The sequence below is a fragment of the Paenibacillus sp. p3-SID867 genome (assembly GCF_025142895.1).
Classification (GTDB): Bacteria; Bacillota; Bacilli; order Paenibacillales; family Paenibacillaceae; genus Paenibacillus_AQ.
In genome coordinates, this window is the sequence record NZ_JAMBDM010000002.1 from 115,344 (window position 1) to 230,686 (window position 115,343).

Consider the following 115,343-nt stretch of genomic DNA (forward strand, 5'->3'; position numbering starts at 1 on the left):
CGGCGTTGCTCAGGCGATTCGGAAATATGTATTCCAAATGTGAGGGAGTAGAAATAGATGACCGTTCAATCGAAAGAGATAAACTTAGATCAACTGGGCGGAACGATATACCCAAAGACAACCAATGGCGAGCAGTTGAGATGGCATTCTCCGCTTGAAGCGCCCTTTCACATCGCGGGCTTCCCTTGGCTTGCGCAGGATGGGATATACAGACGCCTGCCCTTGGCTTCAGGGGCTGTCTTGCCGCCTGCGGTTGATACGCTTGCTTATTGTACGGCAGGTGGGCAAATTCGCTTTCGCACCAATTCTTCAAGGCTGGTCATAAGGGTGCGTCTTGCAGGACCGGCCAATATGTATCATATGCCGCCTACAGGGCAGTGCGGGGTTGACTGCTATCTTGGAGAGCCGGGAGAGCAGAGCTTTATCACCACGGCTAGATTCAAACCAACGGAAAGTGAATATGAATCCCAGCTTTATCAGTGGGATACGAAAAAAGATGTAGCCGTCACCTTAAACTTGCCGCTCTACCAAGGGGTAGAAGAGGTATGGATCGGTGTAGATCAGGATGCTGTCATAAGCGATGCACCTGCCTATGCAAGCAGTAAACCCGTCATTATATATGGAACTTCGATTACGCAAGGGGGATGCGCCTCCCGGCCGGGTATGGCTTATTCTAATATTCTCAGCCGTATGATTCCGGTGGAGTTCGTAAATCTAGGCTTCTCCGGGAATGGAAAGGGCGAGCCGGAGCTCGCGCAGATCATGTCGGAAATCGATGATCCGGCTCTATTTATCCTTGATTATGAAGGGAATACGGGCGAGGCCGGAAACATCGCACGAACGCTGCCTGCCTTCATCCAGATTTTGAGAGAGCGACATCCCGAAGTTCCTATACTAGTAGTCTCCAGGATTAGCACTGCCGAAGACCAGTTCTATATAGAGAGGAGGGAGCTTAATGATCGCCGCAGGCTGATCCAAATTGAGAATGTGGAACAGAGGCGGACAGTAGGAGACCGTAATATCCATTTCGTTGATGGTTTGAAGCTGCTGGGCGATGATTTTGTCAATGATTGCACGGTTGATGGAACACATCCAACAGACCTCGGATTTTTGCGCATGGCACAGTCGCTTGCACCTATCATTAGGCCATTGCTGCGACTGCGATGAACAAGATAGATGTTATGAACAGCCTTCAGACTGCATTTTTTGGTTAGGGGCTGTTTGTCTATCAGTCAGACACCTGTATTACCATTTAAGCCGAAAAAGGAGAGGATTTTGATTGAAGTCCCAAAGAAGAAGTCTGCCTTTTATTGTGATGGCTTGTTTCATTGCGGGGGTTGTTAGTCTTTGTTACGGCATTAATGTATTCGCGTCTTCAGATAAAGAAGAAGTTGTTTCTCAAAAAGAGAGGGCTAAGTACTCAGGAGCTTCACTGTTCAAAGGTCACATGCATTCCCATACATCTCTCAGTGACGGGATATTGTTGCCCAATGATGCTTACGATTTTGTGAAAGCTAATACAGACTTTGATTTTTTTGCAGTGACTGAACACGACGTGACTTATGACATCAGTACGGGCAGTGATTTTATTACGAATGTTCAAGACGCTTATTCAAAAGAATACAAGCTGCTGCATGAGCAATCCGATGCTCACAATCGTGATAACGAATTTATTACGCTGCCTGGTACGGAGGTGACCTGGTATGATGAATCGGGTCATATCAACCTATTTAATGCCCCATGGTTTGCAAGAACACATGGAGTAGGCGCGGATGGCACTTGGGGCTGGAGCGACATCAAATATGATTTGCCAACCTTTTACGCAAGACTTGCCCAAGATCCTCATGCGATTGCTCAGTTTAATCATCCACGCTTGTCAGGTAATTGGAGTTTCAATGAATTTAAACATTATAACCGAGACGTTGACAGAAACCTTAATATGATCGAATACAAATCCTCCAATGATTTTGCAGTCTATACCAAGGCATTAGATCAAGGCTGGCATGTTTCTCCTGTGTTTGGCGGAGACGAGCACAAAGGAAATTGGGGAATGGTTCAGCCCCATGTGACCGGTATGTGGGGAGATAACCTTACTAGAGAAGGTCTTTACGAGGCGATGCGAAACCACCGCACCTATGTATCATTTGATCGTAACTTAGAAATGGCGGTTTCCGCAAAAGGTCAGATGATGGGGGCGATCCTTCCGGCCAAAACAAAAGAAATTGAACTTAAAGTACGGATAAATGATCCTGATGCCAACGATGATTTGGTTAAAGTCGTTGTTTACAAAAACAGCGGCGAAATTCTCAAGGAGTATCGCAATATTTCCAGTAATAAATTTGAAAAGGAAGTAACCTTAGCAACTAAAGATGGTGATTATTTCATCGTTAGAGCTTTTCAGGCAGACGGTGAAGAAGCTATAAGCGCTCCAATTTGGATTGGTGATGAAACGAGGGGCACGGTGCACGCGCCTGAAATTACGGTACATGGGCAATATCCGGACACCATTAAGCTTGGAGATCAAATAGAAGTGCTGAGCGCTTCGGCGACGGATCATCGCGGTCAATCTTTATCGGTGGAAGCCATCGTTTTAAATGATAAAGGAGAAGTAGCCGCTCTAAATCAGCATTTCAAGGTCGATATGTATGGAGACTATTTCATTAAGTATGTAGCGACCGACGCTCAAGGAAATACGCGTGTTGAACTTATTCGATTGCTTGTTGATCAACAAAAGCTGGACGCTGATAACATTTTAAATGAATTCCAACCCATGGTTAATGTAGGTGCAAGCGAACGTGAAGTAGGAGTAAATCTAGTAACGGATAAGGCGTTAGAAACGTCGTATGTTCAGTATAAACCGGAGTCAGTGGCAACATGGGACGATGCTGAAGTGGTACAAGCGGAAGTCTCTTATTTTCAAGCCGCCTATGGTGATACGTATGACAAGAGTAACTATCGCGTGCTTGCAGCTCATGAAGCGAATATAACAGATCTCGACTTAGGGACTAAGTATGACTATCGGTATGGAATGTCACCGACTGGACCTTGGAGCGGCAGCTATAGCTTTAAGACCGCGCCAGCTTCAGAGGAAGCCGTTATGTATGTGATGGGGGATCTTGGAGTTCCTGATCGAAATCCGGAAAGCTTCCAGCTCTTTAACAATATGCTGGACGTTCTGCGGGAGAAAAATTCAAACGGACAGACGGTGATCCAAGTCGGGGACTTGGTCGAGAACGGCGGCAATATGTATGCTTGGGATGATGTGTTTAAGAACATTTACAACAACGATATGGGACTAGTTTCTGCTCACATTGTCGGGGACCGTGAACGTGCGACGGAACGGAAGCTCGTGCCGTTCTCCGGTTTTTTCAACCTGCCGAAGAACGGTGAAGGCAGTTACCAGGAAACGAATTATTCGTTTGATTATGGCGATATGCACGTTGCTGTTCTGAATTCAGTGCTGGATTTCGACAAGCAGCTGTCATGGCTGGAAAAAGATTTGCGGGCAACCGACAAGAAGTGGAAAATCGTTATGGGGCATTATCCTTATTATGGCGGTCAATCCGGCGATGAGACCGGTATGGACATGATGAGAGTGAAATTGTCTCAAGCATTTGAACGCCTTGGCGTTAGCTTGTATATTGGCGGTCATGATCATGTGTATAAACGGACAACCATACGAGACGGTGTAAAAGATATATCGGAAGAAGCGATGAATTTAGGAACAACGTTTGTGACCGTTGGTTCATCAGGTCCAACATTCTATGATAACAAATCATTTGACTGGGATCATATCGTTTTTGATGAGAATAAGCAGACCGGTGTTATTTTAGAATCGAACGATCAATCTCTCACGTTGAAAGCCTACAACAGCGACGGTGTTGAAATTGATTCATTTACGATTAAACAACCTGCAAATTATATGAACTTAACAAGCGCGATTATAGAAAATAACGTCTTGAAGGGCGTTGGGGTCCTGAATTACCCGAGCTTACCTGAACGTGTCACCGTGATCGGGGAAAAGCGTGATCATACAGGTGAACAGCTGTTGGAAACGGTTATTCAAGAAGCAACGCTGGAACATCTCGGACGAGAACAAATCATCTTATTTGACAACCCTCTTGCATTTGGTGATGAACATACCATCGTCGTAAGAGTGGTTAATAATCCAATCGATCAAGAGCCGTTAACGGACCCGTTCATAGCGAAAGAAGGAATGCTGGGCGATGGTTCGGAAGGCAACCCCTATCAAATCAAAAGTGCCAGTGGGCTTTATAAAATGCATGAGTTCCCGGACAAACACTTTATTTTAGATCGGGACATTGATGGGAATGGCGTGTTTTTTGAAGCCATTGGCGCGAATGGCACTCCATTTACGGGTACGTTTGATGGGCAAGGGCATACGATTACAGACGTTATGATCTCCTCAGGCGGCGCAGGCCTCTTTGCCATTAATGAAGGGACGATTCGAAATGTAGGAATCATCCATGCAGACATTGATGTTCGTCGGAGCAATGTTGGAATCCTGGTCGATCAGAATGATGGAATCGTGGAATATGCCTACAGTACCGGATCTATTCGAGGCAATTCTACAGTTGGCGGTCTTGTGGGCTACTCGAACGGTATCGTTAGTAACAGTTATTCAACAGCTCGAGTTAATGCACGAGGCAAGCAAGCCGGCGGCCTGATCGGGATTACGAATCGGGGGAGTATAACCGAACAGGTCTATGCCATGGGAGCCGTCATAGCAGAAGAATCCAATGCTGGCGGCATCAGCGGATACGGTTATAACAATACGGTTATTCAAAATAGTATGGCATTAAATCCATCGATTGTTACAGGTACGGCATCGAATCGAATTGTCGGCAGAGTGTTAGCTGGGGAGAAGGCAACTCTAGTCAACAATTACGCCGATGAAAATATGTTTGTTAGCAGTGAGAACGTTACGGTTCCTGATCCAAACAATGAAAAAGGACAGGGGGTCGGTGCAGAAGCATTCACGAAGCCAGCTTTTTTCATGGAGACCCTCCATTGGGATTTTGATTCGGTCTGGATCTGGAATGAAGATGCCAAGCGTCCTTTACTGCAAAGTAATTTGGAGGTAATTAACGAAGACCATATTCCAAAGCCGAAGCTGGATCGGAATGAAGATGGGTACTACATCATTCGTTCGATTCAAGAATTAGAGACGATATCCGAATTCCCAAATGAAAATTATAAACTAGAGAATGATCTTGATTTTGAAGGAAAGCTGTTTGAGCCCTTATTCAAGGGCACGCCTTTCCTTGGCACGTTTGATGGGAACAATAAATCCTTAACCAATTTCAAATCAGAAAATGGCGGCTTATTTCATCTCAATGGCGGAGTGATTAAAAATATAGCTATGATCGATGCCAGCGTCACTGGCGGGAGCCGAATAGGCATACTCGTCAATACGAACAATGGCGAGGTAGAGAATAGTCTCTCAACAGGCTCCATTACAGGCTCCAGCACAGTGGGGGGGCTAGTAGGCTATTCTAATGGTATCGTAAGAAACAGCTATTCAACCGCCGATGTGACCGCTCAGGTAAGTCAGGCCGGCGGCCTAATCGGAATTACGAACTCAGGCAGCCTAACAGAAGACGTGTATGCGTCTGGAACCATTCGAGCGATGACGAGCAATGCGGGCGGAGTGACTGGATACGGATACAATGATACGGTCATCAGAAATGTCATTGCCTTGAGCCCTTCGGTTACGGCGCCAACGATGGCCAACCGGGTGATGGGACGAGTTCTTGCGGGGCACACCGCTACGCTCGAAAATAATTATGCATTTGACGGCATGATAGTGAATAAAGAAGGTGTCGCTGAAGGAGCATTAACAACCCTTAAAGGATTAGGCCTAACTGAAACTGAAATAAAGACTCCATCCACCTATACCGACAGGCTAGGGTGGGACTTTAACGCGATTTGGAGATGGGACGGTATGGCTAAGCGACCTGTTTTACAATCGGTATCAGAAGGTAACGAAGAAGAGCCGGTTAGCCTGATTGAGCTTGAGCTCGAGGGAATGTCTGCACTGGTCGTTGGCGAGAGTGATCATACGGTGACTACCGCAGTATATAGCGATGGAAGCCGTGAAAAGGTAGGGACAAACGTCATCTATACAAGCAGTGATCCAACTATAGCGGAGATCAGCGCTAGCGGTGTAGTAACGGCGATTTCGGAAGGAACCGTACTCATCACGGCAGAGTATGATGGCTTGACTTCATCCTATGAGCTAACCTTGACTCAGAAGCAAATCGATATGGAGGGGGTCAACCAAGGCATGGATGCGGAAGTCACGCTTCCGTTCACATCTTCGACCTTTGTCGGAACGGGGGAGCGGTGGATCGCGAACCAGATGCCGCACCCTCCTGGACCGCCTGAAGTGGCGGTCATTTCAGGCGGTAGCGAGCTTCTCGTATCCGTGTCGAAGCCTTTAATGAAATAGAGGCTGCTTCACCTGTGAAGTGGCCTTAAATGGCCAGATATCATATGTATTGGGCAGTTTCATGAAATGAGTCCGGTAATTATACCGGGCTCATTTCGATTTATGTCTGCAAGTGTTTATATTGGTGGGTACAGCGTCCTTAGGAGGGATCAGGTCAGTCGTTTACTTTGATACAGGAAGGTTCCGGGCCTCAATCCTTCGATAACGTGCAGCCCCAATTAGCATTGGAATGGAGATCAGAAGACTGATTACAACCGGAACAATGGAACCTTCAAGTCCAAAATCGCCCCCTGTGAGAAGTGCGGCACCGTTCACCTCTACAGTAAATAGACCGGGAGCTGAGTGTCCGGAAACAGGAATGCCTAGCACTCCTTCAATGGCATTCCATGCAAAATGCAGCCCCATGGCAAACCATAAGTTCCGCCGCCACAGGAAGGCCGCTCCGAGCAGAACACCTGCTTCCAGGGCTATGGCGAACGCGCTCCATAATGTTGCCCCTGGATTTCCAAGATGGGCAACTCCAAAGAATAGTGAGGTCACAGCAAGTGCGAGCAGTTTCCCTCCCAATTTATCAATGGCTTGAAACATAAGTCCACGAAAGATAAGTTCCTCGATAATGGCTGCTCCTATAGCTGCTCCAATGGAGGATATGAGAACAGAACCCGCATTCGCAGAACTTGCCCACTGAAAGGAGTACCCTCCCAGAGCCATAATAATAAAGACGGACCCTGCGATAAAGATTGTCCCGGTAAGTACGCCAAGGACAGCTTCAATCCCTGCGCGTTGCCTAGCTATCTCTGGAGTGGAACGCCGGGCTAGGTATGTCAGCGTGAGCTTATAAACCATGATGGCCAGCAACCCCATCACTAGTGTAAGGACAAGGGAAATCATCCCATCCCCTCGCTCAGTCAGCTGTCGGAACAACGTATCGATAAGAACAATACCGATAGCTCCCACAAGCATCCAGACGATTGGAAAACGCCAAAATGAACTCCAAGCACTTAACTTCCTGCCATTCTGCAGCAGCTCTTTATTTTTAGACATTTTTTTCTTCATGTCTTTCATCGCCTCCTCTGTTGTTAGATGCTATGAGTATAGGCTGAAAAAGTCATAAAGAGACAGTGCGCTTTTGTCATAATTTATTCTATGGCTATATTCATAAAAAGCCGGCAACCCTAATAGGTTACCAGCTTCTTGGGGATCGGCTTTTTAATGATCCATAAATCCCGAATCTCGGGCTTTACGGGTGGCCTCCCGCCTTCCTTTCACATTCAGCTTCGAATAAATCGTGGAGATATAATTTTTGACCGTCCCTTCACTAAGATACAGCGCCTCGGCAATGTCTTGATTACGCAGGCCAGTAGCCAGCTTATGCAGCACTTCGACTTCACGGGCAGTGAGCCCAAATTCATTATTTTTCGCAGGGGTGGTATTGTTCATGTTCTTGATCATTTTACTCGCCATTTCCTGCGAAATTAATGTCCCTCCCGCATGGACCACCCGTATGCCTGCAGCCAGGTCTCTGGGATGAATGGCTTTGAGTAGATATCCTTCTGCTCCATAGCTTAAAGCCGCTAACACATGTTCTACTTCCTTATGGGAGGTCAGCATGATGATTTTGGTTGCAGGTATCCGCTCTTTAATCAGGGCCGTTGCAGCGACGCCGTCCATGACAGGCATGTTGACATCCATCAACACAATATCCGGCATAAACTGATCGCAGCCCTTTATGGCTTCTTCGCCATCCTTGGCTAAACCGACAATTTCCAAATCCGGTTCCATGGATAACACGATATGTAAGCTCTCGAGAATTAACTCTTGATCATCAGCCAGCAGCACTTTAATCTTCACCATACGGCATCACTCCTTTCAGCGGAATCTCGCATCGGACTTCGGTTATCACTGGAGTTCCCTCCACAGATGATAGGTGTAGGCTGCCTCCCAACCGCTCAACCCGATGTTTCATCGTGGTCAAGCCGAAACCATAATTTAGCTTGTCGATCGGTTTGCCGTTATTTCGAATGGACAATTGCAGATGGCTCTCAGAAAATCTAAGCTCCAGATGCAGTTGAGACGCCTTTCCATGTTTTAGTGCATTTGTAAAGGACTCCTGGATAACCCGAAGGATCGCTTGCCGTACCTCAAAACGTATGGAGCACTCTGTCTCCGGCAGACTCCATGTCAGGGCCGTACCCGTGTGCTCCCGGAAACGGACCACTAGGGATTCAACCTGTCGGATCAGACTGGATTCCTCTTCTTCCCCCATCTCGTGTACGATGTTCCTCATTTCGTCCAGATTTTTCTCTGCCAATGTTCTTAAGCGAATTAACCGATCTTTGGCTTCGGCAGGCTTGCTATCCATAAGGGCAATAGAAGCATCGAGGCTCAGAATGAGTGAGATAAAGGAATGCCCCAGTGTATCATGAAGCTCCTTGGACATGCGGTTGCGCTCTTCAAGCAAAGTCATTTTCTCGATCTCGGCCGAGTAGTGAGTTAACAGTTTATTTTGATGCTCCACTTCGGCTGCCAGTTTATTCTTCTGATCATACGCATTGGCTACGAAGCTTGCCCACATACCAATGAAGCAGAACAGCAGATTGTCTGTTCCGATACTTAGGGTTTGCTCCCAAGATAATCTTAGGAAAGACTGAAAGGAAAAGGGAATGAGAACAAGTAAGGGAATGATCCAAAGGGTTTGCTTAGTCAATAAGTACCCCATTGTAAGACTCGGCAGCAAATAGTCCGCTTTTGAAGTCAGATCCGGATGAATGACAGAATTCACATAATAAGAACCGCCAAGCAATAGCTCCAGTATGCAAAACCAGACCTTGTTCATCCGGCGCCCAGGAAACCAGAACAGCAAAGGGACGACAAGAGCTATGCTCAGCCAGATCACGTTTAATAATGTTCGGTTCGAAAACTCACTTACTGCCAGAACCCGGGACAACAGCAAAATATAATGGTATAAACGAAGAGCGAATATACCCCAATCCATGAAAGATAATATTCTTTTCATAACATCATCATACAGGAAATCTAAAAAACTTGGGTGAAGATTAAAAAGAAGGTTGCATCGATTCATATCGAAGGAAGACGAAAGAAGGTCGACATTTACGTGGAGGCTTTTTTTAAGGCTTCTTTTGATCCAGTTTAGGAGGCACCGTTTAGGTGGCCATTATTTTCGCCGATTGCTCCGTTAAGGTGAACCGTGTCATAAGTAATGGCAAGTTTTTTTGTGGCTATCCTTGCGGGGCATGGATTTGGAGAACCGCCCCATAAATACGTTTATGATCTAGCGCTGAGTGTAAGCCGATCCAAATTTTGAATGCGTGGTAACATGAACAATCCTCTCTCATCGTATTTTCCCGACCTTTGTTGATATCTATGACAAAAAAGTATCCCAACATTATAATTGTTATATATATATCCTATAGCGGTACTGACCGGGAGGACGGCATGCAATTTCAACCAATCTATGATAATGGGAAATTACTTCTACCGAAGATCGAATTAAATATGACATCGAACCAATCGATCGGCATTATAACGGACTTGAAGCGAAAGCAGCTTTTAATGAATCAATTGACGCATCATTCCCAATATTATTTGTTTCGAGCTGGGCAAAACGAGTATGTTCGTTTAACGGTGGAAGAGCTGATCGTTTTTCTAATCCGTGTAACGGAGAGGAATGACCGTGTCGCTCTGTTAATGAATTATTTTGCTTTAAAAGAAGAGCGGAAGGTAAGGATCAGGGATCTAAGCTCATCGAAAAGGATATATGTGACATTGCTGCGTGTCTTTTTTGCGCATCAGCCTACGATTGTATTGGAGGAACCTTACTTTTACTTGGAAGAAGAAGACCGTCGTCATTTTAAACGAATTTTGGATGACCTTTCGAAAGAGAAGCAGATTTTAATTTTAACCTCGAATTTAGAGGATGCCCTTATTTCCTGTGATGCCATTTATCGATTGAACGAGCTCGGTTTTCATCCATTGGATATTCGGGACTCGGAAGATAATAATCAGGAAGCGGAACAAGATCGGGGCAATATCACCTTGCAGAAGATTTATACGAAAAAAAATGACAAGGTGATTTTATTTGATCCTCCTGAAGTCGATTACATAGAAAGTATGGATGGTTCAATCCTTGTGCATGTAGGTGGAGAAAATTATGTCTGTGCTTTGACGCTAACCGAGCTCGAGCAGAGGTTGTTAAATTTCGGTTTTTTTAGGTGTCATCGATCCTACATCGTTAATCTGCAAAAAGTAAGAGAGATTATTACATGGACGAAGAATAGCTACAGCTTGCGCTTAAATACGGGTCAAGATGCCGTGGTCCCGTTATCTCGTTCAAAATTGCAAGATTTAAAAGCGCTTCTCAACATTTAATTTCCGGGGAAATTGTCGACCATTCAAGCATTAAGCGGTACAATTCAGGCGATAACAGCTACATTTCGGCGGATTTTGATGGCTGGAGATATGCAATCCCTATATACTTAAGCGAACAACTTAAGGATGTGGTGTTAATGGCTGTTATCCAGGTCGAACATATTCGAAAAAGATTTGGAAATAAGGATGCGTTAGCAGACGTGTCCTTTTCCATTCCGAAAGGTGAAATTTTTGGTTTCCTAGGTCCGAGTGGTTCAGGAAAAACGACATTAATAAAGATTTTAACGGCGCAATTAAATCCGACAAGCGGACAGGCAAGCGTATTTAACGAGCCGGCGGAGAGGATGCAGCGGTCTGCCCAGAAGATGCGCTTTGGCATTTTGACGGATAACAGCGGATTATATGAAAGATTATCGATTGAGGAAAATTTGGAGCTGTATCGCCAATTGTATGATCTTCCCAGATCTTCAATCGATAAGGTGCTGCAGTTTGTGAACTTAAACGGAGAGCGCAAAAAGAAAGTCAATCTCTTATCGAAAGGGATGCGTCAGCGTGTCATATTGGCATGCGCGGTCATCCATGAGCCAGAATTATTATTTTTGGATGAACCTACTTCGGCTTTGGACCCAGTAAACTCAACACATATTCATAAAGGCTTGCGCTACTTAAATGAGAAAGGGACAACGATCTTCTTAACTACGCATGATATGGTCGAGGCAGAATTGCTATGTAATCGAGTAGCGATTTTGTATCGGGGACAAATTCAAACCATCGGCTCACCCAAGGAACTTAAAAAACAGCATCGAGAAAACGTAGTTTGTGTTGAGTTAATCAATGGGCATGCCTACGAGCTCCCGATTAATGATGGAACGGCTGATCAAGTAGCCGATTGGATGAAACAAGGGTTCATTGATCGATTGGAAACGAAAGAGCCAAGCCTGGGTGATATCTTCATTAAAATGACAGGAAGTGAGTTACTATGAGTATCTCATTGAAACGTGCGCGAGCGATATTTGTGAAGGATTATAAAGAGTTTTCACGAAATTATGCCGTCTCCCTTTTGTTGATTTTTCCAATTATTATGGCATTGGGTCTTCGAGGTGCCCCCTCGGATTTGACGACTGCAACTTTCGGTTTAATTCTAAATACTTCGTTTGTAATGCTGCCGAGTTTTGCACAAGCTTGCTTGATTGCGGAAGAAAAGGAGCGTAACACTTTACGATCATTAATGATGACTCCGGCCACGACTGTGGATGTTTTAATCGGTAAAAGTAGTTTAGTCTTTGTCATGTCTGTTGTTATTTTGGCCATTGCTACGTATCTATTTGGCTATGAGCCAGTTAGTATATGGGCGTTTGTGGCAGCAATCCTTCTTTCAATTATTCTATACACAGCGGCCGGGACGATTTCTGGTTTATTCTCCAAGACGGTGCTTGAAGCATCTTTCTCTATAATCCCTGTGCTAATCGTATTTACTGCGGTACCATATGGGGGAATGTTACTAATGGATGATTTTCCGATTTTCAAAGCGCTGGAGTTTACACCCAGCATTCAACTTTTGCATTTGCTAGGTATACGCAATACACATTTTACAACGGGAGACTTATTAAAGCCCCTCCTCATTATTTTGGCATGGACGGTTGTATTTACGATTGCATCAGTTGTTTTGTACCAACGACGTTTAAAGGATGAGTAGGAAACCTGGGAGGGATCAAATTCCGATGAATCTAGCCGCCAAGTTGATGCAAAAATTCAAAGATCGCGTTACCCAGAATAAGCTGAAAGTCTATCGGGACCAAGCGGAGCTCATCAGGAAACGGAGTTTGGAAGCTTGGGACGATGGGCAGCTTCAAGCCGAATCCCTCCGGCTGCAAAAAGAAGCAAAATCAGGGACGCCTTTGGACGAGCTGCTTGTTGATGCCTATGTGCTAGTCTGCGAGGCAGCGAAGAGAACGCTCAGATTACAGCCTTACGCTGTCCAGATCATGGCTGCCATCGCTCTGCACGAGGGATTTTTGATCGAGCAGCATACCGGCGAAGGAAAAACGCTTTCTGCTGTTATGCCAGCTTATCTAAATGCGCTAACAGGCGAAGGCGTTCATGTGCTGACTTTTAACGATTATTTGGCACATCGAGATGCGGAGTGGATGGGCCCGATCTATCGTTTCCTCGGGTTAATGGTAAAATCGGTTCAAGCGGGCATGAGCCTGTCCGAGAAACGAGAAGCGTACGCCGCGGATATAACCTATGTGACGGCCAAAGAGGCGGGATTCGATTATTTGCGGGACACGATCGCCCTAGACGAAGCCGATACCGTGCACCGTCCTTTCCACTACGTCATCGTCGACGAAGCAGATTCGCTGCTTCTCGACGAAGCGCGGGTGCCGCTGGTCATCGCCGGTGAGCCGGGATCTTCCGGCAGCGATGGCATTCGTTTCGCAGAAGTGGCTAGGCAGCTTGAGCAAGATGAGCATTACGATTTCGACGAGTTCAAGCGGAATGTTTATTTAAATGAAGCGGGCTCTGCGAAAGTGGAATCGCTGCTGGAATGCGGCAATTTGTACGAAAGCCATAATAGCCATTTGTTATCGTCGTTGAATTGCGCGTTGCATGCGGAGTCGTTATTGAAAAAAGATGTCGATTACATCGTCCGGGACGGTAAAATCGAGCTGATTGACGAATATACCGGCCGCGTGGCGGAGAACAGACATTTGCCGGATGGGCTTCAAGCGGCTCTTGCGGCCAAAGAAGGGTTGCAGTCCTTAGCCGGCGGGAAAATTCTCGGTACGATCACCCTTCAACACTTCCTTAGCCTATATCCGAAGATTAGCGGAATGACGGCTACCGCGCACGTTTCCGCAATGGAATTCGAAAATATTTATGCACTGCAAGTCGTGCAAATTCCGCCGAACCGGACAAACATACGTATCGACCATCCGCACCGGATTTATACCCATAAAGAAGCCAAACTTAAGGCGCTTGTACAAGAAATTTCGACCGTCCATAGGGCGGGACGTCCGATTCTCATTGGTACGTCAAGCGTTGGGGAGTCTGACATGCTGGCAGAGGCGCTAGCGGCTGCCGGCGTACCTTGCCAAGTTCTGAATGCGAAGAACGACGCAAGAGAAGCAGAGATCATCGCCAAAGCGGGTGAAATCGGTGCTGTGACGGTGTCTACGAATATGGCGGGACGCGGCGTCGATATCCAGCTCGGCGGAGGTAACCTCACGCAGGCAGAAGTTGTCGCCAAGCTGGGCGGGTTATACGTGATTGGTACGCATATGCACGAAAGCTTGCGGATCGACAACCAACTGCGCGGTCGTTCTGGCCGCCAAGGCGACCCAGGGGCTTCCATATTTTTTGTGAGCTTGGAGGACGATTTGATCCTTCAGTTTGGTATCGATAAAGCGATTCCGCCCATCTATCGTGATCTTAGGCAGGACGAAGCACTCGGAGAGTCGGTGCTCTACAGCAAAATTACGCATATTCAGCGCGTTATGATGGGCCAGAACTTCCATATCCGCCAGGAACTGAACGGTTATTCGGATATGGTGGAGGAACAGCGACGTATTCTATACGCGGAACGGCTCGAAATTTTGAAAGGCGAGACGCCGATGAGCCCTTCGGAGCAGCGGGTACGGCTTTATTATATCGACAAGTTCTGGGCTGAGCATCTAGAATATGTTTCATACATTCGCGAAAGCATCCATTTGACGAAACTTGCTAACCGCAATCCGATCGACGAATTTCATACGCAAATCATCCAGGCCTTCGAGCATATTCCGGCTAAAATAAATAGAGCTTCGGCAAATATGCTCGTAAAGCTCGGAGGATCGAACGATCCGGCGAAGTGGGAAGAGTTCGGGCTGAAGAGCCCTACTTCCACATGGACTTATATAATTAACGATCAATACATGGAGTACTTGCAGAATCCTGGTTCATGGAACCCAGGGACGATCATCGCTTATTGGATTCGCAAGATGTTGAGGCCGGTATTCGGGTGGTCAGAATTTTGATCGGGAACCGTACTCTAAGTAACGGCATGTTCCAGAGCCTGGGGGTTAACGTGATGTATACGGTCGACGACCTGAAGAAGCGGGCGGTTGGCTTCAAGCTTTCCGAAGGGATGGAGGTACCCAAGGAGTTGGAGGAGAAGTTTAAGTTTGTCAGGCAGAAGTCCAAACTGGCCGGAACCTACCCGGGGCACGTTTTTCGTCATTAAGGAGAATATTTTATATAACGCTTTATGCTTTCCAGTTGGCGAAGTAAAGCAACCAATCAAAGAAAACACGCCGATTCGGCGTGTTTTTGGCTTATTTACAGAAGTGCTTCCATTCATAAACTTGCTTCTTTGCCGAATGGTTGTCGAGAATTTGTATAGGTAGCTCTAGTAAAATGAAGAGTGCGCTGTAGAGAATTGGCGTAATATGTAATTTTTCATTAATTAATGGCGAAAAATGTCGGAGGAAAGGAGAAAAGATACTAAGCCTGATCAATACCCTACACTCCAACGGCAACTTACTCGTTCTTGTGGAATTCTGCAAGACTTTATGATGTGCAGGCCGCTGGGATCAAGCAATGAAATATATCTATTCGCTTGAGCGTTATATCGGGTGGATGATCTGGATGTCGCCATAAATTTAGGGAGTGGAGGAGAATTTTGCATTGAGACGACAACGTAGTGTAGGAAAATCTGTAATGGCTTTCTGCCTAGCTGTTCTGCTGGCGTTGCAGACGGTGATGTTCTCTGCTGCTGCATATGCGGAGAGCGTGCTGAGCGATTCCGGGGCGGTAACCGTCAGCGAGGTTGGCTCGCCGGACGCGACCGAACCGTCGGTAACCGAAGCGGTATATGGGGCCCCGGATATCACGCCGTTAGCGGTGGGGCCAACGGATAAGACGAGTTTATTTATGGGTAAAAATGACCCTTTTCCGCTGACGGTTTCCCAAGGGACTCCTTCGAGTGAGATAAAGTCTACTACAGCCCCTGGCTACGACCCGAACGTTGACAAGATCAACGGCAGGCAGACTTTTACAATCACGTCGGGAACTTTACGTGTGCCGATGCGGAGCGATAGTGAAACGGATGAAAAGAATCCGGACACTTACATCCAGAAGGGCGACTTCATTGAGTTAAAGCAAGCGGATTATTTTAAGGGCGTAACCTTGACGAACGCCACAAAAGTTCTGGACGTCACCCTGTTCGGGCAAAACTACAAGCTGGGCACCGCTTATTTCACCGAGACCAGCATTAAGGTCGTTTTTGACGGCGATGACAGCTTATTCCTCCAGGGGACGAACGTAAACTTCCGCTTTGACACAACCGCAAACGCCGATGTGGCGGGAATGGACTACGGCACGACCAAGCCCCTCGCCTTATTCGGGAGCGGCTACATGCTGGAAAACCCGGAAGTTACAGCAAAGTATAGCATCAGCTTACGCTCCAACAGTAACACGGACAGCTTTGTGAGCTATACGCAGCAGCGAGGCAGGGTTGAGATATCCAGCACCGATTTTCAAGCCGGCAAAGTTAAATGGCAAGCGATCGTCACCGCGACTGACATGGACGACGTGAACATCAAGCTGCCGCTGGACGGAACGATATTTTCCAATGATTTGACTAATGTAGGCAATTATGTGACAGGTTCTTTCGAGGTAAAGGATGCCGCCAACAATGTCGTGGCAGGAGCAGCGCCGAACTATAATGGGAGCGAGCTGACTTACACCTTCCCTGACAATATCGGCGATACGGCAATCATCAACTTCGAAACCTGGATTCCTAAGGAAAAATATTATAAACAATATCGGTATAATGATAGTAGCTGGGACTTCAGCTCAACACAACAAGTAAGCAATGGTGCGACAACTGGTACGGCAACAAGCGCAGTAAAATTGCTGAAAGCGGACAATACGGAGCTGGCAACAAGTAATCTGTGGACTGTTGCGCTCAAGCCCGTCTGGTTTCAGAAGGACGGCGTGCAGAACTACAAGGATAACACCATCACATGGACCATTACGGTTAACCATAATGGCAAATACAACAGGAAGCCTCTGCAAGACTTGGCAATAACGGATATCATCCCTCCCGGGCTCTCCTTCAAGTCGGCAACGTTTCAGAAGTCTGAAGCAAATGTATGGTCGGATATCAATACGATTACGACAAAGCCCGCAGACGATGTCTATTCCTTCGGACAAGTGGAAGGCCCGGTGAGGCTGGTCATTGTCACCGACATTACCGGCACTCAAACTAGCTTTACTAACAAGGCTACCGCCAAGTGGAATCTGGATCAGATAGACGGGAACGGGCAAAACAACGATATCGGGGTAACAGACCAGGCAACAGTCAACAAAGCGACCAATAGCCTGAGCAAGACGGCCAACGGCGGTGATTTGACATCAGGTACTTTAGGATGGAAGGTGACCGTTAAGCCGCTGGACGCGATGCCGGACGGGAACATTTATGACCTGCTCGTGTACGGAGATGGAAGCGAAATAGACTGGAATAACGTTCAGGTCAGCCCGCCCATCGATTCGGCACTCTTGACGGCAATACGAACCAAAAATACGGCAAATCCAAGATACTGGCAGCGGTATAAGCCAGGTTCCTTTAGCTCTGCCGATGGGTTAACCGAAAAAGTCTACACCATTACCCAAAATGGCAAGGTCGTCGCCGAGATCCTGGCCGTCACCGGCCTTACAACCGGAGAGAAGGTACATACGTATACCTTTAATACTTACTTGACGAACTGGAAGCATTTTGCACACAATTTCGGGACTAATTTTTACAATCAGGTATCTCTGTTCGACGGTGGAACTTATGTAATGGGCGCAGGTTCGAACAATAACGCCTTCAACAGCGGCATGCTGACCAAGGGCATGCTCTTTGCGTCAAAACCGGTGAACCCGGCAACCGGTGTGGAAGATAATGTTGCGCCAAATCAGGTCAACAGTTTTATCTACTCCGGAAATGAGAAGGACTATTGGACAAGAGCGGCCTATGACCGGTCGAGCAACACGGTAACCTTCCGTCTGTCGGTCAATGCCAATGGAATCAAAACCGAGGAAATGGCCAAGCATGGCGGCACGCATGTCGCACAAAATATTCAGGTGGTCGACATCCTCCCCGAGGGCTGGGAGTTTAAGCCATATTCCGAGGGGAAAGCATTTGAGATTTATCAAGGGGCAAGAGCCGATTATGGGTTAAGGGTCGACGCTACTGCTGGTGTACCTATTGCCGCTCCCGAAAATCTGGTAAGCTTTTCTGCCGCAGGCAACGCGGGGACGTTTAGCTTTACGAAGTTGGACCAGCCCTACGTGATTTTGGTGAAGGCGGGGCCAACGGCTGCAACCCTCAAGCAATATGCCGATGCCGGCCAGACAGAACAGACGGTATATAACAAGGCAGAGCTGCGCATCAAATGGGGAGACGAGAATACGGTAGTCGACGTCGAGCGGGATAACAAGACGCCCATTCAGCGTAAAGTCATCGTTCCTCCGTCAAAGTCCATAAACAAAACAGTGAAAAAAGCAGCGCCTGGCGTGCTGGAGTGGACCGTGGAATATGCCCCGCCATTTACCGTGAAGGATACCGCCTACTTGCAGGATACCTTAGGCAAGGGACTTAAACTGCGCAATGATGAATTTGACCGACTCTCGCTCCGGGCTCCCGATATGGCGGTCTATCCTGCCAAGCTAACGGCTAGCGGAGCTTTGGCCCAGGACGGCGAGGCTCTTGATCTGTACGCTCCGGACAGCGAGGTCAAGGTGGCGGCAAACAAGGAGACAGACGGGACAACGACTCTGACCTTCAAGATGGCGAACCCGAACAAGCTGTATCTGTTCGTCTACCAGACTGAAATCGACGGCACTGTACTCGGTGTCGGCGACAAGGCGGGCAACAATGTGCAGATGATGGGCGACGATGCCGCAAAGGATGTCAGCAGCCATGCGGAATACACGGTAGAAAGTGCAGACATTAGTGGCGGTGCCGGATGGCAGCCTATTCTGAAGCTGAAAAAGGTCGATCCGGACGGCAAGCCGCTGCAGGGCGTAGAGTTTACGCTGTATAACAAGGACGGTACGGTAGCTCTTGACAAGAAGGGCGCTCCGATCAAGGGAGTTACCGACAGCAAAGGCGAGCTGATTTTTAACGTCGAGGTAGGACTTTACGATCTGAAGGAAACCTGGATCGACGAGACGACCTATCTGCCTACCGAGCGAGTTTATAACGTGCGTGTGTCTAGTACACCATTTAACCCTATCTGGGTGGACGGCAATCTGGTAGATAGCACTAATCCGCTGGTCGTGCCCACACCGGCCCAAGGTAAGCTGACCATCAGCAATAAGGTGGAAGGCAACGGCAGCGATCCGGACAAAGAGTTCGAGTACACCGTGACCTTCACCGGCGAAGGCAAGGACGGAGAGTACACCTATAAGAAGCCAGATAATACGTATGGCAAGATCAAGAGCGGAGACAAGATTACCCTGAAGCACGGGGAATCTGTGGCGCTCCCGGCATTGCCTGCGGATCTCGTCTATACCGTAACCGAGGCCGATTATACGACCGTTGACGGTTACACAACTGAGCCGGAGACGAGAGAGCTGTCCGGCACGATCGTGAATAAAGGCGACCATAAAGCAGATTTTGTCAACAAGAGATACGTTAACGATCTGACCGTCAGCAATACCGTAACCGGCGACGGCGCAGAACTGGACAAGCCGTTCAAGTACACAGTGACCTTTGACGGTGCAGGAAAGGATCAAGCCTACGATTATGAGCATTCAGACGGCACAACGGGCATGATCAAATCCGGCGATACTTTCACGCTCAAGGATGGCGAGACCTTTAAAATTAAGGATCTTCCCGACAATTTGAAATACACGATCACCCAGGACAGTTACAAGAATGATGGCTACACGACTACCCCTGTGGGATTATCTGATGAGGGAGTCATGGCGGGTGCCGATCGCGAAGCGGGCTTTACCAATGATCGGACCGTCAACAAGCTGACGATCAGCAATACGGTCATGGGCAATGGCGGCGACAAGACGAAGGCGTTCGAGTATACTGTCATCTTTGAAGAAGCAGGCAAGGATGGAAGCTACGCGTATACGAAGTCGGATGGCGCGACGAGTACACCGGGAACGATCAAGTCTGGCGAATCCTTCACACTCAAGCATGGAGAGACGCTGGATATTTTGGGTCTGCCTGAAGGTCTGAAATACACAGTTACCGAGAAGGACTACACCGCCGACGAATACGTGACCAACCCTGAGGAACGGTATTATACCGGAGTCATGGAAGGCAACGACGAAAACGCCCCGTTCACGAACGTGCGAGTCATCGAAGGAGGCCTGCTCATCAGCAACACGATTAAAGGCAAAGACGACGACAAGTCGAAGCCGTTCCAGTACACGCTCACCTTTACAGGCGAGGGATCGGACAAATCCTACGCCTATGAGAAGTCGGACGGCAGCAAGGGAACGATTACGAGCGGAGACACCTTCGAGCTTACCGACGGCCAGACGATCGTTATAGAAGGTCTTCCGACGTATCTCAAGTATACGGTGACCCAGGATGATTATTCGAAGGACGGCTATGTGACGGATCCTGAAAGTCTCGTTCGCACAGGTACCATTCCGGAGAAAAGAGTGGCTGAAGCGCACTTTGTCAATACCCGCCCGTATCTGGAAGGCGTACTGCGTGACAACAACACAGGAGAAGTCATTCCGAGCGCGGAAATCATCGTGACGAACAAGAAGAACAACGAACAGCAGACGGTTTGGACGAATGAGCAGGGTGAATATTTCGTCCCTGCCGAGGCGGATACCGACTATACGATCACGTATACGAAGGTGTATCGGGTAGGCGGGAAGGATGTTCCTGTCGAGTTCACGCAAAAAGCAAAAGTAGACGGCAGCGTGACGGACGAGACCGTTCCGGCGGACATTACGGCGGTAGGGATCGTTCTGTTCAAGCAGTTGGATGGAACAACAGCGCTATTCAACAATTCGTTTGCCAGCCAGATGCATATCTATTTGAAGGACAAGGACGGCAATTATATTCAGGAGAACGGTCGTCCCAAGGCGTTTCCGATGGCTTCCAACGGAACCTTCTCCGTGGAAGGGCTAAGCGAGCAGAAGTACACCATGGAAGTTCGCTATAAAGCCGAGACCGGCGAAGAATTGCTCCTCAAAGTGACGCAACTGGACGTGAAGGCTAACGGAGAGCTGAATATTTCCGAGGAATTGGTCGACCCTTACGGTACGGTTTATGATGAAACGACAGGAGATGCTCACACTGGCAAGAAAATTGCCGGAGCCAAAGTTACACTGTATTATGCGGATACGAAGCGGAATAGAGATAACGGCCGTATTCCGGATACGAAAGTAACGCTTCCTTCAGTTCCGAATTTTGCTCCGCACGACAACAAGAGCCCGGAGCAAGATAGCGACGCAAATGGCTTCTATGCGTACATGGTGTTTCCTGAAGCGGATTATTATCTGATCGTCACGAAGGACGGATACGAGACGCACAGAAGTGATACGATTTCTGTCGATTTTGACATTGTAAGATACGACGTGCCGATGAAGCCGATAAACACCGGCGGCGGACCGGGCCCTGTTAACCCAACACCAGAGCCGGAGAATCCGGGCCCTGTTAACCCAGCACCAGAGCCGGAGAATCCGGGCCCTGTCAGCCCAGCACCAGAGCCGGAGAATCCGGGCCCTGTCAGCCCAGCACCAGAGCCGGAGAACCCAGGTCCTGTCAACCCAGCACCAGAGACGGAGAACCCAGGCCCTGTTCCTGACCAACCTGGCTCCGAGCCTGGCAACGTCAACAATGGGAATAACAACATCGACAACGTGCCTGATGTCAGCGACTTAGCCGATAAGGGTGCGGGCAATGGAAATAACGAACTGGACGATGCTCCGGAAACCGGAGACAACAGCGTATCGCCAATCTTCTATATGGCTTTGGCGCTGATGTCCTTGATGACAATCGGGTTCTGTCTACTCGGTAACAAGAAGAAAAAGCACATCCAATGACCGGAAAGGCGGTAAGAAAATGAGCAAAACCAAAAAAATTCTTATCGCCGTTTCTTTCCTTGTGTTGGTATTTTCTCTCGTCAATGTTGCGAGAATTTTCCTGCGGGATTATGCTGAGAAGCAGAAAATCGAAGAGCTGGCAACAGCTTGGGAGGAAGGATCGGACAAAGGCGGAGGGGCTGCATCCCCCTCCGTTTTGTTCAATAAGGCGAATGAGCCGGTCATGCTTCCCGAATTTCGAGAACTTTACGAGAGGAACTCGGACATCGTCGGCTGGCTGAAGATGGACGGCACCCGAATTGAGTACCCGGTCATGCAGAATCCACAGGATGCGGAGTACTACCTCAATCATGATTTCGATAAAAAGGAAAACAAAGGCGGCCTCCCTTTTATGGACGCGCATAGCCGGACCAAAGGTTCGGACATTATGCTGATTCATGGGCATCACATGAAAAGCGGCTGGATGTTTAAAGATTTAATGAAGTACAAGGACGAAAGCTTTTATAAAGAGCATGCAACGTTCCAGTTCAGCACGCTTTATGAAAAGGAAGAGTATGAGATTGTTGCCGTTATTCTGTCAAAAGTTTATCGTAAATCGGACGACGTTTTTAAATACTACCAGATTGAGAATGTAAGTTCGCCCGCCGAGTTCGAATCGTATGTTCAGAACATCAAAAAACTCGCTCTTTATGACACGGGCGTAACAGCCCGGTATGGCGACAAGCTTATTGTACTGTCCACGTGCGAGTACTCGAACGAAAACGGCCGGTTAGCGGTGGTCGCCAGAAAACGTTCATGACGATGTTGAAATACAGAGTGAAGCTGTTTTATATCGCGTTCTCCTTTGGAGGACGCGATTTTTTTAGGCTTTACTCTGACGCAGAAAGGGCGGATGCTTGTCAGAAGGCGCCGAATCTGCTACCTGCGGCCACGTCCTTGGGGGATATACGTTCAATCTCCGCCAGATCGTCAGCTGATAGCGTCACTTGCAGCGCTCCAAGGTTCTCCTGCACACGGTCCAATCGTTTCGTTCCCGGAATCGGCACGATTTGCTCGCCTTGTGCCAGGAGCCAGGCTAGACTCAATTGGGCGGGAGTGCAGCCTTTTTGAGAGGCCATTTTCTCGATCAGGGAGACCACCTCAACGTTCTTGGCGAAGTTCTCGCCTTGGAATCGCGGGTAATAGCGACGATAGTCGTCTTCCGGCAAATCCTCAAATTTCTTGATCTGGCCGGTCAGGAAGCCGCGGCCAAGCGGGCTGTAAGGGACTAGACCGATACGCAGCTCCTTAAGAACCGGGAGAACCTCGTCCTCCACTTCCCTGCTCCATAGGGAATATTCGGTTTCGACTGCGGTTAAGGGATGTACCGCATGAGCCCGTCGGATAATATCGACTGGCGCCTCCGACAATCCGATGTATCGAATCTTCCCTTGCTTTACGAGGTCAGACATCGTGCCGACTGTTTCCTCGATAGGGGTATTGGGGTCGGGGCGATGCTGATAATAGAGATCAATGTAATCCAGTCCCAGACTGTAGAGGCTGGCATCAACGGATTTCTTGATGTAGGCGGGATCCCCTTTCGGACCTTGACCATGTGTAATTCCGAATTTGGTGGCGATAACGGCCTCATCGCGCCGAGCTTTAAGTGCACGTCCGACAAGCTTCTCATTTCCCCCAAACCGCCCGAGCATGTATTCCGTCCCATAAAGGTCGGCTGTATCAAACATCGTCACGCCCATATCCAATGCTCCCTGAATCGTACGCACGGATTCGTCGTTGTCAGGCATCATCATCGTCCCGAGGCTGATGGCCGACACTTCAAGTCCTTCTTCTCCTAGTTTTCTTTGCTGCAGCATAGGTACCCCTCATTTCTGGCGTTAGGATTATTCGAATATGAGCCCATTCTAATCGATCCTTACCAAGGCAACCACACAACGTTTTTACTAGTAAAAATATTAACGGTCAGAACCCGGATCCTCTGTAGCCGGGGTGTAAATGCAGATGTGGATATCCGGGCGGTCAGACAAATTCACCAAGGAATGGATATCATAAGCAACAGGTTGATGGATACCGGGGGGCTGCAAAACAATCCGGTTGACCTTTTTGAGTTGGACATCGTATTGTCCCCACAATCGATCGAATTCAGGACTGTTCTGAGTAAGATGCTCTACTGCCGTCTCAAACCAAGAATCATCCCGGTGTTTATCATAGTAAGTTCGGAACACGCCCACCGAATATCTTGAGAATTCTTCTATATTCACGATGCGATTGCGCATTTCCGTATCTTCGAACAACAAACGCATGAAATAACGTTCTTGGACAGGGATGGAAGCAAAGTCGGTGAACATCTCCTGAGCTGCCTTGTTCCAAGCGAGCACTTCGCTTCTCTCATTGGTGATGTGAGAAGGGTATGTCAATTGATCTATAATCTTCTGCATATGCGGATCTACGACGGCTGGGCCCGCAAAAGGCGTTTCGAATGCATGCGGGTTCCAGAGCTGATATAAATGACTCTTCTCGGCTGGAGATAATTGGAGTGCTTCGGCGATGCTGTCGATCACATCTTTAGACGGAGTTAAATCTCGCCCTTGTTCCAGCCACGTATAGTAAGTGACGCTCACGCCCGCTAGTACGGAGACTTCCTCGCGCCGCAGTCCGGGCGTCTTCCGTTGTCCGCTCGCGAACTCCAGGCCCGCATCCTCCGGTGAAAGTCGTTCTCTGCGTGATTTGAGAAACGCTCCCATTGCTTTTGCTTTGCTGTTAGTCACAGTCATGGATCGATCACCACCTGAATGTTGGGTATTGAGCTTCATTTGATAACAAATAATCGTTGTAGAACTACGATAACATTTTACTATATATAAACTCCCGATGTGGTTGATGAAGGTGCGGCAAAAATAATTAGGAATAATAGCTTAACTGTCGCCAAGGCGAAGTATATGGATAAAAAAAGAAAGAACTCTCCGCGTCTGGAGAGTTCTATTTATTGAGTACGATTGACTTATCCTCTGAAGGAATGACATCAAAAAACGGGTCACGGCGTAGGTGGTTTACCAGACGCGGAAGACCCTGTTTTTGTACTCTCCGCAAGCCTGGTAATCGACTCAATGTCTTGATCAGTTAAATGATCCAGGAAATATTTGCGTATTGCCTTGGAAACTATGGGACGGGCACCATCCAATGCCGCTTCTCCAATAGAAGTGATGATGACTTGAACACCGCGATCCGTGTCTAACGGCTTCCTCATCACAAGTCCGCGTTTTTCCATCCGCGTCAAATGGTGTGACAGTCGACTCTTGTCCCAGTCCATCGAGTCGGCCAATTCCTGTTGGCGAAGGTTGCCATTCCCCAAAAGGGCTAACCGATCCAATACCCCATAATCACCCTCTGACAGTCCAGTCTGCTCAGACATCTCTTTTATTACGCGACCGAAGATGCTCTGAAAGGAGCCTTTCCACATATACCATATTCGCATTTCCTCTTGGTTTAGCTCGTTCTTGTTCATAGGAACATCATAGCATGGTTGACGCGTCAACTACAATATGCTACAGTTGACGAAGGTTGACATATCAACTGGAACTGCCGGTTTATTTCAGGAACCAGCTTGACCGCTTTCTCCCCGTAACGGTTTGGCTAATCTTTTTTCAAGAAAGGAACATTTATTATGAAAATTAAAGTTAGTGTGCCTACTCCAGTCGTTTCGGTGAAGCCGGTAGTCCTATCAGCGCCGGACCGTGGCGAGGATCTGCAAGTGCGAGTGTCTGCGCCCGCGACTGGGAGTGAATTGCCTATTATCGTTTTCTCGCACGGCTTTGGCTGGTCGTTGGATGGCTACGGCCCGTTGGCCGACTACTGGGCTGCTCACGGCTTCGTGGTCATTCAACCTACCCATCTCGATTCGAGGACGCTGAACCTTCCTCCTGAAGATCCCCGTACGCCACGGATCTGGCGTTTCCGAGTCGAGGACATGAAGCGCATCCTCGACCAGCTTGATCAACTTGAAGCTTCCGTTCCCGGTCTCAGTGGACGCCTCGATCGAAGCCGTATTGCGGCAGCCGGACACTCCTGGGGGGGCCAGACGGTGAGCATGCTGCTCGGCGCGCGAGTTCTCGATACCCACGGCGAGCCGGGAGAGGATATGTCCGACTCACGAATCAAGGCGGGCGTGCTGCTTGCCACGACTGGCAAGGGTGGTGCTGACTTGAGCCCGTTCGCGGCAGAGCACTTCCCCTTCATGAACCCAAGCTTCGCCGAGATGAGCACGCCGACCCTCGTGGTAGCGGGAGATCATGACCAGTCCCAACTGTCCACTCGGGGACCGGACTGGTTCACCGACCCGTACTTCCTGAGCCCGGGCAGCAAGAGCCTGCTCACCCTCTTCGGAGCCGAGCACTCGCTTGGCGGGATCCCCGGTTACAGCGCTGCGGAGACGACGGACGAGAGCCCCGAACGAGTCGCCTTGATCCAGCAGATCACGTTGGCCTATCTTCGAAATGAGCTCGACCTCGACGACTCCAGCTGGCCAGCCGCTCGCGCGGCTCTAGAAGAGAGCAATATACCGCTGGGGCGCATCGAGTCCAAATAAGGGAATGACGATCGCACGAGCTTGTAGTAGCGTTTCATGTCGCTGTCATAAGCTTGGACCAATAGCTTGTGTTCAAAAATTAGAGCGCAAAAAAATTCTGGCAGAGCACCCCGATTTCACTTGAACCTTACGTAACGTAACGTTTTACAATAGAGCTACCGGTACATAGCTAGCGCCAAAGAGTGGGGATGGTTCAGAAGCGACATTGGAAGGTCGGGCGCCTTGCCAAAAAGGCTGCTACATAAGTAGTGACTCTAAAATTGTCGCCGTTCACGATCCCTGCCGGGAATCGGACGGCGATTTTTGTTATGCTGGATCCAGAGAAGTTGATAGGGGAGGCGGACAGGGCAAGATGAAAAAGATACTGATCGTAGATGATGAAGCCGATCTTCGCAAATTGCTCACGGATTACTTTGAAATAAACGGGTATTTTGTGATGAAGGCGAAGGATGGTAGTGAGGCGCTGCGGCAAATAGAGAATCAACCGGATCTTGTGTTGCTGGATATCAATATGCCGGAGCTTGACGGTCTGGAATTATGCAGGAAAATCCGGCATTTTGTGTCCTGTCCGATCCTGTTTCTAACCGCCCGTGGCGAGGACGCGGATAAAATATCGGGATTTCAGGCCGGAGGGGATGACTATATAGCCAAACCGTTCAGTCTTCATGAGCTGGGCGCGAGGGTAGAGGCACATTTGCGCAGGGAGATGCGAAGCCAAACGAAAACGTCCGTACGATTTAGCGAAGATTTGGTCATTGATTATTCGGCGCGCGCGCTTTACATCCACGATGTACAAATTCCCTTGGCCAAAAAAGAGTTCGATATTATAGAGCTGTTGTCCATGCATCCCGGAATGGTGTTTGACAAAGAGCGTATTTTTGAAAAAGTGTGGGGACTGGACGGCGAAGGCGACAGCGCCGTAATAGCGGAGCATATCAGGCGAATTCGTATCAAATTGAAAGAGCATGGCTGCGGCGACAGGATTGAAACTGTATGGGGAGTGGGTTACAAATGGCGAAAATGATAAACTGGCTGAGCCTGAAGCGGTTAACCTTGCTGCAATCGTTCATCCTATTATGCTGCCTTACGCTCATTGCCGTACTAGTCGTCATCACATTGGAGTTTAGATGGGCGGAAAGCATACGGTTGCGGTTTGCCGGCTATTCTTCCGTGAACGATTGGTTGCTGCCTTCCCTCGTTGCGGTTGTCCTGTTAACGGTTGCCGTCGGCATCGTCCTGATGGGCAGCTTGTTTTATCGGTGGAAACTGAAAAAACCGCTTGAAATCCTGATGCAGGCATCAGAGAAAATTTCGGCGAACGATTTGGGGTTTCATATTTCTTACGACAGCCGGGATGAGATGGGGGAATTATGTCGTGTATTTGAGAACATGCGCGGTCAGTTGGAGAAAAACTATCAAACGCTTTGGCGATCAGTCGAGGAACGGAAACAACTTAACGCTATTTTTGCCCATGATCTGAGAACGCCCTTATCCGTTCTGAAAGGGTACTCCGAGTTTCTGACCGCTTACTTGCCGGAGCGCAAGGTATCCGAGGAGAAACTCTTGGACACGATTCAAACGATGCAGGCGCATATCGTCCGTCTTGAAAGCTACACGGAGGCGATGAATTCTATTCAGAAGCTGGAGGATATGCCGGTCCAGAGCCGTATGATTGAAAAGGATGAACTTATCTCTTTGCTGAATGACAGCGCGCGCCAAGTTACCGAACGGAATGGTAAGACTTTCGGTTCATCCATTGCCGCGGAAGCGAACGAAATAACCGTCGATGTCCATTTGGCGATGCAGGTTTTTGAGAATTTGATCGTAAATGCAGCGCGATATGCCTCTAGTCACGTAAGCGTTCATTATAACGTCGGCAAGGGCTTCTTTTCTATAACCGTCGCGGATGACGGCGCAGGTTTTTCCGAAGTGGCGCTCCGCAAGGCCGTACTTCCTTTTTATCGAGGAGAGGTATGGGATGCCAATGAACATCACGGACTGGGGCTTTACATTTGCAAAGTTCTTTGCGAAAAGCATGAGGGTAGTCTGCAGGTAGCCAACGGCCTCCATGGCGGTGGAAACGTAACGGCAAGTTTTTTGTACGGAGTTGATAAATAGTTGAAAAAGATCGATTAGCATTTTCCTTAACATGAATTAAGGAGTGCTGGTATGAGAACCGTAGAGAAGAAAATGTGGCTGGTCTTGAGTTGTTTCCTGCTATTGATGGGCATCCTGGCCAGACCCGCTTCCGCCGTTGAAGTCCGAAGCAAAGCCGAAGTCCAGCAGGAAATCGATCAGTACGTCAAAAAAACGATGAGGGCCAATCATATTCAGGGTGCGGCCCTTGCCATCGTTCATAACGAAGAGGTGTTCTATACGCAAGGATACGGCGCTATGTCAGATGGCCGTGATATAAACGACCGCACCCCCTTTCCTATTGCTTCGTTAAGCAAATCTTTTACGGCACTGGCTGTCCTTCAGCTGGTGGACAAGGGACTAATCGAGCTTGATGCGCCGTACGCATCTTATTTTCCCGACCTTGCACCTAAGGACGAGCGCATTCGGGATATTACCGTTCGGGATCTGCTCAACCAGACAAGCGGTCTTAATGACAAGGTGAATCCCGACATGACCCGTTCGTCCCCATATCAATCGCTCCGACAGGTTAACGAGTCGTTGAACACGGTTCAGCTGGCGAATGATCCTGGAGCAGCCTATAGCTACCACAACCCGAACTATCAATATTTGGCTTTATTGGTCGAGACAATGAGCGGACAGAACTTCTCCGATTACTTGGAGGATCATATCTTTGAGCCTCTGGGAATGAGAGATACCTTTAATGTAAGCAACACACGGCAGATCAATGAGAATTCCGCCATTCCGCGAGGGCATTATGTATTGCTAGGCCATCCTGTAAGCCAGTCTGAACCGTCTTGGTTCGTTGACGGGCCCGCCGGTATGATTTCGACTGCCGAAGATATGGCCAAGTGGATGCTCGCCCAATATAATGGCAGGCTTCTTACGCCAGAGCTGATGGAGCAGTACCAAACGGCCGGACAGAAGGGCCCGTATGGAATGGGGTGGCTTGCGGAAGAGGATGAGCAGGGGGGCCGGACGATTTCCCATAGCGGAATTTTATGGACGTACAAGGCGGAAGAGACGATCGATTTGGATCAGCGGCTGGGCATTGCGATGATGTTTGACTCCGGTTTAAACGCCTTTGTCGGTTATTCGGCTTTTGTCGACGGAATCGCAAAGATTATGAAGGGAGAAAAGACCGAATCGACGATTGTCAACAGCAAAAACATGGAGGCGGTTATGATTCTGCTGGTGCTTGCGACGATGGCTTGGGGGATATATAGGCTCTATCGTATCCATCGAAGCAAAAAGGCCATGACAACCGGGAAATTGATTGTTTCATTAGCCGGAGGACTGCTGCCTATCTTGATACTCTTGTTTCTGTCGCCGTTAGCAACATTTATTGGCGCCGGGCGAGTATTGCCTTGGTATGGACTATGGACGGCCATGTCATCGCTGATCATATGGCTGGTTGTATTATCGCTTGTAAATTTAACGGTTATGGTATGCCGTTTCAGGTTGTATTATCAAGCAAAAAAGATGAAGGGAATAACCACCTCACCTTATCAAGGAAACCTTCAAGGTAACCTCAATCCGTATGAAACCTAATCATCGACAAATGGCCTGTCCTGCGTATGAACAGAAGGCTTGACGAACAGTTGAGTCGTTAGAAACAATAGTTTTTCTAGCGCTTGAATTTTTCGGAGAATTCTTTTATTTTATCCACGAAAATTCCTTTCAGTTGATCGGTGCCTTCTTTTGGTGCAGCATAGGCCTTATAGCCGCCAAACGATTCCATGCAGATCGCGGCTTCTCTCAGATCAACGGGGATATTGCGCACCATTATTTCTTCTGTTTCCTTTGGTTTTTCATTGCAAATAAAGTAGCCCATTTTCTTTCCCAACAATTCTTGGTGATTTTTTTTGATAAAATCGCGAATGGGCTTATATATTTTCCCGTCTCGAACTCCGGCACCCAAAATAATGCTGTCAAAATTTTCAATTGCCGGTTTCTCTGTTTGAATATCGCAAATCGTACAATGTGGAATTTCATCTGCAAGAATTTTTATGCATTGCTCGGTTGCTCCTGTTTTCGTAGCATAGATAGCTAATACAGCCATATGACTCATTCCTTATCGTTTAGTGTTTGAATTAAGATGATGAATTTGCTCCTCTAGCACGCTGCTTGCTTTGTTTAGAAATTGTGTAATGAGCTCAAGCTCTTCATCCGAATATGAGGAAGCCAGTTTGACCATCGCTGCGTGAAGCTGGAGATACGTAGCACTGACGTCTTCTTTATTCTCATAAAGAGGGACGATAATCACTTTTCGGCGATCATGGGGATCCGGTTGCCTGCGCACGAAGCCGTTTTTTTCTAGTCGGTCGATTAAAGAGGTGACGCTGCCTGTTGTCAGCCCGGTTAGTCTTGACAGCTCGCCGGCAGTGACGGGGCCTTTTTCATGCAGAATGTCGATAGATAAAAAGTCATTATTATATAGCCCTAGGGAAGCAGCTACACTTTGCTGGTAAAGTACCGTTCTGGTTCCCAATCCGCGCATGCCCATCGTAAGTTTTTCCTGTTGCTCTGTGGGTTGTTCGAGTCGATTATTTGGCAAACGATAGTCCTCCTTGAATTTAAATAAATCTTGATTATCAAGACTCTCTATCAACAAGATACTTTATTGTGCTTGCTGATGTCAAATGGGCAACAACTTTTGAAATCCACGGATACAGCATCGCGGAGACGACGGACGAGAGCCCAGAACGAGTCGCCCTGATTCAGTGGCTCACGTTGGACTACCTTCGCACCTCGACGAATCCAGCTGGCCGGCAGCTCGTGCGGCTCTGGAAGAGAGCGCCATCCCACTGGGTCGTATTGAGACCAAGTAAGGGCTTGACGAGCGGTAACCACCCGAAACGACAGTGCCTACTCGCCCTATAGTAACCGTTGATGAAGAGTTGCCCCGATGACGTATGCGGTCATGGAAGGACCTACAAAAAGGAGACGTTAGTCGAACAAAGCGATCTCAAAGGCAATCCCTCAAAGGATGCCTAAAAAACTTGTGGTTACTAACAGCGAGGAGACCATAATAAGTGACGGGGATGTTTCATGAGAGGTATCGTGGCGCTGTCGAACCTTGCCAAAACGCGTTAGCTACCATGATGATTCACTGGACAGTGATTCGAGCGTCAGCGGAAACATTGCGAAGGGATTTCGCAAGCAAAACCTCGAAAAACTAAAAGCGAAATAGATATTATGACCTCATCTGTAAAAGCTCATTAGTTTCTAAATTAAGGCGAATCGCTTGAGTGTGAAACAACCCCCAAAATTCAGGTGAAAAGTAGGTAGACTCAAGACAAACGATCTCTATAATGGAAATATGAGACGTGCAGCTCACGAGATTTAAGTTGCCATGTACGTATGCAAAGGCAACGAGAACCGGATAGCGTGCGCCACGGTTATTTTGTGTGTAGGACGGTGAAGAAGGCAAATTTATCAACGATAAAATAATCGAGCTATTGATTTCGGGGAGGGAGATATCCAGCCCCTAGGATAACATGAGCGAGGGGAATAGGTGAGACGTTTTGAAAGCAAATCGGATGGAAGCACTCAGCGATGGTGTGCTGGCCATTATTATTACGATCATGGTGCTGGAATTCAAAGTGCCGGAAGGCCATGACTGGCATGCGCTGATCGGACTTGGCCCAAAAATTGTTAGCTATATTTTCAGTTTCGTATATGTCGGCATCTACTGGAACAATCATCATCATCTGTTGCATATGGTGCGTACGATGAATGGGCGGTTGATGTGGCTCAACTTGCTGCTTCTCTTCTGGCTATCCCTTGTGCCGTTTACGACAGCTTGGATGGGGGAAAGCCATTTTGCACCTACACCAACTGCGCTTTACGGTATTATTCTATTACTAGCGGCGTTCTCGTACTGGCTGCTTCAGCGTATGATTATGAACCAGCATTCAGGCGATTCCCCATTCGTCGGAGCGATGGGCAAAGATTGGAAGGGGAAACTATCTCCTTTACTCTACTTGATTGCGGCCTTGACCGCATATGTGAGTGTTTGGATATCCGGCTTCTTTTTCGTACTTGTTGCCGTGATCTGGTTCATGCCGGATAAGCGAATCGAGCACGTTCTGAGAAGTCACTAAGAAAAGCTCTTCGATTCTCGCATGCGGGCGGGCTTCGAAGAGCTTTTTTTGGTTTATACACTGCAATGATAGTTAGCGTTGGTTATAATAGAGGGTCTTCCATGCTAACTACGATTGCTTTTGTTCGATCATGGTTTTGTTTTTCATAGGCATAAATAATGTTATAACCAACGCGACAACCGAGAGAATCATCATGAAATAATAGGCGTCGCTTGCCCCTAAAATGGATGTGAGGGATTTAAGGAGCTCAGCAGTCGTTGTAGGATTGTTCTGCATCACATCAGCTGCATGGCTTGTTGCCTGCACGGTATAAATCGTAATCACGACGGCAGTACCAATGGCGCCGGCAATTTGGCGAACGGTATTATTCACTGCCGTACCGTGCGTACCGAGGTGTTTGGGCAGTGCATTGAGTCCGGCCGTATTGAGTGGCATGGTGATGAAACTTAATCCGATTCGCAAGCAAATGGTACGAATCATCAAATACATATACGTGGTTGACTCAGATAAATCTGTTACCGCCCACATGGATGGAATAATAAACAGCAAACCAATGATGAACAGCGGCCTCGCACCAAAACGGTCATATAATCTGCCGGTGACAGGCGACATCAGCGCATTGACAACCGCACCCGGCAATAAGAGCAGTCCTGCATCGAATGCTGTAAAACCACGACCATCCTGCAGATAAATAGGCAGTAAGATCATGTCCGCGTACATCATCATCGTGACAAGTACGTTAATAAGAGACGTTAATGTAAAGATTTTATTTTTGAAGACAGACAGGTTCAACAGGGGATCATCGGACTTGATTTGCCGTATACAGAATATGGCCGTTACCACGATCCCGATGCCTAAGAACAGGATGACCATGGCATCGTCCCAGCCTTTACTGCCTGCACTGCTGAAGCCGTATAAAATAAAGCCGAATCCGACGGTTGATAGAAGAACGCTTCCCACATCAAGCTTCGACTTGGCTGTTTCGGATACATTGACTAAATACTTGAATGCCAATGCGATGACCATGATGACAAGTGGAATGAGACCGATAAATAACCACCGCCAAGAGTGGTATTCGACAATAAATCCCGCGAGCGTTGGCCCAATAGCCGGAGCAAAAATCATGGCCAATCCAAGCAGTCCCATAGCGCTGCCGCGTTTTTCAACGGGGAAGATGGCGAGCACAACACTCATCATGAGCGGCATGATAATTCCTGCACCGGCTGCTTGGATCATCCGTCCTAACAAGAGCACGACAAAGCTGGGCGCCGCCGCACAGATGATCGAACCAACTAATAGAAACGACATGGCGCTTATAAATAATTGACGCGTTGTAAAGCGTTTCATTAAATAGGCCGTAATCGGGATCAATATCCCGTTAACCAGCATAAATCCCGTTGAAATCCATTGTACGGTGGCTGCCGTGACATCAAATACATCCATTAGATTGCTTAAGGCGACATTCAACAGCGTCTGATTGAGCGTGGATAAGAAACAACCAAGGATTAAGATGGTTAGTAATATCCCTTTATTTATTTTCTTTATGTCTTCTTGCATGGCTGCTGTCCTCTCTTCATTGCTTTTTCGACACGGTGTCAATAAAATATATCTTATCAGCATTGAAGAGTGATTCCTATTTGCAATTCTGCTGAAACTGTCGACTAAACGACAGATGGGGAAGATCGGTCGATGAAGTGACAAATAAACGATAATCGAGGGATGACATGCCTGAACATAAAAGAGTGGATCCACGAGCTATTCGCTCCAAAAAGCTGCTGAAACAGGCCGTTTTTTCATTACTGGCCGACAATCAGGAAGTTTCTCAATTAACCGTCCAAAAAATTGCAAACCGTGCGGAGCTAAATCGTGCCACGTTTTATTTGCATTATGAGGATATTAACGATTTGCTGCGCCAGGTCGTGCATGAAATCTTTGACGACTTGTCCATGAAAGTCGAGCCGCTATTACAAGTGAAGAGCCGAAACGAACGGGAGCAGCTGATTGCATTTTTAAATTATTTTTATGAATACCGGAAAATTTTCGCTGTATTGGTTGAGCATACGGGCTTCAAAACCCACTTGTCGAACCTGTTGAAAAATACGATCAAACAACGCAGAGACGCAAGAAACATCCATTCCACAAGTGGGGTTGCCTCCGTTGATATTGTGGCATCATCACTTCTCGGGATTATTATGTGGTGGATTAAGGATGGTACCGAGCATAGCGCTGAATACATAGCGGATCAAATTACCCTGATGTATAAAAGAAAGTATTTGTAACCGATTAGGCGCAAAGAGGCGAAGCTGGCAACTTTAGAACCAATATTCATAGAAACATTGCAAATATTCCCACCCCTCTATATCATGGACGTATCTTTCGTAAAAAGCCTATCCAATGGAGAGTCACCATTTACGAGGAACAGCGGCAAGGAGCTGTGGCGAACACGGTCGAACATGCTCATGCATCGCTTCAGCAATTATTAACCGATACATCCGCCGAGCTGCACTGGGAAATCATCGAAAAATAATAGTGACAGCCAGTTTTTGATATCCTGGCGTGGGGGGAGAAGAACATGCATACATGGGAAAGCTTAATGAAGCAATTAGAGCAGCTGGGCATTAACGGCAAAGGGACGCTCTTGGTACATTCTTCCATGAGGAGTATGGGGCATGTTGAGGGTGGCGCGGACACGGTTCTCGATGCTCTCACAGCGTATATGAAGGATGGGCTGCTGGTGCTGCCCACCCACACGTGGTCTTATATCAATGGGGATAATCCAAAATTTTACGTGGATCAGTCACCTTCTTGTGTGGGGATCTTACCCGAGCTTTTCCGCAAACGGCCTGGTGTGGTGCGTTCGCTGCATCCTACTCATTCCGTGGCGGCATTGGGTCAGGATGCCAAAGCGTTCACAAACGACGATCATCGTTTCGATACGCCATGCGCTAGAGGTTCTGCCTGGGGGAAGCTGCTCGACCGAAGGGCGACCATCTTGTTAGTTGGGGTCGATTTAAAGCGCAACACCTTTATTCATGGAGTCGAAGAGTGGGTGGACATTCCAGGCAGGTTAACGGATGACCATGAGAAGCTGTACACGGTTTTACCGGATGGAACGGAAATCCCGGTGCCCTCCCGCAGACATTGCGGGTTATCGTGGTCAGAGCATTTCTGGAAGGTCGATGAGGTTCTGGAAAGTCGGGGCGCGATGCATAAGGGGCATCTTGGCGATGCCGTTGTCCGGGTATGCGATGCGGCCGCGGTGGCGGATGTTATTACGGACATGCTTAAGGACAATCCGGATTTGTTCTCGGATAATCATCCCTTGGACCACACCATGCACAACGTTTAGACGAGGACTTTTATCGAATGTGACTTCGATGGATGGGAAGACGGATGTTAAGAATAAACCAGCCGTCCTGCAGCACTGCATCCATTTTCCCGTTCATCTTCTCAACTAACTGTTTAGACAGATAAAGGCCGATCCCGCTGGATTCCGTATTCGTTCTGCTGACGACCTCGGTATAGAAACGCGTAAATACCTTCTCAATGGCAACTTTGCTGTCGGGTTTGATATCGTTTTTAACGCTAAGTATTAGATCGTTGCCCTCATCCCGGTAACGGATCACAGCTTGACTGTTGGCATAGCGAAGGATATTTTGAACGATATTTTGGATGACGCGCGTCATCAATAACGGGTCTGCAATGATATGACGGTCATGGGTTGGTTCGGGAAATTGGAGATCAATCCGCTTTTCCTCAAACTGTTCATAGAAGGACAAGAAGATTTCTTCAACCAAGTTGGAAAGAGAGAGCGAAGACCATGCCAGTTCCTTTTGATTCATTTCAATCCGTGCCAGATCGTAAAAGTGGTCGGTCATTTCTATCAGACGCCGTACAGAATGTTCGATAATCTTAAGATATTGCGCCTTCTTTGTCTCATCTGTGGCTGCATGGAAAAGCTGAACATAGCCGTGGATGGATGTGAGCGGCGTCCGTAAATCATGAGAGAGCCCTGCGATGGATAGCTTCACATTCTCTTCCATCCGCTTAGCCTCACGATTTTTTTCTTCAAATGCATCGATCATCTGATTCAATTCATCGACCAGTTCCATGATTGCCTTTTGGCGAAAATCTACATATAGTCTGGAGCCATAGCTGGCGTTCGTTGGAATCTCTTGGACCGCATGTTTTAATTTCCGCAGTTCCCGCTTTAAGAAGTAAATATAAAGAAGAAACGCAAAGGCCAGGAAGACAAAGATCCATCCCCACATCCCATTCACGTCCCTTCCTCTGAATCGAATTTGAAGCCGATACCCCATACGGTCTTAATGTAATTCGTGTCATCCAGGTTCAGCTTGTTCCTTAAATTGCTGATATGCATGTTAATCGTTTTATCGCTGCCCCAAAATGGCTCGTTCCACACACTTTCGTAGATGTTGGCGCGGCTGAATACTTTTTGCGGGTGCTCTAAGAATAACAGAAGTATGGCGTACTCCCGTCCAGTAAGATGGACCGCCTGTTCATTGATTGTCACTTCACGCGTGTCTAAGTTTACGCTGATATTCTTGTAACGGATTTCATCCATCGAGCCGGCTGAAGCTTTGGCTGCATGGCGCAATTGAATGTGAATTCGTGCAAGCAGTTCCTTCACATCAAAAGGCTTCGTGATGTAATCATCGGCCCCGTGCGTCAACAGCTCCAATTTCGAATGCTGGTCATTTTTTGCGGAGATCACAATTACGGGCGTATTTGAATTTTGCCGAATGTGCTCCAGAAGTTCATCTCCATCCATCCCCGGTAACATCAAATCCAGAAGAACCAGATCAACCTGATGGTGCTCGAACAGCAACTTCCCTTCCGTTCCGGAATAGGCGCTTTGCGTTTGAAAACCATGCAGCTCCAAGGCTTCCTTGATGAGTGAATGAATGGCCGTATCGTCTTCAATGATTAATATCGCTGGCATACATATCGACCTACTTTATGTCAGTTCGTGTAAACCGAAGAATTCCTATAGCTGATGATAACACGATCGTGATGAGACTGACCAATATCATCTCAGGGAACTTGCCGATATCCGCCAATTTGGCGAAATCGGAATAGAACAAGAAGGATAACGAAAACCAGTAGGTGAGCTGCTTGAAATGCTCGGTTTGCAGGAAAATGGGTGCGCCAAAGCCAGTCGCAATCGTATAAATAAAAGTCCAAATCAGCGAGATGCCGCTATTTTTGGTTAAGAAGCCAATCATCATATAGATCGATACGTTAGACAGAATTAATACGTACAGCGTGAGAAACGCTTGGATCGCATAGCTGAAGTAATGGTTAATCCCGGCAACTTCGCCGAAACCAAACGCGATGGAAAAGCTGATCATGCCAAGCGCGGTCAATATGATGACACCAACGAGCGAGAGGAGCGCGGCAACCACGAATTTCGACAAATAATAATGCGTGCGGCTGCGTCCTAAAGAAAGCGCATTTCGAATCGTCCCATTCTGAAATTCTTCCCCAATCAAGAAACTGATAAAAGCGCCAATGACGAGTAAAATCGTTAATCCATTCTTCTCTATCATCAGAATGCCTGTCGCTCCATTAATGACGGTATCAACGGGCTGGACGAGCTCGTTGCCATAATGCACGGCCGTTAGGCTATTTGCGACCTGGAAGATCGGAAGCAACGATAATATGCCCAGGGCGATCCAAAGTTTTTTGCTTCGGCGCAATTTGATTTTTTCGGCGGTTAGCAGATTAAGCATGGGGGGCACCTCCTGTTAATTGCAAGAAATAATCCTCGAGTTTTTGTCTGGTTGTACCGATTCGCAAAACGTTCACGTCAGCCAAAACCAGCGAGCGGTTGATGGCGGCAACGTCATCGAGGCGTTCGTAGATATTAATTTCGGTTCCGTTGATGACTTCATAGTCCCGGATCCCTAGATCGTCCAGCACCACGACGGCGGAGTGTACTTCCGTTGTCTCCAGTTCAATGTATTGGCGAGTTTCGTTTGCCAGCTCCTCTCGTGAAAATTCACGGATCAGTTTTCCGTCATGCAAAATCCCGTAATGCGTAGCGACCTGTGAAAGCTCATCCAGCAAATGACTGGATAGCAAGACGGTCATCCCGCGTTCGGTCACCAATCGCTGAATGATTTCGCGCATTTCAACCATTCCTGATGGATCGAGGCCGTTCGTCGGCTCGTCCAGGATCAAGAACTCGGGGTTTGTAATCAGGGTGGAGGCAATCGCCAGCCGTTGGCGCATGCCTAAGGAGAAGTTCTTGGCTCTCTTCTTGCCGGTATTCCCCAGGTTCATTAAGCGAAGCAAATCGTCAATCTCCCGCTCGCTTACGCCGCCGTTTGCCGCTTGGACTTGCAGATTCTCCCGAGCCGTTAATTCCGGATAAAGTGCAGGCGTTTCAATGGATTGACCCATTTTTCTTCGTGCACGCTGCAATCCCTGCATCCCCGTCTGCCCGAACAATTCGATGTCGCCCTCGTCAATGGTGATGAGTCCCATGATAATGCGCATAAACGTTGATTTTCCTGCGCCATTCTCCCCGATCAAGCCGTAAATCATCCCTCGTTTAATCTCGATTGATACTTTATCAAGGGCTTTGTGTTTGCCGTATATTTTGGATATGTTAGTTGCTTTCAGAATCGTATCCGACATCCGCAATCATCCTTTCGATGTTGATAGGTATAGGATAAGCAGCAGGTATAAATATTTGGACCAGAAAAGTATAAAAAAAGTGTAAAGAATGCCTCGGGCCTTGACTGTGCGAGGGCGAATAGGTGACATAACAGGGCCATTTATCGGAAAAGGAATAAGTGAGATGGGGGGAGTGTGGCTCTAACACCATACAGTTGATCGGATATACGCGAGGGGATTTTTTACATTAGGTGGCAGGTGGGCATAATGGAACCATTGCTTGTTAACGGAAAGGAAGGAATTGCATGTCTACGGAAATGAATCATCCCTGCGTCATCTTGCCAGAAGAGCAAGCGCCCGAAGATATGCAGCATTGTGAACGCTGCGAATTGTGCAAACAGCGGAATCGCGTCATCTGGGGGGAAGGTAATCCGCAAGGCACGCTGATGCTGATCCTGGATAATCCGGGAGCCAGGGAGGACCGAGAAGGAAATCCGTTCTTGTGCGGGACCCGGGAAACCCTTCAACTCGGCATGAAGGAAGCGGGCATGGATATAAACTCGGTTTACGTCACCTATTTGCTGAAGCGCCGGCCCATCCGTGCTTACGATAAACCCGCAACCCGAGCGGCATGCCTTCCGCATCTTCAGTCACAGCTCCTTCAGAAGCAGCCGCTCGTACTATTTGGATTTGGGAATGTCGTAGTCGAAGGATTGTTCCCCGAGAAGGAGAACGCCACCGTCAAGGAGCTGCGGGGAAGTTGGCATGAGTTCCAGGGCATCCCGATTAGCTTTACCTATCATCCGCTGGCGGTAAGAAGAAGACCCAATTTGCTAAGGTTCTTTATCGAGGATTTGAAAGGGTTGAGAGAGAAGTGGGAGGAGAGAGCAGCGAGGGAAACATAAAGAGGAGCGAACGCACCCGGCGTTCACTCCTTATGCTGCAGCTTATTTCATCAAGGTCTCCATAAAATGCTCCTGGAACCGCTTGGCGTCGACGCCGGTGCAGACATTGACATTCGGCTGGTCGGTACAACGCGGACGCAGATCGGCAATGGTTCTGCCATAGGAGTGGATGCCTTCCAGATCGACCTGGAGCACCATCGGCTGGACCTCAACCAAGGTCGGGTCGATCGCCACGGCTACCGCCAGTGGATCATGCAGGGCACAGCCGGTCCGGTCGCCATAGGCTTCCCGGTAGCCTTCAATATAGTAGGAAGTCATGTCGGCCAAGAAGCGGGTCAGGTCCGAATCCAGGTCTCTCCAGTGCTGAATATCCTTCAGACTGAGCTCGGTCTGCATGGTCACATCCAGTCCGACCAGCGTAATCGGAGCTCCCGATTGGAAGACGAGCAGGGCCGCCTCCGGATCGGAGCATACATTCGCTTCCGCATGCATCTGGCGGTTGCCCGCCACGCCCACGGCTCCGCCCATCACGATAATCTGACGTACCAGCGACGATATCTCCGGCGCTTGCAGAATGGCTGCGGCAAGATTGGTCAACGGGCCGACGCAGATCAGCGTTACCTGCCTCGGATACCGCCGGATCTGATCCACCATAAAGGCAGCGGCAGACGTGGAGACCGGTTTAGCTGCCGGATCGGGGAATGCCAAGTTGCCGAGTCCATTCTCGCCATGAAACTGGACGGGATACGACTTCATCGAGGGATGGAACAAGGGGGCGGCTTCCCCCATGGCAACAGGAATCCCGGCTGCGCCAAGCCGCTCCAATACATGGAGCGTATTTCGTGTGGCATGCTCCACCGGTACGTTTCCGAAACAAGTCGTTATTCCAAGGATATCGAGAGCCGAAGACCGGACAGCGTAGGCAATCGCCAACGCGTCGTCAACGCCCGTATCCACATCCAATACGATTCGATGCATCAATCATGCTCCTTCCTCTGACGGTTATGACAGCACCGTTTGAATATAATGCTGCAGGAATGCCTCTTCACGGACCTGCATGCAGACAGAGGCATTGGTCCGTAACTGCGGACGTCTGAAGTCTACCAGCGTTGCACCGGAGGATATCTGTCCTTTTGTCTCGATATAGACGTAATAATCCTCCGTCTCCACCAGGGAGGCATCCTCAACGACAGCTAGTGCCAGCGGATCATGCATCAGCCGGTATCTGCCCTCGTTCAAGCGGTCGCTTGCCTCAAAGCTGAAGGTGAAGATGTGGTGCATGAAAGCTTTCAACTCTGCCTGTTCCTCCGTGAAGCCGCTCATGAGTTGTTGAAAATGAGCCTCGCTGAACTTGGCCTTTCCGGTCACGTCCAGACCTACCATCGTAATCGGAATCCCGGACTCGAACACCCGATGCGCCGCTTCGGGGTCGCCGTGGATGTTGGCTTCGGATACGGGCGTTGTATTGCCCGGCACTTTGATGGCGCCTCCCATCAGCACCAGCTTGGCTTTCTGAGCGATCGACGGGTCCTTGGCGAGCGCCACCGCTAAATTGGTTAACCTGCCGGTGAATACAAGCGTAATGTCATGCGCCTGTTCCCGCACCTTCCGCACGATGAAATCGGATGCCCTCTCGTTCACCGGCGATTGGCGTGCCACCGGCAATTCATATCCGGCCAGGCCGTTGGCTCCATGAATGGCGGTTACGTTCTCCCGGCGAGGGCGAAACAAAGGGGCATCCGCTCCCATGGCAACGGGAATTTCGTAGCGGGGCTGCGCCAATTGCAGCACTCGGAGCGTATTCTCCGTCGCCTGCTTCACATCTACGTTGCCGAATACCGTTGTAATGCCTTCTATATGCAGCTTATTGGACTTCACGGCAAAGATGAGCGCCAGGGCATCATCCACGCCGGTATCCACATCCAAGAGGATGTGTTTAACCTGCTCCTGCTCCATATCGTTGTCACTCCCTTATTCCCTCACTTATGCTTGGCAAGCTCGTCCGCAAGCTCCGGTATTGCCAGGATGTTATGGCCGATATCCAGGGAGTGGCTGAGCCTGCTGATATGCGGCTGCTTCAGCATCGCCTGCTCCAGCACATCCAGATTCCAGAAGATGGCCCGCTTGTCGTCATCCGCAATGACCTGACGGTTCGCCATGACGATGACCCGCTGGAAGTTGTTCACGACAAATTCCATATCATGCGTGATCGTAATGATGGTTTTACCTTCCTGGTTTAATGCCTCAATCAGATGGGCGAGCCGCGCCATAGCCGGAAGATCCTGGCCTGCCGTCGGCTCATCCAGAATGATGACGCTGGAATCCATCGCTATGACGGAGGCAATCGTTACGAATTTACGCATGGAGTAGGGCAGGTTGTACGGATTGTCCTTAAGAAACGGGACGACGCCTGCCAGCTCCGCCGCTTTCATGACGTTTGCTTTGACCTGTTCTTCCGGTAGGCCCAGCTTGCGGGGACCGAATTCAATCTCGCTGTACACGTCGTTATGAAAAATCTGGTCGTCTGGGTTCTGGAATACATAGCCGACCTTTCTTGATATTTGGGCGGTAGTATAATCCCGCGTGTTCCAGCCGTCGATGACGACATCCCCTTCGGAGGGCTTGAGCAGCCCGTTCATCATTTTGACGGTGGTCGTTTTACCCGCCCCGTTCTGGCCGACAATGGCAACGGATTCGCCCTTTCGGAAGGACATGTTGACGCCGTCCACCGCTTTGTAGCCGTTTGGGTAGGCAAAGGAAACATTCGTCAAAGTCAGAAAGCTCATGCATTAACCCCCTTCTTCATCCATGTCTTCACGGCATCCATGGCTTCTTTTTCCGTTAACGGGATGCTGCCGAGATCCATTCCCCGCTTGCGCATATCCAGGCCGAACAGCGAATATTGGGGAAGCGCGGCTCCGAACGCTAGTGCACGCTCATCGGTAAGAATCTCCTTCGAGCTGCCTTGCATGGCCACCTCACCCTCGTTCAGCAGGATGACATCGTCGGCATATTCGGCAATCAGCTCGATTTTGTGCTCGACGAGAATAATGGTTTTTCCCTTATTCTTCATCAGCTCGATAATCTTGAACACTTCTTCCGTTCCCTTCGGATCAAGCTGCGAGGTCGGCTCGTCAATAACGAGCACATCTGGCTCCATGACGATGATGGAAGCGAGCGCAACCCGCTGCTTCTGACCGCCGGAGAGCTCGAACGGGTTTTTGTCCCGCAAATAATCGATCTCCAGCATCTTGATGACCTGGTCCACCTTCTCCCGGATAAGTCCGGGCTCCATGCCCAGATTTTCCAGGCCGAAGGCAATCTCTTCAAAGACGTTATCCTTCACGCCGCTGATCTGTGTAAAAGGATTCTGGAACACATAGCCGATTTTTTGGGAGAGCTCGCCCATTTCCCATTCGCGGATATCCTTGCCTTCGATCAGCACCTCGCCGCGCAGATCTCCCTTATAGAAGTGGGGGATAAACCCGCGGATGACGTTGCACAGGGTCGTTTTTCCGCCTCCGTTGGCCCCGATCAGCGCATACAGCTTGCCTCTTTCGATCGTTACGTTCACGTTCTTGAGTGCATCGGACTCGCTGATCGGATATTGGTAGGATAGATTCTTGATCGTAATGATACTCATAGCGCAACTCTCCAGACGATTAAGATAGCAAGCAGTACGACCAGCAGCATTCGAACCAGCCGGTCATGCTTTGTTTTCTCCAGCTTGTAGATGCTGCTTTTTTTGACATTGGCCGAGAAGGCTCGCGACTCCAGCGTCAGTACCCGTTCCTCCGTGCTAGCCACGGATCCGAGAATAAGCGGACTAAGAGTCGGCAGGAAGGCCTTCATGCGGACAAGCAGCTTGCCTTCGGTTTCAACGCCTCGTGTTTTTTGGGCATCCATGATGACGTGGGTCAGCTTTTTCATCTCCGGAATGAGCTGCAAGGTGGACAAGATGACATAGGTTACTTTGGACGGCAGGCCGACCTGTTCCAGGGAATGGACCAAATCCTTGACCTTGGTGATGCGGAAGAACAGAATGAAGGCCGAGGCCACCGCCACGATTTTGGATGTCAGGAACAGGGCGAACTCCAATCCTTCCCGCTTGATGGAGAAGATGCTCCAGCTCCACAGAATGTCGTTGCCGGGATAGAAGAAGCTCTGCAGGATAAAGATGAACACAACAATCATCAGCAGAGCCTTGATCGCCAGATTGGAAAACTCCTTGAAGCTGCCGGCGAAGTAGGCCAGGACCATGCAAATCGGCAGAACCGCGTAGCTGAACCCGTAGCCGGGCACGATAAATGCGGCCAAACATAAAGCGATGGTGATCATAAACTTGGTTGTTGGATAAAGACGGCTCAACAGGGACCGTTCGTTAGTCACTAAAACCCCTCCTTTATGAAAGCGTATCCATTACGGACTATACGTTATTTCTTTTTGATAAAAGCTGCACCGTAATTGAGCTTGGACAAGTATCTTGGGGACATCTTCATCACGATGACAAAGGCAATGACGTTGCTGATGATTTTGTCGACGCTTTCCACCAGAATTTTGGTTGAGAATACCGCTGTCCAAATCTGCTGACCGGAGGCCAGGAATGTAGCAACCACGGCATCCGAAGAGTTGCCGGTCGCCCCGCCGAACATCAGCACCTGGATCGGAGAAGCCACAATCAGAACCGTCAGTACGACAGCGAATGAAGACAAGATCACTTTCCACAGCTTCGTATACATGCCTCTCATCGAGAGCAGGCCGACCACCAGACCGACAGCCATTTGCACAGGCGTAAATGCGAACGAGACCGGGTTCGTTATGCCGACAACAAGATTGGTGCTGGCCCCCGTAATCATACCGACCCAAGGACCGGCAATCATGGCCGTCAGAATCGTTCCAATGGTGTTCAGGTATATCGGCAGCTTGAGCAGCAGTATAATTTGCGCACCGACAAAGTTGATCGCGATCCCGATCGGGATCAACAAAATGGCCAACAACGAAAAATCATATTTAAATCCGCGTTTGATTCCCATTGATTTTTCCCCCTAGAGCAAAGTTTGTTAAGATATCCGAACGTTTTTGTTATGCAAGCAATCCTGCGGCAGACTATTCGTCCGCTAAAATGGTATGGAGCGCGACCTCGACCATGTCGTGGAAGGACTTCTCGCTGTCTTGATGGGACGAGCGTTCATTGGTCAGCAGATGACTGCCTACCGTCAATATGGACAGGGCCCTTACGCCGTACTTAGCAGCCAGCGTGTATAGGGCGGCGCTTTCCATCTCGACCGCGAGCACGCCGAACTCCATGAATTTATGAAGACGGTCCAAAGTTTCCCTATAGAATTCATCGGAATTATAGATATTGCCGACAAAGACATTCACCTGCTTCTCCTGAGCCAGTTGATGCGCTTTGCTTAGCATGGCGTAATCGGCGGTTGGCGCGTAATTGCAGCCATGAAATATTTTTTCCATCAGATTGCTGTCCGAGGATACGGCTTGGGCGAGTACGATGTCGCGGACCTGAAGCTCTTTTTGCATGGCGCCGCAAGTACCGATACGGATCAGCTTTTTGACCCCGTAATCCTGAATCAGCTCCGTGGCATATATGCTCATGGTCGGGTTGCCCATTCCCGTGCCTTGGACAGAAACGGGAACGCCTTGATAAAGGCCGGTGTAGCCGTACATGCCTCTCACTTCGTTGTAACAATATACCTCCTCCAAAAAGTGCTCTGCCACAAACTTCGCCCGCAGCGGATCGCCGGGCAGCAGCACGCGTTCCGCGATTTCTCCCTGTTGTGCTCCCAAGTGTATGCTCATCTTGTTCCTCCTGCTTACTGGCCTCCCTCTTAAAGAAAGCGCTTTATTCTCGATCTGTCTTCATCATAGTCAGAATCGGAGGGAGAACCAAGACCAGAAAGTTACGGAGCTTAACGGAAAAATGCAACCATGAGTCTCATGGTTGCATTAATTCCTTGCGGATATTTTGCAAATCCCGTTTGGTCGGTATTGTTGAAATAATGACCACGGGCACCGTATGCAGCTCAACGGGAAACGTGCTGATCACGAAATCGATGCCGTGCTTCTGAATCATTTCATCGGTAAGCCCCTCCATAATGGAGGTGTTGATGATCAGTTCGTCGCCGATTTCATTCTTGATGAGCTTGGCGACGTAATGGCGGATGGAGAATTCCCCGCCGATCAGCAGGAAAGCCTTTTTGCTGTTATAACGCAAGCTGGAGCTGATCAACAGCGTCAGCTTCGTCAGATGATAGTCGTTATACTGAATGCCCGGGTAGCGCTGGCTCCATTCCTGCATGCAGCTCTTTACGATCTGGTACATGGGGCGGCAATCCCTTTGGACATATTCCGTCAGGCTGCTTGCCGAGATGGCGATTAAATCGGGAAGCGCATTTTCCAGCCGGAGCTTCTCGAAGAAATCCCCGATTTCCCAGATGAACCGGTCGTTCATATCGATCGCAGGGAACGCGGCAAGTGCCAGCATGAGGAAATGATTGATGATTTGATATTGTTCCTCCTCGATTTGCATGAGATTTGCTTTCTCTCTCGATAATATCGCGCTGACTTTCGTTTCATCATAATAATTGTATTGGCCCAAGCTGAACATGGCCTGCAGAAACCGGATTTCGTCCAGCGGCAAATGAATGGCGTACCGCTGCTCCAGCGCTCTGGCCAATGTGGCAACAGAGTCGTGAAGCATGCGATTCTCCCAGTCATATGGTCCGCTCGGAACATCCGCATATTTGCCCTGCAGCACTCGGGTAATCATGATCGCCGCCAGAAACGACAGGCTCCGCTTGGCGTTAAGGAAATACACGATGTCATTCTCCGACTCGATCGCCGTAATGTACTCATGGATCTGGGCTTGGTCGATGTCGGTAAATGGCCAACCGGAGAATTCATAGGCATCGTAAAACATTTTCCAGTAAAAATAACGAATACTGATTTCACTGCCTTTGACCTCTGGCATGGAATACGCAATGCGCAAATGGTATGGCTTCAATTCATGGTTGTTCAGCCGGATGATCAGCTTTTTCAGCGAAGAAGAACTCATATACAGCTTGTCTGCCAGCTCTTCCAGCGAGTAACGCCCTCCCTCGGCAAAAAGCACAGCGAGCAGCTGGTAGAAGGTTCTCTGCCTGTACATGGAGGAGATGACCTCGCCAATCGCGACATTTCGTTTATCATAGTGGAGAATGACGCCTTTTCCACGCGAAATCTCGAAATGAATTGAAGGAGGGAGCTCCTGCTTAGCTTCATCAATAATTTTACGGATCGTTTTGTCCGATACGCCAAGCTGTTCTTCAATCTCAGCAAGGGTGAACCAACGATATTCGGAATCGAGCAGGGTCAACAGCTTGTGCGTCAGTATGAATTCCTTTTCCACGTGTCTGCTTTCCCCCTTACTAACGAGTCGGTTAGAGACATTCGTCTCACCTGTTGATAGACCTAAGTATGGGACGGAATGTTCGTATTTATAAACAGCCGCACAAAACGTTCAGAAGGCATCCCGTTTCACGCGGCTTACAGTCAATGTGCTTTTTCTATTTTGAGGATAGCTATGCCTCGGGCAAGTTTTCTTATAAGTAATCGTAATAGGCTTTAGGGTTTTAATCAATCGGTATATCAGAAACTTAACGCATGTTGGTGTAAAACACTTGATGACCAAATGATCAGCGAAATGTTAGTCGCACAGCCTATAGCAAGTTACGCCATGAAAGTCTTGCATTCCAGACAGGTGAGTGAAGAGGCGAGTGTACATTCGTAATATTGAGCTATTTGCAAAAAAATATGATGACAAGTGAATCAGCTAACCAAACATAGCTGATCAACTGAAGAAAGGCCGTCGATGATGTCGACGGCCTTCTGTTTGCCCTGATTTCATTGACATTGCGCGATTGCAACCCGGAGCAGGCACCGGTTTACCTGCAGCGCCATGTCTGTCAAAGCTTCCCTGGTTTACTCCGGTGTTCCTTGCGTTACCCCATGAACATACGTCAGCCAAGGCGTGTCCAGTGCTCCTTGCCCCGGGTTATAGGTAAAGAAGTACTCGACGGTATCTCCATGCTTCAGGTTGTTGACAGGGTAGGTATAGTTGCCGTTCCCCGTTGGTGCCATGGCTACGTTTAATTGTCCGCTATTATTGATCTTATAATGTAAATCGGCAAAGGTCGCGCCATTGACATAGAACAGCAGGTCATCGCCGATCTTCTTCAGGCCCTTCGCCTCATCACCGATGACGATCACGGTGGATGGTGCCGGTACAACGGTAATCGTGGCGCTGGCTGTTTTATTGCCGTCAGCGGTTGTCGCCGTGACGTTTGTCGTGCCCGGAGCGAGCCCGGTCACGAGACCGTTTGCACTTACGGATGCGATGCCGCTGCTCGCAACCGACCACGTGACCTGCTTATTCGTTGCATTGGACGGCGCCACGCTGGCGTTTAGTTGAACACTCTGCCCGACTTCCACCTGTGCCGTGGTCGGATTCACCGTTACGCCGGTAACAGACACGTTTCCTGGATTCTGGCCACCGCCTTGCCCTTCTTTATAAACACGGACATAGTCCACCTGCATCGTGGCAGGGATATCGGACGGATCCGGGGTCCGGCCGCCGTCAAAGGTACCGCCGATCGCCAGGTTCATAATGAGGTAGAACGGCTGATCGAATGGGGCGTTCGGATTGTTCGGCGCGGCAGCGGAATACCATTGATCGCGGGTTACCTTAAAGAAGAACTTGCCATCCACATACCATTTTATATTGTCCTCTTCCCAGACGACCGAATAGACATGATAGTCATTGGCAAAGGTTTGTCCTTCAGGGAAGTGATACTCACCGGAAAGATGCCGGTTCGTCGGCCATTGTCCCCCAAAGTGTACGGCGCCGCTCGTCGCACCTGGCAAGCGACCTCTTGCTTCCATCACATCGATTTCGCCGGAGGATGCCCATGTTCCGTACACATGATCCTGCGGAAGCATCCAGAGCGCTGGCCAGATGCCGTTGCCGGTAGGCAGTTTGGCACGGAAATCCACTCGGCCGTACGTTAGGGAGAAATGATCTTTGGTGTTAATTTTGCCAGAGGAGTATTGTGCATACCGATTTGGATCCTGCGGAAAGGATTTTGGCTCGTTCAAGGCTCTAATATTTAGCTTTCCGTCCTGTACAAAAACATTTTGCGCACGATTGGTATAGTGCTGCAGCTCCGAGTTGCCCCAACCCCAGGTATTCGGATCATCATTGAGATAATACCCTGTTTCATAATTCCATTTGCTGTTATCGAGCGTCGTCCCGTTAAACTCATCCTGCCAGATGAGATTCATGCCCTCGATGGCAGAGTCGCTCGGCGTTCCGATCGGAATATCCTCCTGGTCGGTTACATCCGGGCGCGGAGCATCCGGGTTGCCAATCAAGGTATAGTTGACAAAATTGCTGCCCACACTTCCACCTGCCTGCCCATTTAGCGGATAGCCGATACGGATCTGCATATCCTCCTGGATCGGCTGGAACCATAGGCCATAGATATGGTCGGCCCAATATCCCCACTGATTGGCAGCGGACATGTTATTGTAGCCGTTTGCCGAGTATACAAATCCGCTCTGGCTTGAATTGTCCAGATCCACCCATTGCCCGTTGATGTTAATCTGGTATACGAAATTGCCAAGTTCTGTGCCGATTGGAGCGCCCCCATCAATCTTAGGCAGCGGGATGCCGATAGCACCGCTCGCATCAGCCGTAAAGGTCGTTCCTTCATAAGGCGTAAGGACATAAGAGTTTCTTACGGGCTCATTAAAAGTGATGGTATACACGATGTTAGCCGAAGAGGTCTTCGATTCTAATTTGACGTTAATCGATTCCGTGACGTTAAACCAATAGCCGCCGCCTCCATCGGTAAATTGACCAAAGTTCTGATCATAGATCCAGCCGCTGGCTGCATTGTTGTCGATATCGATCCATTGGCTGCTGTTGACAGGCTTCACGTACACTTTCAAATCATCCGCTACGGCCGCATAGGTAATGGCCGGGTCATTGTTGAATATCGGATAGGTAAAGCCGGCACCGCCCGTAAAACCTGCCGTAATATGCGGTCCTTGCGTCGGGGTCATCGCCGTGATGGTTGTTTTGTTGATGTTTTCAAAAACGAGTGAATATTCAAGCGTGACCCCATTGGCTTTGGAGTACAGCTGAATCTCCGTTGTTGCGGAGAGCGTGAACCAATAGCCGGTAAAGCCGCCATCGTTCCAGTGGCCCCAGTTCTGGTTATAGACAAAGCTGCCGGCACTGTCGATATCGACCCAGCTGCCATTTACTTTCACCTTTACTCCCAGGTCCTGGGCAACATCATTCCAGGTGGCAGAGCCTCCGTTGAATATCGGCATGACAAAACCGTAGCTGGCCTGCCCGACTCCTGATTTTGTGATGACAGGTCCGTCCGCAGCTGAAAAATAAGACATCGAGGTGATGGTGGTTCCGGCAGCGTCAGCTGCCTGAACCTTCGAAGCCGGCGATAAGCCGATGCCAGCCAGCATCATAACCGCCAAGAACAGACTCACTACCTTTTGCCTATACCGCCTTTCCGAAATTTGAGATCGCTTCATAAATACCCTCCCTTAAAAAAATATGGATTCTCCCAGACTATGCGCGTAATGGAAAACGCTTACATCGAAGGAATATCTTTATTCTATCGAATTTCATAATCAGAAGGATAGGTACCATTTTTTTGATTGGGCCCCATAATTTCGGGTTTACATAATACTGCTATATACTAGAGCTTATGGCAGCGTTAGTCCCAAGACGGTCAGAATGAGCGCAACGGTCATCAAGATCCAGCTGGGATGAAGGCGACGCATTACCCAAAATGAGATGATTGCACCGTACAGAAAAGAACTGCCAGCTAGCAGACCCGTCACGAGCCTTGCCTCCTGCCCGAACCAGATCGCGGCTGCAATCAAAAAGAGCCCGCTGAGTAACCAGTTGAATGTGCTGAAATGTAAAAGCAGCGTCCCAAGCCTTCGCAGCGGCACAGATATTCGCCCATCCGCTTCAAAAACCGTCTCCATCGGCTTCATGATCACTCGTTTCATGAGAATGCCGTGTGCCACTGCCGTGCCGCCGCCGATGACACCGGCCGTTGCCAAAACCATACTACTCCAATCCAAATCCATGCACCTCCAGCAACATATTAATACGATTTCGTAGTAATTACTGGAAATCAATGTAACACTGAGAATGAAGTGCTGTCAATCGCAGGTTTTACCTGCTAATAAAAACATCGTATAAAAATTCGGCAGGTGATTGATATTATTACGAAATCGTATTAAAATAGGCGCAGACGTAATATTACGAAATCGTACGAAAAGGAGTGACCGGTATCCAACACCTATATGACCTTTTCCTCAAGACCGGTCTGCGTCCGTTTGCTTTTATGACCGATACGCTTCAGCTTGAACAAAAAGTGACTCGCTCCGATATGTCAACGCTGCTTATTTTGCTCCTCCGCGGAGATTTGACGATGTCGCAGCTGGCCTCCGAGATGGGAGCGCCTTTAAGTTCGATGACAAGCATAGCTAAACGGCTTGAACGTAAAGGCTTGATTGCACGGGCTACGTCTGCACAAGATCAACGGGTTAAGCTCGTCACGCTGACGCAGGAAGGTCTGCAGCTGGCAAAGGAATGGGAGCAAATCATGATGGCGATGCTGAGCAGATTGGAGACGGCATTTACGCCTGAGGAAATGGAGCAATTCACGACACTACTGTTCAAGGCAGCCAGAGTCTTCCAGGATGGGGGACCTGTAACGCTTCAAGAAAAGAAACGTTACTCTGTAAAGATTCAGATTGAGGAATAACCGGTTCAAGCCGGATTCCTCCGGCTATTTACTACGAAATCGTATTAAAAGGAGCGGATAGATATGAGGATCATCATCTACACAGGCAAAGGTGGCGTCGGCAAGACGAGTATTGCGGCGGCGACGGCAGTGAAAATGGCCAAACAAGGCAAACGGACCCTTATTCTCAGCACAGATGCGGCACATAGCTTAGCAGATTCGCTGGCGGTACCGATCGGACCGGATCCCGTCCAAATCAGCGACAACTTGTGGGGGCAGGAAGTGAACGCGATCCGCGAGACGGAGCGCAATTGGGGAACCGTCCAGGGCTGGATCACGAAATTACTCGACAAAGCGCAGCTTAAAGATGTCACTACAGAAGAAATGCTCGTGTTCCCAGGCATGGAGGAGCTTTTCAGTTTGCTGAAAATCAAGGAACACGCTGAAAGCGGGCATTATGACGTACTGGTGGTGGATTGCGCCCCGACCGGAGAGACGCTGCGGCTGCTAAGCTATCCAAACGTATTGAATTGGTGGCTGGAGAAGATATTCCCGACCGAACGCAAATTGATCAAGATCGTGCGGCCCGTGGCCAAAATTGTAAAGGATATCGATCTTCCTTCGGATGACGTGCTGGACAGCATCGAGCGGTTGGCACGCGGCTTGGAGGAAATGCAGCGGCTCGTTCTGGATCCGGAGATCACGTCGGTCAGGATCGTGCTGAATCCGGAGAAGATGGTGCTTGCCGAAGCGAAGCGCTCCTTTACCTATTTGAATCTGTTCGGGTTTAATACAGATGCCATTATCGTTAATCGGGTGCTGCCGGATGAGGCAGGGAAAGGATTCTTCGCGCATTGGCGGGACATTCAAAAGAAATACGAAGAAGAAATCGTATTGAACTTTCAGCCGCTTCCGATTCTGAAGGCGCCTATGATGCAAAAGGAAGTTATCGGACTCCCTATTCTTGAAGAATTAGCGGATATCGTTTATGGAGAGCAGGTTCCTTCTGCCATGTTGTACCGTGGCAGAACGGAGACGATCCGGGAGGAGGATGGAGACATGCTGCTGGAGCTTTCCATTCCCTTTGTCGAGAAGGCGGATCTTGATTTAACGCAGACAGGGGACGAATTGACGGTAGATGCAGGCGCCTACAAACGCAAGGTCATCCTGCCAAGAACGCTGATGGGCCGCGAAGTTATAGGCGCAAGGTATGCGAAGGACCGGCTTATCATCCGTTTCGGCAAACGGGAATTGACTGCACAAGGAAAGGTTGAAGATCAATGAGAAGCGCAGAGCTTAGAAGGGAACGAGTGATGGAAAATCTGCTTCGAGTGGAGCGTTTGTTGGAAAGTCTGGAGCGACATCAAACCAAGGAGCATGTAAAAAACGCGGTCAAGGAATGGCTGCTTGCTTCGCGATCCGTGATCGACAGTGTCATCGACACGATCGAGGAGGAAAAAGCCCCCCCTGTAGCCCGCAAAATTAATATCTCAAAAGAGTAGCAACGATTGGATGAGATGAAGCTGCTTCAAGTATGATCGGGCAATGGCGTTCCGATAGTCGTGCATAACAAATGGGCCATTCCTTATGGAATGGCCATGCATCGGCTTACAGATAAATCCTCCGGGCCTCCTCATTGAAAAATTTGATCACGTTCGGATACTTGGTTATATCGATCCGGTTCTGCCTCATCATCTTCTGAATAAAGATGGCATCGGTAAAGATGTTATTGATAATCGCTTCGCACCATACCGGAGTATCTTTAAAGTAATCAACCAAATCATCAATTTCATCAAACTTAAAATAAAGGATATAACAAACGTAATTCTGAAGCAGCATACGGAAGCAATGATCGCGATAGGGGTTTGAGCGATTGTCCGAGAGAAAGTCCCTCATCATACCGAATAACGTTGTTTTATTCTCGACGTTCATATGAATCATATCATCAACGTTATTGATCAGCTGTAATAGTGCGTCTAAACCTTCTTCCAAAGGCATGGTTAGCTTTGGCGATTTACCCTCCATGGACCTTAACAGCTCCAGTGTAAGATTCTTGCAGGCATGAATTTCATGCGGAGCGATGAACAATTGATCTCTATGCTTGTCGAGAATCTCGCTATAGTAATCGTGATATACAATAAAATATTGCTCCATACGGATATTGGTTTTCGTATGAACCAAATCTTGCCCGATGAATGAAAAGGCGTAGAGCGTCTCCTCGTTGACCGGGTGAGCATATAGGTAGAAAAAGAAAAAGAAGTCCCTTAATTGCTGCCTTTGTTCCTCATTTAATCCTCTGGTCTCCCCCAATTGAGCTAACTGAAAGAAACAATAGTTCTTCATGAAATCATTCATGGCATTGATCGGATTGCTCCTTACGATGGACGTTGTCTTGTTGATCGTAAATAACAGATAAAAGAGTACCAGTTCATCATAGACGTCCAAATGGTTGAAAAAAGCCGAGAGCACAGGCTTCCAGTCCGGGTTCGCAACATAATGGGGATCTCGGGGCTGCAATTCGTACGCCCACTCAACAAAGGCCACATCTTTACGTTCGATAAAGAATAATGCTGCGCCATCTTCCTCAAGAATTCCATATTCAAAGTCGTCCAATGGAACGGACGGTAATCCTCTATTGAATTTTTGATTCAGATATTCATGATATAGTAATTGAAGATTCATCCTTCATAGCCTCGGTTTCATTTATGATTTAGTTCCATATACATATTCAACATATCGAAGGGCATTCCTCTGCTATTCGATACTAAATGCGTTGTGCTGACTTGTCCCGTTCCATTCCTTCGAAGTTTAATATTCCTATGCTGCGTTCGGTTTTAAAGAACGAATGCTGTTCCTGGTTTCCATCGCAATCCACCAATTCTATACTGGAATACGTTTATGCCGCGTTCGGTGGCATGAAGCGGAGTGCCGCATTCGTGTTCCTCGAAAGCGCGTGATTTATTTCTTTAAGCTTCATAAAGATGCAAATTTCAATTGCCGGGTTTACGGAAAGGGTGTACACTGGGTGCCGAAGTGACCATTATAAAACAGGGTGTGTTTCATATTTTCAGACTGCGCCAATTCTATTTAAATCATCTGAAGCGAAAAATGTTCAACAAAATCGTTGTGCTGTATTCGACCGTCATGATCGTGCTGTTTGCGATTGCGGCAACCCTGGTTTATCAATACCAGACGCAGCGCATACTCCGTGAGCAGACCGATGCGAATCTTAAATCCGCGCATGTTCTGAATATTTATTTAAGCCGGCAGTATGAGGGCATACAGAATATATTTCAGCAGATTTACGGAGATGCCACGCTGAGCGATGAGCTGATTTACTTTTTGAACAACGAATATGAGAGTTACCTGAAATACCGCCTGGATTTGTACACCAGGACAGGAGAACAGCGTTTGCGCTCCTTCAATACCTTGCTGAAAAATTATCTGGAGCAGGAATCAAGCGCCAGAAGCGTGTCGATCTACAGCTATCCGAACAATTTCTACATGCATATCAGCCGGACCAACCAGCAGCTGAATAATGAAGCGGGCTCCAAGAACAAGTGGGAGACCTGGTTCGCCCGCCGGGAGCAGCACAGCTGGGATACCATGCCGCAGAACGAGTCCTCGCGTTCATCCGGAGGCTCCAGTCCAAGGTCGTATTCCTATTCGAGAGAGCTGAAGGACCCGTGGACCCTGAATCGGGTGGGAATGATGAATGTGGAGTTCGACGCCCGGCAAATTTCATCCTGGCTGGAGAGCCGCGCTTCGGTCAAAGGCCGGATCCTGGTGTTGAACGCACAGGGAACCGTGATTTACGATTCGGAGGACGAGTACTACGGTCAAACCTACCCCTACAACCTGGAGCAGGAGAAAGCCGGGGACTGGGTTCAGCTGGACGAACCCTCCAAGGTGAACATCTTGAATGTCGGCAATGCGGGCTTGTCAGTGGTGGGGATTGTGTCGCAATCTTTGATCGAAGAGAGCACGGAGAGTCTCAGAACCGGACTGATCCTGGTCACCCTGGTGTTTATGGCGGCCAGTTTTGCGATTACGTTTACGATCGTTCGCAAGTTCTCCAAAAAAGTGCAGCGGATCATCCGCTCGATGAACCGGATCGGCGAAGGGGATCTGTCGACGCGCATTCAAATGTCCGGCGAAGACGAGCTTCAGCAGATTTCCCGCCGGTTTAACGACATGGGCGACCGTTTGGAGCAATACATCGATAAAATGTATACCTCGGAAATCAAGCAAAAAAACGCGGAGCTGGTTGCCCTGCAATCCCAGATCAACCCCCATTTTCTATACAATACGCTCGAATCCATTCGCATGAAGGCGTACTTTGTGGGGGCCAAGGAAGTGGGGCAAATGATATACAGCTTGTCGGTCATGTTCAAGAACATGGTAAAGAAAAGCACGGTGGTTACCGTTGAAGAAGAAATGGACATGTGTTCCGTTTATCTCGATTTGTTCCGCATTCGCTATGACGGCCGGCTGGAGACGGAGATCGAGGTGGATCCGGAAATCCAAAGTGCCAGCATTATCAAGCTGCTGGTCCAGCCGATCGTGGAAAACTATATCGTTCACGGATTTCGTCCGCTGGAAGACAACAATAAAATTTCAGTCCGAGCTTATGGGGCAGGGGACCGGGTCGTGATCGTCGTATCGGACAATGGAACGGGCATTCCGGAGGAAAAGCTGACCCAAATCCGCGGCACGCTGAACAAGGTTCTCCAGCCTCCCGAAAAGGGCCATCGTTCGATCGGGCTGATGAACGTGCATGAACGAATCGTGCTGAACTACGGGAATGATTACGGAGTGACTATAAACAGTACGAAAGGACAGGGAACCGAGGTCCGCATGGAAATACCGATGCTTCGCAAGGGGGAGACGACATGAGGAAGGTATTTTTTGTTGATGACGAGCCTTTGATCGCTCAGGGCTTGGCCACCATTGTGGATTGGCAGGACTACGACCTGCATGTGTCTGGTTCGGCCAACGATGGGTTACAGGCGCTTGAGAGGTTGAAAGAAGAGCCCGTGGATCTGCTGATCACGGACATTATGATGCCCAGAATGAACGGGCTCGAGCTGATCAAGAAGGTAAAGGAAATGCATCCCCGCACCAAATTCATAGTGCTGAGCGGGTACGAAGAATTTGAATATGTGAAGGTGGGGATCACGCTCGGCATTCAGAACTACATTTTGAAGCCGATCAACATTGAGGAGCTGGAAGCCACCATTAAGCATATCCGAGGCGATTGGGAGCGCGAGGAATTGAAACGGTTTCGCTCCGAGGAGGATTGGAAGATCCTCCGCAGCAATATTTTGCAGCGATGGGTCAACGGCGACATCAAAAGCTCGGAATTAAAACAAAGAGCCGAACTTCTCGGAATTCCGCTGAATTATGTGTCTTACCAGGTTTACGTATTGCGGCTCATATCTGACGAACGCCCGGTATCCCAGCTCTATCGCTTGACCAGCCTAGCCGATGAGTATTGCCGGGCTTTCTCGGAAGAGCTTGGGGGAGATCATGAGGTGATCTGCTTCCCCGATGCGGATGACGATATCGTCGTGATGTCGGTCGCGATGACTGAACGGAGGGATGCCGCGCGGGAGGGTATGAGAAATGCCATGGTCAAGCTGAGGGAGCTGACTGGCTTGCGCATGTGGTGCTCCGAAGGAAATGCGGGATTCAATGATTTCAAAGACATTCAGGAGAGCTACAGGAAGGCGAAGAGCCACTTCAACGCCTGCCTGATTGCCGGAGATGACATGACGCTGTACAGTCCGCCTGCGGAACCGGAGACCGTTCAGGCTTCTTCGCCGTCCGCTCGCCCCGACACGTTCGCGAAGCTGCTGATCGAGGGAGACGTTCCGTCCTTGCAGGCTTATATCGAGTCCGTTCTCGGCGGTGACAGCGGGGAGCCGACGGTACCCCGGGGAACCTGCTTGAATGCGGCAGTTCAGCTGATGATCGCGGCGAAGGATATGGAGAAGAACCCCGATTACAGCGAGGTGTTTACGCCAATGCACCGGATTAATACGCTCCAGGGACTCCGAAATCATGTGTGGCGTATCGTCGAGCGCAGCCTTGCGCGCCTGGAAGAAGCGGATCAGGGCTATAGCCTGCACGTCTCGTTCCTTGTAGAGCAGGTCCAGCACCATTATCCGGAAGAGCTTTCCCTGAAGACGCTGAGCCAGCGGCTGCAGATGCATCCGAATTATTTGGGGCAGCTTTTTCAGCAGGAGGTCGGCGCAAGCTTCTCGGATTATTTGAACCAGTACCGCATCGAGAAAGCTACGCAGCTCCTTTTACATACCGATCAAAAGACGGCGGATATTGCGTTCAGCGTAGGTTATACGGACAGCTCGTACTTTTACAGGCAGTTCAAAAAGTATACGGGCGTGTCTCCAACTGAAATGAGGTCCATGTATCGGATCTAAATAAACCGTAAACCGTCTAGTGACAGGCTCAGGGCTGATAAGCTTTGGCCTGTTTTTTGTTGTTTTATAGAGGTTGTTCAAAAAGTCATCTTTTGATCACGAAGGGAGTCAAGAAGTAACTCGGCATCGAATCTTGAATTCAGCCGGGCCTAAGCAAATGCTCCCGAAGCATGTTTCCTGAGAAAACATTTCAGGTGCTCACGTACCCAAAACAGCGGATGCTTTCGAAGGCGTTTTCTGTGAAAACGTTTAGCTCCGCTCCTCAGTCCCTAGCTTCATCCAACCTAAAGCGTTTTGAAAAAACGCACTTCGGAAGCATAAGCCTCGGTGCTGAAAACCTGACTTTTTGAACACGCACTTATAAGGGATTCTTTAATTTATCCATCCCGTTCTAGTATTTTTCAACTTGAGCGCGATAGCGCTTACTTGGCACAATGATAGTAGTTAGGGTGAGTGATAGAATAGCCGCATTGACATAGATCATGGGGGATCTTCTAGAACAGTCGCATCACTTGTATTTAACGGGGAAGAGGAGGAGTGCTCATGTCGGGGTTCATCAAAAAGGTTATACGCAACCGGTTTATGCTGCTGATGATACTGCCCGGAACCATCTGGTTTCTTATCTTTGCTTACTTGCCCATGTTCGGCACCGTTCTCGCGTTTAAGGACTTCCGTATAAGCCCGGACGGATTTTTTGCCAGCGTGTTCAACAGCGAATGGGTAGGGTTCAAAAACTTCGAATATCTGTTTACAACCAATGATGCCTATATCATTACGAGGAATACGATTCTGTACAACCTGGCTTTTATTATCCTGGGCCTGATCATTGCGGTCGGCTTTGCGATCATGCTAAGCGAGCTTGTCAACAAGCGGACGGCCAAGGTATATCAGACCGGCATGTTTCTGCCGCATTTTTTGTCGTGGGTTATTATCAGTTATTTTGCGTTCACCTTCTTGAGCGTAGACAAAGGGACGCTCAATCAAATCATCACTTATTTCGGGGGAGAGCCGATCAGCTGGTACGCCGAAGCTAAATATTGGCCCTTCATTCTTGTTTTTGTCGGCATATGGAAAGGCGTGGGCTACAACAGCGTTATTTACCTGGCAGCTATTACAGGGATCGACAAGTCTTATTATGAAGCGGCTGTTATCGATGGAGCCAACAAGTGGAAGCAAACGCGGTACATTACGATTCCGCTCTTGAAGCCGCTTATGATCATACTGACCATATTGGCCATCGGGGGCATCTTCCGTTCCGATTTCGGATTGTTCTATCAGCTTCCGAAGGACTCGGGCGCGCTCTACCCGGTAACGAATGTTATCGATACCTTCGTCTACCGCGGACTGATCAATATGGGGGACATCGGAATGAGTACGGCAGCAGGCTTGTATCAATCGCTTGTAGGGCTGGTTCTGATTCTAGTCGCCAACTATATCGTTCGACGAATTGAAAAAGATCATGCGATCTTCTAATCCGAGGGAGGTGTACCGTTCATGACGCAGCTATCCACGCAAACCGCGAATCAGCCGGCAAAGCGTTCAAAGAAGAGAGACTACAACGCCATCTCCCCATTGTGGAATACGATTTTTAATATCGTGATCGGCATCTTTTCGTTCTCCTGTATCTTTCCGTTTCTATTTGTTATTATTATTTCCTTGACCGACGAACAGACGCTGGTCTTGGAAGGCTTCAGGCTGCTGCCGAGTCAGTTCAGTACGGCGGCGTACGAATATATTTTTGAAACGGGAGGCGAGCTGCTGTCCTCATTCAGCTTAACGCTCCTGGTTACGGTACTGGGGACACTGGTGAGTCTGGCATTGGTTACGACTTATGCCTATGCATTGTCTCGTCGAAACTTTGAATTTCGAGGCTTTTTCAGCTTCCTTGCTTTCTTTACCATGCTGTTCTCGGGCGGTATGGTACCTGGTTATATCGTCATGACCCAGTTCCTGCATCTGCAGAACACGATCTGGGCGTTGATATTTCCTTTATCCTTGAGCGCGTTCTCCATCATCGTCATGAGGACCTTTTTCCAAACGACGATTCCGGATGAAATTATCGAGTCCGCCAAAATCGACGGCGCCGGCGAGTTTCTGACCTTTATACGAATCGTGCTGCCGGTCTCGCTGCCGGGGATTGCAACGATTGGTTTGTTCAGCTCTCTGGGTTACTGGAACGACTGGTTTAATGCCTTGCTGTATTATAACAATCCACAGGCAACGCCACCGCTGCAGTTCATGCTGATGAAGATCGAGAAGAACATGGATTTCCTGACGCAGAATGCGCAGAATATCGGTTCGTTCGATGCAGCTGCCGGCCTGCCGACAGAGACGGTAAGGATGGCGATGGTCGTATTGGCGACACTGCCGATTGTTATGGCGTATCCGTTCTTCCAGCGATATTTTGTCCAGGGCCTGACGGTAGGCTCGGTCAAAGGCTAATTTCATATGGTTGTACCCGCATCGCACACTGCCGGAGAAATCCGGCTTTGATGTTTCAGGTGTGTAAGCGGTGTCAATATAGCATTAACCATTAAGTGATACAGGGGGAAAACACATGTTTAAGAAAAAGGTTTCTATACTGTCCCTTGCTCTTGTGCTTCTGCTGACGGTTGTATTGTCGGCTTGCGGCAGCAAGGAAGGAGCTAAGTCCGGCGAGCCTGCGAAGGAAGAGGCAGCCGTTCAGAGCGACGGCACGGTCGATGCTTCCAAGCTGGATCCGGTCAAACTGAAAATGTACATGATCGGGCCTAACCAGAAGGATCTTCCCGTGGTACAAGAGGAAATCAATAAATATTTGACGGAAAAAATCAATGCAACGCTCGAGATCAGTATGATCGACTGGGGCGATTACAGCCAGCGGATGCAGGTTATTACAAGCTCCGGCGAGAATTACGACATCGCCTTCACTAGCTCATGGGCGTTCGATTATCTTCCAAATGCAGCGAAGGGCGCATTTAAGCCGCTGAATGATCTGCTTGATCAATATGGAAAAGGCATTAAGGAAGCGCTGGATCCTCGTTTCTTGGAAGGAACGAAGGTGAACGGCGTGAACTATGGCATCCCGGCCAACAAGGAATTGGCACAGCAGTTTGTATGGCGTTTCAATAAGAAGTATCTGGATAAGTACAACCTGGACATTTCCAAGGTGACAACACTTGAGGATCTGGAGCCGCTTCTGAAAACGATTAAAGAGAACGAGCCTGCGGATATTACACCGCTTGCCGTACCGAAAGGCTTTAAGCCTTACTTGCCGGTCGACTTCCCGCTTGGTGATGAAATTCCGATCGGTATGTACCTTGACACCAAAGACTTTAAATTTGAGAATCTGCTGGATTCACCTGAACTGAAATCGGCTCTGACCACGATGCGCAAATATTATAAAGCGGGTTATGTGCGCGAGGACGTAGCGACGCTCGACGGCATTGATAACATCAAAACCGGCAAATGGCTCGTGGACCGCGAGATCACACAGCCATACGCGGAGCTCGGCTGGTCCAGAAACGCGGGATATGACATTGTGACAAGACCGATGCACGATCCGGTCATTTACACCAGCTCCGCAGCGGGTTCGATGATGGCGATTTCTTCGTACTCCAAAAATCCGGAGCGGGCGATGATGTTCTTGAACCTGCTGAACACGGATGAGAAACTGCGCAATATGATTCAATACGGTTTGGAAGGCACGCACTACAAGAAGCTTGAAGGACCATACATCGAAGATATGCCTGCTATGCAGGAAAACTATGCCATGCCTGGATTTGCGCTCGGTAATATGTTCCTGACGTATCTTCATGAAGGCGAGCCTGAAGACAAGTGGGAAGCATTCGAGAAGTTTAACAGCTCGGCTGTGGTAGCTCCTACGTTCGGCTTTAACTTCGACACGGCTCCGGTAAAAACGGAGGTTGCGGCTATCACCAACGTAGCGAAAGAATTCATTCCTGCGCTGTACACCGGCTCCATCGATCCTGAAGAATACTTGCCAAAAGCAAAACAGAAATTCCAGGATGCTGGAATTGACAAGGTTATCGCTGAAGCTCAAAAGCAGTTTGATGAGTGGAAGGCTCAAAACAAGTAATCCATAAAAGTGTATGAGGGGGTAGAAACGGCTGATCTAAAGCGGCCGTTTCTCTCTGTCATTCCTTCTTTTCGATGGAAAACGCATTCAATGTCCACCACGAAATCATGAAATAAACAGGAGGTTTTCCCATGAAACGAATCAAACCGGATTATTTAACGAAAGCCCAGTGGAAACGCAGAATGACGGTATGGATGAGCACGGCAGTGCTGGCCGCGTCCCTGACGGGTTTTGCTGGAGAAGCCGAAGCAGCACAGCCTCACTCATCATATTGGTATCCGAACACGCTGCTGGAATGGTCGCCGTCCACGGATAAGGATGCGCTATTTAATCGGGGAACGGTTAAGCTGGAGGATCAGCGTCTCCAGGGTCATAAGGTAAACAGCAATGCCAAGGAGGAAGTGAAGGTTTTATCGATCGCCTCCATGTATCCAAGCACAAGCGGAGCTCCTTCCCAAGGCTCGGAGAAGTTCCATACCTATACGTTCAGCAATTGGCAGTATATCGACAAGCTGGTGATGTGGGGCGGCTCGGCAGGCGAAGGATTGATCGTTCCGCCAAGCGCCGACGTGATCGATGCGGCTCACAAGAATGGCGTACCTGTTTTTGGAACCGTTTTCTTGCCGCAAACCGAGCATGGAGGCAAAATCCAGTGGATGCATGATCTGTTAAAGCAGCGGGAGGATGGATCCTTCCCGGTTGCAGACAAACTGATTGAGGTTGCCACGTATTACGGATTTGACGGCTGGTTCATCAATCAGGAGACTCAGGGCGGAACGCCTGAGGATGCCGCCAAGATGGCCCAGTTTTTAACGTATCTTCAGCAGAAAAAGGCACCGGGCATGGAAGTGATCTGGTACGATTCCATGATCAAGGAAGGACCGGTGAAGTGGCAGGGGGCTTTGACGGACAAGAACGAAATGTTCTTCCAGGCGGGAAATCAGCGCGTTTCCGACCATATGTTTATCGATTTCCGCTGGCAGTTCAAAGACGAGAAGAATGGCCAATACGATTACATTACTCCGTTCCTGAATTCCCGGGCCAAAGCGGCGGAGCTTGGCCGCAGTCCGTATGATCTATACGCTGGCATCGACGTGGAGGCGAAGGGCTACGAAGGCAAGTTCAATTGGCCGGTTGTATTCCCGGACGGCAAGAAAGCTACGACTTCTCTCGGCATTTATCGTCCCGATTGGGCGTTCAACAGCTCCGAAACCCATGAGGAGTATATGAAAAAGGAGCAGATTTTCTGGGCGGGACCTGGCATGAATCCGGCTAATACCTCGCTGCCTGAAGGGACCGATCCGCTGGCCTGGAGAGGGATTGCGAATGATGTGGTTGCCAAAACCGTGCTCACCGATTCCGAATTTGTCACCCATTTCAATACCGGCAACGGCCATATGTTTGCGGTGGACGGCAAAGTGATGCGGAGCAGAGACTGGAGCAATCGGAGCCTGCAGGATATTTTGCCGACCTGGCGCTGGATCACGGAAACTAACGGCAAGGGTGAAGCCCTCAAGCCTGGATTTGACTTCAGCAAATCCTACTACGGAGGCAGCTCGCTTCAGGTGGCGGGTGCGGTAAGCAAAGGCTCCTCTACCCATGTCAAGCTGTATAAGGCGAATATCCCGGTAGAACCGACGACGGAAGTATCGCTCGTCTATGCGGACAATGCGAAGGACGCCAAGGTGAAGATTGGTTTGGCATTCTCCGATGCACCGGATCGGTATGAATTTTTCGAGCCTGGCAAGTGGACTGCCACGGGCGCCGATCAGGACTGGAAGCAGGGCAGCGTTAAGCTGAACAAGTATAAAGGCCGCACGATCGTGGGAATCTCGCTGCAATTCGAATCTGCCGCGGATATAGCGGATTATCGGGCCAATATTGGAAAACTGGCTGTTACTCAGGTGAATGATAAGGCGAAGAAACCGCACCAGGTGACCGATCTTCAGGTCATCGATAATGATTTCCGCGACGGAATTTATGGAGATGCGCGATTGTCTTGGAAGGCACCGAAACAGGCTGAGGACGTAATGTACTACCAGGTGTACCGGGTTCATCCGGACGGCAAGTACGAGCTGATGGGCATGACGGGGAATACGGTATATTACGTGCCGGAAATGAAGCGACTGCTGAAGGAGCAGGCAACCAAGATGGTCGTGATTCCGGTGAACCGCCATTACGAACAAGGAAAAGCATCGTCGGTAAGCTTTGACTGGCCGGAATATCCGAAGCCGGTTGCAGCCTTCAAAGCGGATAAAACGCTGATCGCACCGGGAGAAACGGTACAATTCACGGATCTTTCCTCGGAAGTGACGGAGTCCTGGAGCTGGAGCTTCCCGGGCGGACAGCCAGCATCCAGCACGGAGCAGAATCCTAAAGTGACATATCCGGAGGAAGGAACGTACGAAGTGACGCTAACCGCTACCAATAGCGTTGGCGAGGACTTGGTTCGGAAGAAGCTCATCACGGTTACACGGGAAGCGGAGAATGGCGTGGGCAACCTTGCTCTTGGTAAGGAAACATCAGCATCCAGCTTCGTGAATGAGAAGGAAGCACCTGCATTTGCGGTGGACGGCAATGCCGCTACCAAATGGTGTGCTGTTGGAGACGGGCCTCACTGGCTGACGGTGGACCTGGGAGCCGAGCATAAGCTCAGCGAATTCGTGATCAAGCATGCGGAAGCCGGAGGCGAGCCGGCCGCGTTCAATACGCGGGCATTTACCATTCAGGTAAGCTCGGACGGCAAGGAATGGAAGGATGCGGTATCGGTCAAAGACAATACGAAAGCGGTCAGCAGCCATGCCATCGAACTTACCTCCGCACGGTACGTGCGTCTTCAGATAGAGAAGGCGACGCAAGGCGGGGACACGGCTACGCGGATTTATGATTTTGAAGTACTGGGTTTGAAATAATTCGGATGACTAGAAGGGCGTTTCCCATAAGGGGGACGCTCTTTTTTTGGGGTTGTTGATAACGTCCGGGCTCCTCATAGCGGCCGTTAAGGCCCTAAGCCGGCGCGTATAGTCGATAGATAATGGAGTCATTTATAATGAGAATCGATTTTTTAATTATTTATGAGGTATATTATGAGCGAATATACAAAAAATGGACACAGAGCGGGAGGATGTTTGATTCTTGAACAAAAATGACCCGAAAAGATCACTTATTCCAAAGTGCCTCATGCGGGTCATTGACTCATACTTATGGATTTATTCACCTTGAAAAACCGAGCTCGGATATTTCACTTCCGGATAGTCCTCAGTGGGACCGGCCAGAAGCTTACTCTCGATTCCGCGTAAATGCTGGTTGAAAAACTCCAAAAGATAGCGATTGACGATTTCTGCGCCCCTTGCTCCATTCATGCTTCCGGTCATGCCAGTCAGTCCGATAAGCGGAGAGTATAACTGGAGATCAGTGAAGTTATAATGCCCGGCTCCTTCAATATAAACGGTCCTTCCATACCCTTGCTGCGATAAACGGTCCATCAGCTTCAGTTCCGTTTCCCGATTCGCCAGAATGGTGTCAAATTGTTCTCGCGTTAATCGGAGCCCCTTGAGCTCAGCATCCGTGGCCGGTGTTTTGCGGTACTTCGCCTGCTGCTCGTTCACATTCATAAAATCTTCGGATTCCATGAACATAAACGGTTTCTTCATGTCGTCCCGATCCTTCGTGATGAACAACGTGCCATCCATATTCACGCCGGCCTTGATTCGCGGGTTGGAATAAACGGCTTCAAAAGCTGCTGCCCCACCGAAGGAATGACCCAACATGCCGATGTTGTCTATATCCAGCATTCCTTCGAATCTGCTGGTAATGGCGCCTGAATGCAGCTTCTCTAACTGATTCACAATAAATGCTGTATCCTTGTTCCACACATCTAAAATGGCGCGGCTGTCTTCAAATAATCGCTCTTGAGACTGCTCCGTAAGGAATCCGGTCTTGCGCCCGTCCGGAAATGCAGTCATAACGGTACTGTAAGTATGATCGACTGCGAATACGATATAGCCGTGGCTGGCAAGATGTTCAGCCTGCGAGGTATACAAAATTCTGCCGACCCCCATGCCGTGTGACAGCAGCACCACTGGATACGGATTGTCCGCGGGATGCAAATCGGCATGGATAGATGTATTGGCCTTGCTGTATTTCCAGTAGTCGAGGGCGGGAACGGGAAGGCCCAGATATCCGGAATAAGCTTGCATATAGGCATGGAAGAGCCCTCTATCCTTAGGGAACACCGAATTTTTCTCTGCGCTCCGTCCAGATTCCGCAGCAGGGTACCATACCTGAACGACCAGCTCTCGCTTGTCGCCCTTCTGCTCGGTAAACGATTCTTCCCGGTCGTCATCGATAAAATGGAACGTTTCTGTTCCCACACTGAACTCGCCTAAAGGCTTGGGTAAATGAAAGACCGGCAGCAATACCGATAAGGCAACCGATACGCCCAGCAAAACAATGGATAGAGCCAATATCGTGTAACGCAGCAGTTTTCCGACTTTTCTGCGTCTAAATAAGACGAAGGCGAGGAGCAAAGCGGCGACGATATAGGCCGGAATCATCTGCCACCTATAGCCCTCAAACAGCAGTTGCACGGCTAACAGTGAGCCACAAGCGACGCCGGCTATAGCCTCTGTCGTCCGGTTGATTGTGTTACGGAACAGTAAGACCATCAGCACCAAAACGCTGGATGCCACCAACACCATCTCCAATACTCGCATACATTCTCTCCCTTGTTGCTCCAATTTCCTATTATCGTAACGGATCAAGGTTAAAACGAGCGGACGGTTCTGGTTAAAAATGGTTTAAATTTGGGTCACGTGTTTTACAGCCACCCTTTATCTTCGGCGATCGCCACGGCCTGCTGCCGGGAATCAGCCTCCAGCTTCTGTATGGCGGAGGAGAGGTAGTTGCGAACGGTGCCTCTCGTCAGAAACAGGGCTTTGCTGATGTCGCCGGTGGTCATGCCTTCCTTGGTTAAGCGAAGCATTTCAATTTCCCGTTCACTGAGCGGATTCTCCTCCTTCATGAAGAGCGCCGCCGCCAGATCGGTGCTCACAACCCGCTCGCCCTTCATGACCCGCCGAATGGCTTCGATCAAGAAATCGATCGGCTCATCCTTTAACAGATATCCCTCTACTTGAGCATCCATTGCTTTTTGCAAATAACCCGGGCGCGCAAAGGTCGTAACGATCATGATTTTGCAGGGCAGACCTGCTTGTCGTATGGATTCGGCCAATTCCAGGCCGCTGATATGAGGCATCTCGATGTCGAGCAGGCACACGTCCGGCTGATGCTGCCGGATCGCGTCCCAGGCTCGCTGCCCGTCGGGCACCTCGGCAACGACCTCAATGTCATCTTCGAAATGAAGCAATGAGGCGAATGCACCGCGAAGCATTTTCTGATCTTCCGCAATAACGATTCGAATCATGAAGTGTCCTCCTTTTCATGCCGGCGAAGCGGGAGATTCAAGGATACCCTGGTGCCTCCCTCAGGCGATGGGGCGATGGCGAAAGAGCCGCCCAGCGTCTTCATCCGCTCCATGATCGACGGGATGCCGTTTCCGTCGCGGTTCCCCGCCAGCCCCACGCCGTCATCCGCGATATGGATTCCGAAGGCATGGTCCTTCGTTTCCAGTCTGATCGTGCACCGCTTGGCACGGCTATGCTTGATAATATTGGTCATGGCTTCCCGGACGCAGAGCGCAAGCATCGTTTCCTCCACGCTGGATAACAGCGGGAGCTTCTCCGGATTCTCGATGCTCAGCGAAATTCCTGCTGTATGCAGCAGTTTGGCCGAATGCTCCAGCTCGCTTGCCAGCGAGATGAACTTCATATCGGATACCAGCTCCCTTACTTGCTTCAGGGCCGTTCGGGTGGTATCGAGAATCTCGCTTAGCTCTCGCTTGGCTTGGGCAGCATCTTTATCTACCCATTTCGTTGCCAGCTCGCTCTTCATTTTGATCATCATGAGGGTCTGCCCCAAGGTATCGTGGAGATCCCTGGCGATTCGCTGCCGCTCCTCCTGCTGGATATACTTTGCGATCTGCTCGTTGGCTTCATCAAGCTCCCCCTGCAGGCTTTTTGCTTTCTCCTTGATGTAGATGACGATAGGGTATACCGTCTGGATGATCATGAACGGAAGGTAAATGGCGTTGGACGTTTCGAGCAACGGTTCCTGACGGATAACAAACACGAGCAGGTACGACAGAGCAATGGCCCCGCTGCCGATGGCGATGTGCCCCTTCGACTTGGACCGGCCCAGCAAGTCGGCAAAAATAATCCCGAACATCAGGGTGCTCGGCCCCGTATATACCCCGAGTACGCTGACGGCGAACAAGCCCGTCAGCACGGCAGCCAGCAGCCAGCCGCCCCTGCGCCATAGTGCGATATAGAACGAAACAAGGAACAGCAGGAGCAGCAAGAGGCTGCCCCACAGTCCCAGCGCTGTATCCGAGCGAAACACCCGGTAGCATAAGAATACGGTCAGTATGATATCAATGAGCAAATAACTTTTGATCTGGTCCCTCGGGTACAATTTATAGAACATATCAAGCCTCCAATATCGGCTATCTTGATTCGAAGAAACCTACCGCCTGTTTACGGACGGTTTCCATGGGTCCCAGCTTGAAGCCGCGAAGCCACAAGGATGCCATGCCCAGCTGAAACGCGGAGATTACCAGCCAGACGGCGATAATAGCGGCCGAATTCAGCTCGCCGGCAAGGCCCAAGCCCCAGCCGTAGAATACCGCGGATGCCATGATGTTTTGGAGCACGTAGCAGCTCAGCGACATTTTTCCGGCGTTCTCCAGAAGGCGCCAAAGCCATTCCAACTTCGTATATTGTATCATTCTCGCCAAAATTGCTATATACCCCATGGACATCAGCGGGGCGAATAAATAGCGAACCGGCAGATCGAAAGCGCCGCCAGGCACAAAAATAAGCAGGTTGAGCGGTACGCCTACATATATCCCCAGCCTAAATAGCCTTTTCCGCAGCCTTTTTCCATTCTCGTCCGGGGAGAATACGCCTGAGCGCATGAAGCGAATCCCGAGCAGGAACAGAAACACGTTAGTCGGTATCACGAGGATGGCTTCCATTCGCAGCGGAAGGAAGTTCGCCAGCCGATATTGGACTTGCTCCATCCAGGTGCCTTCCTGATAAAGGGCAACAACATCGTCAAAGCTGCCCAACGATACGCTTGCGCCGCTAGCCAGCATAAGTCCCGCGAGGGCCAGAATCGCAATAGCGAAGACGCTGCCGATTACGTTCATCGTACGTGCGATGAGCCGGTCGCCGCCCTTTACGATGAAGGCTGCAATGATGGCGGTTACTCCATAACTCATTAAGATGTCATACTCCATGACCAATATAAAATGCAGCAGGCCTTCTAGGACCAGAAACAGGACGGCCCACAAATAGACGCCCGGCCACGGCTTTCCCTTGCGCTTGGCCTGTCGATACTTCATTTCCAGGCCGACGCCGAACATGATGGTCAGCAGTCCGAGCAGTTTCCCGTTCACCAGGAATAAAACGATCATGCGAAGTAAGTCATTCGCTCCCCACCAACCGGAATGATCAAAGGTAGTAATGTACCTGAGGTCCCCCGCATGCGCGAAAATCCAAATATTCGTCCCGAGCGTTCCCAGGATCGCAAAGCCCCGTAAAATGTCCAGCAGGCGGATTCTGTCCTTTCGTTGTTCCATCTCCCATTCCTTCTTTCTTCTAAGTTCTCTTGTCACTATTGTAGGAACGATCCGACCGGCGCAACATTCACACCTGTAAAGAGATCCGTATGACACGTGTCATAAATGTTGGGAAAGCGAACGGTGGTCATTTTCCAAAGTCGTAATACTTTCGCCCTGTTGGCCGACTATCGGGTATGGGATGATGGGTTCATCAAAGATTTTGAGGTCATGGACTTTGAAACTTTGGCCTTCAGGCTATTGCGATCCTTCCTTCTATTTCAATTGGCGAACCTAGGGTCGCAGCTTTCCTGAAGGAGTTTTATTCAAGAGAGGAGGCGTCCAGGCTATCATATTCCTTCCTTCTATTATTCCTTTAATGACATTAGGGATATGGCTCTCCTGGACTCTTTTATGATGATGAATACCATTTATTTGCGAAGAGCGAACAAATTGATTGTAAATGAAGGCCAAGGGCCGGGGCGGCTATCGAAAGCTTATTTGGCGACGGCTATAAAAAACATCGAAACTCTTGGATTTGCGTTCTCATATCCACTATTACACGCGATTCGTACCTTATCCGAGGAACAGTTTGAAGCATTTTACCAACCACTGATTGCCGATTTAAGGCTGCTGGTAGGTGCGCATGTGAAATATGAGCCGATGTATCCTGCTTTTCCGATGCAGGTGATGGAGGAGGATGACGCGGAGCTCTATCTGAATGCCATCTATCATTACCTTACTTGGGATCTGCCTGAGTATGAGCTTGAGGAGAGACCTCCGCTGCAGGACGAAGTCAAACGGAAAGTCATTGAACTGGGGAGCAAAACGGATTTTTATGCCATGATACGTCAGCTTATCCAGGCTAAAGGCTCCATCTCCCAAACAGATAAAGAGGATATTGAGGCCGTTATCAAGTTAGCAGATGCGGATGAACTGGATGCCATTCTCCCTCCCGAGATTCCGTTCAAGGAGAATGCGGGATTCGTGGCAGCCTCATTAATGAAGCATGACAAGGGGGATGTCGAGCTGATCGGGCGTTATTTCAAAACCGCAACCGATGTCCTTCGTCTGGCGGTGGCGTGGTCAGACGGAGATGTCAGTCTGGCGGAAGCCACGCGGTTTCGCAAATTTAAGCGGCGTGAAAGACGACTGCTTCTGGGATTGCTGGAACGCTGCCATCCGATAACGGAGGATATGCTCAGATTTAAGGACCGCTGGATTCGTTTGGGCGAAATTCTGCATCCATCCGAATATAAGCATCGGTATATACGCTGCGAGGAAGCTTTTGATATTTTACGCAATCATAAGCCCTTTACCACGTATAACGGGAGTGTGGAGCTTGCATTTCAGTACAACCAGGTCTGGAATTTGATTGATCTGTTGATGCAGCGTCCGGGGGAATTTGCCCGCAGATTGGATCAGTTATTGCGATCCACCGAACATACGGAGTATGTTGTACTGGCCTTTGGCGAAGTCGCGAGTCAAGTATCGACGCCGGTATTGCTGCAAGTGAAGAACCATTTTGCCCGCCGCCGTGAGCCTCAAGAGCTGCGCGTCTTTTTTCCGAAAGGAAATGTGGCCAAAGCCTTTGCCGTACCCCATACGCTCCCGGAGATTGATGAAGCGACATGCCGGGACATCGTGCAGGTATGCGAGCAGGCGTTGATCCAGCGGTTTGCCGCACTGCCGCCCTTAGGAAAGGCCTATGTCGACGAGCGCTTGAAGGACTATCATGTGCCGTTCTCCCAGAGATCGGCAAGCAAAGCCCTGCATACGTTGGTTCGGGGAAGCCGCGTGCCGATGACGGAAGGGGATACCATCCGTTTCTTCAGCTGGTGGAAGGAGGGACGGGTTGACGGGGAGCCTACGGGCCGCGTGGATATTGACCTGTCCGCCGTCATGTATGATCACGACTGGCAGTATGTCGAGCATATCTCTTATACGAATCTGCGGTCATCCAATTACAAGGCTGTCCACAGCGGAGACATCGTGTCGGCCCCTCAAGGAGCATGCGAATTCATTGATTTGCATATTCCATCCATCGTCCAGTACGGCGGACGTTATATTGTGGCGACTCTTCATTCGTTTACGAATCAACTGTACTGCAACCTGCCGGAGTGCTTCGTGGGCTGGATGATGCGCAAGAAACCCGGTTCCGGTGAAATATTCGAGCCATCGACGGTGGCCAATAAAATCGATGTCGCAGCAGATACGCAGATCGCTATTCCTGTTATTTTGGATTTGGCGGAACGTACGGTTATCTGGACCGATCTGTCCCTGACGAGACATCCACATTACTACAACAATGTAGAAGGGAATCAGAAGGGGATGGTCTTGATGGGGAAAGCCATGACAACCTTACGGAAAGCTGACCTGTATGATCTTTTCATGCTGCATGCGAAGGCAAGAGGAGAGTGGGTAGATACAGCGGATCAGGCGGAAACGATCTTTTCGGTGGAAAATGGGGTTACTCCATTCGATATTGAGCAGATTATGGCGGAGTATGTGGTGTAAAAGTGGATGCAAATGGAGGTCATGATGAATGAGGAGCAGCTTACGCTGCTCCTTTTGGGGCCTGGAGCGTGAAGTAACATAGAAGGTGAAGCATAGTTTCGGCTTTGAGGGGTTTACTTCCCTAAAAGACGACCATCATCATTCCATTTTCCATACATTTTATTTATACGAGTATGTTCGATGAATTTATCCAATCGTGTATGATACAGACTTGCGTCGCTTTGCACGGACTGGATGTTGTCGATCCTGACTCTAACATATAGCTCTGGCAGGGCTTTGAAGTTATGGTACAGCCTTTCGTCCTGCTGTAACTCCATCCATATAGATTCCTGAATTACAAAAGCTTCGGTCCTCATATCGGGCAGTACTTTCTTTCCTGCTTCAGTCATTAATCCTAATCGCTCTAACCGTCGGACACGCTCTTTATTGAGCTCTGACCAGTTGCTGTTTTTCTTCCTGGGCGAGAAACGTTGTGCTGTATGCGTGGCATCCATTTTTTTGCGTGTGCTGTCAATCCAGCCAAAACATAAGGCTTCCTCAACCAAATCCAAATAATTTACGGAAGGATCCGTAATGATCGACCAGCAATAATCTTCAGCATGGTGATTATCGCTTAACCACTTCCGCCAATCCTGCCGGGTCTGCACATGTACCGTCTTATCGATTTCCATGTTTTTGGGTCACCCCTGGCTTCGTGAATTCAGCATCTCTAGATAGTGAGCATTGTACATAATGCCCAGCACGTTGCCGAATGGATCTGTAACAGATGCCGTGATAAAGCCTTCCCCCCGATGCACGAGCGGCTCGTACTCTTTAGCACCCATGGATTTCAATTGGCTCAGGGTGGCCTCTATATCATCGACATGCCAGTACATGATCGCTCCGCCGGGGCCGGACGTTGGTTGTGCAGGGGCAAAACGGCGATCGATGAGACCCAGCTCATGCTGGTAGTCTCCAACTCGAAATTCGGCATAGGCCAGTTGACCGTCGGGTCCCGAACGTTCGAAATAAGGTGTTATACCCAGCAGATCCGAATACCAAGCCTTTGCCGCTTCCATATCGTCCGACCAGTAACTGATGGTCGCAAATCCTCGCAATGTTGGGTGTGTGCTCATTATTATTTTCCTCCTATAACCCGCTATGGTTGGTGTTATAGCTATTATGAGCTGCGATGACTGACGGCGTTATGTCAGTGTTCTTATTAAGTTTTTATTTATTCCCTTGGCGCACTTTTAACAGCTTGCCTTTTACCGTCGTGTTTTTCATCATTTCAAGCACAAGAGGTCCCTTGCCATTCAGAATCTCAACATCTGTCACAAAATCGTGGATCGTAATAATCCCAATATCGTCGGCGGTTACCCCTTCAAGCTTGGCAATTGTTCCGACAAAGTCTACGGCTCTAAGCTTCTTTTTCTTGCCGCCATTGAAGTTAAGCTTCATAATTTGTTTGTTTAATTGCTCACGCTTATCCTTTTTCAGTTCGGGTTGGATTCTTAGTTTGTGCCCGAAAGCTTCTCGCCGGTGATCGACTTCTTCTTTGGAGGGAGCTTTCACTACGGGTATGGGAAACCCAATATACTCTTCAATGTCGGCTAATCTTCTATCGTCCCTTGGTGTGACGAAAGTAATCGCTTTACCCGTTTTGCCTGCTCGCCCCGTACGTCCCGTGCGATGAACATAGCTTTCCTTCTCAAGCGGGATATCGTAATTAATCACATGAGTGATATTCGTGATATCGATACCTCTCGCGGCTACATCCGTCGCTATCAAGTAACGGAATTGCCCTCTTCTGAACGCATTCATGACCTCGAAACGCTCTTCCTGCTCCATTCCACCGTGAATACGATCACATGGGTAGCCAAGATCAGCCAATGATCTGAATAGATTATCCACATGCTCTTGCGTACGGCAGAACACGATACAGCTCTCCGGACTCTCAACAATGAGCAGATCTTGAAGAAGGGCGAGCTTCCTCGTCTCCATCACCTGAATGAGCTCGTGTTCTATCGTGGCAGTTGTTATACCGCTTGCTTGAATCTCAATGTGGGCAGGATGGTTCATATATTTGTGGGCCAAATTGGCCACATCCTCAGGAAACGTCGCGGAGAATAACATGGTGACCCTGTCATGAGGCAGCCGTTGAATAATCGACTGAACCTGCTCAATAAAGCCCATATTCAGCATCTCATCCGCTTCGTCAATGACGAGATAAGCAATCCGCTCCAGTGAGAGCGATCCGCGTTCCATATGGTCCAGCACACGTCCCGGCGTACCCACAACCATGTGCGTTCTTTGCTTTAACTCGGCTTTTTGTATGTGAAAAGGATGTTTCCCAAAAAGAGGAGTTGCTTTGATTCGCTTAAAACGCCCAATATTGGTGATATCTTCGTTGACCTGTAACGCCAGTTCGCGGGTTGGTGTCAGGATTAATGCCTGCGGCTTATTCTCATTCCAATCCACTAGCTCGCAGAGCGGGATCCCATAAGCAGCTGTTTTGCCGCTACCTGTTTGCGATTTGACCACCAGGTCCCTGTTCTCAAGCGCAACCGGAATGACTTCCTGTTGTACCTCCGTCGGTGTCTCATAGCCCAAGCTATTTAGCGCTTTCACAATCTCTTCGCTTAATTGATAGTTTGTAAAATGTTTCCTGCTCATCTTCAACCTCTTCTACGCTATATTCGAATACCTATATACAGGCTCTCACCGTACATCTACAGTATGCTCATTTATTATACTGTGAATCTGGTTTTGATATTGAAATTTATACATTCGAACCAGGAGGGATCGTAAAGCAGGTCCCAAAAGAGCATAGTCTTGTCCAAGGGCATAGTATGCACCGCTAGCTTCACTATGCTGGAGAGTGACATGCCGGAATGGTATAATCTCAGAAAGATGATTAGAGTGGGAGGCGTGAAACGATGAGTGAGGAGCTAATAGAGCAGTTGGAAGAGTGGCATGAAGAGGATGAATTTGAAGAAATCGTAGATGCGATTACGGAGATTCCTGCGGAAGATCGCGATTATGCGCTGATCAGTCACTTGGGCAGAGCGTTGAATAATCTTGAACGTTATGAAGAGGCGGTTGAGCAATTCCTATCCATTCAAGAAGAGGGCAAGGATGATCCCTTATGGCATTACCGCATAGGCCTTGCTTATTACTATTTGGAGCGGTATGAGGATGCTCGCAAAGCATTTGAAGTGGCTGATCACCTGGATCCCGGCGATGAGGATACGCTGGAGTTTCTGGAGTGGATTCGGAACAAAACCGCTCCGAAACCTGCTAAAGAACCCACTGAAGTGTCTTATACGGACCCTGATGTGTTGAATTTCTGGGATGATGGCGCGCTTGAGGCAGACCAATACGTCTCGGCTCCGCCTACGGATGAATTGATTGAATCTGTGGAGGAAGCCCTGGTCTTCAAGCTGCCAGCATCTTATATTCAAGCAATGAAATTACATAATGGCGGGATTCCCCGGAACCGGAAGTTCCCTATCGGGGATGGAGCGCAGGATTATATTGAAATCACAGGTATTTTGGGCATAGGACGAGAGAAGAAAAAATCATTGTGCGGAAGCTTGGGCAGCCGCTATATGATAGAGAATGGCGGATACCCTGAGATTGGCGTGGTCATTTGCGATTGTCCTTCCCAGTCCGAGGTCGTGATGCTGGATTACCGTTCATCCGGAAATGACGGGGAGCCCGAAGTCATCCATGTGGACAAGGCCAATGATTACAAAATAACCCGTCTTGCTACGAATTTCGAAGCTTTCGTTGGCGGCTTGGAGCAATAACATAAGCATGAAATGAATAAAGCATCTCCTGAATGGGAGATGCTTTTTCTTTGTATATGTAAAGATGGGGGTTATATTAGTTCTCCCGATGATCCATAGTATCCACGATATCTTTAAGTACACGAAAGAGCAGCTTATTTTCAGCCAATGTACGAGAATAAAGCAGCGAGCTGATGGATTCTAGGACCTCTGCCTTCTCCCTTGCGGTATCCAGACTATCTGTCTCGTGGAACTGGAACATAGCTGCTGACGATACTCCTAGTCCCTCGATGATCTTTTCCAGTGTTTCAATGGATATATTTCGTTCCCCGCGTTCTACCGTTCCTATGTAAGAGGCGTTTATCCCAGCCTTTTCTGCTAGTTCCTCCTGTGTCATTCCCTGTTTTTTTCTGAGCTGCTTGATACGTTCGCCTATCATTCTTAGGAGCATCTTTAACCACCTCTATTCCAGATTAAAGAAGTAGTATAGGAACAAACAGAATATAATATTCGATATTTAATTGTAAATAGTGCTTATATACACTAAAATAATCTTATTAATCCAAGTGTCTCCAACTTTAACTTTAGCTAAAGGATCAGGTGGGCAAAGAATGCAGTATCTGAATGTATTGTTAAAATCTTTGGATGATGAGAATCAGGCATACTTCTATGGGGAGCGCTTAGTAATCGATTACGTATTGCTTACAGCTATTCAGGGTGAAGCTGGGGAGGTCAATCAAAGGCTTCGTGAGGAGATTTATCGTCTGATGAATAGCATCGACGGGAGCCTTCACGTCAATTTGTTTATCGTTAATGTAAATTACCTAGTGGACGAAGCCATCCTTGCATTCATGGATGTTTGCGGGAACAAAAAGGAAGTTCGATGCGTAGGACAAAAAAGACTAATGGTGTGGATTGCAGAAGAAGATCTTCATGATTTTCAGATCTATGGATTTTATCAGCTTCATCAATAGAGTTATTGAATTGGTCCCAATCCAATTCATCCGTAATGCAATATTTTGCGTATCCTAAAATATTCCAACCTATGCTAAAATGAATACAAAAAAGAAGGTTAGGGAGGCATTTAATTGATAGGGCGCAGTGGAAATCCGACACTAAACGAAGAAACATTTGAGAAGAGTGGGTATTACAACGGCCAGGAAACGATGACGATTGGCGGAACGGTGAACAAATCGTTCATGCTGCTCGCGCTGCTGATCGGGGCAGCGGTCATTTCATGGGCTATGTATTTTAACGGGTATGATGTATTCCCGTTCATGATCGGGGGAGCCATAGGCGGCTTTGTTCTGGCGCTGATCATCAGCTTTGTGCCGAAGGCAGCCCCTTACTTGGCACCGATCTATGCGATTGTGGAGGGGTTTTTCCTCGGGGCATTATCAGCTCATTATGAATATCTGTATTACGGAATTACATTACAAGCGGCTTTATTGACAATGTGCATATTCCTCGGTATGCTGCTTGCTTATAAAACAGGTCTGATCCGGGCAACCGCAGGCTTCAAAAAGGGTATTATTGCAGCAACCATCGGCGTTGCACTTGTATACCTGTTTAGCTTCGTTCTGGGCATGTTCGGTGTGGCGGTGCCTTACCTGCACGACAGCACCCCGATCGGCATCGGAATATCGGTTGTCATCATCATCATTGCTGCGCTGAATTTCATACTCGATTTTAACTTTATCGAAGAGGGAGCACAGCAAGGTGCACCCAAATATATGGAGTGGTACGGCTCTTTCGGTTTGTTGGTTACGCTCGTATGGCTATATATCGAAATTATCCGGTTGCTGGCGAAGCTGGCGAATCGGGATTAATATCTGGATTAGTATGATTAATATCGCTGTCGAGGCATTCTCGACAGCGATTTTTTTAAGATATCAGAAAGTATAAACTTCGGAGGATCTGCTGCCTGATACCGCAAGATAAACTACCGCTAAACGCGGTCCTTCTGCTTTGAGAGTACGTTGATAGACGTTTTTCTTAAGAGATAAGAAAGTATAAACATCCGAGGCTTAGCATCCTTATCTCGCAAGAAAAACTTCCGCTAAATGCGGTCTGTCTACTGAGAAAGTACGTCGATATACGTTTTTCTTATGGTATGGAAAGTGGCTTTAAACCAGCAGAATAATAAATTTCCTTCAGTAAACCCTACAAAGAGCGACTTGTGTTTAAATAATAAGTAGATACTGTCATCATCACACTGCATGAAGAAGGAGATCCCATGACCAATAAGAAAGCCATGATCGATATAGGTTGGAATTTGGATAACAGTTATGCCGAGCTGCCGGAGTCCTTTTTTACCAAACAAGATCCAACGCCTGTGCGCTCACCGGAGTTGGTAATCCTTAATGAGCCGTTGGCGGCATCTCTGGGTTTAAACGCCGAGGGGCTGAAGAGCCCAGAGGGTGCAGCGATACTCGCGGGCAACGAGATACCTGAGGGGGCATCGCCGCTCGCACAGGCTTATGCCGGGCACCAATTTGGGTATTTTACGATGCTGGGCGACGGCCGTGCGATCCTGTTGGGTGAACAAATCACGCCGCAGGATGAGCGTATGGATATTCAGCTCAAGGGCTCGGGCCGGACCCCGTACTCCCGTGGAGGAGATGGTCGGGCAGCTCTGGGCCCGATGCTGCGCGAATATATTATCAGTGAGGCCATGCATGCGCTGGGGATACCGACTACCCGCAGCCTCGCGGTGGTGTCTACCGGCCAGCCTGTCACTCGTGAGAGGGAGCTGCCGGGTGCGATTCTGACGCGCGTGGCCTCGAGTCATGTGAGAGTGGGCACATTTCAATACGTAAGGGGAGCGGGCACAACCGAGGATTTGCGGATTCTGGCGGACTACACCCTGCAGCGGCATTACCCGGAGGCTGACCATGGTGACGGCGCCAACCGTTATCTGGTCTTGCTTCAGGAGGTCATCAAGCGTCAGGCCGCTCTAATCGCCAAGTGGCAGCTCGTTGGTTTTATCCATGGGGTGATGAACACCGATAATATGACCCTCAGCGGCGAAACGATTGATTATGGCCCTTGTGCCTTCATGGATACCTTTGACCCGAATACGGTATTCAGCTCCATCGATTCACAAGGCCGCTATGCCTATGTGAACCAGCCGTATATTGCGGCATGGAATCTCGCAAGATTGGCCGAATCCCTGCTGCCACTGCTGCATGAAGATGAGGAACAGGCCGTCAAGCTGGCCGAGGGTGCGATCGGGACCTTTACCGATCTGTATCACGAGCTGTGGCTTGCAGGCATGAGAGCCAAACTGGGGATCTTCCATGAAGAGGAGGATGACGAATCCCTGATCGAAGATCTCCTCAAGATGATGAAAAATCACCAGGCGGATTATACCAATACCTTTCGTGCGTTAACGTTTGACAAGCTGGAGGATACGCCTCTAAACGACACACCCGAATTGGCTTCCTGGTATGAGCGCTGGCAGGCGAGAATTGGCAGCCAGCAGGAATCGAAGGAACAATCCCATCAATTAATGCGCAGCAGCAATCCTGCGGTCATTCCCAGGAACCATCGGGTGGAGGAAGCGCTGGAAGCAGCGGAGCAGGAGGGGGACTACAGCGTGATGGAGCAGCTGCTCCATGCGCTGTCCGATCCATATGCGCATTCCCCGGAACAAGCGGAGTATGCTATCGTGCCTGAGCTGTCGCGTCCTTACCGAACCTTCTGCGGCACGTAAGGATAGCGGAACGTTCCCATAGTGAGCATGAATCGGGTGCTATCAAAAAAGCCCTTGGACTGGTGTCCAAGGGCTATTCATCGTATGACTATTTTATTCGAGACCTTATTCAACATCATAGCAGAGCCGAAAGAAACAGTCTATATTTTTGCCCGGAAATGCCATAGAGTGGGGAAGCCGGCAAAACCAAATGAAATGGAGCGTGGTCTCATGAGTTGGACTTGTCACCTCGATGAAACAGATGTACAGGAGTATGTCGGAAAGGTTTTGGGTACCGGTTATGTTGTGGCGGATGTCACGAGGATGCATGGCGGGGCGCAAAAGGTCGTCTATAAGATCCAGTGTCAAAATGGATTCTCATGCGTGTTGTATGTGTGGGACTTGACGAAGAATTATTTTCAGGAAGAAATAGCGAACGAAAGTGTGCATGAACGATCCTTTGGCGGCCATTCGTTCGAAATCAATAACAGATGGTTAAAGGAGCATGATATTTCGACGCCTGCTCTATATGATCTGCACACGGAACGGAAGCGATACCCGTTTGACTATGCATTAGTCGAATATGTGGAGGGACAGAAGGCGGAGGCCTACTTTCAGCATCCGGATCAACGGGTTCGGGGTGAGGTCTTTGAACGGGTGGGCAACATGATCGCACGCATGCATGCAAACCACAGACAAAACTATGGTAAGCCTGATCAAAGCTGGAATCAACGGGAGCGATGTCATCTTGTGCAGTTGGAAAATGCTAGGGAACAGCTGTCCTACATCATCCTGTATAACGAGAGTATCCGGAAGAATCACGACAGGCTGCTCACTGTATTGCATGAGCTTGAATCCAGGATCGATTCCCGTCGGCGTTATGGCTTTATCCACGGCGAGTTGGGACCTGACCATATCCTGGTTACAGACCGTTTAGAGCCCTATCTCATTGATATTGAAGGTGCGCAATACTTTGACATCGAGCATGAACATACATTTCTTGAGCTGCGATTCGGGAAGCATTATCGGTATTTCCAACAAAACGGGCTTGATCCGAATCGGATGCTATTTTACCGTCTGCATCACTATATCTCATTAACCTCGGGCGGCTTGAAGCTGCTTCACCGTGGATTTCCGGATCAGGTCTTTGCTTCGAATTTGGCTGATTATCATGCGCGCAACACCCTACGATTCATGGAGGAATGGCAGCTCGATAATTAGTCTTCATGAGAAAAGGCTGAAAATATCACGAATTCTCCGCTGCATAGGTTCTAAGATTTGGCTGCAAACTCCTGCTTATAGATTAGCTCGATCGTGCTAAGCAGCGCTGCACCTTGGCTTGAGAATTTCAAAGGCGTTATCTTGCCCTTGTTGAGAAAGACGCCCGTCGATTGTTGGGAACGGCCTAGCGCTGCTTCATACAGACGTGAAGCTCCTTCACTGGGATGGGAGAAGAACAGGTTACGGATCGGGATCATGAATTTTGGCATCCCGGCGTTTTTGGTCATAGTTGTTTTATTCCCTCCCGGACAGACGCTTCGGATCGTAATGCCATCTGCCTGCATGGAAGGGGCGATCTCCTGAGTCCACAACGATAAGGCTAATTTACTCGCCGCATAAGGCCCAATCAGCTTCTTGAACCCGACAGGGGACGCCAAGGTACGGTGATCGAACTCTTTGAGATACAACAACGCATTCGAAGACGTATTGATTACCGTCTTGAAGCTGCCCTTCCCAAGAAGCTCCTTCAGCTCCATCAAGATGATATAAGGGACGATAGAGTTTACTTCAAAATGCATCTCGCGCCCTTGTTGGGAGTAGGATAATTCGCCGAAGGAGACTCCTGCGTTATTGAACAGCAAGTCAATATGACCCTCGTGTTTCTTGATCTGATCCAGCGAGGCTTGGAGATCCTTGAAATCCGATAAATCAGCCTTGTACGTTATGAGCTGGCTCAATCGCAGTGCATCTTGAATCCGTGCATCGTCCGTTGGAAAGGCAGAACGGATCAAAGCTAGGACTTGCCAGCCTTCGGATAACAATCGCTTGGTTAGCTCCAAGCCAATGCCGGAGCTTGCGCCCGAGATCAAGGCGACTCGATTATTTCTTTTATGTGTCATGTGTCATTCTCCTATACTTAAGATTCTTCACTGGTCGCCCTATCGGGTTTTAACAGGGACTGATTATGGATCAACTTGTCATCGATGAACCGCAGAATGCGCTGCAGGTCCGAAATTTGATCGGTAATTTTCTGACGGTAATTCTGGAGCATAGCGTTCAGCTCCGGAACGGATTGAATATTTTCCTTAAAGGGAAGATGCACATAGGCTTTCATATCCTCCAGTGACATTCCTGTCTTCTTTAGGCATGTGATGAGTTCCATCATTTCGGCATCCTCTATGTGATATACACGATGGCCATTATCTTTCCTTGCGGGAGGAGGAAGGAGACCGATCTTCTCGTAATAGCGAATGGCATCCTCAGTCAAACCGGTTCGTTTAGATACTTGTTTGATGGAAAATGTGTCTCCCATGTTGGCACCTCTTTCTGCAGCAGCGCTTGGTTTGCCCTATTATCGTACAACTTGGTGTTAACACCAAGTCAATATCGATTTTTATTCACAGATCATTTACGTCTATGTGCCCTTTGATGAACTGGATCATAAAGTATTGCCTGATCAATCTTTTGGAAACACTTATATAAACACTAAAGAGTAGCTGCTTCTAGAAAGGGAGAATGAAATGCAAGCCTATGTAATGCCTGTTTTCATTGCTTTATCCATTTGTTTTGTACTAGCTTCCTTTCTGACGCTCCCTTGGGCTGTTTATCAGTATCGTAAACATGGGTACTTTAGCTTTTGGAGAACATTACTTATCTTAAGTTTTATCTTCTATGGATTAAGTGCTTTCTTCTTAGTGATTTTTCCACTCCCCAGCGCCCGGAATAATTGTGCTTCAATGGATCCCGGCACGATTTTTACTCAATATCATCCTTTTCAATTTATACGGGATATTCAACGCGAAAGCGGATTTCATTGGACGGCCCCTTCGAGTTATATCCATGTGTTAACAACGCGGGCCTTTTATCAAATGTTTTTTAATGTTTTGCTTTTGTTTCCATTAGGTGTTTTTCTGAGATATTTTTTTAGGGGGAAAGCGAAATGGTTTCATGCTGCTCTTATTGGCTTTGGTGTTTCGTTTTTCTTTGAAATAACCCAACGAACCGCTTTGTTTGGCTTTTATGAATGCCCCTATCGTATATTTGATGTAGATGATTTGTTAACGAATACGGTTGGGACTGTACTTGGCTTTATACTCGCCCCCATGTTTTTGGTGTTAATACCATCGCGGGAAACCCTTAGTGAGCAAAGCCACTTCTTTCACAATCAGAGAAAAGCAACCTTTGGTGCCCAGCTCATGGAGGTTCTTCTAAATATTATGATTGCCAGAGTGATAACCGGCTTTATATTCGGGTTGCTGAAGAGTCCAGGATTACTTGTTGACGAGATCATCTTTGCCATTGTTTTCTTTGTGTTGATGGTCGTTATCCCTGTGATTTGGAAAGGAAATACGGTGGGTTCTAAGATCGTTCGCATGAGATTACTTCCGGAAAAGGGGAATTGGATAGGAAGTTTGAGTCGACGTTACGCCATTGTCTATTTGCCTTTATTGTGTTCAGCCTTATCGGAGATATTTTCTAATCATATGGGTGAAGATCTTCTAGCCAACCTTTTTGCAATTGGGGTGGTTTTCCTTACAGGTCTGTTATGGTTCTTTATCTTCTGCCATATCGTGATTAGATGGATCAAAAAGGACAAAGTTCTTTACTTTAATCGATACAGTCACATAGAGCCTGTTAGAATCACAGGTGAAAAGTGATCAATGTAAAAATAGGATACGAATTCATGTGAACTAAGAATAAGTCGATTGCGTTATTAAATCGAGACGATTCCGGTTTCTATAGGAAGTGGCATGGTGAATACGGAACGGATGGGAGCTGAGGGTTATGAATTTTGATATCAAGGAAGCCGTTGAGATTCTGGAGCGAACCCCCGTCACCTTGGAGCACATGTTATCCGGTTTATCGGATGGATGGCTTAGGAGCCATGAAGGGGAAGGCACCTGGAATGCCATGGAAGTGATTGAGCACCTAATCGAAGGTGAGCGGACCAATTGGATACCGCGGCTGGAGTTTATGCTGCAGGAAGGCGAGGGCAAGCCGTTTCCGCCCTTTGACCGTTACGCTCACTTAAACGAACCTGGCGGGGGATCTATCGATCAAAAGCTGCATGCATTTAAGGTTATCCGTGCTCAAAACCTGGCTAAACTAAAGGATCTAATGGAATCCGAGCCTAATCTCGAACGGACCGGCCTGCACCCGGCATTCGGTGTGGTGAAGTTGAGAGAGCTGCTGTCGACGTGGGTGGTGCACGATTTAACGCACACGTCTCAAATCGTTCGGGTGTTGGCTGAGCGTTACCGGAATGACGTGGGGCCTTGGATCGAGTATTTGGGAATCCTAAAGAGACGATAAAATGGTTAGCAGGCAAGCTCTTTAAACGGCCGCACTAGGCACTCACGAGAGTCTGACAGATTAAAAAAGCCGATGATCTGCATTCGACTGCGATGATCATCGGCTTTTTTGTGGTAGGGGCGTGGTGACGCCGGGCATATACCCCAGTAAAGATGCTGTCAAGGATAGCTTGGAAAAGGTATTGAATGTTACCGCTTGTCGTCTTGCTGTCTCTCATTCAAATGCTCCGTCAGATACTTCACGATGCCATCCTCCGCGTCCTGGGAGTACTGCCAGACCATCGCCCCTCCGAGATTCTTACTCTGGATGTACGCCACCTTCTCCTTTAAGGCTTCTTGATCCTCGTAACTGATGAAGGTGTTGCCGTCATAGAGGTAGGCGGCCTTCGCTTTGTTGTCGTAATAACGTATGAAGCCGTTTTTGTTCAGGTAGGCTTTCTCGATCTGCTTATAATTGAGGTTCACCTTGTCGATGTCGATGGGCGTACCGGGAGCGAAGAGTCCGTCTTTGGCACCCTTGGCCACTTTCACGTTTTTCCAGCCGTACGAATAAGCAGGGACGCCAAGCAGCAGCTTCTGACTGTCGATATCATGGTCCAGGTACATCGAGATAATGCCATCAATGGAGTGCTTGGATTTCCCCTGGCTGTCCACATACAGATTGGAGTTAAAGCCAGTGGTGTCGGACCACTTGCCTGTCAGGTCGTAGGTCATGACGTTGATGTAATCCACGTATTTCTCCACTTTTTTGACCTCGACGTTTTGGAAATACCAGTCCTGGGTTCCGGAGGCAAACGTCAGCAGATATTTCTTGTTCTTGTGAGGCAGCCTGTACAGCTTCTCGCGCAGCTCCTTCATCAGACTGGTGAAATTCTTCGTATCCTCCGGGCGCGCTTTCTGCGTATTCCAGGCATGGAACGCCGGATACTCCCAGTCGATATCCACGCCGTCCAGATCCAGCTCCTTGACCAGGTTGATGATGCTCTCGGTGAAAAGGTACCGGTTGCCTTCCAGCGAAGCGTCGGAAAATCCATCCGCACCATAGCCACCTACGGCCAGCACCATTTGGGTCTTCGGATTCGCCGCTTTCAACTGCTTGATGTTTTCTTTGATCTGGTTGTTGGTCGTGCTGTCTTCATGGAAGTAGAGATCCGTTCCATTGATCTTCGCAAAAGCGATAAACGCGATATCCACGCCTTTCTCCGATAGCTTGATGTTTCGGTAATCTTGCCAGGCCTCCACGTAGACTGCCGTGATTTTCCGGTCCTCTGCCGCGGAGATCTGATAGAAATAGAGACCCATGCCCGCAAGCAGCACCACAATGAATATTTTCGTATATATCGTTATTCGCATCGTCCTTTAACCCCGCCCGCCGAATAGAATGTAGGTTGCCGTCTTGCTTAGGTTCAGCACCTTGACGGTGATGTAGCTGATGGCGAAGATGATGGAGATATTCACGATCACACTGAGGGAGGCTTCCAAAAACGTGGCCTCAACCTCGGTTCGGCCGGATAACATCATCTCGACCAGCAGGTGAATCAGATAGATGCTGAAGCTCGCCCGGGAGACCGAGCTGATCAATTTCTGGATTTTATGGTTCACTTGATCGCTGATTCGGGCCTCCTTTTCCTTAAAGAAGATAAACAGTCCGACAGCCATGAAGAACGTGGTGATCGAATAGTTGCCGTAGAACATTTCATCCAGAACACCGCTGCGCAGCGAGACAAAATAGGTGGCTACCGGCGTGATAAAAAACGAGATGATGCCCAGATTGTATAGGATGTTTTTGGCTTTGAGCGGCAGCTCGAAATGAAAGAGATAGTACCCCAGTATAAAATAGCCGAGGAAGCCCATAAAGAACGGGATGTTCATGATCGGGATGTTGATGTATTGATCCGTTGCACGAAATACGGCATCCGAGATGAAGCGATAGGCGATACTGACGATGAACCAGAGGAGCAGATAATACCGGAGATCCTTCTCGCTGCAGGATTTGATAAATTTGCTCATCAGCGGCACCGTCATGTATATGGCAATAATGGCGTACAGGAACCACAGATGCACATAATTCCGGTCGGTCAGCAGCCGATACCCGAAGTCAACAACGAACTCATAGGCATTCAGCTTGCTTCGCATCAGATAGTATTGATTGTACAAGCCATAGATGAGCGACCAGGTCAGAAGGGGAATGAGCAGCGGTACGACGCGCTTTGTATAAAACTCCCGGTAGGATGTAATCTTCGTGCGCAGGATCATCGCTCCGCTGATCATGAAGAAAACCGGTACAGCGAAGCGGGATATGGAGTTGAAGCCGTTGCTGATCCACCAGGAGGAGGAATGGAAATCATTCGTGCTGGTCAGCACCTCCGCCGTGTAGTGCAGGATAATGACGGCAACAATGGATAGAATTCGTAGGATATCGACATAGATAATTCTTTTATTGGGAACCATGCTGTTTCAGGCAGCCTCCTTCACCATAAGTTAATTCGATCCTGCGGCGATGTTCTGGCTGATGGCGGCCACGCCTTTGCGCTCCACGAAGCCCCAGCCTTCATCATTGTCAAAATATTTGAATGTCCCCGCAATGTTAATGTACAGCAGCAAATTTCGGTAGGTTAACAGCTCCGCTTGGCTGAACAAGAACATCTTCATATAATCGGAAAATGTATACGTACTGCCATATTTACGGCATAAGTACAGGGCGATCATGATCTGTGCCGCATTCAGCAGCACGCTCATCAGCAGGAAGATGATGGCATGCAGGAGGTTTCCGCCAACGATCAGGGTCTGCCCCAGATAAAAAATAGTAGTAAACGCGGAGAGTGTCCCCAGCATAAATCCGTCAATCGCAAAGAACAGGCTCACGCTGACGCTGAATTTCCGGGACAGCCTGGACCAATAGATGAGGATGCAGTCAATAAAGGCCTTTTGCCAACGAATGCGCTGCTTATAGAAGTTGGGTAGATTCTCCGGACATTCGGTGTAGCACACCGCTTCGGGGGCGTAGACGAGTTTTTTCTTCAGGCTATTGGCCTTAATGTACTCGTGGATTTTCAGCGTAATGTCGATATCCTCCCCGACCGTGCTGCGGAAGCCGTCAACATGAATGAGAACGTCTTTATAGAAAGCGCCAAACGCGCCTGAAATCACAACGATGGAATTAAAATACGATTGCGTGAGTTTGCGAACGTAGAAGCCGTGCGTATAATTGATGATCTGGCTCTTGATGAGCCCTCTTCCGCGAAACTTCTCAACGATGGCCCCGTTCTTGTCCCGCACGGCGCCCTGTACAATTTTGACGGTACCGCCCAGCGCAATGATGTCGTTATCGTGAAAATATTGATTCACATACTTGAGCGAGTCGGCTTCCAGCATGCTGTCCGCATCCAGTGTGATGACGATCTCAGAGGCGGCATGATCGATTCCAGCATTTAGCGAATCCGCTTTTCCGCCATTCACCTTATCGATAACATAAATATGGCGGTATCGATTGGAGCGATAGAATCCTTTTATCGGCTTGTAGTTCAGCTTGCTGTCGGCCGATCTGGTACTCGGCTCCAAATCCAGAAGCTCGTCTAGGGCGGATAAGGTTCCGTCCTTGGAGCCGTCGTTGATGATCATGATCTCATAGTTGCTGTAGCGCAAGCCCGCCATGGCATCGATGCAATTTCGAATCGTCAGCTCCTCGTTGTAAGCGGGGACGAGCACAGAGATTGATTTTTCGGCGAGATCGGGATTTAGCTTCTTCACCTTGCTGCACAGCAGCGGGATGAAGGTATACAGGGTTTGAAACACGAGAAATACGCCGGCTAATCCATAAAAAAAGTACTGCAAACTCCTCACTCCTCTCTTCTCTGTCTCTCTTTGTAATGAAGACCAGTATGGTGCGCCTACTCTATTGGACTCGGAAAGGTATGCGCTTCTATAGCCATCAATGTCAAGGGGGAAAATCCAGGTATTAAGGGATAACATCATCCAATTAAAACCTTTCATTCCATATAAACCCATATAACACTCTATGTAATAAACTATCGTAACTGGCTCATAAATGTAAAACCGCTCTATGGAGCAAGAAAACGAATACATAGATGCTTTTCGAGAGCAGTCTCTGTTTTGGTTCGACTTTCTATATTTTAGGCGGCTAAAGCGACTTGGCAGGGGATGAATCTCAACTTCGATCGACAACCATTCCGCAAGAATGACTTGATATTTATATCGGGTCCCTTAGAATGGAGAGAAACAAGGAAGATGATAGAGGGGTCCATGACATGAATGAGGTTGTTGCACGAAATAATGTGAAGGTGCTGGGAGCAGGGGAGCGCACGCTCATGCTGGCGCATGGGTTCGGCTGCGACCAGAGCATGTGGAGGTATATCCTGCCTGCCTTCGAGCCGAATTATCGCATCGTATTGTTTGATTACGTGGGCTCGGGCCGTTCCGATTTGTCAGCGTATACATCGGAGAGGTACGGCACCCTGCGCGGCTATATGCAGGATGTGCTGGACATTATGGAGGCGCTGGAGCTCCGGGACGTGATTTTTATTGGCCATTCGGTCAGTTCCATGATCGGGATGCTGGCGTCCATCGAACGTCCGGAGTATTTTGCTAAGGTAACCATGATTGGCCCCTCTCCGCGATATTTGAACGATGACGGATACGTTGGAGGGTTTGATAAGAGTGATGTGACGGAGCTTCTGGATATGATGGAGATGAATTTCGCGGGATGGGCGAGCTTCCTGGCGCCGATTGCGATGAAAAACCCGGAGATGCCGAAGCTAACCCAGGAACTGGAGCACAGCTTTATTTCGGCGGATCCGGCCATTACGAGGGAGTTCGCTGAGGTTACCTTTTTCTCGGACTGTCGCCGGGAGCTGCCTCAAGCCACGGTTCCTTCACTCATCATGCAATGCTCCGATGACAGCATCGTGCCCATTGCGGCAGGCGAATATTTGCACAAGCATCTGGGAAACAGTACATTCCGCTTGATGGAGGCGAAAGGGCACTATCCGCATATCAGCCATCCGGAGGAAACGATTCGGTTAATACAAGACTATCTAAACTCTGAAGTGACCTCTACATGCTAACGGCCTGTACGGAAAGGATCGAACGATAAGCAATGGATGAACGATTGAACTATGCCCCATGCGGTTATCTCTCCATCACCCATGAGGGCATTGTAGCGGATGTGAACCAGACCTTCCTCGAGATGATGGGATATCGGCTGGAGGATGTGGCGATGAAGCATTTTGAAGTCATGATGTCGAAAGCAAACAAGCTTATATTCCACTCGCACTTCTACCCTCAACTCAATCTGGACGGGCATGTAGAAGAGCTGTTTATCCGGTTGAAGAACAGCCGGGGGGAATCGATGCCGTTTATATTGAATGGGCGAAAAACCGAGCGTGAAGGCCGGGAATGGCTGGATTGTGTATTGGTGCAGGTGGGCAAGCGCATCGATTATGAAACGGAGCTTCGATTGGCCAACAAACAGATCGAGAAAGCCTATTGGGAGAAGGATCAAGCCCTGGCCGAGCTGCAGCATATCCATGCCGAGATTGAACGGAAGCAGACGGAGCTGATGGAGATCAATGCTGTCCTGTTGGAGCTGTCGAATACCGACAAGCTGACCGGACTGAAGAACCGGCGGTTCTTTCAGGAGAAGCTGGAAGAGCAGCTGAAAGAGTATAGCCAAACCCGGATCCCGTTCTCGCTGTTCCTCATCGATATTGATCATTTCAAGCGCGTGAACGATACTTGGGGACATGCGTATGGAGATGAGGTTCTGTTTGATGTCGCGAGCATTCTGAAAGCCCACGCCCGCGAAGGGGAGACGGTGGCTCGTTATGGGGGAGAAGAGTTCGTGATGATCCTGCCGGAGACGGAAGTGAAGGGGGCGAGGGTCAATGCCGAGCGATTGCGGATTTCAGCTGGAAAACGGGCAGCATGACGATCAGTATCGGCATCACCACGGCCACTCCGGACGACAATGAGGTAACGCTCCTGCATAAAGCGGATGAGGCGCTCTATGCATCCAAGTTGAATGGGCGCAATCAGGTTACCCATCATGTGGATGTGAGGACTCAAGGGCATTCGCAGTAATGGAATCCTATATTTTGAACGAAAGCCATAACCAAGTTGAGCCTAGCTCGCATGGTTATGGCTTCTAAAGGTTGCATCGCCCCGTGCTGTACCTGAGGGGTTGTCTGGCACTTCTACATAAAGTCGTAAAAGTAACGGATGAAATGAAAAAAGATTGGTGAGGTATAGGTCAGGCTGTCGACCCGGCTCAGATAGCTTTTCTTCAAGGCATCGAACCGTCCGTCATCCCCGATTAACAAATCGCGCTTCAGCACAGAAACCGTCAAGCTGCCGAAGAAGCCGGCGAGGCTGATCAGCATGCCGGACAGAAGGCCAAACGTCGGGCTGAGCGGCGTCAGATAGGGATAGATGAGATAGGAGCTTGCGGTGGTTACGATAAATGCGCAGGCAAAGCCTTCCCAAGTCAGATTCGGGTTCGAGGTGGGCACGATTCTTCGTTTGCCAAAATAGAGGGAGGCGATCGTGTGCACCACATCGTTCAGCTGCGTTAAGACGACTAGAAACAGCACCAGCCCTGCTCCATACTGAGGCGTGGCAAATTGGAAATAGGCCAGGTGGCTGAGACCGAAAACCATGAGCATCAGACCCCACTGGGTGGAACTGACGCTGCGCATAAAGCCGACGGTGCCTTTGTTAATCAACCGCGGAAGCGGCAGCACCAGGAATACATAAATCGGAATAAACACGATAAACATCCCGTACCATTCGATGTAGATCCAATAGAATTGGACCGGTATGGTTAAATATGCCCATAGAAACAAACGACGATCGGCTTTTCGTGTTTTGATCATCGAGAAATATTCTTTGAGCGTAAAGAAGGTTAACACCATAAGGGATAGCAGGGAAACCACGGGATTCAGAAGCGTGGCCAAGCAGAAGATGACCAGCATGCCCCACCAGGTTTTGATGCGAAATCCGACTTCCGTATAGTCGATATTCGGCTGCGTCTTGCTCATCACATAATAGAGCAGCTGGATGACCGATAAGACGGAGAATATTAGAATTAAGGTTAAAAGCGAGCTGTCCATATGCCTATCATCACCAACTTATCACGGGTATCATTCTTGTTCTACTAAAGGAATCATATGTTATTATGAAGGAATAATTCAATACGGATAAGGGGAAATTTCGTAAATGGTAGAGGATCAATCGGTCTTTATATTGCTTACCAATACCGGAACGCTCTTTACGAAAGTCATTCAGGGCTACACGAGGGCGCCTTACAACCATGCTTCGATCTCCTTTAATCGGGAGCTGTCGGAGTTATATAGCTTCGGGAGAAAGAATCCGAACAATCCTCTGAACGGCGGGTTCGTGAAGGAGGATTTGAAGACGGGAACGTTCAGTAAATATCCCAACACGACGTGTGTTATCTATGAGCTTCAGGTATCGGAACGCGACATCGCGAAGATGAAGCGGGTCCTGCAGGCTTTTATCCGAAAGGACAAAAAGTATTTTTATAATATATTGGGCGTCCTGGGCATCGCCCTAAAGGAACCGATCGAATTCAGCAACTCCTACTTCTGTTCGCAATTCGTGGCGGAGATTCTGCAGCGGTCCGGAGTCAGGCTATGGGATAAGCTGCCGGCCTTGGTGACGCCGGACGATTTTCGCCAAAGCGAGCGCCTGCAACTGATCTATGAAGGGAAACTGATCGAGTATGAGCCTTAGATACAATCCCGGATAACCCCGGTTGCCTGCTCAGGCGAATGCGGGGTTATCTGTATTGCAAGTGTTTCGCACGAGAGTTTCGCCGATCTGGTTAGGCGTTAGGTAACAAAAGCTGGCTAATAAGCAAGTGTTGATATAAAATGGAGTTGAAAATGAAATTAGGTTTCATCTAATGAAACCGTAATCGTCGTTGTCTGGATTTCGCTTATATCTTGGATGGGAGCGTGGTTTAGGATGAACAGCAAGGAACGGTTTTCGAATCGCGTCGATTCGTATACGAAGTATCGCCCGAGTTATCCGCAAGAGGTCATGGATTATTTGTATGATACGGTAGGATTGGACGGTGATATTGCCGATATTGGCGCCGGGACGGGGATTTTCTCGAAGCTGCTGCTGAAGCGGGGAAGTCGCGTGACCGCTGTGGAGCCGAATCAGGCGATGCGGGAAGCTGCCGAGTCGGACCTTGAAGGCGAGCCCGGCTTTCGAATGGTTTCGGGTTCAGCCGAAGTGACTGGACTGCCTGATCAATCAGTGGATCATATCGTGAGCGCCCAGGCCTTTCATTGGTTTGACCGTGATGCCGCCCAATCGGAGTTCCGGCGGATCCTCAGACCGGGCGGAAAGGTTGCCCTGATATGGAATTCCAGGCTCACGCAGGGAACGCCGTTCCTGGAGGCGTATGAGCAGCTGCTCCTTACCTATGGCACCGATTATCAGGAAGTAGATCAGAAGAATATTTCGCGCGAAACGCTGGCTGCTTTTTTTCGGGCAGGGGACATGAGGGAGGCGAAGTTCTTCAATCGACAGACGTTTGATTATGAGGGATTGTGCGGCCGCTTGCACTCGTCATCTTACGCTCCGCTGCCGGGACATCCAAACTACGATCCAATGATGAACGAACTGCGCACGATATTTGAACGGAATGAGCAGGCTGGCTGCGTGTTTTTTGATTATGAGACGAAGGTGTACTGGGGAGAGGTGTGAGCTGTCCTTCTTGCTCGGTTTCGCTGTTTGCAGAATAATAGAGCACCGGCATTAATATGGAACGGGAGGTACAGCAGCATGAACAAGACAGACCGGATGCTGGCTATCGTGCTTGAGCTGCAGCAGCGAAAGGTTGTTCGGGCTGAAGATCTGGCATCCATATTCGAGACGAGTGTCCGGACCATCTACCGGGATATTCAGGCCCTTAGCGAATCGGGCGTACCCGTGATGGGAGCTCCCGGGCAAGGATACTCATTAATGGAGGGGTATTTTCTTCCACCTGTCATGTTCACGGTGGAAGAGGCTGTGACCCTGCTCATTGGAACGGATTTCGTCGAACAACGCTTTGACCCGGAATATGGTCTGGAGGCTCGGACTTCGAGTAAGAAGATAGAGTCCATTCTGCCGGAGCCTGTCCGCGCAGATGCTTCGCGGGTTCGGAAGACCATGCGGCTGCTCTCACCCGGCAACAGGGTAAGTTTAGAGGAAGAGAAGGATTATGTTGAAATCGTTCGCCGAGCCATCCTGCAGGAGCGTAAGGTCGAATTCAAATATGTGAAAAAAATGCCCGATTCTAACGGCAACAGGAAGAGTTTTCGCTCGGCAGCTCCTTATGGTCTAGCGTTTCTCCAAGGCGCATGGACACTAATCGCATGGTGTGACCTGCGGCAGGGAATCCGCCATTTTAGGCTATCCCGCATGAAGGAATTGAAGGTCCTTGAGGAGCGTTTTGAGATGCCGCCGAATTTTGACTTGGAAGACTATCGACCTCCGGATGACCGTAACCTGCGGGTGCGGGTTCTGGCAAATCCCGATATTGCGGATCGAGTTAAGGAATCCGGCAACTATTACATGGAGACATTAGAAGAATGCGAGGATGGATTGCTTGTGAGCTTCCGCGTTCGCCGGCTGGAGGAGATCCTGCAGTGGGTGCTCGGCTGGGGATCGAATGTCGTCGTCCTTGAGCCGGAATCCTTCCGTGACCGGATCCGCGATGAAGCGGAAAAGATGTTAAAACGCTACTGACATGACGTTGTCAGTAGCGTTTTTGTATATTCGGTACAAAGACGATTTAAGGGAGTGGTTGATATGAATACAACGGAAGCATTGCAGCGGTTTGAAGAGACGGTGCAGGTCTATCTGCAGGAACTGGATGGCTTCAGCATGGAGGAATTAAAGTACAGACAGGCAGAGGACGAGTGGTCGATCGGGCAAATGTATCAGCACTTGATTCAATCCGCGTTATCCATGCATCTGCGAAATATTGAGTTATGTTTAAACCCGATTGAGGATGCAGCAGTCTCTTCAGCGGGAAAAACGGAACAAGGTATGGCGATATTCGAACAGGGCAGTTTCCCGCCGATCCGTATTCAGGTTCCGCCGTCTCCTCAATATACGCCGGAGCAGCCTGCAACCAAAGAGCAGTTGATGCAAGGTCTGGATACCGTCATCCAACGAATGAGACAAACCGAGCCGATGCTTGGAGAGGCACTCCTGCATACCGTCCCCCATCCGAGGTTTGGAGGATTGCATGCACAAGAGTGGTTTTTGCTTATCGAAATGCACTATCGGCATCATCTCCGGCAGCTGCACCGATTGAAACAGACTTTAGAGCAGCAGCGTGGATGATGGGATATCAGGACGTGGTTACACGATTAGGAGAGCGAACCCGTTATTGGATTGGAGTAGTATCCGAATCGCATGTGAAATTGGGGGTGGAAGGGGGATTTGCCCAGCTATGTCACGGTAAATCGGCTCCACTGCGGCGTATGCGCAAAGGAGATTGGCTGATCTATTATTCTCCGCGCACCGAGATGAAGTCTGGGGAGGCGCTTCAAGCATTCACCGCAGTCGGCCAGGTTGTGAATGATCAAGTCTATGAGTATCCAATGACGGCATCATTCGTCCCTTACCGCTGGGATATCCGGTATGTTCCAGGTCAGCAAGTGAAAATAGCCTGCCTATTGGACCAGCTTAGCTTTACGCGAGGGAATCGAAATTGGGGGTATGCCTTTCGTTATGGGCATTTCGAGATCAAACGAGAGGATTTTCTGATGATTGCGGAGGCAATGTTGGGCGGCTCGGACATGATACAAAAAAGAACGATAAAATCGCTTTGACTCGTGCCTATTTTTGAACAACTCGGTTTGAAAACGGCTCGCCCCGGGTACTGGTACTACGAGTGCATCAATGAGTAGAAAGGAGCGGATGACCGTGGAGGTACATGTCAGATCATTTTTCGTGAAAGACGATGGAGAGGTTCCCAATAATCCCGATCTGCCGGTCATTGTGTACAATGGAGTATTCGCGGATGACCCGAGCGGCCTGGAGGCTGCCTTTAACCGGCATCATTGGAGCGGGAGCTGGGCAGGCGGCGTATACGATTACCATCATTATCACAGCAACACGCACGAAGTCCTGGGTGTGCGGTCCGGAAGCGCGACCATCCTGGTGGGCGGTGATGCGGGAGAACGGCTGGAGCTTGCCACAGGCGATGTGATTGTCTTGCCGGCAGGCACTGCACATATGAAACTCACCAGCACCCCTGATTTTGAAGTGATTGGTGCTTATCCCGAAGGGAATACCCCGAATATGAGGGAGCGGAACCCGACGGATCGGGCGCAGGCGATCAACGAAATCCGAAGCGTGCCTGTTCCGGATATGGATCCTGTCTTTGGAGAGGAAGGGCCACTGCTGCATAAATGGGTGAAATAAAAGAATGAATCGCCATATAGGGAAAAGAGGAAGAGGCTTGCACACGTCTGTTTGCAGACAGCATGTGTAGCCTCTTTTTATGGTGCAGATTACAGAAAGTCTTATACGGCTGCTTTCTAATTCGGAGCGACTACCGAAGAAGAAGGGTAACCGACAATACAAGCATGAGCAGAGCATTCAGGGCCATGAAGGGTTTATGCCTGGCTCGAATGAGATGGGCATGAATGGCTCCCACCATTAGAACCGCAAATAGAAAAGCAGCGTAGATCTTGTTCTCTGGAATCCAGAATGCTGATATCATAAAGACAATCCCCGCTGACTCCAGACCGGCAACAACGAACATCCCCCAGAGGGGGTATCTGTATTCACTCCAGTGCTGCACCATCGAGCGGGTGCGGAGAAATTTGAACGACGCGGAAAGTGCAAACATACCAATCAATACACATTGAAATAAAATTACCCAAAGTGGTTCCATGTGATTCTCACTCCTTTGTTTTCTCTGGCGGCTCATCCTGTCGAGGATTAGTTTACACGCTACAAAACATTGGAGTATGTAGTCCAGGATACATAGCGAAAGGGCGAAACATGGCATGGAGATGATTAAATATCTGTCACGACTGGATCTGTTTCATGGACTTAGCGAAGAAGAGCTGCTGCAATTGAACCATGTGACGCCACTTGAAATCTGTAACAAAGGAACCGTGGTGGCCTCTCCTCATATGGAGCCGAAGGTACTGTACATCGTAAAATCCGGAAAGGTGCGGCTCTATAAGCTGACGGCAGGAGGGAAGGAGCTGACGCTAGATATTTTGGGCGCGGGGCATCTGTTTGGGGAAATGACATCCTTTCATACGGAAGCTGCCATGTTTGCCGTCACGATGGAAGACTCCGTCATTTGTGAAATCGAGAGCCGTCAATTCCGAAGGTTGATCAGCGAACAGCCGGATCTGGCATTCAAGTACATTGAACTCGTAACTGGCAGGCTCAAAGAGATGGAAGAACTGCTGGAGTATATGGCTTACGGGAGCGTGCGACAACGTCTGCTATTCTTGCTGCAGAAGCTGGCGGCCAAATTCTCACCAGATTCGCAGGCTGCAGGGGAATGGGCCCCGCTAGAGATCGAGCTTACCCATCATGAGTTGGCAACCATGACAGGCAGCATACGAGAAACCGTAACGCCGATACTCAATCAGCTGGTATCTGAAGGCGTATTGCGTAAAGAAGGGGCACGTAAACCTTACTCGATACATAGGAGTCGTTTGGAGGCTGCGTTGGCGGTGTGCAAATAACTAACTTGCTGATGGCCAACCCTTTTTGGAAATTGTAATGGCAACCGTGCCCATGCTATCGTAAAGGTTAGAAGGTCAAGTTGCAGGTCTTCTCATTATTGCTAGCGGAGGTGCAGTTTATGAAAGCGTTGTTTATTGGAGGAACCGGAACGATCAGCTCGGCGATTACGAAGCAGCTGCTGGAACAGGGTTGCGAGTTATACCTGCTCAACCGAGGGAACCGAAACGACACATTGCCCGAGGGCGCACATATTTTGCAGGCCGATATTCATGACGAAGACCAAGTAGCGAAACTTATTGAGCCTCTCGATTTTGATATTGTGGCCAACTTTATAGCATTCGAACCAGCCCATCTGGAGAGAGATTATCGTCTATTCAACGGAAAGACCAAGCAGTTTATATTTATCAGCTCCGCTTCCGCCTATCAGACGCCATTATCCGATTATCGCATTACGGAAGGCACGCCTTTATCCAATCCATACTGGGCCTATTCCAGAAACAAAATCGCTTGTGAAGACTATCTGATGAAGCAGTATCGGGAATATGGCTTCCCTGTGACCATCGTAAGGCCTAGCCATACGTATGATGAGCGGTCCATTCCACTCGGCGTGCACGGCAGCCAAGGAAGCTGGCAGGTCGTGAAGCGGATGCTGGACAATAAACCGGTCATTATTCACGGGGATGGGACGTCTCTGTGGACGTTGACGCACAACAGCGATTTTGCAAAAGGATTCATCGGTCTGATGGGCAACATTCATGCCATCGGGGAGTCGGTGCATATTACCTCCGACGAGTCGCTCACTTGGAATCAGATCTACCAAATTATTGCGGATGCCCTGGGCGTACAGCTGAATGCGGTGCACGTTTCTTCGGAATTCTTGGATGCAACCAGCACGCAGGACTTTAGAGGTTCTTTGTTGGGGGACAAAGCGAATACGGTTGTGTTTGATAACGCCAAGCTCAAGCGGCTTGTCCCTGAATTCGTGGCAACCACCCGGGCGGATCAAGGAATCAAGCAAACGGTGAACTATATCCTATCCCATCCAGAGCATCAACGGGTAGATGAAGAGTTTGATGTGTGGTGTGACAAGGTTGTTTCAGCGTTGGAGAAGGCGAAGTCGATCATAACAGGGTAGGATGGGGTTGCCTCAAATAGGAGTCTCCCGCAATACGTGAAGGAAGCAGGTGCCGCGTGGATATTATACTGTTTGCGGTCATCTATTCCCTGAGTTTAATCATTTAGGTGATCGTGGCGGGAACTTAACCAGAGTATTCCAGATATTCACCTATATCATATTAATCTTTACGGGGGTGTACATGCTCATCGAGAGTCTGTAAAGAGATCAAAGATTGGAGCGACGACGGATTATTTCACGGTTGGTTCTAGCAGCGTCTCCGCGAGCAGAGGAAACAGGTTATCAAAAGCATGCGTATTCCCCTCAAACACATACCCTCCCGGATAAGCGGGATCTTGGCCTCGGAATTGGATCATTCGATCATGCAGCTCCCGGGCCCAAGGGAGGTCATTCGTTTTTGACGCCAGGATAATAGCCAGTCCGTAGACGGCAGGTGACTCATATGCCGCGTCAGGCTTTCTTGTCTTCCGGTTGTAGCACCCTGCCAGCTGCTGATTCTTCTGGAAATCTCCCTAGTAGGCGATGAAAACGATGCTGATTAGAGCAAGAATGGCGATGATCGTAAGAATGGCCTTCTTGCGGGAAATCCGGGTTGTCATAGGCTCACCTCGAACATACTATTCTACGCTTGCGTTCCTAAAGCCTTTAAGAAGACCGAACGAATAAATGTAGCTTCTGAGGCCCCATCGTTCGTGTTTATCCATAAAAATGCCGTACCCGATGTTTGCAGAACAACGGATACGGCATTCTCTTAAAGGATAGGTTCGCTATTGCAAACCGACGATCGTGAGTCCCTGATCCTGCAGGTGCTTAATAATCTTCGGCAAGGCGTCCACAACCGCCTGCGATTCATGCAGGAGGATGATGGAGCCGGACGCTTCGATGTGCTGGACATACTCGAGGATTTTATCCTCGTCGCGGGTCAGCCAATCCTCGGGATCCCGGTTCCAGAGCACCATCTTACTGCCTTGCTGTTGGCTTAACGCCTCGGTCCGATCGTCAAAGGCACCGTAGGGCGGACGGAAGAGTATCAGCTTCTCGTCGGTAATATGCTCGATGAGGTCGGACACGCGGGTCAACTCTGCCTGCTGCTGTTCATAGGTAAGGCTTGTCAGCTGGCTATGAGTCATGGAATGGCTGCCGACAGAGTATCCGTTCGCATGGATGGACCTGACATAGTCGGGATGTTTTTTTACATTGGTGCCAACAAAGAAGAACGTTCCGCCAACCTCGTGTTTTTTTAAGACATTCATAATATCGATAGAGTGCTTGGATGGCCCATCATCAAATGTAAGGGCTACATATCCTTTGGGAAGGCTAAACGAGATGAACTCCTCCAGCTCCAGCTGTGGAATGGAAGCAGAGGGTTTGTTATCCTTCGGTTTACTCTCCTTCGGTCTGCTCTCCGCTGCTTCCTCCTTTGAGGCTGCCACGGGTTTCGCGATCATGGCGCTCCGGTTCTCGGCAAGCAATTGGATAACGGTCTCTGCTTCCGCAGTGGCCGTTACTGCAGGATAAGGCTTAATGTCACCGGGATACGAGTAATTAAATGAACTTAATAATACAACAAAAATCAAGCTCATTATGATGGCGCTTACCAGCTTAAGCGGAAGATGGCGCCGTTTCCTTGCGAAACGATTGGTTTTCAGGTCCCCTTCGGCGGCTGGTATCTCTTCGGGCTGATCCGCTTCGGATCGATGCGTGGAGAGAAAAGGCAGCGTATGCAAGTCATCTGCATGCCGGATCTCCTTGATTGACTCTAATTCGTTCCTGAACGGAACGGAGCAGGCAAATGAAAACCGCTCACTATGTTCACGATATGTACGCGTAATGGAACCTATGTATTGCTGTTTGTTTGCATCCCATGCGGTATGTAAGGATATTCGGTGTTTATGAACCCCGTCGAACTCCGTCACGGCCGCTATATTCGCTATGGTCTCGTTATCGGTTAACCATAATGGCTCCGCCGATTCTATTAGGGATAGCTTGATTCGTAGACCGAATGTTTCGGTATCCCTCTCGATCGCCAGCAGCTCTATGATTCTGCCATAGGATTCTGACATGATGGCCCCCCTTTCTCTAGCTGTTCATGCGGGTAAGATTATTCCGATGGTGTATTGGAAGCCGTGGTTTTCGGTGAGAAGGAGAAGGACATCTTCTCGGTAAAATCATTGATGGTCTGCATCAGCTTGGCTTTATCATCGAGGATATTCTGGTATTGCTCCGCGTACTTCTGGTTGGCAATCTCCAGCTCCCGGACCTTCTCTTCAAGCGAGTTGATCTTGAGCATGCTCTGATATTGGGTGTTGTTAGACTCCTCATAAAGCTTGTTGTACTTGGCGGTCTCGGTTTCGAGCTGATTGGAGAGCTTCTCATACGCCAGGTTCGACGTTAACTGGTATTCCTTGTAATCCTCCAGCAGCTGATCGTAGGCCATCTGTTTGTTCGTCAGCACGTTCTCGAGTTCGCGGATTTCCTTGTTCTTCTCCTGAACCAGCTGATCTCTCTTGATCTGCTCATGCTTATACCGGTTGATCGTCTCGTTCGCGGTAAAGAGCTGATCCTCCAGGCCTCTATTCTTATAGGTCAGCAGCTGCCGTTCCTTCAGCATGTTCTCGATCGAAACAATGACATCGAGGCCGATCTTGTCCTGATTATCCTTGGAGAATAGATGTTTGTTTCCTTCTGCAGCGGGCAGTTCAGGCTCCGCGGAATAAGCCGCCTCTTCTTCTGCCGTTACAGCAATATCCTCTTGTTCGGTACTGTTCTTCTCGGGCTGGTTCTGGTTCGAGCGGGCACTCTTAAACCACACCATTCCTTTTTTCTCTGTTTCCCTGGCCAAAATATCAACTCCTATATATTCAATGATTCTAGTATGAAATTAGGCTAAAAGACCCCTATTAATAGTAATCGGTAAAAACGTCCCAAAAACTTTGCCCTACACCCCGTGAAAATAAAAAAAGCCCCGCAGCGGGGCGGAGGGGCTTTCCCTTCGATTATTCATTCTTCTTGATGGTCAGCTCCGGGGCGATAACGTCGATCCGATTCGTCCAAATGCCGCCGCTGTAGCCTTCCGGCAGTCGCTCCAAATCCGACACGGAGTCGAACCCTTCCGACCAGCCGCCATCCCCGGCGACGAGGATGACCCGTGTATTGATGCTGTCCATCCTGTTCAGGAATTTATCCGGCCATCCCCACAAGTAACGGGCGTATTTCTCCGGTATATGCAGCTGGGTGTTGCGGCAGACCGATGGGAGGTAGCCGCTCCAGCCGGCTCCGGCGTAGGATGCGAGACAGCTCTTCAGCGTGCCCATCGACATGACGCGTAGGGTTGGGAGCTGTGATTTTAATGCTCGGATCGGTTCGTCATCCCCATATACGGTCAGCTGGCTGAGACGCTTCATCGGCAGTCCGGACAGATACTCTGCCAGGAGTTTCCCCTCTTCAGGGTCGGTGCTTTTGATATGGATCAGGAATGAACCGTCAGGAAATGCCTCCAATACCTCGTCTAACGACGGAATCAGCCCGACTCCCTTTCCCCGAAAAGGATATGTCGCTCCCTGATCGGCGGTGTAACCATACCCGATGTCTATGTTTTTTAGCTGCTCCATGGTATAATCCTTGACCGAGCCCTCCACGTTGGTGCGGCATTCCAGGGTCCAGTCGTGGAACACGGCGAACTGTCCGTCCTTGGTTGGCTTGATATCCAGCTCGACGATATCGGCGCCTGCTTCGAATGCGGCTTTCATGGACGGGATGGTGTTCTCCAGGTAAGCATGCTCCGGCACATAGATGCGGGAGGCAGTGCAAGTGTCGGCTTGAATGCCTTCCATCGAGAAGGTTTGGCCAAGCCCCCGATGCGCCAGCAGCAGCGGCTCGGCGTCGCGGTCTTTGGTGAACAGGGATGTATTATTAACGAACAGAAATACAAACAACACGAGAAAAAACAGTATGATTTTCTTCCATCTTTTTAGTTTTCGCATGATCCAATCCCCCAAAATCGTATACAATATGCAGTAGTAGATTTATATTTATCTCTATCTAAGTTCTCTATATTAAATCCTTCTTCCATAAATCTTAGTGATTTTGGGCGCATACTCAATAGCTGGATCATAACAATTGCATAATAGTGAACTGATAAACACAATGAGCAGCATATAAGAACGGGAGGGAGCATGATGGACAAATCCTCCTTTTTGATGGTGGAGCGGGGGAATCCCTACGAGCGTGGGGACGTTATAGCTTTGACCAAACCCATAACGGTGCTTGGCCGCAAGGGCCAGCATTTTGATCCGGATATCGCGTTTGATAATATCTTTGTGTCCCGGCGGCATGCAGCGCTGCTGTATCGAAACGGGAAGTTCAGCATTAAGGATCTGAACAGCAAGCATGGTACCTTCGTCAATCAGGAACGGTTGGCTCCCCATGATGAAATTCCCCTCCAGCATGGAGATACCATTGTACTCGCTGGAGATCTGATCGTGTTGTCCTTCTCCATCCTCAGCATGGATGAGACGATGGACATTACACCGCTCATTAAACAGCTGGCTGCAGTCGAGGCTTCAGGCGGGCTTAGGTTGAATCCGTTCAAGCAGGAGCTGGTATACGGCGAGGATGTGTACGCTTTTTCGGAAAAAGAGTACAAATGCATGGAGCTGCTGATCAACCACCAAGGGCAGTTTGTGTCCAAGGATCAGCTCAAGGCATACGTTTGGCCCGAGCGAAGCTACGGGACGGATGATGTGCCCGATGTGAGCTCGGAGGAGTTGAATGCGCTGATTTATCGGGTCCGTAAGAAGACGAGAGACGTTCTGGACATTGAGAGCATCCGTGGAAAAGGTTATATTTTGCAGACGCAAGCCAATGGCTAAACGTGATTGTGAGAGCTCAAATGAAACAAAGACAAGCTCTTCCTCATGGGCAGGAAGGGCTTTCTGCATTTTGCATTGCATTTTATAGAGCGGATGAGAGGGGATTGGCCATCGTTATCGAAGTTGTAAAGCGTGGAAGTTTCGAATCGACAATCGGAAAGGGATGAACAGGGGAGCATGAATAATGAGCATGGACAGCATAACAGCATTGCGGTCAACCAGCTAGGCTATCGCAGCCAGGATGCCAAGGTTGCCGTCATTGCGGGTCAGGGTGGACGGTTTCATATCGTCCATGCGTTGAATGGCGAGGTCGTTTGGCAGGGCCATACATCACCCGCCATCGAGGATGTGGCCAGCGGGCAGACGGTAAGCCGGGGGGATTTCACCGCATGGGCAGTGCCCGGCACGTATCGGATCGAGACGGAGCATGGGCAAGCGTCGATGCCTTTCGTTATAGCTGACGAGGTGTATGAGGATGCGCACCGCGCATTGTTGAAAGCGTTTTATTATTTCCGCTGCGGGACGAAACTGGATGAGCTGCATGCCGGACCCTGGCAACACGGAGCCTGTCATCTTACGCCCGCCATCGTCCATGGAGACGAATCGCGGCAGGTGGATGCCTGGGGAGGATGGCATGATGCCGGCGACTATGGCAAGTATGTCGTTCCCGGTGCCAAAGCGGTAGTCGACCTGCTGCTGGCTTTCGAGTTTTACCCGGAGGCGTTCGCGCAGAAGCTGCCACTGCCGGAAAGCGACGGTCGCATGCCGGATGTGCTTCATGAATGCCGGTATGAGCTGGAATGGATGCTGCGCATGCAGGAGGAATCGGGAGGTGTGTTCCATAAACTCACGACCTTGCGGTTTCCGGCGGGAGACGTTATGCCGGAGGACGATACGGCTCCGCTGTACCTGTCGCCGATCTCCGCAACGGCAACCGGTTGTTTTGCCGGAATCATGGCAATGTCATCGCGGATCTATTCCCTCTATGACGAAGCCTTCGCCGCAAGCTGTTTGCAGGCAGCAGAACGTGCTTGGGCATGGCTGGAGGCGCATCCCGGCATGCCGGGATTCCGCAATCCGCCAGATATCGCTACAGGTGAATACGGTGACGGCCAGGATGCGGATGAACGGTACTGGGCCGCTGCAGAGTTATACCGGGCAACGGGTGAGGCGCGGTACCATGAGGCTTTTCAAGCATTAGCCAGGCAGGACTCATTCGGGAAATACGAATTGGGTTGGGCGGACATGGGCGGCTATGGAACCTTCGCCTATCTGATGTCGGAGCGGGAAGAGGAGCCCGCGCTGGCACGGGAACTGCTGGCGGGTCTGCTTCAGCGTGCGGATGAGCTTACCGCTGTCAGTGATCGGGACGGTTATGGGATCTCGCTGCTGCCGGATCAATATATTTGGGGCAGCAATATGGTGGTATTGAATCATGCGATGCTCCTGCTGGTGGCGGGAAGACTGTCTGGCTCTGAAGACTATGAGCGTCATGTGCACGAGCATATCCACTATGTGTTCGGGGCTAACGTTATGGGGATGAGTTATGTGACCGGGTTTGGGGATAAGCCAATCCTGCACCCGCATCATCGTCCTTCCGAAGGTGATGGCGTGGAGGAGCCGGTTCCGGGCCTCGTCTCCGGCGGACCGAACAAGGGGCTCCACGATGATTATGCGCGTGAGCACTTGGCCGGCAAGGCGCCCGCAGCATCTTTTGCCGATGTGATGGAGAGCTATTCTACCAACGAGGTGGCCATCTATTGGAACTCGCCGGCTGTGTTCGTGCTATCACATTTTGTATAGAAGAATAAGGGTTGCGAAGCAAAAGAAGCGCCGAGAGAGATACTCGACGTTTCTTTTTTTGTATCGCCCGTTCATGGCTAGCGCCTTGATCGCCCCTTCACCAGCGGATGCAGCATCGTGGCAACAATGCCTGAGATGATGCCAACCACCGTACCTGTCACAACGCTGCTGATGAAGGCGAAGGCTCTGGTCAGAAAGCTGCCCGCTGCTGCGGGTAGATCCGCCAGATTCCCGCCCAGAGCCGGCGGCGTTTCGAATGTCATATTCCACAATAGCTGATGGGTAATGCCAAGGAGCAATCCATAGACTGCACCGACGGTCATTAAGGGCACAAAAGGATGTTTAACGCTATGCCGCTTCCCGAGTACATAAAGAATCCAGACGATCGGGGGAATAAAGACAAGCAGCCGGTTGATGAACCCGTGGGGATCGACCCATTGCAAATCATGGGCAATCACGCGGGGCACACCGAGCAAAGCCAACAGAATGATAGCGAACATCGATAGACCGATGTGATTTCTTGCTTGTGTGTTCATTTTGTGGGAAAACCTCCATCGTTGTAAGTTCGGATTCACGATGTTATCCGTTATGAGGTTCAGTTTAACGAAGGAATGTTGTGAACTTATGACGGGGATGTACGCAATCCATGAAATTACGTGGTTGGGCATGAAAGCTTGGAATATACAGGATCAAGGGCCGGGCTTGATTTACGAATGAAACCGCGATGCGGCGGTATTTTCATAAAAACGACATGATCCTTTTAAAAGTTGTCAACAATATTCTTGACGAAACCCGCTTTTCCTTTCGTTGAGCCTTTTGCCGGGCTGACTTAACATAGAGATGTCAGATGATAGCGACACAACAACATTCCGATTTATTTTCAAATATGACTAGGAGGTCTATACGATGTCCAACGAGACAAATACAAACGCTTCCAAAGGCATTCGCGTAAGGGTACAGCAGCTCGGCCGTCTCCTTAGCGGTATGGTGATGCCGAATATCGGTGCGTTTATTGCTTGGGGTCTGATTACGGCTCTGTTCATCCCGACCGGTTGGTTCCCGAATGAGAATCTGGGAGCGCTGGTTGACCCGATGATCAAGTACCTGCTCCCGCTCTTGATCGGTTACACGGGCGGGCAGATGATCCATGGCAAGCGCGGTGCGGTGATCGGTGCGGTTACCACGGTCGGCGTTATCGTCGGGGCGGAGATTCCGATGTTCCTCGGCGCGATGATAGTCGGTCCGCTGGCTGCATGGGTATTAAAGCAGTTCGACAAGCTGATTGAAGGCAAAATCAAATCCGGCTTCGAAATGCTGGTCAATAACTTCTCCCTCGGGATCATTGGCGGCGCGCTGACATTGGTGGCTTACACCGGAATCGGGCCGCTTGTACAAGGGATTACCCAAGCGTTGTCAGCCGGTGTTGACGTACTGGTCAATGCGAACCTGCTGCCGCTGGTCAACATTATCGTTGAGCCTGCAAAAGTATTGTTCCTTAACAATGCGATCAACCACGGAATCTTCAGTCCGATCGCCACAGAGGAGTCGGCACGGATCGGTCAATCGGTTCTGTATATGCTGGAATCGAATCCGGGTCCGGGACTGGGCATTCTTCTCGCCTATTGGTTCTTCGGACGCGGCTCTGCCAAGTCTTCCGCACCGGGGGCAGTTGTCATTCACTTCCTGGGCGGTATTCATGAGATCTACTTCCCGTATATTCTGATGAAGCCGGTTCTGATCCTGGCTGCCATCGCGGGTGGCGTTGCCGGAACATTCACCTTCCAGATTCTTGGAGCCGGTTTGGTGGGCCCAGCGTCGCCGGGCAGCATCATTGCTTACTTCGCCATGGCGCCTAAAGGCGGCTTGATAGCGGTCCTTGCCGGTGTTCTTGTTGCAACGATTGTCTCCTTTGCTGTAGCGGCATTACTGCTCAAAACAGGCAAAAAGACCGACGAAGAGCCGAATCTGGAAGAAGCATCCGCCAAGATGAGAGAAATGAAAACCGGCGGCATGAACGACCAAGTCGCTCCTGCTTCGGCGGCTGTAGCTAATCTGGACAAAGAGAATGTGAACAAAATCGTGTTTGCTTGCGATGCCGGCATGGGCTCCAGTGCGATGGGCGCTTCGGTATTGAGAAAGAAATTGCAGCAGGCGGGCGTCGATATTACGGTTGTGAACTCGGCGGTAAGCGAAATACCGGATGACGCGGATATCGTCATTACCCAGAAGACACTCACCGAGCGGGCCATCGCGAAGAATCCGAATGCGGAGCATATCTCCATCGACAACTTCTTGAAGAGTCCGAGATATGATGAGCTGGTGGAACGACTCAAAAACTAACATAAGCCTATAACCATATGACACGCTGGCGTAGCAACGCCGGCGTTGTCTTTCATTTCATGAAGAAGGGGGCCATGCGTCTGGGACACATCACTGCCCGCCAACGACAAATCCTTCTGCTTCTGATGAGCAGGAACGAGGGCATGACGGCTGCAGAAATAGCCGCTGAGGTCGGGGTCAGCGTCAGGACGGTTCACCGGGAAATGGAGGAGATTGAGAAGGAACTGCAGGGCACGGGCGTTCTGCTTCATAAAAAGTCGGGAACGGGCATCCGGCTGGAAGAGGAGACGCCTGAGGATATGGCTCAGCTGCGGAAGCGCCTGCTTACAGGGAAGCCGGCCGATTATTCCATGGAGGAGCGCAAAATCCTCATGCTATGCGCCCTGCTTGAGGCAAATGAGCCCGTCAAACTGTTTGCTTTGGCCCATAGCTTAAAGGTCACCGTGCCAACGATCAGTAATGACCTGGATGAGCTGGAGCCATGGATGAAGCGGTTTAACCTTACCCTAATTCGCCGCAGAGGCTATGGTATCGAGATTGAAGGCTCGGAAGGCGTAAGGCGGTCGGCGATTTGTCGGCTTGTCGAGGAATATTTGGATTACTCCGATCTTGTCGGGGATGGATATCGTGATCATAACGAGCCGGTGACTGCACGTCTGCTCTCCATGATTGATAAACCGGTGCTGCTGGATGTAGAGAAATGTTTATGGGATATGAACTGGGATTGGACGGAGGGGCTTAGCGAAGGTGCATATACCGCGATGCTCATAGCGTTATCGGTTTCCGTAAACAGGATCAAGCAGGGGCGGAGCATAGAGTCGACGGATATTACGGCATATGGTAAATCCTCCTCGTCGGTGGAGGAGGCACAGGATTTTGCGGGTCGTCTAGGCCAAGTCTTGAAGATAGATATTCACGATCCTGAAATGAAATATATTGCTCATTTGTTCGAATCAGCGAAGGACATGTCCGAGATCAGCGAACTGGCTCACACGGATGTAGAGATGGTGGAAATCGCCCAGCGTCTTATCGAACGGGTTCAGGGGCGCACCGGCATTCCGTTCCAGGAGGACCGCACGCTGCGGGCCGGTCTGGTGGAGCACATCGGGGCTGCCATGAAACGGATTCGGGAAGGGACCCGGATCCGGAATCCCTTGCTGAGCCCGATTCGGAAGGATTATGAGGAGTTGTTCGGAATCGTCCGTCGTTCGGTCGATGACATGAAGCTGGACATGATCGTCCCGGATGAAGAAATCGGGTTTCTGGTTATGCATTTCGGTGCTTCCAGCGAACGGCTGAACCAGCTGGGACATCATCTGAAGGCCATCCTGGTATGTTCCAGCGGTCTTAGCTCCTCAAGGCTTCTCGGAACCCGGCTGAATAAGGAGATGCCGCAGATTGAGGTGCTCGGCAACGTCTCGTGGTATGAAGCGGCCCGGATACCGAAGGAGCAATATGACCTTATTATTTCGACTATTGATCTTCCGCTGCCGAAGGATCGGTATGTGAGATTAAGTCCGCTGCTCACGGCGGATGATAAAGAGGCGCTGCTGCAATTTATTCAGAGCACATCCCTGAAACCGGCCGCGGGCATGGCTGCCAGTAAGGGCATCGAGGAAGAGCGTAAGGTTGCATCATTCGAGCGTCTGCGCATGCAGGCAGCCCTGATGAACGAGATTGTATCGCTACTGGATGACTTTCATGTGTACCACCTGGATAATCGGCAGGATGATTTGCAGGGCACCTTGAGCGAAGCTTTGACTAAGGTGGTTGAGCGCGGGGCTGTTCGTGATGCGGAGAAGGTGAAGGAGCGTTTGCTTGAGCGCGAACGGATGGGCACCCAGCTCATTCCGGATACGACGCTGGCCTTGTTCCATACGCGCAGCCGCCATATTACCTGGCCGACGCTAACCTTGTTCCGGCTGACGCATCGAGCGCCGCTGGAGGACGGGGCGGAGGCGGGTGTCATACTGCTGATGCTGGCACCGAAGCAGCTTCCGAAGGAGAGCTTGGAGGTGCTCAGTGAAATTAGCGCCATGCTGCTTCACTCCGAGCTGATTGAGCTGATGGAGCGGGGCAGCGAGGAAGAAATCCGATCCTATTTAGCGGAAGAGCTTCAGCATTTTTTCAATCACAGACCATAGAAAGAAGGAGACCAACATGAGTAACATACTGTCCAAAGATAAAGTCGTACTGAACGCAAAGGCTGATAGCAAGAGTGAAGCTATCCGCATGGCGGGGAATCTGCTTGTGCAGGCAGGCCATGTATCCGAAGATTATGTAGATAAAATGCTGGAACGCGAAGAGATAGCCTCCACTTATATGGGCGGAGGACTCGCGATTCCCCACGGCACCAAAGAGGCTAAAGGCATGGTAATCTCGACGGGATTGTCCATCGTCCGTTTCCCGGAAGGCGTAGATTTCGGAGGAGATGAGCCGGCGTTTATTGTCATTGGTATCGCGGCTGCCGGTGGTGACCACATGGAGATTCTGACGAATGTGGCCATGATCTTCACGGACGACGAGAGCATTGAGAAGGTGATGAACGCTTCCAGCGAAGAGGAGATTCTGGCCATCTTTGAAGGAGGAATGGGCGCATGAAAGCAGTCCATTTCGGAGCAGGGAACATCGGTCGCGGTTTCATAGGGCTCTTGCTGTCACAAGCCGGTTACGAGGTTTGTTTTATCGATGTGAACGAAGAGTTGGTGTCGGAGCTGAAAGCGCGCGGGGAGTATCCCGTAACCTTGGCCAGCGAAGGACAGGAGACCACGATCGTTAAAGGCATCACGGCACTTAATAGCGCCTCGGAGCCGGAAGCTGCTGCACGTGCAGTAGCGGAAGCGGATCTCGTGACAACAGCGGTAGGCGTGAACATTCTGAAGTTCATCGCCGGTACCATTGCCGAGGGGATGAAGCTCCGGCTGCAAGCGGAGTCGGCTGCACCCCTTCATATTATTGCATGCGAGAATGCCATCGGCGGCAGCACGCAGCTGAAAGAGCACGTCTACGGGAAGCTTGATGACGAGACGAAGCAGAAGGCTGATCAGCGGGTTGCTTTTCCGGATGCGGCCGTAGACCGGATTGTGCCGCTGCAGCAGCATGAGGACCGTCTGAAGGTCGTGGTGGAGCCGTTCTATGAGTGGGCGGTGGACCGCTCGCAGATGTTTAACGACTATGTCCCTGTGGAAGGCATTCACTATGTGGATCGCCTGGAGCCGTATATTGAACGCAAGCTGTTTACGGTGAATACAGGACATTGCTCGGCTGCTTATGTAGGCTTTCTTAAGGGCTACGAGACGATCCAGGACGCCATGAAGGATGAAGAGGTGGCGGGTCATGTCCGTGCGGTGCTCGAGGAGACGGGAGCTGCGCTCGTGCATAAACACGGCTTCAATCCTTCCGAGCATGGAGCCTATATTGACACCATCCTGGAGCGGTTTCGCAATCCGGCGCTGACCGACGAGGTGTCCCGCGTCGGCCGCTCCCCGATCCGGAAGTTGTCCCCGGGCGACCGCCTGGTGTCGCCAGCCATGCTGGCTTTCGAAAGCGGGCTTGCTTACAAGAGCTTGGCGAAATCCATGGCAGCTGCTCTGATGTTCGATGTACCGGAAGATCCGGAGAGTGTGGAGCTGCAAGCATCGGTCCGGGATATCGGTGCAAGCGACACGGCTTCCCAATATACCGGCATTGCCGGTGAGCATCCGATCATGGGTGAGCTGATGGAGCAGTATGATGCGTTGAAGGCTGATATCGAAGCGGGTTCGTAAGGTATTGGCGGTGAATATCATAACAGGCGGATGCATGCGCCGATAGGCTACAGCATTCCATCTACCTTGCATAGCCCCTGGTTCTCCTTACGGAGAAATCAGGGGCTATTATGGTTCTCTTGAGGGTATACAACGATCCTGATTTGTTCAAAATAATCCATCATATATAACTGTCCAAGTGAGTTCAATTCGGGTAGCGGCCCGCTACTGGTTTTAACTACCAATTATTCCATCCATCGATTTTCAGAAAGTTTTCGCTTATTTTCGAAATAAAGAGTACACTAGAAGTAAGAAATTAAAAAGTGGATGTGATGAACATGGCAGAAGAACTGATCTTGACCCAGGAGGGCTATGATAAACTCCAGGAAGAACTTGATGACCTCAAGTATGTAAAACGCAAAGAGTTAGCGGAACGGATCAAGCTCGCGATCAGCTATGGTGACTTGAAGGAGAACAGCGAGTACCATTCGGCCAAGAACGACCAGGCGTTTATGGAAACGCGCATCATCATCCTGGAAAAAACACTCAACAACGCCCGGATTGTCGACGCCAATCAAGTGAGCTCGAAAACGGTGAATGTTGGTTCGAATGTCGTTCTGAACGACATCGAGTTTGCGGAGAAGCTTGAATATCAGGTCGTAGGACCGGCAGAAGCCGACGTATTGAACAATAAAGTCTCCTATGAAAGTCCACTTGGTAAAGCGCTAATGGGCAAAGCAGTAGGCGATCAGGTGAACGTGGATGCGCCGATGGGTATCGTTAAGTACGAGCTGCTGGAGATCAAAGCTCTGTAATCGCAGAAGAATCAACGAATATATAAATAAAAGGCGTAACCGGGTTCAATGGCCGGTTACGCCTTTTCAACATGGTTCGTGCTTCGTGTGGTAACGAGCGTTTTGTAGCTATGGGGACAGATTAAGCATTAACCGCTATGGTCTTGCGCTCATACATATAACAAGCTGCTCCCAGAATGAAGGCAAGTCCCACCAAACCAGCCCCCACCCAAGGCAGGGCCGTTAAGCTTAGATGGGTAATGACCAACCCTCCGATAAAGGCCCCTGCTGCATTACCGAGATTGCCCGCAGAGTGGGTTGCCGTAGAGGCGAGAGCGGGAGCGGACTGGGCCAGACTCATGACACGCACCTGCATTCCCGGCATAACGGCGAAAGAGGCAGCTCCCCACAACACGATGGTCAGCACGGCGGTGACCGGGTTATGGATCGTCACGGTGAGGATGGTCAGAATGACGGCTGTCGCAAAGTAAACACCCAGAATGGAGGGCAGCAGCTTCCAGTCGGCCAGCCTGCCGCCCACGATATTACCGACGGTTACGCCGATACCGAACAGGATCAGAATCCAGGTGACGCTCGGTTCGGCAAAGCCGGTGATCTCAATCAGCAGCGGCGCGATATAAGTGAAGACGGCGAACAGGCCGGCGTTGCCAAGCGCCCCGATGAGAAGGAAGAGAAGGAGTTGTGGTCTGATAAGGGCTGTAATTTGCTGCGCGATGCTTGACGCTTGTTCCTGCCGTAGCTTCGGAATGAAGATCAGGATGCCGATCAATGCCAATACCCCCATAACGGCAATTGCGGCGAATGAAGCGCGCCAGCCCATCGTCTGGCCGATGAAGGTGCCGATCGGAACCCCGATGATATTGGCTATCGTTAATCCGGCCATCATGATGGATACCGCCCCGGCACGCTTGTCCGGCCGCACGAGGTTCGAAGCAATGACGGCTCCCACACCGAAGAAAGTACCGTGCGTCAGCGCGGTCAGCATTCGGGCACCCATAAGAACGGCATAGCTCGGAGCAAAGACCGAAATGCCGTTACCCAGTATAAATAGGCCCATGAGCAGCAGGAGCAGTTTTTTTTGCGGTATTTGGTGGGTTAGAACCGTTAGAATAGGGGCTCCTACGGCTACCCCAAGGGCGTACATTGTAATCAGCTGCCCGGCCGATGCAATGCTGACATTCAGGTCATCTGCAACATTCGGGAGTATTCCCATGATGACAAATTCCGTCATGCCAATGGCAAAAGCGCCAACGGTTAAAGACAGTATAGAGATGGGAAAGGGCTCTTTGGCGCCTTTTTTCCCAGTGGCGTGCTGCGATAGTTCCATGGTGTTCAAGTCAACCTTTCTGCTGAGTTTGTTAATGGTATAATCCCAATCTCCATTATCGGTTTTAAAGAGGGACTGTTACATATTATTTAATGTTGTCGGAGGATAATCAAGAACTTTATTTTTTGGGGAAAATGGATACCCTGAAGAGGAAGCTATTGCTAAGGGAAGCTTGTCCGTGATGCAAGAGCTCGAGAGCGCCGCAGGGGCACTCTCTTGATGAGCGGGTGGATCACCGGGGTCATTGACCGTACCTGCTGACTTCAGCCCTTGATGATAAGGGGTTAGTAACAGGTAAACGACTCGATCCTTCTTAAATCAAACCCCGAGAAGACCCATCTTCTTCCCGTCCATCGGAAACCGGCGACCGAGGTGCGGCCGACGAAGGTCGGAAAAAACCAGAAGCCAGGCCCAAATCTCGGCCAAATATAGGTGATGCGAAACAAACATCCTGTGATCGCTCCCGGGTCAACAGCAAAGACACTGGCCAAAGGTTGTTGGGGGATCGTGGTTGGAGGCGGGGATAAGGGCCCTTGCTGTGGTCCCTGAGGTCCTTGCGGCGGCATAAATGCCATATTGGGTTCACTCCTTAATCGGGTTATATGGGTTTAGGTATACAGCAGCGTAATGACAAGCAATTCGAAGAGAACTAGGGGGAGAATGACATTATTATAGTAACCGGGGCTGAAGCCGCGCTGGTTTTCGTACCCGGACAGACTCAAGTACAGAATCCCCTTCTCGCAATGCATGATCGTTCCTTCAAAAACATCACCGTCGAGCGTTTCGACACGAACCAGCTGATTCGCATGCTGCCCGCATAGATGGTGAATATGATCGCGAACCGATTTGATGTTGTGCGTCATGTTGGGTTCAGCTTGATATAAGGTTTGTTCCTGGTGTCCGGAATGTTGAATGCTCATATAAAAAAGACCCCCATCGTTAGTAGTCATACCTAGTTTCCATCCTATGCGGATGCCTAGTGAAGGGTGATTTTGAATTTCCCGCGTGGGCAAATAAGCAGATTAGTGATACGATTTAGATCAATATATGATTGAGGAAGTGAGCGTTAGTCGTGATCAATATAACCATTCCCAAGGTGGACGTTACCATTACCAAGGAGGCTGCTCCGGAGTTGAGCCACATTTACGGATTTACAGATTTTCACCTGATTCCAAGAGATCGGGGCGGGATCTTCATGTTCTACAACAGCAAGGAGGAGCTCCTGTTTGTTGGCAAAGCTAGAAAGCTCAGACCGCGAATCAAGAAGCATTTCGAAGATAGCGTCTCTCCGATCAAGGAGCATCGGGATGAGGTTACAAGAATCGAGGTCTGCGTCATTGAAGACGCCGTTCATCGAGAGATCTATGAGACCTATATCATTAATGAATTCAAGGCCAAATATAATGTAGACAAGGTGTTCTTTAAGTAAGGAATACGAAAGATAAATGACAAGAAGCAATAGACCTGGTCGAGTAAAAGACCCGCGTTTATTGCTTTTTTTTGTGTTGTGAAAAAAAATCAAAAAATAACTTAAATATTCCTTTACAGGAATATTCCTTTCGTGGTATATTGTTATCAGGAAATACGGCACACCATTAAATCAGCAAAAAAAGAGGTGATGATGGTGACGTGGACAGAGAGAACTGACAATCACCGTACACGCTATAGCAGCGGGTCTGTACCCGTCATCACTATAAGATGGAACTGAACA

Annotated in this window: 102 protein-coding genes and 1 pseudogene (2 of these 103 cut by a window edge); 56 read left to right on the forward strand and 47 right to left on the reverse strand. The window is 49.4% G+C overall.

The annotated features are described in order from the left end of the window. The 3 genes from M4D81_RS03820 to M4D81_RS03830 form a co-directional block, all read left to right on the forward strand. Positions 1–43: the 3' portion of a Cof-type HAD-IIB family hydrolase gene (locus M4D81_RS03820; protein ID WP_260064529.1), read on the forward strand. The gene continues 719 nt to the left of window position 1, outside the view; only the last 43 of its 762 coding nucleotides appear in the window; its start codon lies off the left edge, out of view; the stop codon is at positions 41–43. A 14-nt stretch (positions 44–57) separates the two neighbouring features. Next, positions 58–1,167, forward strand: coding sequence for an SGNH/GDSL hydrolase family protein (locus M4D81_RS03825; protein WP_260064530.1), 1,110 nt, complete (start codon positions 58–60; stop codon positions 1,165–1,167). A gap of 112 nt (positions 1,168–1,279) precedes the next feature. Continuing rightward, a complete protein-coding gene (locus M4D81_RS03830) occupies positions 1,280–6,472 on the forward strand; it encodes a CehA/McbA family metallohydrolase (RefSeq protein ID WP_260064531.1) in 5,193 nt (1,730 codons plus the stop codon). A gap of 162 nt (positions 6,473–6,634) precedes the next feature. On the opposite strand, the gene M4D81_RS03835 is transcribed toward M4D81_RS03830, so the two are convergent. The 3 genes from M4D81_RS03835 to M4D81_RS03845 all read right to left on the reverse strand — a co-directional run bounded on the left by M4D81_RS03835 (position 6,635) and on the right by M4D81_RS03845 (position 9,488). After that, positions 6,635–7,528 (reverse strand): CPBP family intramembrane glutamic endopeptidase, encoded by an 894-nt coding sequence (locus M4D81_RS03835; RefSeq protein WP_260064532.1) that lies wholly within the window; start codon positions 7,526–7,528, stop codon positions 6,635–6,637. 153 nt (positions 7,529–7,681) lie between these two features. Further along, positions 7,682–8,326: a response regulator gene (locus M4D81_RS03840; protein ID WP_260064533.1), complete on the reverse strand. Its 645-nt coding sequence runs from the start codon at positions 8,324–8,326 to the stop codon at positions 7,682–7,684. Beyond that, the gene (locus M4D81_RS03845) at positions 8,313–9,488 is read right to left on the reverse strand and encodes a sensor histidine kinase (protein WP_260064534.1); all 1,176 of its coding nucleotides are present in this window, start codon (positions 9,486–9,488) and stop codon (positions 8,313–8,315) included. Before M4D81_RS03845 ends, M4D81_RS03840 begins: the two co-directional genes overlap by 14 nt. Positions 9,489–9,928: 440 nt before the next feature. On the opposite strand from M4D81_RS03845, the gene M4D81_RS03850 reads away from it, so the two are divergent. From M4D81_RS03850 to srtB, 7 genes and pseudogenes are all read left to right on the forward strand, one after another. Continuing rightward, positions 9,929–10,861 carry a LytTR family transcriptional regulator DNA-binding domain-containing protein gene (locus M4D81_RS03850; RefSeq protein WP_071219387.1) on the forward strand — a complete coding sequence of 311 codons (933 nt, stop codon included), beginning with the start codon at positions 9,929–9,931 and terminating at the stop codon, positions 10,859–10,861. A 137-nt stretch (positions 10,862–10,998) separates the two neighbouring features. Continuing rightward, positions 10,999–11,844: an ABC transporter ATP-binding protein gene (locus M4D81_RS03855; protein WP_071219388.1), complete on the forward strand. Its 846-nt coding sequence runs from the start codon at positions 10,999–11,001 to the stop codon at positions 11,842–11,844. After that, on the forward strand, positions 11,841–12,557 hold the full coding sequence (locus M4D81_RS03860) for an ABC transporter permease subunit (protein WP_071219389.1): 717 nt from the start codon (positions 11,841–11,843) through the stop codon (positions 12,555–12,557). Before M4D81_RS03855 ends, M4D81_RS03860 begins: the two co-directional genes overlap by 4 nt. Before the next feature lie 25 nt (positions 12,558–12,582). Beyond that, on the forward strand, positions 12,583–14,877 hold the full coding sequence (gene secA2, locus M4D81_RS03865; protein WP_260064536.1) for an accessory Sec system translocase SecA2: 2,295 nt from the start codon (positions 12,583–12,585) through the stop codon (positions 14,875–14,877). Positions 14,878–14,915: 38 nt separating this feature from the next. Continuing rightward, positions 14,916–15,084, forward strand: a pseudogene (locus tag M4D81_RS03870) (phage tail protein); the annotation flags it as partial. Between the two features lie 442 nt (positions 15,085–15,526). Further along, the gene (locus M4D81_RS03875; protein ID WP_260064537.1) at positions 15,527–21,910 is read left to right on the forward strand and encodes a DUF7601 domain-containing protein; all 6,384 of its coding nucleotides are present in this window, start codon (positions 15,527–15,529) and stop codon (positions 21,908–21,910) included. A gap of 19 nt (positions 21,911–21,929) precedes the next feature. Continuing rightward, a complete protein-coding gene (srtB, locus tag M4D81_RS03880) occupies positions 21,930–22,709 on the forward strand; it encodes a class B sortase (protein ID WP_260064538.1) in 780 nt (259 codons plus the stop codon). Between the two features lie 100 nt (positions 22,710–22,809). Here the strand turns inward: srtB and M4D81_RS03885 are convergent, their stop codons facing one another. The 3 genes from M4D81_RS03885 to M4D81_RS03895 all read right to left on the reverse strand — a co-directional run bounded on the left by M4D81_RS03885 (position 22,810) and on the right by M4D81_RS03895 (position 25,415). Next, complete coding sequence (locus M4D81_RS03885) at positions 22,810–23,763, reverse strand: aldo/keto reductase (protein WP_260065076.1); 954 nt, start codon at positions 23,761–23,763, stop codon at positions 22,810–22,812. Positions 23,764–23,865: 102 nt separating this feature from the next. Then, complete coding sequence (locus tag M4D81_RS03890; RefSeq protein WP_260064539.1) at positions 23,866–24,684, reverse strand: helix-turn-helix transcriptional regulator; 819 nt, start codon at positions 24,682–24,684, stop codon at positions 23,866–23,868. A gap of 260 nt (positions 24,685–24,944) precedes the next feature. Beyond that, positions 24,945–25,415, reverse strand: coding sequence for a MarR family winged helix-turn-helix transcriptional regulator (locus tag M4D81_RS03895; RefSeq protein ID WP_260064540.1), 471 nt, complete (start codon positions 25,413–25,415; stop codon positions 24,945–24,947). A gap of 159 nt (positions 25,416–25,574) precedes the next feature. On the opposite strand from M4D81_RS03895, the gene M4D81_RS03900 reads away from it, so the two are divergent. From M4D81_RS03900 to M4D81_RS03915, 4 genes are all read left to right on the forward strand, one after another. Beyond that, on the forward strand, positions 25,575–26,495 hold the full coding sequence (locus tag M4D81_RS03900; protein ID WP_260064541.1) for an alpha/beta hydrolase family protein: 921 nt from the start codon (positions 25,575–25,577) through the stop codon (positions 26,493–26,495). A 352-nt stretch (positions 26,496–26,847) separates the two neighbouring features. After that, positions 26,848–27,519: a response regulator transcription factor gene (locus M4D81_RS03905; RefSeq protein ID WP_260064542.1), complete on the forward strand. Its 672-nt coding sequence runs from the start codon at positions 26,848–26,850 to the stop codon at positions 27,517–27,519. Continuing rightward, a complete protein-coding gene (locus M4D81_RS03910; RefSeq protein ID WP_260064543.1) occupies positions 27,507–28,613 on the forward strand; it encodes a HAMP domain-containing sensor histidine kinase in 1,107 nt (368 codons plus the stop codon). The genes M4D81_RS03905 and M4D81_RS03910 overlap by 13 nt, the downstream gene beginning before the upstream one ends. A 51-nt stretch (positions 28,614–28,664) precedes the next feature. After that, entirely contained in the window at positions 28,665–30,182 is a 1,518-nt protein-coding gene (locus M4D81_RS03915) for a serine hydrolase domain-containing protein (protein WP_260064544.1), read from the forward strand. A 76-nt stretch (positions 30,183–30,258) separates the two neighbouring features. On the opposite strand, the gene M4D81_RS03920 is transcribed toward M4D81_RS03915, so the two are convergent. Together M4D81_RS03920 and M4D81_RS03925 are read right to left on the reverse strand one after the other, a co-directional pair. Next, on the reverse strand, positions 30,259–30,693 hold the full coding sequence (locus M4D81_RS03920; RefSeq protein WP_260064545.1) for a flavodoxin domain-containing protein: 435 nt from the start codon (positions 30,691–30,693) through the stop codon (positions 30,259–30,261). A 12-nt stretch (positions 30,694–30,705) separates the two neighbouring features. Beyond that, a complete protein-coding gene (locus M4D81_RS03925) occupies positions 30,706–31,137 on the reverse strand; it encodes a MarR family winged helix-turn-helix transcriptional regulator (RefSeq protein ID WP_260065079.1) in 432 nt (143 codons plus the stop codon). 119 nt (positions 31,138–31,256) lie between these two features. On the opposite strand from M4D81_RS03925, the gene M4D81_RS03930 reads away from it, so the two are divergent. Together M4D81_RS03930 and M4D81_RS03935 are read left to right on the forward strand one after the other, a co-directional pair. Next, positions 31,257–31,514: a hypothetical protein gene (locus M4D81_RS03930; protein ID WP_260064547.1), complete on the forward strand. Its 258-nt coding sequence runs from the start codon at positions 31,257–31,259 to the stop codon at positions 31,512–31,514. 644 nt (positions 31,515–32,158) lie between these two features. After that, positions 32,159–32,737, forward strand: coding sequence for a TMEM175 family protein (locus M4D81_RS03935; RefSeq protein ID WP_260064549.1), 579 nt, complete (start codon positions 32,159–32,161; stop codon positions 32,735–32,737). Positions 32,738–32,845: 108 nt separating this feature from the next. On the opposite strand, the gene M4D81_RS03940 is transcribed toward M4D81_RS03935, so the two are convergent. Continuing rightward, positions 32,846–34,294 carry a DHA2 family efflux MFS transporter permease subunit gene (locus M4D81_RS03940; protein ID WP_260064551.1) on the reverse strand — a complete coding sequence of 483 codons (1,449 nt, stop codon included), beginning with the start codon at positions 34,292–34,294 and terminating at the stop codon, positions 32,846–32,848. Between the two features lie 167 nt (positions 34,295–34,461). On the opposite strand from M4D81_RS03940, the gene M4D81_RS03945 reads away from it, so the two are divergent. Together M4D81_RS03945 and M4D81_RS03950 are read left to right on the forward strand one after the other, a co-directional pair. After that, positions 34,462–35,016 carry a TetR/AcrR family transcriptional regulator gene (locus tag M4D81_RS03945; protein WP_260064552.1) on the forward strand — a complete coding sequence of 185 codons (555 nt, stop codon included), beginning with the start codon at positions 34,462–34,464 and terminating at the stop codon, positions 35,014–35,016. Positions 35,017–35,309: 293 nt separating this feature from the next. Further along, positions 35,310–36,086, forward strand: a complete 777-nt coding sequence (locus tag M4D81_RS03950) for an AAC(3) family N-acetyltransferase (protein WP_260064554.1) — start codon at positions 35,310–35,312, stop codon at positions 36,084–36,086. Positions 36,087–36,096: 10 nt separating this feature from the next. On the opposite strand, the gene M4D81_RS03955 is transcribed toward M4D81_RS03950, so the two are convergent. From M4D81_RS03955 to M4D81_RS03970, 4 genes are read right to left on the reverse strand one after another with little or no spacing between them, the layout of a single operon-like run. After that, complete coding sequence (locus tag M4D81_RS03955; protein WP_260065081.1) at positions 36,097–37,008, reverse strand: sensor histidine kinase; 912 nt, start codon at positions 37,006–37,008, stop codon at positions 36,097–36,099. A gap of 5 nt (positions 37,009–37,013) precedes the next feature. Next, positions 37,014–37,700 carry a response regulator transcription factor gene (locus M4D81_RS03960; protein WP_260064555.1) on the reverse strand — a complete coding sequence of 229 codons (687 nt, stop codon included), beginning with the start codon at positions 37,698–37,700 and terminating at the stop codon, positions 37,014–37,016. A 10-nt stretch (positions 37,701–37,710) separates the two neighbouring features. Beyond that, the gene (locus tag M4D81_RS03965) at positions 37,711–38,490 is read right to left on the reverse strand and encodes an ABC transporter permease (protein ID WP_260064557.1); all 780 of its coding nucleotides are present in this window, start codon (positions 38,488–38,490) and stop codon (positions 37,711–37,713) included. Beyond that, on the reverse strand, positions 38,483–39,400 hold the full coding sequence (locus M4D81_RS03970; RefSeq protein ID WP_260064558.1) for an ATP-binding cassette domain-containing protein: 918 nt from the start codon (positions 39,398–39,400) through the stop codon (positions 38,483–38,485). Before M4D81_RS03970 ends, M4D81_RS03965 begins: the two co-directional genes overlap by 8 nt. A 284-nt stretch (positions 39,401–39,684) precedes the next feature. Here M4D81_RS03970 and M4D81_RS03975 point away from each other — a divergent pair, with 284 nt between their 5' ends. After that, entirely contained in the window at positions 39,685–40,284 is a 600-nt protein-coding gene (locus M4D81_RS03975) for a uracil-DNA glycosylase (RefSeq protein ID WP_260064560.1), read from the forward strand. A gap of 42 nt (positions 40,285–40,326) precedes the next feature. Here the strand turns inward: M4D81_RS03975 and M4D81_RS03980 are convergent, their stop codons facing one another. From M4D81_RS03980 to M4D81_RS04025, 10 genes are all read right to left on the reverse strand, one after another. Further along, the gene (locus M4D81_RS03980; protein WP_260064561.1) at positions 40,327–41,262 is read right to left on the reverse strand and encodes a nucleoside hydrolase; all 936 of its coding nucleotides are present in this window, start codon (positions 41,260–41,262) and stop codon (positions 40,327–40,329) included. A gap of 24 nt (positions 41,263–41,286) precedes the next feature. Beyond that, entirely contained in the window at positions 41,287–42,240 is a 954-nt protein-coding gene (locus M4D81_RS03985; protein ID WP_260064562.1) for a nucleoside hydrolase, read from the reverse strand. Between the two features lie 23 nt (positions 42,241–42,263). Then, entirely contained in the window at positions 42,264–43,070 is an 807-nt protein-coding gene (locus tag M4D81_RS03990) for an energy-coupling factor ABC transporter ATP-binding protein (protein WP_260064563.1), read from the reverse strand. Next, on the reverse strand, positions 43,067–43,927 hold the full coding sequence (locus M4D81_RS03995; RefSeq protein WP_260064564.1) for an energy-coupling factor ABC transporter ATP-binding protein: 861 nt from the start codon (positions 43,925–43,927) through the stop codon (positions 43,067–43,069). Before M4D81_RS03995 ends, M4D81_RS03990 begins: the two co-directional genes overlap by 4 nt. Further along, positions 43,924–44,673: an energy-coupling factor transporter transmembrane component T gene (locus M4D81_RS04000; RefSeq protein WP_260064565.1), complete on the reverse strand. Its 750-nt coding sequence runs from the start codon at positions 44,671–44,673 to the stop codon at positions 43,924–43,926. The genes M4D81_RS03995 and M4D81_RS04000 overlap by 4 nt, the downstream gene beginning before the upstream one ends. Positions 44,674–44,717: 44 nt before the next feature. After that, a complete protein-coding gene (locus M4D81_RS04005) occupies positions 44,718–45,317 on the reverse strand; it encodes an ECF transporter S component (protein ID WP_015738050.1) in 600 nt (199 codons plus the stop codon). Between the two features lie 73 nt (positions 45,318–45,390). Then, positions 45,391–46,101 carry a purine-nucleoside phosphorylase gene (gene deoD, locus M4D81_RS04010; protein ID WP_260064566.1) on the reverse strand — a complete coding sequence of 237 codons (711 nt, stop codon included), beginning with the start codon at positions 46,099–46,101 and terminating at the stop codon, positions 45,391–45,393. Positions 46,102–46,237: 136 nt separating this feature from the next. Continuing rightward, complete coding sequence (locus tag M4D81_RS04015) at positions 46,238–47,689, reverse strand: AcpB/EbpR/MafR family transcriptional regulator (RefSeq protein ID WP_260064567.1); 1,452 nt, start codon at positions 47,687–47,689, stop codon at positions 46,238–46,240. Between the two features lie 572 nt (positions 47,690–48,261). Further along, positions 48,262–50,895 (reverse strand): family 16 glycosylhydrolase, encoded by a 2,634-nt coding sequence (locus M4D81_RS04020; RefSeq protein ID WP_260064568.1) that lies wholly within the window; start codon positions 50,893–50,895, stop codon positions 48,262–48,264. 174 nt (positions 50,896–51,069) lie between these two features. Then, positions 51,070–51,456, reverse strand: coding sequence for a hypothetical protein (locus M4D81_RS04025; protein ID WP_071219415.1), 387 nt, complete (start codon positions 51,454–51,456; stop codon positions 51,070–51,072). A 203-nt stretch (positions 51,457–51,659) separates the two neighbouring features. Between M4D81_RS04025 and M4D81_RS04030 the strand changes: the two genes are divergently transcribed. The 3 genes from M4D81_RS04030 to M4D81_RS04040 all read left to right on the forward strand — a co-directional run bounded on the left by M4D81_RS04030 (position 51,660) and on the right by M4D81_RS04040 (position 53,626). Then, positions 51,660–52,145: a MarR family winged helix-turn-helix transcriptional regulator gene (locus M4D81_RS04030; RefSeq protein WP_235613048.1), complete on the forward strand. Its 486-nt coding sequence runs from the start codon at positions 51,660–51,662 to the stop codon at positions 52,143–52,145. Positions 52,146–52,208: 63 nt separating this feature from the next. Further along, positions 52,209–53,408 (forward strand): ArsA family ATPase, encoded by a 1,200-nt coding sequence (locus M4D81_RS04035; protein ID WP_260064570.1) that lies wholly within the window; start codon positions 52,209–52,211, stop codon positions 53,406–53,408. A 29-nt stretch (positions 53,409–53,437) separates the two neighbouring features. After that, positions 53,438–53,626 (forward strand): hypothetical protein, encoded by a 189-nt coding sequence (locus M4D81_RS04040; protein ID WP_071219417.1) that lies wholly within the window; start codon positions 53,438–53,440, stop codon positions 53,624–53,626. 106 nt (positions 53,627–53,732) lie between these two features. Here M4D81_RS04040 and M4D81_RS04045 read toward each other — a convergent pair whose 3' ends face one another. Next, complete coding sequence (locus M4D81_RS04045) at positions 53,733–54,806, reverse strand: hypothetical protein (protein ID WP_071219418.1); 1,074 nt, start codon at positions 54,804–54,806, stop codon at positions 53,733–53,735. A gap of 351 nt (positions 54,807–55,157) precedes the next feature. Here M4D81_RS04045 and M4D81_RS04050 point away from each other — a divergent pair, with 351 nt between their 5' ends. From M4D81_RS04050 to M4D81_RS04075, 6 genes are all read left to right on the forward strand, one after another. Next, complete coding sequence (locus M4D81_RS04050; protein ID WP_260064571.1) at positions 55,158–57,020, forward strand: sensor histidine kinase; 1,863 nt, start codon at positions 55,158–55,160, stop codon at positions 57,018–57,020. After that, positions 57,017–58,567: a response regulator transcription factor gene (locus tag M4D81_RS04055; RefSeq protein ID WP_260064572.1), complete on the forward strand. Its 1,551-nt coding sequence runs from the start codon at positions 57,017–57,019 to the stop codon at positions 58,565–58,567. Before M4D81_RS04050 ends, M4D81_RS04055 begins: the two co-directional genes overlap by 4 nt. Positions 58,568–59,110: 543 nt before the next feature. Continuing rightward, the gene (locus M4D81_RS04060; RefSeq protein ID WP_071219420.1) at positions 59,111–60,040 is read left to right on the forward strand and encodes an ABC transporter permease; all 930 of its coding nucleotides are present in this window, start codon (positions 59,111–59,113) and stop codon (positions 60,038–60,040) included. A gap of 21 nt (positions 60,041–60,061) precedes the next feature. Continuing rightward, positions 60,062–61,009 (forward strand): carbohydrate ABC transporter permease, encoded by a 948-nt coding sequence (locus M4D81_RS04065; RefSeq protein WP_194540187.1) that lies wholly within the window; start codon positions 60,062–60,064, stop codon positions 61,007–61,009. A 115-nt stretch (positions 61,010–61,124) separates the two neighbouring features. Next, complete coding sequence (locus M4D81_RS04070; protein WP_071219422.1) at positions 61,125–62,645, forward strand: ABC transporter substrate-binding protein; 1,521 nt, start codon at positions 61,125–61,127, stop codon at positions 62,643–62,645. 131 nt (positions 62,646–62,776) lie between these two features. Then, the gene (locus M4D81_RS04075) at positions 62,777–65,557 is read left to right on the forward strand and encodes an endo-beta-N-acetylglucosaminidase (RefSeq protein WP_260064573.1); all 2,781 of its coding nucleotides are present in this window, start codon (positions 62,777–62,779) and stop codon (positions 65,555–65,557) included. 297 nt (positions 65,558–65,854) lie between these two features. Here the strand turns inward: M4D81_RS04075 and M4D81_RS04080 are convergent, their stop codons facing one another. From M4D81_RS04080 to M4D81_RS04095, 4 genes are all read right to left on the reverse strand, one after another. Further along, positions 65,855–67,360 carry an alpha/beta hydrolase gene (locus M4D81_RS04080; protein WP_260064575.1) on the reverse strand — a complete coding sequence of 502 codons (1,506 nt, stop codon included), beginning with the start codon at positions 67,358–67,360 and terminating at the stop codon, positions 65,855–65,857. Between the two features lie 104 nt (positions 67,361–67,464). Beyond that, positions 67,465–68,070, reverse strand: a complete 606-nt coding sequence (locus tag M4D81_RS04085; protein WP_260064576.1) for a response regulator transcription factor — start codon at positions 68,068–68,070, stop codon at positions 67,465–67,467. Further along, positions 68,067–69,188, reverse strand: a complete 1,122-nt coding sequence (locus M4D81_RS04090) for a sensor histidine kinase (RefSeq protein ID WP_260064578.1) — start codon at positions 69,186–69,188, stop codon at positions 68,067–68,069. Before M4D81_RS04090 ends, M4D81_RS04085 begins: the two co-directional genes overlap by 4 nt. 19 nt (positions 69,189–69,207) lie before the next feature. After that, positions 69,208–70,344 carry a DUF418 domain-containing protein gene (locus tag M4D81_RS04095; RefSeq protein WP_260064579.1) on the reverse strand — a complete coding sequence of 379 codons (1,137 nt, stop codon included), beginning with the start codon at positions 70,342–70,344 and terminating at the stop codon, positions 69,208–69,210. 393 nt (positions 70,345–70,737) lie between these two features. On the opposite strand from M4D81_RS04095, the gene M4D81_RS04100 reads away from it, so the two are divergent. Next, positions 70,738–72,840, forward strand: coding sequence for a TerD family protein (locus tag M4D81_RS04100; RefSeq protein ID WP_260064581.1), 2,103 nt, complete (start codon positions 70,738–70,740; stop codon positions 72,838–72,840). Positions 72,841–72,953: 113 nt separating this feature from the next. On the opposite strand, the gene M4D81_RS04105 is transcribed toward M4D81_RS04100, so the two are convergent. The 3 genes from M4D81_RS04105 to M4D81_RS04115 all read right to left on the reverse strand — a co-directional run bounded on the left by M4D81_RS04105 (position 72,954) and on the right by M4D81_RS04115 (position 75,495). Further along, positions 72,954–73,511: a YdeI/OmpD-associated family protein gene (locus M4D81_RS04105; RefSeq protein ID WP_260064582.1), complete on the reverse strand. Its 558-nt coding sequence runs from the start codon at positions 73,509–73,511 to the stop codon at positions 72,954–72,956. Positions 73,512–73,520: 9 nt separating this feature from the next. Further along, entirely contained in the window at positions 73,521–73,955 is a 435-nt protein-coding gene (locus M4D81_RS04110; protein WP_260064583.1) for a VOC family protein, read from the reverse strand. 94 nt (positions 73,956–74,049) lie between these two features. Continuing rightward, entirely contained in the window at positions 74,050–75,495 is a 1,446-nt protein-coding gene (locus M4D81_RS04115; RefSeq protein ID WP_260064585.1) for a DEAD/DEAH box helicase, read from the reverse strand. A 263-nt stretch (positions 75,496–75,758) separates the two neighbouring features. Between M4D81_RS04115 and M4D81_RS04120 the strand changes: the two genes are divergently transcribed. After that, positions 75,759–76,631 carry an SMI1/KNR4 family protein gene (locus M4D81_RS04120; RefSeq protein ID WP_260064587.1) on the forward strand — a complete coding sequence of 291 codons (873 nt, stop codon included), beginning with the start codon at positions 75,759–75,761 and terminating at the stop codon, positions 76,629–76,631. A 76-nt stretch (positions 76,632–76,707) separates the two neighbouring features. On the opposite strand, the gene M4D81_RS04125 is transcribed toward M4D81_RS04120, so the two are convergent. Beyond that, on the reverse strand, positions 76,708–77,061 hold the full coding sequence (locus M4D81_RS04125) for a helix-turn-helix domain-containing protein (RefSeq protein ID WP_260064588.1): 354 nt from the start codon (positions 77,059–77,061) through the stop codon (positions 76,708–76,710). A gap of 160 nt (positions 77,062–77,221) precedes the next feature. Between M4D81_RS04125 and M4D81_RS04130 the strand changes: the two genes are divergently transcribed. From M4D81_RS04130 to M4D81_RS04145, 4 genes are all read left to right on the forward strand, one after another. Continuing rightward, the gene (locus M4D81_RS04130; protein ID WP_260064590.1) at positions 77,222–77,584 is read left to right on the forward strand and encodes a hypothetical protein; all 363 of its coding nucleotides are present in this window, start codon (positions 77,222–77,224) and stop codon (positions 77,582–77,584) included. Positions 77,585–77,698: 114 nt separating this feature from the next. Then, entirely contained in the window at positions 77,699–78,439 is a 741-nt protein-coding gene (locus tag M4D81_RS04135) for a Bax inhibitor-1/YccA family protein (protein WP_194540171.1), read from the forward strand. A 407-nt stretch (positions 78,440–78,846) separates the two neighbouring features. Then, positions 78,847–80,325, forward strand: coding sequence for a protein adenylyltransferase SelO (locus M4D81_RS04140; RefSeq protein WP_260064592.1), 1,479 nt, complete (start codon positions 78,847–78,849; stop codon positions 80,323–80,325). Between the two features lie 210 nt (positions 80,326–80,535). Next, positions 80,536–81,525, forward strand: a complete 990-nt coding sequence (locus M4D81_RS04145; protein ID WP_260064594.1) for an aminoglycoside phosphotransferase family protein — start codon at positions 80,536–80,538, stop codon at positions 81,523–81,525. A gap of 50 nt (positions 81,526–81,575) precedes the next feature. Here M4D81_RS04145 and M4D81_RS04150 read toward each other — a convergent pair whose 3' ends face one another. Continuing rightward, entirely contained in the window at positions 81,576–82,424 is an 849-nt protein-coding gene (locus M4D81_RS04150; protein ID WP_260064595.1) for an SDR family NAD(P)-dependent oxidoreductase, read from the reverse strand. Positions 82,425–82,441: 17 nt separating this feature from the next. Beyond that, positions 82,442–82,837 (reverse strand): MerR family transcriptional regulator, encoded by a 396-nt coding sequence (locus tag M4D81_RS04155; RefSeq protein ID WP_260064596.1) that lies wholly within the window; start codon positions 82,835–82,837, stop codon positions 82,442–82,444. Positions 82,838–83,045: 208 nt separating this feature from the next. Here M4D81_RS04155 and M4D81_RS04160 point away from each other — a divergent pair, with 208 nt between their 5' ends. Next, positions 83,046–84,182, forward strand: a complete 1,137-nt coding sequence (locus tag M4D81_RS04160; RefSeq protein ID WP_260064597.1) for a VanZ family protein — start codon at positions 83,046–83,048, stop codon at positions 84,180–84,182. Between the two features lie 127 nt (positions 84,183–84,309). Beyond that, a complete protein-coding gene (locus tag M4D81_RS04165) occupies positions 84,310–84,837 on the forward strand; it encodes a DinB family protein (protein ID WP_071220591.1) in 528 nt (175 codons plus the stop codon). 188 nt (positions 84,838–85,025) lie between these two features. Here the strand turns inward: M4D81_RS04165 and M4D81_RS04170 are convergent, their stop codons facing one another. From M4D81_RS04170 to M4D81_RS04180, 3 genes are read right to left on the reverse strand one after another with little or no spacing between them, the layout of a single operon-like run. Then, positions 85,026–86,189, reverse strand: a complete 1,164-nt coding sequence (locus M4D81_RS04170) for a glycoside hydrolase family 18 protein (RefSeq protein WP_260064599.1) — start codon at positions 86,187–86,189, stop codon at positions 85,026–85,028. A 6-nt stretch (positions 86,190–86,195) separates the two neighbouring features. Then, the gene (locus M4D81_RS04175; protein WP_260064600.1) at positions 86,196–87,287 is read right to left on the reverse strand and encodes an acyltransferase; all 1,092 of its coding nucleotides are present in this window, start codon (positions 87,285–87,287) and stop codon (positions 86,196–86,198) included. 30 nt (positions 87,288–87,317) lie between these two features. Continuing rightward, complete coding sequence (locus tag M4D81_RS04180) at positions 87,318–88,670, reverse strand: glycosyltransferase family 2 protein (protein WP_260064601.1); 1,353 nt, start codon at positions 88,668–88,670, stop codon at positions 87,318–87,320. A 434-nt stretch (positions 88,671–89,104) separates the two neighbouring features. On the opposite strand from M4D81_RS04180, the gene M4D81_RS04185 reads away from it, so the two are divergent. The 3 genes from M4D81_RS04185 to M4D81_RS34670 are packed head-to-tail and all read left to right on the forward strand — an operon-like array spanning position 89,105 to position 90,935. Continuing rightward, positions 89,105–89,920: an alpha/beta fold hydrolase gene (locus M4D81_RS04185; protein ID WP_260064602.1), complete on the forward strand. Its 816-nt coding sequence runs from the start codon at positions 89,105–89,107 to the stop codon at positions 89,918–89,920. Positions 89,921–89,952: 32 nt separating this feature from the next. Beyond that, positions 89,953–90,783 (forward strand): sensor domain-containing diguanylate cyclase, encoded by an 831-nt coding sequence (locus M4D81_RS04190; protein ID WP_311200605.1) that lies wholly within the window; start codon positions 89,953–89,955, stop codon positions 90,781–90,783. Then, on the forward strand, positions 90,780–90,935 hold the full coding sequence (locus M4D81_RS34670) for a diguanylate cyclase domain-containing protein (protein ID WP_311200606.1): 156 nt from the start codon (positions 90,780–90,782) through the stop codon (positions 90,933–90,935). The genes M4D81_RS04190 and M4D81_RS34670 overlap by 4 nt, the downstream gene beginning before the upstream one ends. Before the next feature lie 113 nt (positions 90,936–91,048). Here the strand turns inward: M4D81_RS34670 and M4D81_RS04195 are convergent, their stop codons facing one another. Continuing rightward, positions 91,049–91,963 carry a phosphatidate cytidylyltransferase gene (locus M4D81_RS04195; RefSeq protein ID WP_071220583.1) on the reverse strand — a complete coding sequence of 305 codons (915 nt, stop codon included), beginning with the start codon at positions 91,961–91,963 and terminating at the stop codon, positions 91,049–91,051. A 106-nt stretch (positions 91,964–92,069) separates the two neighbouring features. Between M4D81_RS04195 and M4D81_RS04200 the strand changes: the two genes are divergently transcribed. The 6 genes from M4D81_RS04200 (at position 92,070) to M4D81_RS04225 (ending at position 96,305) form a co-directional block, all read left to right on the forward strand. Further along, a complete protein-coding gene (locus tag M4D81_RS04200; RefSeq protein WP_260064604.1) occupies positions 92,070–92,606 on the forward strand; it encodes a hypothetical protein in 537 nt (178 codons plus the stop codon). 234 nt (positions 92,607–92,840) lie between these two features. After that, positions 92,841–93,590, forward strand: a complete 750-nt coding sequence (locus M4D81_RS04205) for a class I SAM-dependent methyltransferase (protein WP_260064606.1) — start codon at positions 92,841–92,843, stop codon at positions 93,588–93,590. Between the two features lie 78 nt (positions 93,591–93,668). Further along, positions 93,669–94,616, forward strand: coding sequence for a helix-turn-helix transcriptional regulator (locus M4D81_RS04210; RefSeq protein ID WP_260064607.1), 948 nt, complete (start codon positions 93,669–93,671; stop codon positions 94,614–94,616). Between the two features lie 63 nt (positions 94,617–94,679). Then, positions 94,680–95,219, forward strand: coding sequence for a DinB family protein (locus M4D81_RS04215; protein ID WP_071220578.1), 540 nt, complete (start codon positions 94,680–94,682; stop codon positions 95,217–95,219). A 14-nt stretch (positions 95,220–95,233) separates the two neighbouring features. Further along, positions 95,234–95,710 carry an EVE domain-containing protein gene (locus tag M4D81_RS04220; protein WP_260064608.1) on the forward strand — a complete coding sequence of 159 codons (477 nt, stop codon included), beginning with the start codon at positions 95,234–95,236 and terminating at the stop codon, positions 95,708–95,710. A 94-nt stretch (positions 95,711–95,804) separates the two neighbouring features. After that, positions 95,805–96,305 carry a cupin domain-containing protein gene (locus tag M4D81_RS04225; RefSeq protein WP_260064609.1) on the forward strand — a complete coding sequence of 167 codons (501 nt, stop codon included), beginning with the start codon at positions 95,805–95,807 and terminating at the stop codon, positions 96,303–96,305. 130 nt (positions 96,306–96,435) lie between these two features. On the opposite strand, the gene M4D81_RS04230 is transcribed toward M4D81_RS04225, so the two are convergent. Next, on the reverse strand, positions 96,436–96,780 hold the full coding sequence (locus M4D81_RS04230) for a DoxX family protein (protein WP_260064610.1): 345 nt from the start codon (positions 96,778–96,780) through the stop codon (positions 96,436–96,438). A 115-nt stretch (positions 96,781–96,895) separates the two neighbouring features. Here M4D81_RS04230 and M4D81_RS04235 point away from each other — a divergent pair, with 115 nt between their 5' ends. Together M4D81_RS04235 and M4D81_RS04240 are read left to right on the forward strand one after the other, a co-directional pair. After that, complete coding sequence (locus M4D81_RS04235; RefSeq protein ID WP_260064611.1) at positions 96,896–97,594, forward strand: Crp/Fnr family transcriptional regulator; 699 nt, start codon at positions 96,896–96,898, stop codon at positions 97,592–97,594. A gap of 119 nt (positions 97,595–97,713) precedes the next feature. After that, the gene (locus tag M4D81_RS04240; protein WP_260064613.1) at positions 97,714–98,730 is read left to right on the forward strand and encodes an SDR family oxidoreductase; all 1,017 of its coding nucleotides are present in this window, start codon (positions 97,714–97,716) and stop codon (positions 98,728–98,730) included. A 230-nt stretch (positions 98,731–98,960) separates the two neighbouring features. On the opposite strand, the gene M4D81_RS04250 is transcribed toward M4D81_RS04240, so the two are convergent. The 4 genes from M4D81_RS04250 to M4D81_RS04265 all read right to left on the reverse strand — a co-directional run bounded on the left by M4D81_RS04250 (position 98,961) and on the right by M4D81_RS04265 (position 102,713). Next, positions 98,961–99,086 carry a hypothetical protein gene (locus tag M4D81_RS04250; protein WP_260064614.1) on the reverse strand — a complete coding sequence of 42 codons (126 nt, stop codon included), beginning with the start codon at positions 99,084–99,086 and terminating at the stop codon, positions 98,961–98,963. 411 nt (positions 99,087–99,497) lie between these two features. Beyond that, positions 99,498–100,793, reverse strand: a complete 1,296-nt coding sequence (locus tag M4D81_RS04255) for a polysaccharide deacetylase family protein (protein WP_260064616.1) — start codon at positions 100,791–100,793, stop codon at positions 99,498–99,500. Between the two features lie 38 nt (positions 100,794–100,831). Further along, positions 100,832–101,572, reverse strand: coding sequence for a hypothetical protein (locus tag M4D81_RS04260; protein ID WP_260064618.1), 741 nt, complete (start codon positions 101,570–101,572; stop codon positions 100,832–100,834). A gap of 154 nt (positions 101,573–101,726) precedes the next feature. Then, on the reverse strand, positions 101,727–102,713 hold the full coding sequence (locus tag M4D81_RS04265) for a glycerophosphodiester phosphodiesterase family protein (RefSeq protein ID WP_260064619.1): 987 nt from the start codon (positions 102,711–102,713) through the stop codon (positions 101,727–101,729). 192 nt (positions 102,714–102,905) lie between these two features. Here M4D81_RS04265 and M4D81_RS04270 point away from each other — a divergent pair, with 192 nt between their 5' ends. Continuing rightward, positions 102,906–103,601, forward strand: a complete 696-nt coding sequence (locus M4D81_RS04270; RefSeq protein WP_260064620.1) for an FHA domain-containing protein — start codon at positions 102,906–102,908, stop codon at positions 103,599–103,601. 177 nt (positions 103,602–103,778) lie between these two features. Further along, positions 103,779–105,404, forward strand: coding sequence for a glycoside hydrolase family 9 protein (locus M4D81_RS04275; RefSeq protein WP_260064622.1), 1,626 nt, complete (start codon positions 103,779–103,781; stop codon positions 105,402–105,404). A 77-nt stretch (positions 105,405–105,481) separates the two neighbouring features. On the opposite strand, the gene M4D81_RS04280 is transcribed toward M4D81_RS04275, so the two are convergent. Next, positions 105,482–105,940, reverse strand: coding sequence for a site-specific integrase (locus M4D81_RS04280; protein WP_260064624.1), 459 nt, complete (start codon positions 105,938–105,940; stop codon positions 105,482–105,484). Positions 105,941–106,310: 370 nt separating this feature from the next. On the opposite strand from M4D81_RS04280, the gene M4D81_RS04285 reads away from it, so the two are divergent. The 5 genes from M4D81_RS04285 to greA all read left to right on the forward strand — a co-directional run bounded on the left by M4D81_RS04285 (position 106,311) and on the right by greA (position 112,305). Further along, the gene (locus M4D81_RS04285; protein ID WP_260064625.1) at positions 106,311–107,744 is read left to right on the forward strand and encodes a PTS mannitol transporter subunit IIBC; all 1,434 of its coding nucleotides are present in this window, start codon (positions 106,311–106,313) and stop codon (positions 107,742–107,744) included. 74 nt (positions 107,745–107,818) lie between these two features. Then, positions 107,819–109,888 carry a BglG family transcription antiterminator gene (locus M4D81_RS04290; RefSeq protein WP_260065083.1) on the forward strand — a complete coding sequence of 690 codons (2,070 nt, stop codon included), beginning with the start codon at positions 107,819–107,821 and terminating at the stop codon, positions 109,886–109,888. Between the two features lie 16 nt (positions 109,889–109,904). After that, a complete protein-coding gene (locus M4D81_RS04295) occupies positions 109,905–110,345 on the forward strand; it encodes a PTS mannitol transporter subunit IIA (RefSeq protein WP_071220559.1) in 441 nt (146 codons plus the stop codon). After that, positions 110,342–111,511 carry a mannitol-1-phosphate 5-dehydrogenase gene (locus M4D81_RS04300; RefSeq protein ID WP_260064626.1) on the forward strand — a complete coding sequence of 390 codons (1,170 nt, stop codon included), beginning with the start codon at positions 110,342–110,344 and terminating at the stop codon, positions 111,509–111,511. Before M4D81_RS04295 ends, M4D81_RS04300 begins: the two co-directional genes overlap by 4 nt. Before the next feature lie 317 nt (positions 111,512–111,828). Then, on the forward strand, positions 111,829–112,305 hold the full coding sequence (gene greA, locus M4D81_RS04305) for a transcription elongation factor GreA (RefSeq protein ID WP_071220557.1): 477 nt from the start codon (positions 111,829–111,831) through the stop codon (positions 112,303–112,305). A 121-nt stretch (positions 112,306–112,426) separates the two neighbouring features. On the opposite strand, the gene M4D81_RS04310 is transcribed toward greA, so the two are convergent. From M4D81_RS04310 to M4D81_RS04320, 3 genes are all read right to left on the reverse strand, one after another. Then, on the reverse strand, positions 112,427–113,632 hold the full coding sequence (locus M4D81_RS04310) for an MFS transporter (protein WP_071220556.1): 1,206 nt from the start codon (positions 113,630–113,632) through the stop codon (positions 112,427–112,429). 284 nt (positions 113,633–113,916) lie between these two features. Continuing rightward, positions 113,917–114,207 (reverse strand): transporter, encoded by a 291-nt coding sequence (locus M4D81_RS04315; protein WP_260064628.1) that lies wholly within the window; start codon positions 114,205–114,207, stop codon positions 113,917–113,919. 33 nt (positions 114,208–114,240) lie between these two features. Beyond that, entirely contained in the window at positions 114,241–114,552 is a 312-nt protein-coding gene (locus tag M4D81_RS04320) for a hypothetical protein (protein WP_260064629.1), read from the reverse strand. Positions 114,553–114,704: 152 nt separating this feature from the next. Here M4D81_RS04320 and M4D81_RS04325 point away from each other — a divergent pair, with 152 nt between their 5' ends. Both M4D81_RS04325 and M4D81_RS04330 read left to right on the forward strand, forming a co-directional pair. Then, positions 114,705–115,061, forward strand: a complete 357-nt coding sequence (locus M4D81_RS04325; RefSeq protein ID WP_260064630.1) for a nucleotide excision repair endonuclease — start codon at positions 114,705–114,707, stop codon at positions 115,059–115,061. 269 nt (positions 115,062–115,330) lie between these two features. Next, on the forward strand, positions 115,331–115,343 hold the 5' portion of the coding sequence (locus M4D81_RS04330) for an ArsR/SmtB family transcription factor (protein ID WP_071220552.1). 317 nt of this gene lie beyond the right edge of the window; only the first 13 of its 330 coding nucleotides appear in the window; its start codon is at positions 115,331–115,333; its stop codon lies beyond the right edge, outside the window.

What these genes read in the sequence shown, in the direction of transcription:
- M4D81_RS04055 (WP_260064572.1), top strand. Translation starts at nt 57,017, where the DNA reads ATGAGGAAGGTATTTTTTGTTGATGACGAGCCTTTGATCGCTCAGGGC.
- greA (WP_071220557.1), top strand. Translation starts at nt 111,829, where the DNA reads ATGGCAGAAGAACTGATCTTGACCCAGGAGGGCTATGATAAACTCCAG.
- M4D81_RS04195 (WP_071220583.1), bottom strand. Translation starts at nt 91,963, where the DNA reads ATGGACAGCTCGCTTTTAACCTTAATTCTAATATTCTCCGTCTTATCG.
- M4D81_RS03955 (WP_260065081.1), bottom strand. Translation starts at nt 37,008, where the DNA reads ATGTGGGGATGGATCTTTGTCTTCCTGGCCTTTGCGTTTCTTCTTTAT.
- M4D81_RS04090 (WP_260064578.1), bottom strand. Translation starts at nt 69,188, where the DNA reads ATGTTCTATAAATTGTACCCGAGGGACCAGATCAAAAGTTATTTGCTC.
- M4D81_RS04070 (WP_071219422.1), top strand. Translation starts at nt 61,125, where the DNA reads ATGTTTAAGAAAAAGGTTTCTATACTGTCCCTTGCTCTTGTGCTTCTG.
- M4D81_RS04170 (WP_260064599.1), bottom strand. Translation starts at nt 86,189, where the DNA reads ATGCGAATAACGATATATACGAAAATATTCATTGTGGTGCTGCTTGCG.
- M4D81_RS34670 (WP_311200606.1), top strand. Translation starts at nt 90,780, where the DNA reads ATGACGATCAGTATCGGCATCACCACGGCCACTCCGGACGACAATGAG.
- M4D81_RS04230 (WP_260064610.1), bottom strand. Translation starts at nt 96,780, where the DNA reads ATGGAACCACTTTGGGTAATTTTATTTCAATGTGTATTGATTGGTATG.
- M4D81_RS03860 (WP_071219389.1), top strand. Translation starts at nt 11,841, where the DNA reads ATGAGTATCTCATTGAAACGTGCGCGAGCGATATTTGTGAAGGATTAT.
- M4D81_RS04285 (WP_260064625.1), top strand. Translation starts at nt 106,311, where the DNA reads ATGTCCAACGAGACAAATACAAACGCTTCCAAAGGCATTCGCGTAAGG.
- M4D81_RS04085 (WP_260064576.1), bottom strand. Translation starts at nt 68,070, where the DNA reads ATGATTCGAATCGTTATTGCGGAAGATCAGAAAATGCTTCGCGGTGCA.
- M4D81_RS04205 (WP_260064606.1), top strand. Translation starts at nt 92,841, where the DNA reads ATGAACAGCAAGGAACGGTTTTCGAATCGCGTCGATTCGTATACGAAG.
- M4D81_RS04095 (WP_260064579.1), bottom strand. Translation starts at nt 70,344, where the DNA reads ATGGAACAACGAAAGGACAGAATCCGCCTGCTGGACATTTTACGGGGC.
- M4D81_RS04295 (WP_071220559.1), top strand. Translation starts at nt 109,905, where the DNA reads ATGAGTAACATACTGTCCAAAGATAAAGTCGTACTGAACGCAAAGGCT.
- M4D81_RS04265 (WP_260064619.1), bottom strand. Translation starts at nt 102,713, where the DNA reads ATGCGAAAACTAAAAAGATGGAAGAAAATCATACTGTTTTTTCTCGTG.
- M4D81_RS03895 (WP_260064540.1), bottom strand. Translation starts at nt 25,415, where the DNA reads ATGAACAAGAACGAGCTAAACCAAGAGGAAATGCGAATATGGTATATG.
- M4D81_RS04140 (WP_260064592.1), top strand. Translation starts at nt 78,847, where the DNA reads ATGACCAATAAGAAAGCCATGATCGATATAGGTTGGAATTTGGATAAC.
- M4D81_RS03920 (WP_260064545.1), bottom strand. Translation starts at nt 30,693, where the DNA reads ATGGCTGTATTAGCTATCTATGCTACGAAAACAGGAGCAACCGAGCAA.
- M4D81_RS03890 (WP_260064539.1), bottom strand. Translation starts at nt 24,684, where the DNA reads ATGACTGTGACTAACAGCAAAGCAAAAGCAATGGGAGCGTTTCTCAAA.
- M4D81_RS03995 (WP_260064564.1), bottom strand. Translation starts at nt 43,927, where the DNA reads ATGAGTATCATTACGATCAAGAATCTATCCTACCAATATCCGATCAGC.
- M4D81_RS03825 (WP_260064530.1), top strand. Translation starts at nt 58, where the DNA reads ATGACCGTTCAATCGAAAGAGATAAACTTAGATCAACTGGGCGGAACG.
- M4D81_RS03970 (WP_260064558.1), bottom strand. Translation starts at nt 39,400, where the DNA reads ATGTCGGATACGATTCTGAAAGCAACTAACATATCCAAAATATACGGC.
- M4D81_RS03965 (WP_260064557.1), bottom strand. Translation starts at nt 38,490, where the DNA reads ATGCTTAATCTGCTAACCGCCGAAAAAATCAAATTGCGCCGAAGCAAA.
- M4D81_RS04315 (WP_260064628.1), bottom strand. Translation starts at nt 114,207, where the DNA reads ATGGCATTTATGCCGCCGCAAGGACCTCAGGGACCACAGCAAGGGCCC.
- M4D81_RS04020 (WP_260064568.1), bottom strand. Translation starts at nt 50,895, where the DNA reads ATGAAGCGATCTCAAATTTCGGAAAGGCGGTATAGGCAAAAGGTAGTG.
- M4D81_RS04060 (WP_071219420.1), top strand. Translation starts at nt 59,111, where the DNA reads ATGTCGGGGTTCATCAAAAAGGTTATACGCAACCGGTTTATGCTGCTG.
- M4D81_RS03990 (WP_260064563.1), bottom strand. Translation starts at nt 43,070, where the DNA reads ATGAGCTTTCTGACTTTGACGAATGTTTCCTTTGCCTACCCAAACGGC.
- M4D81_RS04210 (WP_260064607.1), top strand. Translation starts at nt 93,669, where the DNA reads ATGAACAAGACAGACCGGATGCTGGCTATCGTGCTTGAGCTGCAGCAG.
- M4D81_RS04115 (WP_260064585.1), bottom strand. Translation starts at nt 75,495, where the DNA reads ATGAGCAGGAAACATTTTACAAACTATCAATTAAGCGAAGAGATTGTG.
- M4D81_RS04035 (WP_260064570.1), top strand. Translation starts at nt 52,209, where the DNA reads ATGAGGATCATCATCTACACAGGCAAAGGTGGCGTCGGCAAGACGAGT.
- M4D81_RS03950 (WP_260064554.1), top strand. Translation starts at nt 35,310, where the DNA reads ATGCATACATGGGAAAGCTTAATGAAGCAATTAGAGCAGCTGGGCATT.
- M4D81_RS04120 (WP_260064587.1), top strand. Translation starts at nt 75,759, where the DNA reads ATGAGTGAGGAGCTAATAGAGCAGTTGGAAGAGTGGCATGAAGAGGAT.
- M4D81_RS04215 (WP_071220578.1), top strand. Translation starts at nt 94,680, where the DNA reads ATGAATACAACGGAAGCATTGCAGCGGTTTGAAGAGACGGTGCAGGTC.
- M4D81_RS03985 (WP_260064562.1), bottom strand. Translation starts at nt 42,240, where the DNA reads ATGGAGCAGGAGCAGGTTAAACACATCCTCTTGGATGTGGATACCGGC.
- M4D81_RS04165 (WP_071220591.1), top strand. Translation starts at nt 84,310, where the DNA reads ATGAATTTTGATATCAAGGAAGCCGTTGAGATTCTGGAGCGAACCCCC.
- M4D81_RS04185 (WP_260064602.1), top strand. Translation starts at nt 89,105, where the DNA reads ATGAATGAGGTTGTTGCACGAAATAATGTGAAGGTGCTGGGAGCAGGG.
- M4D81_RS04065 (WP_194540187.1), top strand. Translation starts at nt 60,062, where the DNA reads ATGACGCAGCTATCCACGCAAACCGCGAATCAGCCGGCAAAGCGTTCA.
- srtB (WP_260064538.1), top strand. Translation starts at nt 21,930, where the DNA reads ATGAGCAAAACCAAAAAAATTCTTATCGCCGTTTCTTTCCTTGTGTTG.
- M4D81_RS03945 (WP_260064552.1), top strand. Translation starts at nt 34,462, where the DNA reads ATGCCTGAACATAAAAGAGTGGATCCACGAGCTATTCGCTCCAAAAAG.
- M4D81_RS04250 (WP_260064614.1), bottom strand. Translation starts at nt 99,086, where the DNA reads ATGATCCAATTCCGAGGCCAAGATCCCGCTTATCCGGGAGGGTATGTG.
- M4D81_RS03850 (WP_071219387.1), top strand. Translation starts at nt 9,929, where the DNA reads ATGCAATTTCAACCAATCTATGATAATGGGAAATTACTTCTACCGAAG.
- M4D81_RS04130 (WP_260064590.1), top strand. Translation starts at nt 77,222, where the DNA reads ATGCAGTATCTGAATGTATTGTTAAAATCTTTGGATGATGAGAATCAG.
- M4D81_RS04190 (WP_311200605.1), top strand. Translation starts at nt 89,953, where the DNA reads ATGGATGAACGATTGAACTATGCCCCATGCGGTTATCTCTCCATCACC.
- M4D81_RS03845 (WP_260064534.1), bottom strand. Translation starts at nt 9,488, where the DNA reads ATGAAAAGAATATTATCTTTCATGGATTGGGGTATATTCGCTCTTCGT.
- M4D81_RS04235 (WP_260064611.1), top strand. Translation starts at nt 96,896, where the DNA reads ATGGAGATGATTAAATATCTGTCACGACTGGATCTGTTTCATGGACTT.
- M4D81_RS03840 (WP_260064533.1), bottom strand. Translation starts at nt 8,326, where the DNA reads ATGGTGAAGATTAAAGTGCTGCTGGCTGATGATCAAGAGTTAATTCTC.
- M4D81_RS03905 (WP_260064542.1), top strand. Translation starts at nt 26,848, where the DNA reads ATGAAAAAGATACTGATCGTAGATGATGAAGCCGATCTTCGCAAATTG.
- M4D81_RS03915 (WP_260064544.1), top strand. Translation starts at nt 28,665, where the DNA reads ATGAGAACCGTAGAGAAGAAAATGTGGCTGGTCTTGAGTTGTTTCCTG.
- M4D81_RS04175 (WP_260064600.1), bottom strand. Translation starts at nt 87,287, where the DNA reads ATGGTTCCCAATAAAAGAATTATCTATGTCGATATCCTACGAATTCTA.
- M4D81_RS03910 (WP_260064543.1), top strand. Translation starts at nt 27,507, where the DNA reads ATGGCGAAAATGATAAACTGGCTGAGCCTGAAGCGGTTAACCTTGCTG.
- M4D81_RS04145 (WP_260064594.1), top strand. Translation starts at nt 80,536, where the DNA reads ATGAGTTGGACTTGTCACCTCGATGAAACAGATGTACAGGAGTATGTC.
- M4D81_RS03940 (WP_260064551.1), bottom strand. Translation starts at nt 34,294, where the DNA reads ATGCAAGAAGACATAAAGAAAATAAATAAAGGGATATTACTAACCATC.
- M4D81_RS04150 (WP_260064595.1), bottom strand. Translation starts at nt 82,424, where the DNA reads ATGACACATAAAAGAAATAATCGAGTCGCCTTGATCTCGGGCGCAAGC.
- M4D81_RS04280 (WP_260064624.1), bottom strand. Translation starts at nt 105,940, where the DNA reads ATGAACACACAAGCAAGAAATCACATCGGTCTATCGATGTTCGCTATC.
- M4D81_RS03900 (WP_260064541.1), top strand. Translation starts at nt 25,575, where the DNA reads ATGAAAATTAAAGTTAGTGTGCCTACTCCAGTCGTTTCGGTGAAGCCG.
- M4D81_RS04080 (WP_260064575.1), bottom strand. Translation starts at nt 67,360, where the DNA reads ATGCGAGTATTGGAGATGGTGTTGGTGGCATCCAGCGTTTTGGTGCTG.
- M4D81_RS04040 (WP_071219417.1), top strand. Translation starts at nt 53,438, where the DNA reads ATGGAAAATCTGCTTCGAGTGGAGCGTTTGTTGGAAAGTCTGGAGCGA.
- M4D81_RS03960 (WP_260064555.1), bottom strand. Translation starts at nt 37,700, where the DNA reads ATGCCAGCGATATTAATCATTGAAGACGATACGGCCATTCATTCACTC.
- M4D81_RS04255 (WP_260064616.1), bottom strand. Translation starts at nt 100,793, where the DNA reads ATGTCAGAATCCTATGGCAGAATCATAGAGCTGCTGGCGATCGAGAGG.
- M4D81_RS04275 (WP_260064622.1), top strand. Translation starts at nt 103,779, where the DNA reads ATGAATAATGAGCATGGACAGCATAACAGCATTGCGGTCAACCAGCTA.
- M4D81_RS03835 (WP_260064532.1), bottom strand. Translation starts at nt 7,528, where the DNA reads ATGAAGAAAAAAATGTCTAAAAATAAAGAGCTGCTGCAGAATGGCAGG.
- M4D81_RS04155 (WP_260064596.1), bottom strand. Translation starts at nt 82,837, where the DNA reads ATGGGAGACACATTTTCCATCAAACAAGTATCTAAACGAACCGGTTTG.
- M4D81_RS04310 (WP_071220556.1), bottom strand. Translation starts at nt 113,632, where the DNA reads ATGGAACTATCGCAGCACGCCACTGGGAAAAAAGGCGCCAAAGAGCCC.
- M4D81_RS04160 (WP_260064597.1), top strand. Translation starts at nt 83,046, where the DNA reads ATGCAAGCCTATGTAATGCCTGTTTTCATTGCTTTATCCATTTGTTTT.
- M4D81_RS04125 (WP_260064588.1), bottom strand. Translation starts at nt 77,061, where the DNA reads ATGCTCCTAAGAATGATAGGCGAACGTATCAAGCAGCTCAGAAAAAAA.
- M4D81_RS04075 (WP_260064573.1), top strand. Translation starts at nt 62,777, where the DNA reads ATGAAACGAATCAAACCGGATTATTTAACGAAAGCCCAGTGGAAACGC.
- M4D81_RS04320 (WP_260064629.1), bottom strand. Translation starts at nt 114,552, where the DNA reads ATGAGCATTCAACATTCCGGACACCAGGAACAAACCTTATATCAAGCT.
- deoD (WP_260064566.1), bottom strand. Translation starts at nt 46,101, where the DNA reads ATGAGCATACACTTGGGAGCACAACAGGGAGAAATCGCGGAACGCGTG.
- M4D81_RS04300 (WP_260064626.1), top strand. Translation starts at nt 110,342, where the DNA reads ATGAAAGCAGTCCATTTCGGAGCAGGGAACATCGGTCGCGGTTTCATA.
- secA2 (WP_260064536.1), top strand. Translation starts at nt 12,583, where the DNA reads ATGAATCTAGCCGCCAAGTTGATGCAAAAATTCAAAGATCGCGTTACC.
- M4D81_RS03925 (WP_260065079.1), bottom strand. Translation starts at nt 31,137, where the DNA reads ATGGGCATGCGCGGATTGGGAACCAGAACGGTACTTTACCAGCAAAGT.
- M4D81_RS04200 (WP_260064604.1), top strand. Translation starts at nt 92,070, where the DNA reads ATGGTAGAGGATCAATCGGTCTTTATATTGCTTACCAATACCGGAACG.
- M4D81_RS03980 (WP_260064561.1), bottom strand. Translation starts at nt 41,262, where the DNA reads ATGCATCGAATCGTATTGGATGTGGATACGGGCGTTGACGACGCGTTG.
- M4D81_RS04240 (WP_260064613.1), top strand. Translation starts at nt 97,714, where the DNA reads ATGAAAGCGTTGTTTATTGGAGGAACCGGAACGATCAGCTCGGCGATT.
- M4D81_RS04045 (WP_071219418.1), bottom strand. Translation starts at nt 54,806, where the DNA reads ATGAATCTTCAATTACTATATCATGAATATCTGAATCAAAAATTCAAT.
- M4D81_RS03975 (WP_260064560.1), top strand. Translation starts at nt 39,685, where the DNA reads ATGTCTACGGAAATGAATCATCCCTGCGTCATCTTGCCAGAAGAGCAA.
- M4D81_RS04100 (WP_260064581.1), top strand. Translation starts at nt 70,738, where the DNA reads ATGATGATGAATACCATTTATTTGCGAAGAGCGAACAAATTGATTGTA.
- M4D81_RS04270 (WP_260064620.1), top strand. Translation starts at nt 102,906, where the DNA reads ATGATGGACAAATCCTCCTTTTTGATGGTGGAGCGGGGGAATCCCTAC.
- M4D81_RS03855 (WP_071219388.1), top strand. Translation starts at nt 10,999, where the DNA reads ATGGCTGTTATCCAGGTCGAACATATTCGAAAAAGATTTGGAAATAAG.
- M4D81_RS04110 (WP_260064583.1), bottom strand. Translation starts at nt 73,955, where the DNA reads ATGAGCACACACCCAACATTGCGAGGATTTGCGACCATCAGTTACTGG.
- M4D81_RS04105 (WP_260064582.1), bottom strand. Translation starts at nt 73,511, where the DNA reads ATGGAAATCGATAAGACGGTACATGTGCAGACCCGGCAGGATTGGCGG.
- M4D81_RS04005 (WP_015738050.1), bottom strand. Translation starts at nt 45,317, where the DNA reads ATGGGAATCAAACGCGGATTTAAATATGATTTTTCGTTGTTGGCCATT.
- M4D81_RS04290 (WP_260065083.1), top strand. Translation starts at nt 107,819, where the DNA reads ATGCGTCTGGGACACATCACTGCCCGCCAACGACAAATCCTTCTGCTT.